General features: G+C 40.4%; 108 protein-coding genes and 4 tRNA genes (1 of these 112 running past the window's edge). 58 read left to right on the top strand and 54 right to left on the bottom strand.

The window, feature by feature from the left end:
• Positions 1-254, bottom strand: partial view of a YcbX family protein gene (locus tag AABS66_RS08455; protein ID WP_430224768.1) — the start only. It extends 862 nt beyond the left edge of the window; the window shows 254 of its 1,116 coding nt (coding positions 1-254); its start codon is at positions 252-254; its stop codon lies off the left edge, out of view.
• A gap of 98 nt (positions 255-352) precedes the next feature.
• Between AABS66_RS08455 and rlmKL the strand changes: the two genes are divergently transcribed.
• From rlmKL to rmf, 6 genes are all read left to right on the top strand, one after another.
• Positions 353-2,461: a bifunctional 23S rRNA (guanine(2069)-N(7))-methyltransferase RlmK/23S rRNA (guanine(2445)-N(2))-methyltransferase RlmL gene (gene rlmKL, locus AABS66_RS08450; protein ID WP_430224767.1), complete on the top strand. Its 2,109-nt coding sequence runs from the start codon at positions 353-355 to the stop codon at positions 2,459-2,461.
• Positions 2,462-2,473: 12 nt separating this feature from the next.
• The gene (locus tag AABS66_RS08445; RefSeq protein WP_206086666.1) at positions 2,474-4,381 is read left to right on the top strand and encodes an ABC transporter ATP-binding protein; all 1,908 of its coding nucleotides are present in this window, start codon (positions 2,474-2,476) and stop codon (positions 4,379-4,381) included.
• Positions 4,382-4,413: 32 nt separating this feature from the next.
• Complete coding sequence (pqiA, locus tag AABS66_RS08440) at positions 4,414-5,688, top strand: membrane integrity-associated transporter subunit PqiA (protein WP_206086667.1); 1,275 nt, start codon at positions 4,414-4,416, stop codon at positions 5,686-5,688.
• Complete coding sequence (gene pqiB, locus AABS66_RS08435) at positions 5,685-7,334, top strand: intermembrane transport protein PqiB (RefSeq protein WP_206086668.1); 1,650 nt, start codon at positions 5,685-5,687, stop codon at positions 7,332-7,334. The genes pqiA and pqiB overlap by 4 nt, the downstream gene beginning before the upstream one ends.
• Positions 7,334-7,888, top strand: coding sequence for a membrane integrity-associated transporter subunit PqiC (gene pqiC / locus AABS66_RS08430; protein WP_430224766.1), 555 nt, complete (start codon positions 7,334-7,336; stop codon positions 7,886-7,888). The genes pqiB and pqiC overlap by 1 nt, the downstream gene beginning before the upstream one ends.
• 359 nt (positions 7,889-8,247) lie before the next feature.
• Positions 8,248-8,418 (top strand): ribosome modulation factor, encoded by a 171-nt coding sequence (gene rmf, locus AABS66_RS08425; protein ID WP_004909639.1) that lies wholly within the window; start codon positions 8,248-8,250, stop codon positions 8,416-8,418.
• 129 nt (positions 8,419-8,547) lie between these two features.
• Here the strand turns inward: rmf and fabA are convergent, their stop codons facing one another.
• The 3 genes from fabA to AABS66_RS08410 form a co-directional block, all read right to left on the bottom strand.
• Positions 8,548-9,066, bottom strand: coding sequence for a bifunctional 3-hydroxydecanoyl-ACP dehydratase/trans-2-decenoyl-ACP isomerase (gene fabA, locus AABS66_RS08420; protein ID WP_206086670.1), 519 nt, complete (start codon positions 9,064-9,066; stop codon positions 8,548-8,550).
• Positions 9,067-9,162: 96 nt separating this feature from the next.
• Entirely contained in the window at positions 9,163-10,899 is a 1,737-nt protein-coding gene (locus AABS66_RS08415; protein ID WP_272573496.1) for a Lon protease family protein, read from the bottom strand.
• 206 nt (positions 10,900-11,105) lie between these two features.
• On the bottom strand, positions 11,106-11,282 hold the full coding sequence (locus AABS66_RS08410; RefSeq protein ID WP_206086672.1) for a GhoT/OrtT family toxin: 177 nt from the start codon (positions 11,280-11,282) through the stop codon (positions 11,106-11,108).
• A gap of 173 nt (positions 11,283-11,455) precedes the next feature.
• Here AABS66_RS08410 and matP point away from each other — a divergent pair, with 173 nt between their 5' ends.
• Positions 11,456-11,926 carry a macrodomain Ter protein MatP gene (matP, locus tag AABS66_RS08405; RefSeq protein WP_206086673.1) on the top strand — a complete coding sequence of 157 codons (471 nt, stop codon included), beginning with the start codon at positions 11,456-11,458 and terminating at the stop codon, positions 11,924-11,926.
• Positions 11,927-12,098: 172 nt separating this feature from the next.
• Here the strand turns inward: matP and ompA are convergent, their stop codons facing one another.
• Positions 12,099-13,160 (bottom strand): porin OmpA, encoded by a 1,062-nt coding sequence (ompA, locus tag AABS66_RS08400; protein ID WP_206086674.1) that lies wholly within the window; start codon positions 13,158-13,160, stop codon positions 12,099-12,101.
• Between the two features lie 354 nt (positions 13,161-13,514).
• Positions 13,515-14,036, bottom strand: coding sequence for an SOS-induced cell division inhibitor SulA (sulA, locus tag AABS66_RS08395; protein WP_206086675.1), 522 nt, complete (start codon positions 14,034-14,036; stop codon positions 13,515-13,517).
• Between the two features lie 233 nt (positions 14,037-14,269).
• On the opposite strand from sulA, the gene AABS66_RS08390 reads away from it, so the two are divergent.
• Positions 14,270-14,884, top strand: a complete 615-nt coding sequence (locus tag AABS66_RS08390; protein WP_206086676.1) for a TfoX/Sxy family DNA transformation protein — start codon at positions 14,270-14,272, stop codon at positions 14,882-14,884.
• 118 nt (positions 14,885-15,002) lie between these two features.
• Here the strand turns inward: AABS66_RS08390 and yccS are convergent, their stop codons facing one another.
• Positions 15,003-17,153: a YccS family putative transporter gene (yccS, locus tag AABS66_RS08385; RefSeq protein WP_206086677.1), complete on the bottom strand. Its 2,151-nt coding sequence runs from the start codon at positions 17,151-17,153 to the stop codon at positions 15,003-15,005.
• A gap of 122 nt (positions 17,154-17,275) precedes the next feature.
• Between yccS and helD the strand changes: the two genes are divergently transcribed.
• Positions 17,276-19,330: a DNA helicase IV gene (gene helD, locus AABS66_RS08380; RefSeq protein WP_272573498.1), complete on the top strand. Its 2,055-nt coding sequence runs from the start codon at positions 17,276-17,278 to the stop codon at positions 19,328-19,330.
• A 47-nt stretch (positions 19,331-19,377) separates the two neighbouring features.
• Here helD and AABS66_RS08375 read toward each other — a convergent pair whose 3' ends face one another.
• The gene (locus AABS66_RS08375) at positions 19,378-19,836 is read right to left on the bottom strand and encodes a methylglyoxal synthase (protein WP_206086679.1); all 459 of its coding nucleotides are present in this window, start codon (positions 19,834-19,836) and stop codon (positions 19,378-19,380) included.
• A gap of 113 nt (positions 19,837-19,949) precedes the next feature.
• Here AABS66_RS08375 and AABS66_RS08370 point away from each other — a divergent pair, with 113 nt between their 5' ends.
• Entirely contained in the window at positions 19,950-20,363 is a 414-nt protein-coding gene (locus AABS66_RS08370) for a CoA-binding protein (protein ID WP_272538741.1), read from the top strand.
• A 75-nt stretch (positions 20,364-20,438) separates the two neighbouring features.
• On the opposite strand, the gene hspQ is transcribed toward AABS66_RS08370, so the two are convergent.
• Positions 20,439-20,759, bottom strand: a complete 321-nt coding sequence (hspQ, locus tag AABS66_RS08365; RefSeq protein ID WP_206086681.1) for a heat shock protein HspQ — start codon at positions 20,757-20,759, stop codon at positions 20,439-20,441.
• Between the two features lie 218 nt (positions 20,760-20,977).
• Between hspQ and AABS66_RS08360 the strand changes: the two genes are divergently transcribed.
• A complete protein-coding gene (locus AABS66_RS08360) occupies positions 20,978-21,256 on the top strand; it encodes an acylphosphatase (protein WP_206086682.1) in 279 nt (92 codons plus the stop codon).
• A gap of 7 nt (positions 21,257-21,263) precedes the next feature.
• Here the strand turns inward: AABS66_RS08360 and tusE are convergent, their stop codons facing one another.
• Positions 21,264-21,593: a sulfurtransferase TusE gene (gene tusE, locus AABS66_RS08355; RefSeq protein ID WP_225817886.1), complete on the bottom strand. Its 330-nt coding sequence runs from the start codon at positions 21,591-21,593 to the stop codon at positions 21,264-21,266.
• A 180-nt stretch (positions 21,594-21,773) separates the two neighbouring features.
• Here tusE and AABS66_RS08350 point away from each other — a divergent pair.
• The 8 genes from AABS66_RS08350 to ugpQ all read left to right on the top strand — a co-directional run bounded on the left by AABS66_RS08350 (position 21,774) and on the right by ugpQ (position 29,153).
• Positions 21,774-21,861 (top strand) — tRNA-Ser (locus AABS66_RS08350).
• Positions 21,862-22,377: 516 nt separating this feature from the next.
• Positions 22,378-22,950 (top strand): cytochrome b/b6 domain-containing protein, encoded by a 573-nt coding sequence (locus tag AABS66_RS08345; RefSeq protein ID WP_206086684.1) that lies wholly within the window; start codon positions 22,378-22,380, stop codon positions 22,948-22,950.
• Between the two features lie 299 nt (positions 22,951-23,249).
• Positions 23,250-23,984, top strand: a complete 735-nt coding sequence (locus tag AABS66_RS08340) for a YnfC family lipoprotein (RefSeq protein ID WP_430224765.1) — start codon at positions 23,250-23,252, stop codon at positions 23,982-23,984.
• A 249-nt stretch (positions 23,985-24,233) separates the two neighbouring features.
• Positions 24,234-25,550, top strand: coding sequence for a sn-glycerol-3-phosphate ABC transporter substrate-binding protein UgpB (gene ugpB / locus AABS66_RS08335; RefSeq protein ID WP_430224764.1), 1,317 nt, complete (start codon positions 24,234-24,236; stop codon positions 25,548-25,550).
• A 65-nt stretch (positions 25,551-25,615) separates the two neighbouring features.
• Positions 25,616-26,503, top strand: a complete 888-nt coding sequence (gene ugpA / locus AABS66_RS08330; protein WP_206086687.1) for a sn-glycerol-3-phosphate ABC transporter permease UgpA — start codon at positions 25,616-25,618, stop codon at positions 26,501-26,503.
• Positions 26,500-27,345 (top strand): sn-glycerol-3-phosphate ABC transporter permease UgpE, encoded by an 846-nt coding sequence (ugpE, locus tag AABS66_RS08325; RefSeq protein ID WP_206086688.1) that lies wholly within the window; start codon positions 26,500-26,502, stop codon positions 27,343-27,345. The genes ugpA and ugpE overlap by 4 nt, the downstream gene beginning before the upstream one ends.
• A 3-nt stretch (positions 27,346-27,348) precedes the next feature.
• Entirely contained in the window at positions 27,349-28,419 is a 1,071-nt protein-coding gene (locus tag AABS66_RS08320) for a sn-glycerol-3-phosphate import ATP-binding protein UgpC (RefSeq protein ID WP_430224763.1), read from the top strand.
• Positions 28,416-29,153 carry a glycerophosphodiester phosphodiesterase gene (gene ugpQ / locus AABS66_RS08315; protein ID WP_206086690.1) on the top strand — a complete coding sequence of 246 codons (738 nt, stop codon included), beginning with the start codon at positions 28,416-28,418 and terminating at the stop codon, positions 29,151-29,153. The genes AABS66_RS08320 and ugpQ overlap by 4 nt, the downstream gene beginning before the upstream one ends.
• 40 nt (positions 29,154-29,193) lie before the next feature.
• Here ugpQ and AABS66_RS08310 read toward each other — a convergent pair whose 3' ends face one another.
• A complete protein-coding gene (locus AABS66_RS08310) occupies positions 29,194-29,913 on the bottom strand; it encodes a GNAT family N-acetyltransferase (protein ID WP_272573730.1) in 720 nt (239 codons plus the stop codon).
• 256 nt (positions 29,914-30,169) lie between these two features.
• Here AABS66_RS08310 and AABS66_RS08305 point away from each other — a divergent pair, with 256 nt between their 5' ends.
• Together AABS66_RS08305 and AABS66_RS08300 are read left to right on the top strand one after the other, a co-directional pair.
• On the top strand, positions 30,170-30,682 hold the full coding sequence (locus AABS66_RS08305; protein ID WP_206086692.1) for a hypothetical protein: 513 nt from the start codon (positions 30,170-30,172) through the stop codon (positions 30,680-30,682).
• A gap of 209 nt (positions 30,683-30,891) precedes the next feature.
• Positions 30,892-31,320: a TOBE domain-containing protein gene (locus tag AABS66_RS08300; RefSeq protein ID WP_206086693.1), complete on the top strand. Its 429-nt coding sequence runs from the start codon at positions 30,892-30,894 to the stop codon at positions 31,318-31,320.
• Between the two features lie 41 nt (positions 31,321-31,361).
• Here the strand turns inward: AABS66_RS08300 and AABS66_RS08295 are convergent, their stop codons facing one another.
• Together AABS66_RS08295 and AABS66_RS08290 are read right to left on the bottom strand one after the other, a co-directional pair.
• The gene (locus tag AABS66_RS08295; protein WP_206086694.1) at positions 31,362-32,042 is read right to left on the bottom strand and encodes a Crp/Fnr family transcriptional regulator; all 681 of its coding nucleotides are present in this window, start codon (positions 32,040-32,042) and stop codon (positions 31,362-31,364) included.
• A gap of 208 nt (positions 32,043-32,250) precedes the next feature.
• Positions 32,251-32,694 (bottom strand): hypothetical protein, encoded by a 444-nt coding sequence (locus AABS66_RS08290; protein WP_206086695.1) that lies wholly within the window; start codon positions 32,692-32,694, stop codon positions 32,251-32,253.
• Between the two features lie 181 nt (positions 32,695-32,875).
• Between AABS66_RS08290 and AABS66_RS08285 the strand changes: the two genes are divergently transcribed.
• A complete protein-coding gene (locus AABS66_RS08285) occupies positions 32,876-33,442 on the top strand; it encodes an NAD(P)H-dependent oxidoreductase (protein ID WP_206086696.1) in 567 nt (188 codons plus the stop codon).
• A 215-nt stretch (positions 33,443-33,657) separates the two neighbouring features.
• The gene (locus AABS66_RS08280) at positions 33,658-33,948 is read left to right on the top strand and encodes a putative quinol monooxygenase (RefSeq protein WP_206086697.1); all 291 of its coding nucleotides are present in this window, start codon (positions 33,658-33,660) and stop codon (positions 33,946-33,948) included.
• A 121-nt stretch (positions 33,949-34,069) separates the two neighbouring features.
• On the opposite strand, the gene AABS66_RS08275 is transcribed toward AABS66_RS08280, so the two are convergent.
• Positions 34,070-34,648, bottom strand: a complete 579-nt coding sequence (locus AABS66_RS08275) for an NAD(P)H-dependent oxidoreductase (protein ID WP_206086698.1) — start codon at positions 34,646-34,648, stop codon at positions 34,070-34,072.
• Between the two features lie 375 nt (positions 34,649-35,023).
• Here AABS66_RS08275 and dkgB point away from each other — a divergent pair, with 375 nt between their 5' ends.
• Positions 35,024-35,827 (top strand): 2,5-didehydrogluconate reductase DkgB, encoded by an 804-nt coding sequence (gene dkgB / locus AABS66_RS08270; RefSeq protein ID WP_430224762.1) that lies wholly within the window; start codon positions 35,024-35,026, stop codon positions 35,825-35,827.
• Positions 35,828-36,027: 200 nt separating this feature from the next.
• Here the strand turns inward: dkgB and yafC are convergent, their stop codons facing one another.
• The 4 genes from yafC to AABS66_RS08250 form a co-directional block, all read right to left on the bottom strand.
• Positions 36,028-36,927, bottom strand: coding sequence for a DNA-binding transcriptional regulator YafC (gene yafC / locus AABS66_RS08265; protein WP_430224761.1), 900 nt, complete (start codon positions 36,925-36,927; stop codon positions 36,028-36,030).
• A gap of 223 nt (positions 36,928-37,150) precedes the next feature.
• Positions 37,151-37,705 (bottom strand): TetR/AcrR family transcriptional regulator, encoded by a 555-nt coding sequence (locus tag AABS66_RS08260; RefSeq protein WP_206086701.1) that lies wholly within the window; start codon positions 37,703-37,705, stop codon positions 37,151-37,153.
• Entirely contained in the window at positions 37,702-38,238 is a 537-nt protein-coding gene (locus AABS66_RS08255; protein ID WP_430224760.1) for a dihydrofolate reductase family protein, read from the bottom strand. The genes AABS66_RS08260 and AABS66_RS08255 overlap by 4 nt, the downstream gene beginning before the upstream one ends.
• A gap of 146 nt (positions 38,239-38,384) precedes the next feature.
• On the bottom strand, positions 38,385-39,362 hold the full coding sequence (locus AABS66_RS08250) for a hypothetical protein (RefSeq protein ID WP_430224759.1): 978 nt from the start codon (positions 39,360-39,362) through the stop codon (positions 38,385-38,387).
• Positions 39,363-39,760: 398 nt separating this feature from the next.
• Here AABS66_RS08250 and fdnG point away from each other — a divergent pair, with 398 nt between their 5' ends.
• The 3 genes from fdnG to fdnI are packed head-to-tail and all read left to right on the top strand — an operon-like array spanning position 39,761 to position 44,355.
• Positions 39,761-42,808 (top strand): formate dehydrogenase-N subunit alpha, encoded by a 3,048-nt coding sequence (gene fdnG, locus AABS66_RS08245; RefSeq protein WP_206086704.1) that lies wholly within the window; start codon positions 39,761-39,763, stop codon positions 42,806-42,808.
• A 10-nt stretch (positions 42,809-42,818) separates the two neighbouring features.
• Entirely contained in the window at positions 42,819-43,706 is an 888-nt protein-coding gene (gene fdxH, locus AABS66_RS08240) for a formate dehydrogenase subunit beta (protein ID WP_206086705.1), read from the top strand.
• The gene (fdnI, locus tag AABS66_RS08235) at positions 43,699-44,355 is read left to right on the top strand and encodes a formate dehydrogenase-N subunit gamma (protein ID WP_206086706.1); all 657 of its coding nucleotides are present in this window, start codon (positions 43,699-43,701) and stop codon (positions 44,353-44,355) included. Before fdxH ends, fdnI begins: the two co-directional genes overlap by 8 nt.
• A gap of 74 nt (positions 44,356-44,429) precedes the next feature.
• Here fdnI and AABS66_RS08230 read toward each other — a convergent pair whose 3' ends face one another.
• Positions 44,430-44,984, bottom strand: coding sequence for a GNAT family N-acetyltransferase (locus tag AABS66_RS08230; RefSeq protein WP_206086707.1), 555 nt, complete (start codon positions 44,982-44,984; stop codon positions 44,430-44,432).
• Positions 44,985-44,988: 4 nt separating this feature from the next.
• On the bottom strand, positions 44,989-45,429 hold the full coding sequence (locus AABS66_RS08225; RefSeq protein ID WP_206086708.1) for a GNAT family N-acetyltransferase: 441 nt from the start codon (positions 45,427-45,429) through the stop codon (positions 44,989-44,991).
• 198 nt (positions 45,430-45,627) lie between these two features.
• Here AABS66_RS08225 and agp point away from each other — a divergent pair, with 198 nt between their 5' ends.
• A complete protein-coding gene (gene agp / locus AABS66_RS08220; protein ID WP_206086709.1) occupies positions 45,628-46,881 on the top strand; it encodes a bifunctional glucose-1-phosphatase/inositol phosphatase in 1,254 nt (417 codons plus the stop codon).
• A gap of 117 nt (positions 46,882-46,998) precedes the next feature.
• The gene (locus AABS66_RS08215; RefSeq protein ID WP_206086710.1) at positions 46,999-47,493 is read left to right on the top strand and encodes a GNAT family N-acetyltransferase; all 495 of its coding nucleotides are present in this window, start codon (positions 46,999-47,001) and stop codon (positions 47,491-47,493) included.
• Between the two features lie 171 nt (positions 47,494-47,664).
• Here the strand turns inward: AABS66_RS08215 and AABS66_RS08210 are convergent, their stop codons facing one another.
• The 11 genes from AABS66_RS08210 to ttrS all read right to left on the bottom strand — a co-directional run bounded on the left by AABS66_RS08210 (position 47,665) and on the right by ttrS (position 60,052).
• Positions 47,665-48,102 carry a universal stress protein gene (locus AABS66_RS08210; protein WP_206086711.1) on the bottom strand — a complete coding sequence of 146 codons (438 nt, stop codon included), beginning with the start codon at positions 48,100-48,102 and terminating at the stop codon, positions 47,665-47,667.
• Positions 48,103-48,320: 218 nt separating this feature from the next.
• Positions 48,321-48,890, bottom strand: coding sequence for a tetratricopeptide repeat protein (locus tag AABS66_RS08205; protein ID WP_206086712.1), 570 nt, complete (start codon positions 48,888-48,890; stop codon positions 48,321-48,323).
• Between the two features lie 597 nt (positions 48,891-49,487).
• Positions 49,488-49,895, bottom strand: coding sequence for an acyl-CoA thioesterase (locus AABS66_RS08200; protein ID WP_206086713.1), 408 nt, complete (start codon positions 49,893-49,895; stop codon positions 49,488-49,490).
• A 206-nt stretch (positions 49,896-50,101) separates the two neighbouring features.
• Positions 50,102-50,458 carry a hypothetical protein gene (locus AABS66_RS08195; RefSeq protein ID WP_272538704.1) on the bottom strand — a complete coding sequence of 119 codons (357 nt, stop codon included), beginning with the start codon at positions 50,456-50,458 and terminating at the stop codon, positions 50,102-50,104.
• A gap of 108 nt (positions 50,459-50,566) precedes the next feature.
• Positions 50,567-51,985, bottom strand: coding sequence for an FAD-dependent oxidoreductase (locus AABS66_RS08190; RefSeq protein ID WP_430224758.1), 1,419 nt, complete (start codon positions 51,983-51,985; stop codon positions 50,567-50,569).
• A 287-nt stretch (positions 51,986-52,272) separates the two neighbouring features.
• On the bottom strand, positions 52,273-53,067 hold the full coding sequence (locus AABS66_RS08185; protein WP_430224757.1) for a PhzF family phenazine biosynthesis protein: 795 nt from the start codon (positions 53,065-53,067) through the stop codon (positions 52,273-52,275).
• A 141-nt stretch (positions 53,068-53,208) separates the two neighbouring features.
• Positions 53,209-54,738, bottom strand: a complete 1,530-nt coding sequence (locus AABS66_RS08180; protein ID WP_206086717.1) for a peptide MFS transporter — start codon at positions 54,736-54,738, stop codon at positions 53,209-53,211.
• A 383-nt stretch (positions 54,739-55,121) separates the two neighbouring features.
• On the bottom strand, positions 55,122-56,348 hold the full coding sequence (mdtG, locus tag AABS66_RS08175) for a multidrug efflux MFS transporter MdtG (RefSeq protein WP_206086718.1): 1,227 nt from the start codon (positions 56,346-56,348) through the stop codon (positions 55,122-55,124).
• 215 nt (positions 56,349-56,563) lie between these two features.
• Positions 56,564-57,508, bottom strand: a complete 945-nt coding sequence (locus AABS66_RS08170) for a Kdo(2)-lipid IV(A) acyltransferase (RefSeq protein WP_206086719.1) — start codon at positions 57,506-57,508, stop codon at positions 56,564-56,566.
• 74 nt (positions 57,509-57,582) lie between these two features.
• The gene (gene ttrR / locus AABS66_RS08165; RefSeq protein ID WP_206086720.1) at positions 57,583-58,179 is read right to left on the bottom strand and encodes a tetrathionate respiration response regulator TtrR; all 597 of its coding nucleotides are present in this window, start codon (positions 58,177-58,179) and stop codon (positions 57,583-57,585) included.
• A gap of 115 nt (positions 58,180-58,294) precedes the next feature.
• Positions 58,295-60,052 (bottom strand): tetrathionate respiration histidine kinase TtrS, encoded by a 1,758-nt coding sequence (ttrS, locus tag AABS66_RS08160; RefSeq protein ID WP_206086721.1) that lies wholly within the window; start codon positions 60,050-60,052, stop codon positions 58,295-58,297.
• 254 nt (positions 60,053-60,306) lie between these two features.
• Between ttrS and ttrB the strand changes: the two genes are divergently transcribed.
• Genes ttrB through ttrA form a run of 3 tightly spaced genes read left to right on the top strand, consistent with a single transcriptional unit; the run spans position 60,307 to position 65,139 of the window.
• The gene (ttrB, locus tag AABS66_RS08155; RefSeq protein ID WP_206086722.1) at positions 60,307-61,044 is read left to right on the top strand and encodes a tetrathionate reductase subunit TtrB; all 738 of its coding nucleotides are present in this window, start codon (positions 60,307-60,309) and stop codon (positions 61,042-61,044) included.
• Positions 61,026-62,072: a tetrathionate reductase subunit TtrC gene (gene ttrC / locus AABS66_RS08150; protein ID WP_206086723.1), complete on the top strand. Its 1,047-nt coding sequence runs from the start codon at positions 61,026-61,028 to the stop codon at positions 62,070-62,072. The genes ttrB and ttrC overlap by 19 nt, the downstream gene beginning before the upstream one ends.
• Positions 62,065-65,139 carry a tetrathionate reductase subunit TtrA gene (gene ttrA, locus AABS66_RS08145; protein WP_272538701.1) on the top strand — a complete coding sequence of 1,025 codons (3,075 nt, stop codon included), beginning with the start codon at positions 62,065-62,067 and terminating at the stop codon, positions 65,137-65,139. Before ttrC ends, ttrA begins: the two co-directional genes overlap by 8 nt.
• 158 nt (positions 65,140-65,297) lie before the next feature.
• On the opposite strand, the gene AABS66_RS08140 is transcribed toward ttrA, so the two are convergent.
• Both AABS66_RS08140 and AABS66_RS08135 read right to left on the bottom strand, forming a co-directional pair.
• A complete protein-coding gene (locus AABS66_RS08140; protein ID WP_206086725.1) occupies positions 65,298-66,305 on the bottom strand; it encodes a nickel/cobalt transporter in 1,008 nt (335 codons plus the stop codon).
• Entirely contained in the window at positions 66,296-66,928 is a 633-nt protein-coding gene (locus AABS66_RS08135; RefSeq protein ID WP_272538699.1) for a DUF1007 family protein, read from the bottom strand. Before AABS66_RS08135 ends, AABS66_RS08140 begins: the two co-directional genes overlap by 10 nt.
• 277 nt (positions 66,929-67,205) lie before the next feature.
• Here AABS66_RS08135 and AABS66_RS08130 point away from each other — a divergent pair, with 277 nt between their 5' ends.
• The gene (locus AABS66_RS08130) at positions 67,206-68,252 is read left to right on the top strand and encodes a rhodanese-related sulfurtransferase (protein WP_430224756.1); all 1,047 of its coding nucleotides are present in this window, start codon (positions 67,206-67,208) and stop codon (positions 68,250-68,252) included.
• Positions 68,253-68,300: 48 nt separating this feature from the next.
• On the opposite strand, the gene AABS66_RS08125 is transcribed toward AABS66_RS08130, so the two are convergent.
• The 9 genes from AABS66_RS08125 to AABS66_RS08085 all read right to left on the bottom strand — a co-directional run bounded on the left by AABS66_RS08125 (position 68,301) and on the right by AABS66_RS08085 (position 76,435).
• Complete coding sequence (locus AABS66_RS08125) at positions 68,301-68,894, bottom strand: LuxR C-terminal-related transcriptional regulator (protein WP_206086727.1); 594 nt, start codon at positions 68,892-68,894, stop codon at positions 68,301-68,303.
• 217 nt (positions 68,895-69,111) lie between these two features.
• The gene (gene bssS / locus AABS66_RS08120) at positions 69,112-69,366 is read right to left on the bottom strand and encodes a biofilm formation regulator BssS (RefSeq protein WP_047756449.1); all 255 of its coding nucleotides are present in this window, start codon (positions 69,364-69,366) and stop codon (positions 69,112-69,114) included.
• A gap of 233 nt (positions 69,367-69,599) precedes the next feature.
• On the bottom strand, positions 69,600-70,649 hold the full coding sequence (gene pyrC, locus AABS66_RS08115; RefSeq protein WP_272538698.1) for a dihydroorotase: 1,050 nt from the start codon (positions 70,647-70,649) through the stop codon (positions 69,600-69,602).
• Between the two features lie 181 nt (positions 70,650-70,830).
• Positions 70,831-70,906 (bottom strand) — tRNA-Asn (locus AABS66_RS08110).
• 250 nt (positions 70,907-71,156) lie between these two features.
• On the bottom strand, positions 71,157-71,600 hold the full coding sequence (locus AABS66_RS08105; RefSeq protein ID WP_206086729.1) for a universal stress protein: 444 nt from the start codon (positions 71,598-71,600) through the stop codon (positions 71,157-71,159).
• Positions 71,601-71,621: 21 nt separating this feature from the next.
• Complete coding sequence (locus tag AABS66_RS08100; RefSeq protein ID WP_430224755.1) at positions 71,622-72,395, bottom strand: siderophore-interacting protein; 774 nt, start codon at positions 72,393-72,395, stop codon at positions 71,622-71,624.
• Positions 72,376-73,821 (bottom strand): efflux transporter outer membrane subunit, encoded by a 1,446-nt coding sequence (locus AABS66_RS08095; protein WP_206086731.1) that lies wholly within the window; start codon positions 73,819-73,821, stop codon positions 72,376-72,378. Before AABS66_RS08095 ends, AABS66_RS08100 begins: the two co-directional genes overlap by 20 nt.
• Positions 73,821-74,873: an HlyD family secretion protein gene (locus AABS66_RS08090; RefSeq protein WP_206086732.1), complete on the bottom strand. Its 1,053-nt coding sequence runs from the start codon at positions 74,871-74,873 to the stop codon at positions 73,821-73,823. Before AABS66_RS08090 ends, AABS66_RS08095 begins: the two co-directional genes overlap by 1 nt.
• A 23-nt stretch (positions 74,874-74,896) precedes the next feature.
• Positions 74,897-76,435, bottom strand: a complete 1,539-nt coding sequence (locus tag AABS66_RS08085; RefSeq protein ID WP_206086733.1) for an MFS transporter — start codon at positions 76,433-76,435, stop codon at positions 74,897-74,899.
• Positions 76,436-76,565: 130 nt separating this feature from the next.
• Between AABS66_RS08085 and AABS66_RS08080 the strand changes: the two genes are divergently transcribed.
• Positions 76,566-77,468, top strand: coding sequence for a LysR family transcriptional regulator (locus AABS66_RS08080; RefSeq protein WP_206086734.1), 903 nt, complete (start codon positions 76,566-76,568; stop codon positions 77,466-77,468).
• A 55-nt stretch (positions 77,469-77,523) separates the two neighbouring features.
• Here AABS66_RS08080 and AABS66_RS08075 read toward each other — a convergent pair.
• Both AABS66_RS08075 and AABS66_RS08070 read right to left on the bottom strand, forming a co-directional pair.
• A tRNA-Asn gene (locus tag AABS66_RS08075) sits at positions 77,524-77,599 on the bottom strand.
• Between the two features lie 136 nt (positions 77,600-77,735).
• Positions 77,736-78,239 carry a YlaC family protein gene (locus AABS66_RS08070; protein WP_206086735.1) on the bottom strand — a complete coding sequence of 168 codons (504 nt, stop codon included), beginning with the start codon at positions 78,237-78,239 and terminating at the stop codon, positions 77,736-77,738.
• 484 nt (positions 78,240-78,723) lie between these two features.
• On the opposite strand from AABS66_RS08070, the gene cspE reads away from it, so the two are divergent.
• From cspE to mgtA, 4 genes are all read left to right on the top strand, one after another.
• Positions 78,724-78,936, top strand: a complete 213-nt coding sequence (gene cspE / locus AABS66_RS08065) for a transcription antiterminator/RNA stability regulator CspE (RefSeq protein WP_004909801.1) — start codon at positions 78,724-78,726, stop codon at positions 78,934-78,936.
• A 104-nt stretch (positions 78,937-79,040) separates the two neighbouring features.
• Positions 79,041-79,229 carry a protein DsrB gene (gene dsrB / locus AABS66_RS08060; protein ID WP_206086736.1) on the top strand — a complete coding sequence of 63 codons (189 nt, stop codon included), beginning with the start codon at positions 79,041-79,043 and terminating at the stop codon, positions 79,227-79,229.
• A 425-nt stretch (positions 79,230-79,654) separates the two neighbouring features.
• The gene (locus AABS66_RS08055; protein ID WP_219249123.1) at positions 79,655-80,353 is read left to right on the top strand and encodes an MgtC family protein; all 699 of its coding nucleotides are present in this window, start codon (positions 79,655-79,657) and stop codon (positions 80,351-80,353) included.
• A 148-nt stretch (positions 80,354-80,501) separates the two neighbouring features.
• Entirely contained in the window at positions 80,502-83,204 is a 2,703-nt protein-coding gene (mgtA, locus tag AABS66_RS08050; RefSeq protein ID WP_206086738.1) for a magnesium-translocating P-type ATPase, read from the top strand.
• A gap of 52 nt (positions 83,205-83,256) precedes the next feature.
• Here mgtA and AABS66_RS08045 read toward each other — a convergent pair whose 3' ends face one another.
• Both AABS66_RS08045 and AABS66_RS08040 read right to left on the bottom strand, forming a co-directional pair.
• Positions 83,257-83,970: a hypothetical protein gene (locus AABS66_RS08045; protein WP_430224754.1), complete on the bottom strand. Its 714-nt coding sequence runs from the start codon at positions 83,968-83,970 to the stop codon at positions 83,257-83,259.
• 186 nt (positions 83,971-84,156) lie between these two features.
• A complete protein-coding gene (locus AABS66_RS08040; RefSeq protein ID WP_102139566.1) occupies positions 84,157-84,465 on the bottom strand; it encodes a DUF5339 domain-containing protein in 309 nt (102 codons plus the stop codon).
• A gap of 1,024 nt (positions 84,466-85,489) precedes the next feature.
• Between AABS66_RS08040 and fliZ the strand changes: the two genes are divergently transcribed.
• Positions 85,490-86,005 carry a flagella biosynthesis regulatory protein FliZ gene (gene fliZ, locus AABS66_RS08035; RefSeq protein WP_206086740.1) on the top strand — a complete coding sequence of 172 codons (516 nt, stop codon included), beginning with the start codon at positions 85,490-85,492 and terminating at the stop codon, positions 86,003-86,005.
• A 207-nt stretch (positions 86,006-86,212) separates the two neighbouring features.
• Here fliZ and putA read toward each other — a convergent pair whose 3' ends face one another.
• Positions 86,213-90,196, bottom strand: coding sequence for a trifunctional transcriptional regulator/proline dehydrogenase/L-glutamate gamma-semialdehyde dehydrogenase (gene putA / locus AABS66_RS08030; RefSeq protein ID WP_430224753.1), 3,984 nt, complete (start codon positions 90,194-90,196; stop codon positions 86,213-86,215).
• A 498-nt stretch (positions 90,197-90,694) separates the two neighbouring features.
• Here putA and putP point away from each other — a divergent pair, with 498 nt between their 5' ends.
• Positions 90,695-92,179, top strand: coding sequence for a sodium/proline symporter PutP (gene putP / locus AABS66_RS08025; RefSeq protein ID WP_430224752.1), 1,485 nt, complete (start codon positions 90,695-90,697; stop codon positions 92,177-92,179).
• A gap of 91 nt (positions 92,180-92,270) precedes the next feature.
• Here the strand turns inward: putP and cycA are convergent, their stop codons facing one another.
• Positions 92,271-93,671: a D-serine/D-alanine/glycine transporter gene (gene cycA / locus AABS66_RS08020; RefSeq protein ID WP_206086742.1), complete on the bottom strand. Its 1,401-nt coding sequence runs from the start codon at positions 93,669-93,671 to the stop codon at positions 92,271-92,273.
• 255 nt (positions 93,672-93,926) lie between these two features.
• Between cycA and AABS66_RS08015 the strand changes: the two genes are divergently transcribed.
• Positions 93,927-94,002 (top strand) — tRNA-Lys (locus tag AABS66_RS08015).
• Between the two features lie 437 nt (positions 94,003-94,439).
• On the opposite strand, the gene AABS66_RS08010 is transcribed toward AABS66_RS08015, so the two are convergent.
• Complete coding sequence (locus AABS66_RS08010; protein ID WP_206083828.1) at positions 94,440-94,880, bottom strand: hypothetical protein; 441 nt, start codon at positions 94,878-94,880, stop codon at positions 94,440-94,442.
• Between the two features lie 1,629 nt (positions 94,881-96,509).
• Here AABS66_RS08010 and flhD point away from each other — a divergent pair.
• The 13 genes from flhD (at position 96,510) to AABS66_RS07945 (ending at position 109,042) form a co-directional block, all read left to right on the top strand.
• Positions 96,510-96,860 carry a flagellar transcriptional regulator FlhD gene (gene flhD, locus AABS66_RS08005; RefSeq protein WP_206083829.1) on the top strand — a complete coding sequence of 117 codons (351 nt, stop codon included), beginning with the start codon at positions 96,510-96,512 and terminating at the stop codon, positions 96,858-96,860.
• Complete coding sequence (gene flhC / locus AABS66_RS08000) at positions 96,857-97,447, top strand: flagellar transcriptional regulator FlhC (protein ID WP_206083830.1); 591 nt, start codon at positions 96,857-96,859, stop codon at positions 97,445-97,447. The genes flhD and flhC overlap by 4 nt, the downstream gene beginning before the upstream one ends.
• Positions 97,448-97,542: 95 nt before the next feature.
• Positions 97,543-98,430: a flagellar motor stator protein MotA gene (gene motA, locus AABS66_RS07995; protein WP_206083831.1), complete on the top strand. Its 888-nt coding sequence runs from the start codon at positions 97,543-97,545 to the stop codon at positions 98,428-98,430.
• Positions 98,431-98,437: 7 nt separating this feature from the next.
• On the top strand, positions 98,438-99,361 hold the full coding sequence (motB, locus tag AABS66_RS07990) for a flagellar motor protein MotB (protein ID WP_430224751.1): 924 nt from the start codon (positions 98,438-98,440) through the stop codon (positions 99,359-99,361).
• Positions 99,362-99,459: 98 nt separating this feature from the next.
• Complete coding sequence (gene cheA / locus AABS66_RS07985) at positions 99,460-101,514, top strand: chemotaxis protein CheA (protein WP_430224750.1); 2,055 nt, start codon at positions 99,460-99,462, stop codon at positions 101,512-101,514.
• Between the two features lie 16 nt (positions 101,515-101,530).
• Positions 101,531-102,028, top strand: a complete 498-nt coding sequence (gene cheW / locus AABS66_RS07980) for a chemotaxis protein CheW (RefSeq protein WP_004909833.1) — start codon at positions 101,531-101,533, stop codon at positions 102,026-102,028.
• 103 nt (positions 102,029-102,131) lie between these two features.
• Complete coding sequence (locus tag AABS66_RS07975; protein WP_206083833.1) at positions 102,132-103,817, top strand: methyl-accepting chemotaxis protein; 1,686 nt, start codon at positions 102,132-102,134, stop codon at positions 103,815-103,817.
• A 116-nt stretch (positions 103,818-103,933) separates the two neighbouring features.
• Positions 103,934-105,502 carry a methyl-accepting chemotaxis protein gene (locus AABS66_RS07970; protein WP_206083834.1) on the top strand — a complete coding sequence of 523 codons (1,569 nt, stop codon included), beginning with the start codon at positions 103,934-103,936 and terminating at the stop codon, positions 105,500-105,502.
• Between the two features lie 128 nt (positions 105,503-105,630).
• Entirely contained in the window at positions 105,631-106,467 is an 837-nt protein-coding gene (locus tag AABS66_RS07965) for a CheR family methyltransferase (protein WP_206083835.1), read from the top strand.
• Positions 106,467-107,534, top strand: a complete 1,068-nt coding sequence (locus AABS66_RS07960; RefSeq protein WP_206083836.1) for a protein-glutamate methylesterase/protein-glutamine glutaminase — start codon at positions 106,467-106,469, stop codon at positions 107,532-107,534. The genes AABS66_RS07965 and AABS66_RS07960 overlap by 1 nt, the downstream gene beginning before the upstream one ends.
• Positions 107,535-107,573: 39 nt before the next feature.
• Positions 107,574-107,966, top strand: coding sequence for a chemotaxis response regulator CheY (gene cheY, locus AABS66_RS07955; protein WP_206083837.1), 393 nt, complete (start codon positions 107,574-107,576; stop codon positions 107,964-107,966).
• 24 nt (positions 107,967-107,990) lie between these two features.
• Entirely contained in the window at positions 107,991-108,629 is a 639-nt protein-coding gene (locus tag AABS66_RS07950; RefSeq protein ID WP_047756177.1) for a protein phosphatase CheZ, read from the top strand.
• Between the two features lie 113 nt (positions 108,630-108,742).
• The gene (locus AABS66_RS07945) at positions 108,743-109,042 is read left to right on the top strand and encodes a helix-turn-helix transcriptional regulator (RefSeq protein WP_206083838.1); all 300 of its coding nucleotides are present in this window, start codon (positions 108,743-108,745) and stop codon (positions 109,040-109,042) included.
• 7 nt (positions 109,043-109,049) lie between these two features.
• Here the strand turns inward: AABS66_RS07945 and AABS66_RS07940 are convergent, their stop codons facing one another.
• The 3 genes from AABS66_RS07940 to AABS66_RS07930 form a co-directional block, all read right to left on the bottom strand.
• Positions 109,050-109,607, bottom strand: a complete 558-nt coding sequence (locus AABS66_RS07940) for a hypothetical protein (protein ID WP_206083839.1) — start codon at positions 109,605-109,607, stop codon at positions 109,050-109,052.
• Between the two features lie 95 nt (positions 109,608-109,702).
• Entirely contained in the window at positions 109,703-109,930 is a 228-nt protein-coding gene (locus tag AABS66_RS07935; RefSeq protein WP_272538689.1) for a CcdB family protein, read from the bottom strand.
• Positions 109,930-110,151 (bottom strand): type II toxin-antitoxin system CcdA family antitoxin, encoded by a 222-nt coding sequence (locus AABS66_RS07930; RefSeq protein ID WP_430224877.1) that lies wholly within the window; start codon positions 110,149-110,151, stop codon positions 109,930-109,932. The genes AABS66_RS07935 and AABS66_RS07930 overlap by 1 nt, the downstream gene beginning before the upstream one ends.
• Before the next feature lie 186 nt (positions 110,152-110,337).
• Here AABS66_RS07930 and flhB point away from each other — a divergent pair, with 186 nt between their 5' ends.
• From flhB to AABS66_RS07910, 4 genes are all read left to right on the top strand, one after another.
• Positions 110,338-111,489: a flagellar biosynthesis protein FlhB gene (gene flhB / locus AABS66_RS07925; protein ID WP_206083841.1), complete on the top strand. Its 1,152-nt coding sequence runs from the start codon at positions 110,338-110,340 to the stop codon at positions 111,487-111,489.
• Positions 111,482-113,581, top strand: coding sequence for a flagellar biosynthesis protein FlhA (gene flhA, locus AABS66_RS07920; protein ID WP_206083842.1), 2,100 nt, complete (start codon positions 111,482-111,484; stop codon positions 113,579-113,581). The genes flhB and flhA overlap by 8 nt, the downstream gene beginning before the upstream one ends.
• Positions 113,582-113,830: 249 nt before the next feature.
• Positions 113,831-114,034, top strand: coding sequence for a type II toxin-antitoxin system RelE/ParE family toxin (locus AABS66_RS07915; protein ID WP_412990643.1), 204 nt, complete (start codon positions 113,831-113,833; stop codon positions 114,032-114,034).
• A gap of 107 nt (positions 114,035-114,141) precedes the next feature.
• A complete protein-coding gene (locus AABS66_RS07910) occupies positions 114,142-114,309 on the top strand; it encodes a helix-turn-helix domain-containing protein (protein ID WP_241016826.1) in 168 nt (55 codons plus the stop codon).
• Between the two features lie 92 nt (positions 114,310-114,401).
• On the opposite strand, the gene AABS66_RS07905 is transcribed toward AABS66_RS07910, so the two are convergent.
• Both AABS66_RS07905 and flgM read right to left on the bottom strand, forming a co-directional pair.
• Positions 114,402-114,842: a flagella synthesis protein FlgN gene (locus AABS66_RS07905; RefSeq protein WP_206083843.1), complete on the bottom strand. Its 441-nt coding sequence runs from the start codon at positions 114,840-114,842 to the stop codon at positions 114,402-114,404.
• A gap of 9 nt (positions 114,843-114,851) precedes the next feature.
• Positions 114,852-115,154 carry a flagellar biosynthesis anti-sigma factor FlgM gene (gene flgM, locus AABS66_RS07900; protein WP_206083844.1) on the bottom strand — a complete coding sequence of 101 codons (303 nt, stop codon included), beginning with the start codon at positions 115,152-115,154 and terminating at the stop codon, positions 114,852-114,854.
• Between the last annotated feature and the right edge of the window lie 189 nt (positions 115,155-115,343).

The raw sequence follows: 115,343 nt of genomic DNA, 5'->3' as shown, positions 1-115,343 counted from the left end.
TCATCAAAGTCCTGATACAATACTGTTGCACTTTCACCATTGGGGGCTCGAAGATGAAGTCCATTATTGAGCATAACAGGTGTAAACAGTAACATTTGCGGGTATTTTCTCGCCGTAATAAATTTACCTTCCAGCGTGGTTATCATAAAATTACGATCAAAAGTCAAACCGCTAGTATCAGCGAAGGCATGAGATAAGCGCACCCCTCTCATGGATTTTACTGGGTGCGTATAAAGGCGCGAAAGCGTGATCATTTTTTAATCCTTATAATTGTGCGCAGCAACTTTATGACAACTGCATAAGATTAGCTATAATGCGCAACAATTTTTCATCGAAATCGGTAATAAATACTATGAATTTTCTGTTTGCCAGCACAGCTCGTGGCCTAGAAGAACTACTGAAAACGGAACTGGAAGCTCTCGGTGCTAGCCAGTGCAAAGTGACCCAAGGGGGCGTCTATTTTCAGGCCGATGAACGGGTCATGTACCAAAGCTTACTGTGGAGTCGGCTGGCATCGCGTATTTTATTGCCATTGAATGATTTTGATGTCTACAGTGACTTAGATTTATACCTTGGTGTACAGGCGATTGACTGGTCTGAAATTTTTTCTGTGAATGATACGTTTGTAGTGCATTTTACAGGGACTAACGAAGAAATTCGTAATAGTCAATATGGCGCCTTAAAAGTGAAAGATGCCATTGTCGACAGCTTTGTTCGCAAGTTAGACCAACGTCCTGATGTTGCACGCCAACAGGCAGATATTCGTATTAATGTGTACCTGAATAAAGAAAAAGCCAGCGTAGCGTTAGATTTAAGTGGCGATTCTCTGCATATTCGCGGTTACCGTGACTTAGCAGGGCAAGCGCCATTAAAAGAAACGTTAGCCGCGGCGATCATTAACCGTTCTGGTTGGCAGCAAGGTACACCATTAGTTGACCCAATGTGTGGTTCGGGGACGTTATTAATCGAAGCCGCGATGATGGCAACAGACAAAGCACCGGGTTTGCATCGTACCCATTGGGGATTTTATGCATGGTCAAAATTTAATGCCGAATTATGGCGCGAGCTAACCACAGAAGCACAAGTGCGTTTTCGCCAAGGCTTAAAAGAGAATACTTCGCGTTTTTATGGCTTTGATATTGATAAGCGTGTGCTGGAAATGGCGCGCGCGAATGCGCGTCGGGCAGGCCTTCAAGATGTCATTACCTTCAATCAAGGTGATGCGGCTGCGTTAGAAAACCCCGTTAAAACAGAAGCAGTCGGCACCATTATCAGTAACCCACCATATGGTGAGCGTTTAGAAAGTGAGCCAGCCTTAATTGCCTTACACAGCCAATTAGGCCGTGTCGTGAAAGCGCGTTTCCCAGGCTGGCGTTTATCGATTTTCAGCGCTTCACCTGAATTATTAAGCTGTTTGCAATTACGTTCAGAGCGCGAATTCAAAGCGAAAAATGGTCCATTAGATTGTGTACAAAAAAATTACCAATTAGCGGCTACGCCTTCTGAAACCGTTGCGGAAATTTCCCCTGATTTTGCGAACCGTTTACGTAAGAATTTGAAAAAATTAACGAAGTGGGCAAAACAGCAGGGTATTGAAAGCTATCGTGTCTACGATGCTGACTTGCCTGAATATAATGTTGCAGTCGATATCTATGGTGACAAAGTGGTGATCCAAGAATATGCACCACCAAAAACTGTTGATGAACGTAAAGCACGTCAGCGTTTATTTGACGTGATCACGGCGACGATGAACGTATTAGAATTAACATCAAATCAATTGGTGTTAAAAACACGTCAGCGCCAAAAAGGCAAACAGCAATACGAAAAACTGGCACAAAAAGACGATTTCTTTTTGGTGCAAGAATACAATGCCAAAATGCTTGTTAACCTAACTGACTACCTTGATACAGGGCTATTTTTAGACCACCGAATCGCACGTCGTATGTTAGGGGAAATGAGCAAAGGTACTGATTTCTTAAACTTATTCTGTTATACAGGTACGGCAACCGTGCATGCAGGTTTGGGGGGCGCGAAAAGCACGACATCAGTCGATATGTCCCGTACTTACCTTGAATGGGCAGAAAAAAACTTACAAGCGAATGGGTTAACGGGGCGTCAACATCGCTTAATTCAAGCTGATTGTTTAGGCTGGCTAGCAAACAGCAATGAACAATTTGATCTGATCTTTATTGATCCACCTACATTCTCAAATTCAAAACGCATGGATGGCACATTTGATGTGCAACGTGACCATGTACAACTGATTACACATTTAAAACGACTATTACGCCGCGACGGAACTGTGATGTTCTCAAACAACAAACGCGGTTTCAAAATGGATATGGAAGCAATCAAAGAGCTAGGACTACAAGCACAAGAAATCACTGCGAAAACGCTTTCTGAAGATTTTGCACGTAATCGTCAAATTCATAACTGCTGGTTAATTCGCCACGCAGAGTAAAGGATAGAATCAATGGCTTTAATTAATTTATCGGGTGCATACCTTTCCTTCAGTGATGCGCCATTACTTGATAATACTGAAATTCATATTGAAGATAACGAGCGTGTTTGCTTGGTTGGTCGAAACGGTGCGGGTAAATCAACCCTGATGCGTGTGCTGACGAAAGAACAACCTTTGGATGATGGCCAACTGGTTTACGAACAGGACTTAGTTGTTGCACGCTTGCAGCAAGATCCTCCGCGTAATGTGGAAGGCACCATTTTTGATTTCGTTGCAGAAGGTGTTGCGGAGCAAGCGCAATACCTGAAGGATTACCACCATATTGCCAAAGTGGTGGAAGAAGATCCTAGTGAGAAAAACTTAAATAAAATGGCTGAATTACAAGAAGTTCTTGATAACCGTAATTTATGGTTATTGGATTCTCGTATCAGCGATGTGCTGAAAAAATTGGGCTTACCTGCGGATGCGGAGCTTTCCTCCCTTTCTGGGGGATGGCTACGTAAAGCGGCGCTGGGGCGTGCGTTAGTGAGCAACCCACGGGTTTTATTCTTAGATGAGCCAACAAACCACTTAGATATCGAAACCATTCTGTGGTTGGAAAACTTCCTTAAAGATTTCCAAGGCAGTATCGTGTTTATTTCCCATGACCGTTCATTTATTCGTAATATGGCAACCCGTATTATCGATTTAGACCGCGGACAGCTAGCCTCATGGCCAGGGACATATGATGATTATTTAGTCAGTAAAGAAGAAGCCTTGCGCGTTGAGGAAATGCAAAATGCAGAGTTCGATAAAAAACTGGCTCAAGAGGAAGCGTGGATCCGCCAAGGTATTAAAGCGCGTCGTACCCGTAACGAAGGGCGTGTTCGTGCCCTGAAAGCACTGCGAGTTGAGCGTTCAGAGCGCCGTGAAGTGATGGGAACAGCGAAAATGCAAGTGGGTGAAGCAGCCCGCTCAGGTAAAATTGTTTTTGAAATGGAAAACGTTAATTATCAAATCGATAATAAAGTTCTAGTAAACGATTTTTCTGCACAGGTGATGCGTGGTGACAAAATTGCATTAGTTGGGCCAAATGGTTGTGGTAAAACCACACTATTGCGCTTAATGCTAGGTGATTTACAAGCAGACAGCGGTCGTGTGCATTGTGGTACAAAACTGGAAGTTGCTTATTTTGACCAACATCGAGCTGCATTAGACCCTGATAAAACTGTCATGGACAACCTAGCGGAAGGCAAACAAGAAGTGATGGTAAATGGCAAGCCACGCCATGTATTAGGCTACTTGCAAGATTTTATGTTCCCACCAAAACGTGCAATGACACCTGTCAGAGCCTTATCAGGTGGTGAGCGTAATCGGTTATTATTAGCTCGATTATTCTTAAAACCAAGTAACTTACTGATCCTTGATGAACCGACCAACGACCTTGATGTCGAAACATTAGAGTTACTTGAGGAGTTAGTGGATGGTTACCAAGGAACTGTCCTCCTAGTGAGCCATGATCGTGAATTTGTTGATAATAGCGTAACAGAATGCTGGATCTTTGAAGGCAATGGCATTATTAACCGTTTTGTGGGTGGCTATTTTGACGCGCAAAAGCAAAGAGCACAAACCGTGAGTTTGAAAGCCGAACAAACGAGTAAAGTAGCTGCGCAAGAAAAAACAGCCAAGCCAAAAGAAGTGGCAAAGCGCCCAAATAAACTCAGTTATAATTTATTACGTGAACTGGAACAACTGCCGGCTAAGCTTGAACAACTGGAAACGGAAATTGAAGCACTGCAAGCTAAAGTTGGTGATGCGGATTTCTTCAATCAACCTCATGATGTTACAGAGCAGACATTAAGCCAGTTAGCAGCAAAAGAAGCGGAACTGGAACACGCGTTTGACCGCTGGCAAGAGCTTGAATTGCTTAAGAACGGATGAGCTAATTAATCGATTAGAGGAGCGAATATTCTTTGTGTACCCATGAGTCTCATGAACATGTACTTTGTCCTCAGTGCGATATGTTGGTTGCGGTTCCTGAATTGGAACAAGGCAGTAAAGCAACCTGTCCACGCTGTGAGACGACATTAGTTTCAAAGTGGCGATATCCGTATAAGCAGCCCGCTGCCTATGCGTTTAGTGCGTTGATTATGTTATTCATTGCGTGCATGTTTCCCTTTGTAAAAATGAGCGCAGCGGGTATTGAAAATGAAATTTCGCTTTTTCAAATCATTGAAATTATCGCCACGACGCGTTATAGCGGTCTGGCGCTATTTTTCTTGTTTTTCTCTTTAGTCATACCTGCTTTTTGTATGGTCACCATTATCCTTTTAGGGCTACAAGTTCATATTCCTAAAGGGATTAAAGTAGTGATCACGCGGATTTTATTCCAAATGAAAGCGTGGTGTATGGCGGAGATTTTCTTAGCGGGTGTTTTAGTCAGTTTCGTCAAATTGATTGCCTACGGTGATATTGGTATTGGGCTAAGTTTTTTGCCTTACTGTATATATTGCATGTTACAGGTGAGAGCATTCCAATGCCTGGATAGGCATTGGTTGTGGAATCGTATTGAAGCTGCACCAAAGCTCATACATCCATTGAAAGTGGGTCAAACAGGTATAAGCCAAAATATACGCTTGTGCTTGGTTTGCACTGCGATTTTACCTGCGGAACAATCTAAATGCTCACGTTGCCATTCCTATGGCAGTGTTCGTAAGCATCAAAGTTTACAATGGACATTGGCGCTGCTTGTGACGTCCATTATGTTATATATTCCTGCAAATGTGCTGCCGATGATGACGACAAACACATTAGGCAGTGACTTAAACTCCACAATTATTGATGGGGTTATTTTGCTGTGGGGGGATGGTTCATACCCCGTTGCTATGGTTATCTTTGTCGCCAGTATTATGGTTCCTACGCTGAAAATGATTGGGATTGCTTGGTTGTGCCTTGATTCAAAAGGGTATGGCAACCGTGATCCTCATCGTATGCATTTTATTTATGAGCTGGTGGAATATGTTGGTCGCTGGTCAATGATTGACGTATTTGTGATTACGATTTTGGCCTCTTTAGTCCAAATGGGGCAGTTAATGAGCATCGTTCCTGCGATGGGGATTATTTTCTTTGGTGTTGTCGTGATTTTAACGATGTTTGCGGCGATGACATTTGACCCTCGATTGACTTGGGATCGTTGTGATGCGAAAAATGCAGTGAATACTGCTGAACAAGAAGGAGCCATAGGGTGACCTCACAAGAAACACCACAGGCCAATGCCAAAGTCAGTAAGCTAAAAAGTTGGTCACCTGTATGGGTGATCCCAATTGTCACAGTTTTACTTGGGGCCTGGATCTTATTTTATCACTTTAGTAACCAAGGCCCAGAAGTGACATTGATCACTTACAATGCGGAAGGAATCGAAGCTGGTAAGACCAAAATTAAAAGCCGCAGTGTCGATATCGGTGTTGTGGAAAGCGTGACGCTAGATGACAATTTTAGCCGTGTCATCATTAAAGCGCGTTTAAATAATGAAATGAAAGAGTTACTTCGTACTGACTCGGCATTTTGGATTGTTAAACCTGCAATTGGTCGCGATGGTGTTACAGGCCTAGGAACGTTACTTTCAGGAGCTTATATTGAGCTTCAGCCTGGTCTTGCAGCAAAAGAACACTTTGAATTCACCTTGTTAGATACACCACCTTTAGCATCTCCTGATGCTAAAGGTATCCGCGTTATTTTAGCCAGTGATAAAGCGGGGCAGCTCAATCCAGGTGACCCTGTCTTATTCCGTGGTTACCGCGTAGGCTCTGTCGAAACCAGTAACTTTGATATGGATAAGCGCGATATGCGTTATCAACTGTTTATTAATGCGCCTTATGACAAACTTATCAGTTCAAACGTGCGTTTCTGGAAAGACAGTGGCATTGCCTTTGATATGTCATCTCAAGGTGTACATGTCGAAATGGGGTCAATTGCCACTTTATTAACCGGCGGTGTAAGTTTTGATGTCCCTGCGGGATGGGTTCCTGGAGCCAGTGTTAAGGAAAATACAGAGTTTGAACTGTTTGATAACCAAAGCAGTATTCAAAATTCACTGTATACCCAGTACCAAGACTTTGTTCTCTTTTTCTCTGATTCTGTACGTGGACTGCAGCCTGGGGCACCTGTTGAATTCCGGGGTATTCGTTTAGGGACTGTTGCACAGGTTCCGTTCTATACCGCGGGTTTAGACCAATCACTGGATAATGACTTTAGAATCCCTGTCCTTATTCATATCGAACCAGAGCGTTTTTCTAAAGATGTAGGCGCGAATTTTAATTTAAAAAATGAATTAAAATTAGCAATGAAAGATGGGTTAAGAGCATCATTGAAATCGGGTAATTTACTGACGGGTGCACTATTTGTTGATTTAGACTTTGTCCCTAATGCTGAGCCATATAAAGGCCCAACGGTGGTTGCTGGGTATAAAATCATTCCAACGACCAGTGGTGGTTTAGCGCAGATTCAGCAAAAAGTGATTGCAGTGCTGGATAAAATCAACAATATGCCAATTGAGCCTATGTTGAACCAAACCACACAAACGTTAGCAGAAGGGCAAAAAGTGGTAAAAGAAGCCAACGCAATGTTAGTTGAGCTGAATAAAGTAATGGCAAGTAAAGAGTTCCAAAATTTACCACATGATTTACAAAAAACGTTGCAAGAAATGAACCGTGCAATGCAAGGCTTTCAACCAGGCTCACCTGCTTATAATAAGATGGTGGATAATATGCAGCGTTTAGACCAAGTCTTGAGAGAAGTTCAGCCACTGTTAAGAACGTTAAACAATAAGAGTAATGCATTAGTCTTTGAAGCCGAACCAACTAAGGATGTACAGCCGAAAGGAGTTAAAAAATAATGAGATATCTGATATCGATATTTGTTTTGTTGTTGGCAGGGTGTAGTAGTACACCAGAAAAAATGTATTACCAGTTGCCAATACACGCTTCTGAAACGCAATCTGTGGCGGTGATGAATAAAGGCCAAGTATGGTTGCAGCGCATTATGTTATCGGATGTATTGACGTCGAACGGCATCACTTATCAAACGACAGATGTAAGCTACACCAATGCAAGTACACACTTATGGGCAAGCCCATTAGAGCAGCAACTAGGGCAGTCAATGGTGAGTGAATTGTCAGCAACGTTACCTGAAAAGCTAGTTTCGTTGCAGCCACTACAAAACTCACCAGATACCTTAGATATTACACTCACGGCTTTTAATGGTCGTTATGATGGTAAGGTGCTCATTCAAGGCTTCTGGACATACTCAAAGGATAAAAATGTGATCCGTCGTAATTTTGATGTCCAACTGGATCAGCAGGAAGATGGTTATCCTGAATTAGTCCGTACGTTGGCAGCAGGTTGGCAGCAAGTTGCCAAAGGGATTGCTGATGAAATTAATAAACACTAATTAATCATCTTTTAATTCGTTTTCTAAGTGCACTTTAGGTATACGTAATGATTACTATTACCTGAGGTGCATTTTTTTGTCATTAGAAATTCTGTTTAAACACGCTTTTAGGATAGGTTTAAAAATAGTCGTTTTTAGTTATTCTAAAATGATGATTATTAAAGAGATATTTATAAATTTCAATAGATTCAAATGGTTGTTATAAATGGGCTATACAAGTCACATTTATGCCAATTATGACAAATATATGAAAATCTTTACTTGATTTTCTGTTCGGTGGGCGCTATTTCTATAGAGTACCTATTAAGAAATAGTAGGTGCTGTTTTCTTTTCCATTTAAATGATGAGGGAAGTAAGGCATGAAAAGACAGAAGCGAGACCGTTTAGAAAGGGCTTTATCAAGAGGTTATCAAGCTGGTTTAGCAGGGCGCTCTAAAGAATTGTGTCCATATCAGGCTGTAGATGCTCGTTCGCACTGGTTAGGTGGTTGGCGTAAAGCGATGGAGGATCGAACCGTAGCCGTTGTTTAATCCCACTATTATCTGAACCTTTAGGTTAAATAACCTGCCTGTCTTTTGGAATTATTTGTGGGTTTTTAAATTAAAGATATCACTCAATTTAAGAACCTCCGCAATTGCGGAGGTTTGCATTTCAGTGACTTAGAAAGCGCTGGTATCTTTGAATAGACCGACTTTTAAGTCTGTTGCGGTATAAATTAATTTACCATCAACGAATACTTCTCCATCAGCTAAGCCCATGATCAGCTTACGGTTAATCACGCGTTTGAAACTGATACGGTAAGTGACTTTTTTCGCTGTTGGCAGAACTTGGCCAGTGAATTTAACTTCACCCACACCTAAAGCACGGCCTTTACCTTCGCCGCCTAACCAGCCGAGGTAAAAACCAACTAACTGCCACATAGCATCAAGACCTAAACAACCAGGCATAACAGGGTCATTAGTAAAATGACAGCCAAAAAACCAAAGTTCAGGATTAATATCAAGCTCAGCTTCGACATAGCCTTTATCAAAGGTGCCACCATCTTCGGTCATTTTGACGATGCGATCCATCATCAACATATTTCCTGATGGCAGTGGAGGGCCATTTTCCCCAAATAACTCGCCTTTTCCAGAAGCAATTAAATCATCTTTAGTGTAGGACTCGCGTTTATCAACCATGTTCTTCAGATAGCCTTTATTATGTGTAGGGGTACAGGATAGCTTACACTTGTACGCTGAACAACTCCGATCTGCTATTTTTTACGCAATCTTTACTTAACTCATCCACTTCAAGAACCAAGGAAGTCTGGCTTTATCAGGGGAATTGGCTTGGTTAATACGTTCTTGAATTAAAGCTAACAAGTGTACGTTATCGCCTTCCACTTGCTGTTCAAAGTAAGGTTGTTTCGTTAATAATGTAATCGCTTGAGCAACATGTTCGACAGGCCAAATATGGAATTGACCCGCTTTTACAGCTTCAACTACTTCTGCTTTGGTGCATAAATGGCGCACGTTAGCCATGGGAATAATCACACCTTGCTCGCCTGTTAAGCCGCGTTTTTCGCAGATATCGAAGAAACCTTCAATTTTCTCGTTGACTCCACCGATTGGTTGGACATAACCAAACTGGTCAACAGCACCTGTCACCGCAATTTGCTGGTCAATAGGCTGTAATGCTAAGGCGCTTATTAACGCGCATAGTTCAGCGAGAGAGGCACTATCACCATCAACCTCACCATATGACTGTTCAAAAACAATTGATGCTGAAAATGGCTGTGGTTGTTCCAGTTTCAGTTCATAGTTTAAGTAAGCTTGCATGATCATCATGCCTTTAGCATGAATATTACCGCCAAGCTCTGCTTTGCGCTCAACATCCGTGAATTCACCATCACCAAGGTGAGCAACACAGGTAATCCGAGATGGCTCGCCAATCGCTTCTGGATGTCCAGGATATTGCAAGACAGATAATCCATTGATTTGGCCAATAACTTCGCCTTCTGTTTTGACGAATATTTGTTCTTGTAAAATATCATCTTGCGTACGCTCAGCCAGAAAACTGTGTCGCCATAAGCGGTTTTCAATTGCTTTGGTAAAGGATTCTTGCGTAAGCTGCCCATTGATTGAGTAATGGGATGCATCTATCAAACTGCGTGTTAACCAAGGGGTATCTAGTGGTAGATTGAATTTATCTTCACAATAACGCGTTGCTTGCTGAATAAAAGGAACCCACCCATCAGCTGCAATATTAGGTAATGAATTTGTTTCTATAATGGATTTGATATAACTCATCCACAGGGACAATTGTTCTTCATCTTCGAAGAACATGATAGGTTCATATTCCCCATAAATAGCGCTATCGAAGATTTCTGGTGCACTATATTCAAGTTCTTCTAATGCGAGCCTATCCCCAACAACCACGACGTTGAGCTCAAGGGGCTGAGGCTCTATAGCAATAGGTAATGGTTGATTTTCAGAGTAGGGTAACCATTCTAATTGGCGTCGGTTAACCATGTTTTTTAGACGGTTCCACATAAGTGGTTGGCTAATTAATGCGTTTGCTGCTATTACAAGCACTCCACCATTAACTTGATGAACTAGGCCCGGGACGAGTTGCAATGATGGAGTAACATAACCCAATAATTGCTCTGGTTCTACCCAATGCCGATAAGCGATAGGTTGCTGAGTTGAAAAACGGCTTTTAATGCCGTCTTTCCACTGGAAAGAATGTTTATCTTCAGATAATTGATAATCCCCATCAATGACTGATGTGTTTTCTAGTAATGAGTTAATTGCATTTGCATAAGTGCAAAGATACTCCTCACTTTCATCAGATTTGATAAACATAAAGCGGGTATGCGCTAATTCCTTAACGAAACGCTGCATTCCATCAAATAACCGAGGTTGAATATCGGAAAATGTTGCGGGATTCAGAGATTCTGAAGAGACTAAATGTGTCTGAAATGACGATAAATTAGGAATTAGGCCTTGCCATGTTAGTTCTTGACTGATCACTATGATTATCTGCTATTAATAGGGTTATAAATAAAATGCCTGCCAGTTAGCTGGGCGCATGTACTTGATTGTGTTTATTCGGTCAATTGACCATTCGTATTGTTTGTTTTATAAACGATTTTCAAGCCAGTAAATTACCCAGTGGGCAAGACTGTTATATTAGCCTTTGATAGGCAATCTTGCAGCAATAATTGTTGAAATATCGATTAGAATAACGAAAACATGAGCACAACAGGGAGTGTCATTGGCCAAGTGAAGCCAATTAATAGAGCACTAAGTAGACGCATAATACAGCTTGGATCTTTCGTGATAAATAGGGTGAATAACATTGCACATAGGCCGCCAACCCCATAGATGACGAGTATGTTTTCAAAAGTTGACATGCATGATGATAAAATTGTTAACAGGTGGATGCGGATTCTACACTATTTAGACAAGGAACGGTTATTTTCTTTGCTGAAAAAATGAATATTTAACTAAATCGAATTTCTGCTTGAGCATTTTGTTTATAATATTGCTAATATAAAGATAGGTTCGGTTTTCTTCAGGAAAAATTATGAAATATCAGCAGCTTGAAAATCTTGAATGTGGCTGGAAATGGGAGTACCTCGTGAATAAAGCACGTGCTGGCGAAGCGATTACCCGTTACATCGAACGAAGCGCAGAAAAAGAAGCGATAGAATTGCTGTTAAAAACGGAAAATAGACCTAGCGAAGTGCTTAAATGGATTTCACTGCATATGAATCCTGATCTTGATAACCGGATGAAGCAAAGCATTCGAGCTAGGCGTAAACGACATTTTAATGCAGAGCACCCGCATACACGAAAAAAATCAATAGATTTGAATTTTTCAGTTTGGCAACGTTTATCTAATTTAGCGGTAAAACGGAATAAAACATTGTCAGAAACGATCATCCAGTTGATCGAAGATGCAGAACATAAAGATAGATATGAAAATCAGATGAGTACATTGAAACAGGATCTCCAAGCAATACTAGGCACTACAAAAAATCGTGGTGATGAATAATGCATTGATGGATGATCGTTAGGTATCTTGACTGGATTAGTAAAAAGTTGGATTAGCTGCTATTAAAATAGATTTTGAATAATCTAAAGCCTCCATAGTTTTAAGTCAAAAAAAAACCCCAATCGCAATTGGGGTTTTGTATTTAGTTCAAAATTCAAACGAGGGCTAAGAATTAAGCGCCTGGTTGAGTAACAACTTCAGTTGTACCTTGAATTTCGATTTCAACGCGACGGTCTGGCGCTAAGCACTCGATCAGAGCAGCACGGCCTTTAACAGCGTCACATTTGTTGCCAGTTACTGGATCTTCTTTACCGCGACCTTCAGCTGCGATTGCAGATGCTGGAACGCCTTTAGATACTAAGTAATCAACAACTGACTGAGCACGTTTTTGTGACAGTGGCAGGTTGTAGTTTTGTGAACCGATACGGTCTGTGAAGCCAACAACCAGTACACGACCTTGAGTTGGGTCGATGCTGCTCAGTTCGTTGTACAGTTCGTTCAGAGCTTGCTGACCTTCTGGTTTCAGAGAAGCTTTGTTGAAGTTAAACAGAACGTCTGAACGCAGTGTGAAACGTTTGTTTTCAACAACTGGAGCTGCTGGCTCAACAACTGGAGCTGGAGCAACTACTGGAGCTTCTTCTTGACCAAAGCGGTAAGCAACACCAACACTCAGCATGCCGTTGTCTGGACGAGTACCGATATTGTCTTTATCACCTAAGTTGCTAACCCATTGGTAGTCTAAACGAGTAGCCCACTCTGGAGTGATTGCGTACTCAAGACCCAATGCGTATACAGGCGCAACGCCAGTATCAGTTTCTTTGTAGTTACGTTGGTTAGCTTTAGCTTCTGTACGGTAAACCATACCACCCAGACGAGTATAAACGTCTAAGTCATCCATGATTGGATAGCTTAATTTAGTGGTTAATGAAACACCCATAGAGGTTAAGTCGCCTTTGTCAGCGCCTTTGTATTTCATTTTACCAAACCAGTCGTAACCTAATTCGAAGCCCATGTACTGGTTGTATTGGTAACCAGCAAATGCACCTGCACCTAAAGTGTCACGCTCAGTAGAACTACCTACTGATGGGCCACCGTTAGGAGTGAATTTAGTGTCTTCGTAATGAGACCAACCTAATTTAGCACCTGTATACCAAGTGTTATCTTTTGGAGCTGCTTGAGCAACTGTTGCAAAAGCGGCTACTGCCACTGCTACTGCGATAGCTGTTTTTTTCATTTTTACGCCTCGTTATCATCCAATATTGGCATGGCCTCAATGAGCCTTATTATTCGCCATTGGTTCAATTTACTTGCTAGGTTTCGCAGACATTATCTACAAAAAATTAATAAAAGTAAAAAATAATGCCGTAAGCTTAACAAGCTAAAGTCTACAACGAACTTAGAAAGATACAAGTAGAGTGAGCAATAAACGTTAAAAAAAGTATTTTTTTAGTGTATAAATCAGAGAGATATGTATATTTCGTATTATGATTGTTTTTTATCTATCTGATTGATCTTCAATGCTTTTCATTTCACTTTAGGGATAAATATTTCTAAAGGTTAAATTTAGTAAGAAAATTCTTAATCTTGGTTAGTGATAGTGAGTTGAATGAATTTTTAGGTTGTTTAGCTGTCCTGATTGCATACTCACCATATTATATGTCTTTTGTGGGCGCATAATAAAGCCGATAGAATGACCTTCTTGTGCTGCGTCTTGTAAGCGAACAAAATCTTGTTCATTTAATTCAGGTAGCCATCCTAAAACAACACTGTAATTACCACTCTTTAATGCTTTTTCCATTGCATCAATGGTGGTTATTGGTGCCATATGATTTAACTGCATAACCTTATGTGTAGGAATACCCGCTTGTTCTAACCAGTGTTTACTAAGTTTTTTGTTTGGGCTTAACCACAGCAACCAACGTGATTGAACACCAAACTGACGCAGCATAGGCAACAAGATGAAATCCATTATAGGATGTTTTTCATCGTAGACAAGTTCACTCACCATACCTTGCTGCATTGAGCCATTGGTTGGCTCCGCAGTTTGGAAAGATTGTGTGTAATTATTAAGAGAATGTTCTGTTGTGTTATTCCAAGAATAGATGCTCATAATTCACCTCGCAACAATGCTGTATGAACATACAGTAACTGTATATCCATCCAATATCAAGACTATTTTTTCAAAGCGCTTCGCAACTTTGGTGTTTTTCTATGCATTCTACTTGGCATTTTTTATTGAAACTCTCAGAATTGGTTATGCGTAATTGCTTGTAATGAAAGAAATAATAAAATTAATTTTCTCAAGGATGAAAGTTAACCAGGCCCAAAAAGGAGTTAAGGTAAATGTTGTTATCAGAAGAAAAAATTTTTTATTTGTACCGTTTATTAAACCAGTTGGGTGAGCTTAAACGCAAAAACCACTTTGGCGGATACTGTTTATTAGTCGATGATGCGATTGTGGGATTATTACTGGATGGGCATTTTTATCTCAGAGGGTGTTTGCTAGCGAGAAGCCACTTTGAGGCCTCGGGGCTTGATAGGCTAGTCTATACTAAAAAAGGTATCCCATTGGAAATGCGTTATTACCAGCTATCAGAGCAAATGTGGTGTGACGAAAAGCGTCTTCTACAACTTATTGAAATTGCTTACCATTCTGCTGTTGAGGAACTGCAACAAAAGCAGGTTACAACGCGTAGAATAAAAGATTTACCGAATATGAATATGTCTGTTGAAAGGGCTTTGGGGAAGATAGGGATCTTGCATGCTGACGATTTACGCATGGTGGGTGCGAAAGCCTGTTTTATGAAGTTAAAACAACATGGAAGGCATAAGCCAAGTATTAAGTTGTTGATTGGTTTAGCCGCCGCGATTGAAGGGTGCCACAGCGCAGTATTACCGAAGACAATTAAGCAAGAGCTAATTGCCTGGTATAATAGTTTTGAATTAACGACAATGTGATAGCGTCATCGTAAAGGTGCTTAATTAAGCCGTTTAATTGACAGCACTGCATAAAACAGAAAATCAAGCGGGTATTAAGAGCTTGTTTTATATTCTAATACCCGCTCATCGGTAATATTTATGATGAACTGATTTGCTGGATCATTTGTTTTATTTCAGGAATAAGCTCAAGTAAAAGCTTTATTTGCTCCATGATTAACAATGTTTTTTCATCATCACTCGATGAAATATTGTCAATACGGTGTAAGAGGCTATCACGCAACTTTTCTGATTTTTCATCAACGATATATGGATCTAGCGTGGTAATTTGTAGAGAAGATTCGACATAACAAATGGCATCATTTAATAAGGTTAAATTCTCTTCATTTTGTATTTTCTCTCGGTGAGCGCCAAGGGCGGAAATATAACTTAGTAAAGTATGATTCAAGCATAATAAACGAAATGCTTGCTCTTGGGTTATTCGATAAGATTTAGGGTCTGATGCCATATTGGAGACAATGGAAGCAAATTCGGCATCATTATTATGTGCCTCACGCCGTGCTACTCGATATTCTAAGCCGTTGTCTTTTCCTTGGTAGTATTGTAATAAAATCGCATCTAAATAGCGGCAATTGCTATCCATGGTTTTTTGTACAACCTGAGGCAGTTGGCGAAATTTCCAATCAGGCCAAATAAAACTCACCGCAAGTAATGCGATAAAGCAGCCAATTAAGGTATCGATAATTCGAGGGAGTGCGACATCGAAGCCCTCACCGAGTAGGTTAAAACAGAATAAAACCAACAAAGTAATAAACAGCGTGGCTTGGGCATATTGGCTGCTTCGGAACATGAAGAACAACAACCCTGAAATCACGATGAGAGTAAGCTGCCCTTCTATTGAAGGGATTAAATTAAGGAGCGGTAAGCCGATAATAATACCCACAATCGTGCCGATGATACGTAGTGCTAAACGTCGTTTAGTGGCGTTGTAGTTAGGTTGGCAGACAAATAAACTGGTGAGTAAAATCCAATAGCCCCTTTCCATATCAAACAATTGAATAATTGCATAACCTGTACAAAGTAAAATTGACATTCGCACCGCATGGCGAAATAAAGAGGATTTTGGCGTTAAATGGTGATTAATGCGTGAAATAATATCGCTAAAACCTGAGAGCGATTCATCAGATAATTGCTCAATTTGTTTATTATTTTGTTGCCATGAGCTTTGTTCAAGGCTCAGCCCTTTCAGTTGAACATCGATACCTTTCAAGTTTTTCAATAAATTATGTAATGCCTTGATTTCATGGAGCGTAGGGGATTGTTCCTTGAGGAGTTGCAAGGAATTTTCAAGGTAAGCAAATGTACGTTCGAAGCGTGGATTGTGTTGGTATGGTTTACGCCATAACACAGATTGAGCAACTTGTTGGCAAGCGCGGGCTTGCATAGTTAATAAACGTTGAAAACGGAATAAAATATCATGATGGCGAAGTGTACGGCTAAGCTGTTGATATTGAATATGGGATGAGCTGGCTCGCTCATGAATATCTTGAGCAACAAAATAATAATGCAGAGTATTGCGCGTCCCTTTTTGCCCTCGGTCGCCTTTTAAGCGGCTAAGTAATGCGCTTTTTGTTTGGTTCATGGTATTAACTAAGCTGCTGTTAACTAGCGCTAAATCATAAACAGATTGCTGATAATCATCTTCAAGGTCGGGGTCAAATAAGCTAGCTTTAGCATCTAAATAAGCAGATAACTGTTGGTAACACTGCGTAATGGCATCTTGCAATGGCCGCACTGGAAATAAAATATGGCCGATTAAGGTTAAAAGGTTATACCAGATTGCCCCTATTAGAAGAAGGGCTGGCTGTTGGTACCATGTATCGAAAATTGGGACGCCTAACATGGTGTAGATTGCAATTAATAATGCACCGAACGCAATGGTGGCATAACGTTGCCCTAATGCACCCAATAAAATAAATCCGCAGGTGGAAAATGCTAATCCAAAAAAGAAAAATAGAGGATAAGGAAATAAAAGTTCAATAGAAACTGAGGCAATAAAAAAACAAAAAAGAGTAATAATTAAATTTTTTATTCTGCCAGTTAGCCTATCATCTAAGTCAGTTAATGCAGCAGCAACGACACCTAATGTAAGCGGAATGGTGATTTTTGGCTCTTGACCTAAGAGCCATGGTAATAAGGTTGCGCCTGTCAGGGCTATAAAGATTCGGATATAATATAGAATATGGCTGTTATAGAGCACACGACGATAACTGGTAAGCAGCGTTAGCACAAAGTACCTCAAAGGTAAGAAAATCCCTATTCCTTATAGGATAGCGTGTTTACTCGGAATAAAAAACCGTTTGGAATCAAGCCAACGTATTTTAGTCATTGATATTCTTAGGTGCAGGACGTATGGAACTGAAATCAACACAGATTGGACAGCGTCTGGCTCAGCATCCCTACAATCGGGTTCGCTTACTCAACGCAGGTATTGAAGTTAGCGGTGAAAATCACCAATATCTTATCCCTTTTAATGAACTTATCGATCTTCGTTGTAAGCGGGGTATTGTCTGGGGGGAGTTAGAGTTTGAAATTGTAAACGAGCAAGTCATTCGTTTGCATGGTACTGAATGGAAACAAACTCAGCGCTTTTTTCATTATTTAAATGAAAAATGGCAGCAATGGAGTGGAGAGATGAGCCAAGTGAGTGCAGAGGTTCTCACTCAGTTGAACAATAAAATTGAGCAAATATCACAGCAAGATGCATGGTTGAGTTTACGCCAATTAACGGTGATTAAAGATAATATTAAACAGCAGTTTTCGTCGCTGCCATTACCCCTTGCCCGAATTTCGCAGTTCGAAAATTGTTCAGTACAGTACCAATTATGCCTACAGTGGCTGAATCATAGCCAACAGTGTCGTAAGCAAATCAATGAGAAATGGTGTGAATCTGTTTTGACTCGTTACCACGATTTCTTTCAGCAAGTGGAATCATCACCGCTCAATCATTCTCAGTCTTTATCCGTTATCAATGGTGAAGATAACGTACTTGTGCTTGCGGGGGCTGGAAGCGGCAAAACGTCTGTATTAGTGGCTCGTGCGGGCTGGTTAGTTCTACGGGGATTAGCAAAGCCAGAGCAAATTTTACTGTTAGCGTTTGGTCGTAAAGCCGCAGATGAAATGAATGAGCGTATTCAATTACGTTTGCAACAAGATGAGATTCAAGCAAAAACTTTTCATGCTTTAGCTCTCCATATTATTCGAGAAGGCAGTAAAAAATCCCCTGTAGTCAGTGAACTAGAAAGCAACACTAAAAAACGCCAAGCGTTACTCTTAAAAGAGTGGCGCGAGCAGTGTTCAAGTAAAAAAGCGCAAGCTAAAGGTTGGCGAGAGTGGCTGAGTGAAGAGCTGATGTGGGATATTCCAGATGGCGAGTTCTGGCAAAACGAAAAGATAACCCAGAGAGTCGTTGCACGTTTAGAACGCTGGCTAAGTTTGATGCGAATGCATGGTGGTAGCCAAAAAGAGATGGTGGATAATGCCCCTGAAGGGATACGAGAGTTATTTCATAAGCGTATTAAATTGATGGCTCCGTTACTCAAAGCATGGAAGAACGCGCTAAAAGAAGAGGGGGCGGTTGATTTTTCTGGGCTGATCCATCAAGCGGTTAATATCCTCGAAAAAGGGCGATTTATTAGTCCATGGAAACATATTTTAGTCGATGAATTTCAAGATATTTCACCGTTAAGGGCTAAGCTTTTGCAAGCGTTACGCCAACAAAATAAGCAAACAACCTTGTTTGCGGTAGGTGATGATTGGCAAGCTATCTATCGCTTTAGTGGTGCTGAGCTGGATTTGACAACATCTTTTGAACATAACTTTGGTGAAGGGGAGCTTTGTGCTCTGAACACCACTTATCGGTTTAATGAGCGTATTGGTGACATTGCTAACCAGTTTATTTTACAGAATCCTATCCAGCTAGATAAGCCTTTGAACAGCTTGGTTAAAGGTAATAAAAAATCTGTCGTCCTTTTGTATGAAGAGGCGTTAGAGCGCTTGTTAGATAAAATGAGCGGGTATGTGCTTGATGATGAAATCATATTGGTTTTAGCGCGTTATCATTATTTAAAACCAGAGATCCTAAATAAAGCGCAAACACGTTGGCCGAAGTTGAATATCCAATTTATGACGATCCATGCATCAAAAGGGCAACAAGCTGATCATGTTATTATTTGTGGGCTCAATGGTGGAAAAGATGGGTTTCCTGCACCAGCAAGAGAGTCAATTATTGAAGAAGCATTATTGCCACAACCTGAATCATTTGAAAATGCAGAAGAACGGCGCTTACTGTATGTTGCAATAACACGTGCAAAACAGCAAGTTTGGCTACTCTATAACCCTGAAAACCCATCGGAGTTTGTTGAGGAGCTCAGGCAATTAGGTGTACCAAGACAGAAAAAGCCGTAATGATATTGCCCTGTGTTGAAAGTGTTTGGCACAGGGCAATCGATGTATTAGCCTGTGCGTTTGGTTAGGTAACTTTGATAATCAGGGATGACAATATCGATTGCCTCATCAAAAAATGGTGAGGTGATGAGAAAATCTGCGGTTGCAGGATTAGTGGCAACAGGAATGTTCCACACGGTTGCTAAGCGCAGTAAGGCTTTGACATCAGGGTCATGGGGTACAGCATTGAGTGGATCCCAAAAGAAAATCAAAAGGTCGATTTTTTGTTCTGCAATCATGGCACCAATTTGTTGGTCTCCCCCCATTGGGCCACTTAGCATACTCGTGACTGGCAAGCCTGTGTGCTGGTTAATCAAATTACCTGTTGTTCCCGTCGCATACAGTTTATGAGCTTGCAGGCGCTGTGTATTTTTCGTAGACCAAGACAGCAAAGACGACTTACAGTGGTCATGGGCAACTAAAGCAATATTTTTTGAGGCACCTATAATACGGGTTGTTGATTCCATGGTTTTCCCTTAAGTCAGATGGACTTTAAATATCGTTAAAATTGATTGGGCAAAGATGTACCAGATATATCATAATGCTAGTGAATAGTTTACTGGTTTTGGGAGATATTTTGATGAAAGATCAAGAAATTGCTGAAATTTTAAAAAGCGTGAAGACCATAGCATTAGTCGGTGCGAGCGAAAAAGTTAATAGACCCAGTTATGAAGTCATGGAATACCTATTACATCAAGGCTATCACGTCATTCCTGTCAGCCCAAAATTAGCAGGGCAAACGTTGTTAGGCCAGTTGGTATATGAAAAGCTAAGTGACATAAATGAGCCAATAGATATGGTGGATGTATTTCGTAATGCAGAAGCTGCTGTCGGTATCGCGCAAGAAGCCGTTGCTGCTAAGGCAAATGTTTTGTGGCTACAAAAAGGCGTGATTAGCGAAGAGGCACAAAAAATTGCATTAGAAGCGGGAGTGAAGTTTGTGATGGACAGATGCCCAAAACAAGACATTCCAGCTTTAGGACTTGAGAAATAATGATTTTACTTAACAGTTAAAAAGTAAAGCAGCTAAGTGCTGCTTTACGGTTGCGTTCATTAATGAGAAGAAAAATTAGTTACGCAGACGCGGTGCCTGCAACTGAGACCTTATTGACTCTGCAAGTTCATCCATCGAAGGTTGTTCAGGATGGTCATCTGCAGATTCATAAGTAATTTGTGCTTCAGCCAAATAAGTATGAACAGCATCCCCATTGTCATCTTCCATAACAACATGATACCAAGGCAGATCGCGTAGCGTACTGTTTGAGGCAATATCATCATCATGTGGTTGTTCGAGCGAATATTCAGCGTCCACATCAACAACGACCCCTAAATAGCCGAGAAGTTTGTGTCTGACTTGTTGCCCGATTCCATATTTACTGGTGATCATCATAGCGACCTCCTAATAGCCTTGCTTGTACTTCAATCTATATGTGGGCAGTGTTGCGCGTTTTCAAGTTAACGTATGGACAATTAGCAATAACGCAATACACTGTCTCTATATGCAACGTTGAGAAAGCAGTGCCTCACTAGCAGATTATCTGTTCAACGGGTAAAAAACAACAGCTAAAAAAGAGAACCACACTATTATGCTCTAAAAAGGAGGCGAACATGACAACATCAGGCCGTTACTTTTATATTTATGGGCGAGTTCAAGGGGTTGGCTTTCGTTATCAAACCTATCATTGGGCCAATCAAAATGGGCTTAAAGGTTTTGTGAGCAACCGTGAAGACGGCAGTGTAAAACTTGCGATTTATGGCTCAGAGCAAGATATTGAATTTGTCGATGACTGGTTGAAAGCGGGTGGACCACCAGGGGCTAAAATTGATCATTTTTTTAGTGAAAGCTGGCAAACGGCGCCAATAGCGGATTTTAATGTCCGCTATTAGTAAGAAATCAAATGCATTTCACAGGCTTAGGCAAGCCAGCAAGTTTAGTCGCTTGTTTGGCTGGCCCTTTTGGAAAGAGCCGGTATAGATAGCGGCTATTGCCTTTTTCTTCCCCAAATTGTTGCGAAACGGCTTTGACTAACATGCGGATCGCTGGGGATGTATTAAATTCTAAGTAGAAGTTACGCACAAAACGAATGATTTCTAAGTGCTCATGAGTCAGTTCAATGCCTTCTTCTTGCGCAAGTAAAGGGATGAGTTCCTCTGACCATTGTTGGCTATCGAGCAAATAACCTTGAGAGTCCGTTTCAATTTCTTGATTGTTAAACAGCAACATACTTTATTAATCCCAAAAAAACAGAGTACAAATTTAGCAAAAATGAGCCCATAACCCAAGCGAACGAATTAAAATGTTGATATTTTCACCCAACAGACTGAAATGCGTATATTTTTAAGGCGAACGAACAAGTTAGGGGTTTACATCCACGAAGAGGATGTTTATAGTGCACGTCATTGCGGAGGGGTGGCCGAGCGGCTGAAGGCAGCGGTCTTGAAAACCGCCGATGGGAAACCATCCGAGAGTTCGAATCTCTCCTCCTCCGCCATCTTCACTTCTAGTAACGTCTTACAATCCCAAGTAAATCAAGCATTCTAGCGAAATCTCACTCTACCGAAGTCTACTAACCTCGTTCTAAATCTCTATAATTTATTGCATAGTTTTTTTGTATAGAAATTTCCTCTGCAATTTCCCTATACAATATTGGTGATTTATGAAGCTAACAGACATGGCAATCAAGCGTGCCAAGCCAAAATAAAATGCATACACGCTGGCGGATGGTAACGGACTATCTTTAAATACACTTAGCCCACCAACAATAGTAAATAAACAGCCAATAAAAAGGCTGGTTTTTTGTCCTCTGCGCATTAATTCCATACTGAAAACAAACATATTCCATAACTATGAATGGAGTCATCTTAAAAGGATTGTCGTAATTGAGTGGTAGATGTGAGCTATATTTCATATAAAATATTCTACGGCTAGGACTTAAAGCCATAAAATAAGCGTATTATAAGCTATTAAACAATGTCCGTGCGAAAGATTATAAAAAAGGTGAAACATTGTGAGCATATTCAAATCGATTTGGGATTTTTTTGGTCTTTATCAGACTAAAAGAATAAGAATTCTACATGTATTAATTCTACTCTTAGTGATATCACAAATCATAGTTAGTAATTGGATGACTGGAACAAAGTCAGTAGTTATTCCTTTTTTTGATGAAGCTTATTTATTCACTTGGATTCATATTGTTTCAGGATTTGTACTTTTTTTCCTGACGTTCTTTTTAGTCGTATCATGTTTTAACCAGCGTGGGCTTAGATATTTTTATCCCTATCTCTGGGGGGACTTTAAGCAAATCAAAGAAGATATAAGCTTACTTTTAGCCAAAAAACTACCAGACAGCTCTCCTAAAGGACTTGCAGCAATAGTTCAAGGGTTAGGGTTAGGTGCTTTATCAATTGTTATTTTGTCGGGCATTGTATGGTTTATACTATGGTTACAGCAGTCGCCACTTGCTTTAGAGGCTAGAAGTATTCATAAATCACTCACAATTTTAATTGAGATTTATATTTACGGTCACGGTGGTTTAGGGATTATTCATTTTGTACTTTGGAACAAAAGTAAAAATAAGTAGGGAGTGGATACTTTGTGGTTTAGTTATTTTGACATTAATTTCAGGTGATAGAAAAAGCGAATTGATACTTAGTTAATTCATGGGTGAGCAACTTGAAAAATTCTACCTATAGAGGAAGCGTTGACGTCTTTGTTAATTTTCGTGAGGTTCTTCTCTGCCAATTTAACGTGTAAGCAATAAAGTAGGGATGTGTGATACGTTGGTTTAATCGACCTCAAAACCTGACATTATTAAGTCATCACAGAATACCAGCCTTAAGGGTATAAAAAATAAAAATGAATTGTAAATGTGTATTACCAATGGTGCAGGTAATTGTTTGTTTTACCTCTTTTGGAACCTTGGCTTTTCAAGAACAGCAATATAACCCTGTAGTGTTCAACATGGCTCAGTTGTATGATTTTAATCCTGTAAGGGGCAATGTTAAGGAGCTTGTCGGCACGGTTTACAATGAAGATAAAACGATTAATTACAAGTCCGTACTAAAAATAGGGCCTGATGGTTGTGTCGAGAGTTTTTGGCTAGATCAGAAAAAAGATGAATATCTAAGCAGTGTTCATAATTACCTTTTAATTAAAAGGGTTAAGAATAAGTTGATTGGAATGGATGCGAATGGGCCAGTCGAAATTGTGATAGGTAAAGACTGTAATATAATTTCAAGGAAAGATATAAATGGAGAATTAATCTATCAATATAATAAAGATGGATTTATCACAGGTTCAGTGCTTGCGGACACGAAAGAAAAATTTGGTGAGAACAGCTATAACGAGCATAAGCTACCAACAGAAATTAAATATTATAAAGGTAATAGCGTTATTTCAGAGACGTTAATAACTTATGGTAAAGATTTCACGAAACCATTTGATCTTACTATGGATATTCGGGCATTAGGGCAAACAATTCTATTGGTTGATTCAAAATGTGATTATGATAAGCGCAATATTGCTTACCAGTGTAATTTTACTCTCACCTTGGACTCGAATGGTAAAACGGTGAAATTGGCAAAAATCAGTAAAACAGAAGTGAAATTTTATTAATTAATAAAAATAGTGGCTTACATAAGTGACAGTATTTCATGTCAGGGGCAGGTGATGACTGTCTTTTATTTTTCAATAGATTGTCATTTATATCTCATACTTTAGAGACATTTTTGTCATTGTTCTGTCATCCGTGAGTTATATTTCTGTCATTTCCTACTGGTACATTCTATCTCGAACATAAACTGCGTGATTTCGTACATTTGATGCAAATCTAAGCGCAATTCAATAGAAAGCGAGATAAATAGAATGACACCGTTACAACATTCAACGCTAGCGACAGTATTCAGTTTATTATTTGCCAGCCAAGCCATCGCCGCCACTGAAATTTCCTTTTGGCATTCCATGGAAGGGGAGCTGGGTGAAGAGGTTAATGCGTTAGCCACCGAATTTAATAAGACACACCCAGATTATAAAATTATGCCTGTATATAAAGGCAACTATGAACAAAGCCTTGCTGCAGGTATTGCGGCTTTTCGTTCTGGTAATGCCCCTGCCATTTTACAGGTTTATGAAGTTGGCACGGTAACGATGATGGCATCTAAGGCGATTAAGCCAGTTTATGAAGTTTTCCAAGATGCAGGTATTGCATTTGATGAATCGCAATTTGTTCCAACCGTTTCGGGTTATTACAGTGATGCAAAAACAGGGCATTTGTTATCGCAACCGTTTAATAGCTCAACGCCTGTTTTGTATTACAACAAAGAAGCCTTCAAAAAAGCAGGCTTAAATCCAGATGAGCCGCCGAAAACATGGCAAGACATGGCGGCTTATACGGCAAAGCTACGTGAGTCTGGTATGAAATGTGGTTATGCCAGTGGCTGGCAAGGTTGGATCCAAATTGAAAACTTTAGTGCTTGGCATGGTAAACCTATTGCGTCAAAAAATAATGGGTTTGATGGGGTAGATGCTGTTTTAGAATTTAATCAGCCAACACAAGTTAAGCATATCGCTTTGTTGCAAGAAATGAATAAAAAAGGCGATTTCAGCTACTTAGGCCGTAAAGATGAATCCACCGAAAAATTCTACAACGGCGATTGTGCCATCATTACCGCTTCTTCAGGCTCACTCGCGAATATTCGCAAGCATGCCAAATTTGATTTTGGTGTTGGCATGATGCCTTATGACGCCGAAGTGGAGGGAGCACCGCAAAATGCCATTATCGGTGGAGCCAGTTTATGGGTGATGGCAGGAAAAGACCCTGCAACATATAAAGGGGTTGCCGAGTTTATGCAGTTCTTAGCTAAACCTGAAAATGCAGCACAGTGGCACCAAAAAACGGGTTATTTGCCGATAACAACGGCAGCTTATAATTTAAGCCGTGAATCGGGTTATTATGATAAAAACCCAGGTGCAGATATTGCGACTCGCCAGATGCTAAACAAACCTCCTTTAGCCTACACCAAAGGCTTACGTTTAGGGAATATGCCTCAAATTCGTACCATTGTAGATGAAGAATTAGAATCGGTTTGGTCAGGGAAAAAAACGCCCCAACAGGCTTTAGATACCGCAGTTGACCGAGGTAATCAATTATTACGCCGCTTTGAAAAATCAACCCAGCAGTAACTGACAGACACTATTGCCTCTTTCTTCAAGGAAGGGGCAATTATGCAACTTAACCGAGTGTTTTTATGTCTTCTTCACGACCTGTTTTTCGATCAAGTTGGCTACCCTATGCCCTTGTTCTACCTCAGTTATTGATTACCATTATTTTTTTTATTTGGCCAGCTGTTCAAGCCTTATGGTACTCATTGCAAAATATTGATCCATTTGGGTTCTCAAGTGAATTTGTTGGGTTAGATAACTTTATTCAATTATTCCAAGATAGCTATTATCTTGATTCATTTTATACCACCATGGTGTTTAGTGGATTAGTGGCAGGATGTGGGTTATTTGTCTCATTGTTTTTTGCCGCCTTGGTGGATTATGTTATTCGAGGTAGCCGTTTTTACCAAACATTGATGTTATTACCCTATGCGGTAGCTCCTGCTATTGCCGCGGTTTTATGGATGTTTTTATTCAGCCCAGGCAGAGGGTTAATTACCCATGTATTAGAATCTATAGGGTATGATTGGAACCATGCTCAGCACAGTGGGCAAGCGATGTTTTTGGTTGTTCTCGCTTCTGTTTGGAAGCAAATTAGTTATAATTTTTTGTTTTTCTTTGCCGCTTTACAATCCATTCCACGTTCTTTGATGGAAGCTGCCGCTATTGATGGCGCTGGGCCTATCCGCCGTTTTTTCCGCATTTCATTACCGTTGATTACACCAGTCAGTTTCTTCTTATTAGTCGTGAATTTGGTATATGCCTTTTTTGACACATTCCCGATTATTGATGCGGCAACAGGGGGCGGGCCAATTCAAGCAACAACAACATTGATTTATAAGATATATCGAGAGGGTTTTTCTGGGTTAGATTTATCCTCTTCCGCAGCGCAATCTGTCATTTTAATGTTATTAGTGGTGATTTTAACCATTATTCAATTCCGTTTTATTGAACGTAAGGTGCGTTATCAATGATTGAACAGCGCCGAGGGTTAACGATCTTTAGCCATGTCATACTTATCTTAGGTACGATAGTTATTTTATTTCCACTCTATGTGGCTTTTGTCGCCGCAACCTTAGATAACCAAGCGGTATTTGAAACGCCGATTACGCTGATCCCTGGTAGCCATTTATGGGAAAACTTGAGCTACATTTGGAACAATGGCGTAGCAGCCAACAGTGCTCCTTTTTGGGTGATGTTAGCGAATAGTACATTGATGGCTTTGGTTATCACGATTGGGAAAATTACGGTTTCACTGTTATCTGCTTTTGCCATTGTTTGGTTTCGTTTTCCATTTCGTCACCTCTTTTTTTGGATGATTTTTATCACATTAATGCTTCCTGTTGAGGTGCGCATTTTTCCGACGATCGAAGTGATTTCTAACTTGAATATGTTTGATAGCTATTCAGGTCTAACATTGCCCCTCATGGCCTCTGCGACAGCGACTTTTTTATTTCGCCAGTTTTTTATGACGTTGCCTGATGAACTTATGGAAGCTGCTCGCATTGATGGTGCAACCCCGATGCGCTTTTTCTTCGATATTGTATTGCCACTTTCAAAAACTAATCTCGCGGCTTTATTTGTGATTACCTTTATTTATGGTTGGAATCAATATCTGTGGCCACTATTGATTATTACTGACCTAGATTTAGGGACGGCGGTTGCAGGGATAAAGGGCATGATTGCTTCAGGAGAAGGAACAACACAATGGAATCTAGTCATGGCAGCGATGCTGCTGACATTAATCCCCCCTGTAATTATTGTTTTAGTCATGCAAAGAGCATTTGTGCGTGGCTTGGTTGATAGCGAGAAATAAGCCATGGCAGAGTTAAAATTACAAGCAGTTAGTAAAAGTTGGGATGGTAAAAACCAAGTTATTAAGCCATTAACTGTTGATGTTGCGGATGGTGAGTTTATTGTGATGGTTGGTCCGTCAGGTTGTGGAAAATCAACGTTATTACGTATGGTTGCAGGCCTTGAGCGAGTGACCAGTGGTGATATTTGGATTGACCAGCAACAAGTGACAAATTTAGAACCTAAAGAGCGCGGCATTGCAATGGTTTTTCAAAATTATGCGTTATACCCACATATGAGTGTTGAAGAAAACATGGCGTGGGGGTTAAAAATCAGAGGGTTAGGTAAAGATCAAATCCGCAAAAAAGTTGAAGAAGCTGCCCGTATATTAGAGCTAGAGGGTTTGTTGCAACGCCGTCCGCGTGAATTGTCAGGAGGGCAGCGCCAGCGTGTTGCGATGGGACGGGCAATAGTACGTGATCCCGCTGTGTTTTTGTTTGATGAGCCATTGTCCAACTTAGATGCTAAATTACGCGTACAAATGCGACTGGAACTACAACATCTTCATCAAAGGCTTAAAACAACCAGTTTGTATGTGACTCATGACCAAGTAGAGGCAATGACATTGGCTCAGCGAGTGATGGTGATGAATAGAGGGATTGTAGAGCAGATAGGTACCCCTGTTGAGGTCTATGAGAAACCTGCGAGTCGTTTTGTTGCCAGTTTTATTGGCTCACCAGCGATGAACTTATTTGAGGGTCAAATTAGCGAGGATGGTAAATTTTTTATATTTAGTTCAGGGCATTTGATACCACTGAATCGCCAATATTTACAGTGGGCAGGGAGTGCGATAACGTTAGGGATACGACCTGAGCATATAGAATGGGTTTCGAAAACAGCTGAAGGAATACCGCTGGTGGTCGAAAATCTTGAAATACTCGGCGCAGATAATTTAGTGCATGGGCGTATAGCCTCACAAAAAGTGGTTGTACGCCTTAGTCATGAATTTCGTCCACAGGTAGGGACGGCTCTGTATCTTCATTTTCCAGATACGCACCTACATTTTTTCGATAGCCAACAGGGATACCGTTTATGAGTAATTGGCCTTACCCGCATGTTGTCGCACACCGAGGTGGCGGTAAACTTGCACCTGAAAATACGTTAGCCGCAATTGATGTTGGTGCGAGCTTTGGGCATACAATGATTGAGTTTGATGCAAAACTCTCCATTGACGGGCAAATTTTTCTGTTGCACGACGATACGCTAGAAAGAACGAGTGATGGTGCTGGTGTTGCTGGGTTACTGAGTTGGGAAGAATTGCTCACTATTGATGCAGGAAGTTGGTATAGTTCAGAGTTTGCAGGTGAGCACTTACCTTCCCTTGAACAAGTTGCAGATCGTTGCCAGAAATACGGCATGATGGCGAATATCGAAATTAAGCCAACAACAGGTCTAGAAATTGAGACAGGCACTTTGGTTTCATTGGCAGCCCGAGAACTCTGGGTTGGGCAAACGGCACCGTTATTATCGTCCTTTTCTGTTGAGGCTTTAGAGGCTGCCCAAAAAACGGTTCCTGAACTACCAAGGGGGCTGTTACTCGATCAGTGGCGTGATGATTGGCAACAATTAACAACACAATTGGCATGTATTTCTATTCATTTAAACCATAAACTCTTAGATGAAGCACGCGTCAAAATGCTTAAACAAGCAGGGTTACGCATATTAGCTTACACTGTGAATGACCCAGCTCGAGCCTCTCAGCTTTTACAGTGGGGGGTTGATGCAATTTGTACAGATCGTATTGATGTGATTGGGCCTGATTTTTCTTAATTTCCATTATTTTGATAGCCCCAATTTGGGGCTATCAACGTTAATCTTCGACTAACAAGAAACTTTTTCGAATAGCTGAAAGGGATTTTATTTGCTTACCATTGCGATGGTTAGAATCAGCTAACCAAGCTTGTAGTGCTTCATTTACCTGTGGCCATTCACTGTCAATAATCGAAAACCAATCGGTATCTCGATTTCGGCCTTTGGTCACTAGTGCATTACGAAATCGTCCCTCATATTGAAAACCTAAACGTAATGCAGCTTGATGGGAAGGGTTATTCAAGCTATTGCATTTCCATTCGTAACGTCTGTAACCTAGTGTATTAAATACATATTGCATCAATAGCCAGTGTGCTTCGGTTGACATGATTGTCCCACTGAGTAAGGTGGAAAAGTGAACATGACCGACTTCAACAACCCCATTATTTGCATCTATTCTCATTAATGAAAATACACCAATTGCTGCATCATTGCGCTTATTAAAAATAGTAAAAAATAAGGGATCACTTTTTTGTGAAGCGTGATGAACCCAATCTTTATATTGCTCAAAATTTTGAGGCGCTTCATCAGATAACCAAGTCCAACTACGCTTATCTGGTGATTGGGAAAATGACTGATATAAGCTTTCAGCGTGTGAAGTATTGAGGGGAGCAATCCGGCAGTGTCTGCCTTGTAGTTGAATTCGCTGAGGTAATTGGCGCGCAGACCAATTTGGAATTAGCCGACCAATAGGTTGGCCAAATTCATTTTCTATGTGCATAAATAGAGTACCTTATAAAAAATAATAGCATTAATATAAGTAAATTGTGGTTTGATAAAAGCTCCACTTTTTACAAATATTAAGGTGCCAATTGGGGGGCGGAGAATATCATTCTTAGAGGGGGGCTAATAAAGCTGATAATAAGGAATAGAGCTAATCAAATATAAACATTTTCTTACGCTTAAAATTTTAGCTTTAACTTAACGTTGCTTATACTAAGCTAAGTTTTGTGCACTTTATTAATTCAAGGAATGCAATGAAAAAAATAGGATTTTTATTTACTGCGATTATGGCTTTAGCTGGATGTCAAGCGCCTAATTCAACGTTGGTTTATACCTGTGATATTGACCAATCGATCAACCAGATATCACACGATAGGAATGGTAGCTTTACATTCCCAACCGCTGCACCCATCGCCAAAGTATTTTTCTTTAATGATGTGATTAACATCCGTGATTTTGTCATCGGTGAATATGCAGGCTTTCCTTTAAATAAAAGTAAAGAGCATCGCAGAGTCGAGAGTATCAAAGATTTTAATGTGACGATTAATAAAGGTGATTATTATCATGATGATGGGCGTATTATTGAAATAGTTTCTCCGAAAAATAATACGATTAGCCTTTTTTTAATTGATAGCCAAACGGGCAAGACAAATTCCTTGCAGTTTTTAACGGACTGTAAAAAAGAATATGTTGTGTTGAAGTCCCGAGGCCATAATCATGAACATGATTACAAAAAAGAACATCCACTGTTAAAAAGAAGTGATTAAGCGCGAATACAAGAACTACTTTAATATGGATAACGCAAATTCGGAGTAATTGCTCAGTTGATTTTTATAATTATGTATTAATATCATAGAAATGTTGTCATGATTTACGATATTTTAGTTATGGGCTTTGGTTACCACAGTTGGGAAAATTTAGTGTTAAAGCCTTACTATTCAAATAATGAGTCATTAATAATCAAGAAGGGCGTAATATGACTATTTCTGCAAGAAATCAACTTATCGGTGTTGTTGAGTCTGTTGTTGTTGGGGCAATAAATGATGAAGTTATTTTAGATTTGGGCAACGGAGAAAGTATTGCCGCAATCATCACTAAAAACAGTACTAAACAGTTAGGGTTAGAAAAAGGTAAACAAGCCGTTGCTGTCATTAAAGCACCGTGGGTTGTCCTTGTTTCCGATGCACAAGAGTACCAGTTTTCAGCACGTAACCAATTTTGTGGAAAAGTAGAATCTATTGAAAAGGGTAGTGTAAACTCTGTCGTTAACTTAAAAACGGAGGCGGGAACATTATTGTCAGCTGTGGTAACGAATAATAGCACCGTTGAAATGGCGCTAGCAGTCGGCAGTAAAGTTACGGCAATTATTAAAGCTTCAGCGGTTATTTTAGCCACTAAAAAGTAATGGTTACCGTATTAGACTAAGGCTGCCTCTGGTGGCCTTTTTTACTTTTGATACGAACTTAAGAGTAGCTCAGTATTTAAAATTTTTATTTGCTTGCCTTTTAGTTCAATTAACTTGTCTGTGATTAATTTAGAGAGTGTTCGATTTAATTGCCTTACCGATACCCCTAGCATAGCAGCTAAAGATTCTCTGTTTTCTAATTTAAAATTAACACCATATTGTTTTTCTACAAAAGATAGGTAGCGCCTTAATTTGTACTCTACTGAATAGGACGCACTTGAATGTAATTGTGATGCGTTATATAGCTTTTTACTGAGGTGCTGGCAGATAAACTGCAAAAATAATGGTGAATTAATTTCCTTTTTTCGAATTATAGATAAAGGAATTGCGAGTAAATCTGCATCTGTAACAGCTTGAATTGTGTTGTAGATCCTATCATGTTCATCGTCATCTTGGAAAAGTTCTAAATCACCAAGAATAGAAAATGCATTTTCAAATGAAAAAACAACCTTATTTCCATTAGTTTCATAGCGTTCTACTTGTAATTTGCCTTTAACAAGAAAATACAGGTGACTAATTTTGCTATCTTGAAAGATTAAGTACTCTTTAGCCTTTATGTGGATAAGTTTTGCTTTTTCGAGAGTTTCTTCAGAAATAATTTCATTAAGATTATGATAGGTAATAAAATCTTCACACTTTGCTGTAGAGTTTACTCTTTTCATTTTAATAGCCACTTATACTTAAAATTATAGGTGAATCATACTCAATTTTTCTTCTTTAAAAAAGGACATGTGTCCTTTTTTAAAGGGCAATAGCCCAGCTAGTTTGTTTGAAAATAACGTGTAGAGTATTAATATTAAAGATTTTTTTAGAATCTTCAAGTATATTTAAGTTAGAGATATAGGGCTTTGTCCTCTTTCTCTACTGTGATTAATTATATGTTATACCATTCAAACCCCAATGATGGGTAATTTCCCTTATAATTAATAAAAAAGCACTGAACTCACTATTCGTTGGTAATTGTGTTGAATGAATAGGGCTACCGTTAATTACATTGACCAATTCATTAAAAGCATCTTCGATTTGTGGTGTCGTTATAAATTCACCATTAACATGCCTATTTTCTATCAGTAAACCTAGCATTTTATTATTGCTAGAGAGTAATATTTCCCCATCAGGAAGCTGTCTTTTTACTGGAATAATGGCATTTTCAATATGTTCAATTGCTATCTCTGCGTCATAAGCTGTAATAGGCGTGTGTTGTATGCTAAAACCATTAAAGTTTTTAGTGCCAATCGGTAAACTTATTTCAGTTGATAAGTAAGATAATAGGGTTTCACTGTCTTTAATATCCAATTGAATATGATTTTCCATTGCGACCTCACTTTTATATGTTCATTTAATCATGCTATTTGGGTTAGTATTATCTGTACAGTATTTCAATAGTTTTTGCGTTTTATCATAATTACTAATCTATAATAAGTTACAATAAAAAGGTCGAAAAAAGAGAGTTCTATTTTGTATTATTCGGACTTTATTATAAGGATGGAATTTTATGGTAACAATTATTTATGCGCACCCATGGGACGGCAGCTTCTGTCATTTTTTACTCGAAACAATAGAAAAAGAGTTAATGGCCAAAAATAAAAAGTTTCAGATTATTGATTTACATACAGATAACTTTAATCCTGTTTTAACAGAGGCTGAACTTGCATTATATGCAAAAGGGAACTTTATTGATCCTTTAGTGGGAAAATATCAAAGGATACTGAAAGCCAGTTGTGAGGTGATTGTTATTTTCCCTGTTTGGTGGATGGGAATGCCTGCTATTTTAAAAGGTTTCTTTGATAAAGTGATGTTAAATGGTTTTGCTTGGTACTATAACGAACAACAACAAAAGCTTTTACCACTGTTAGATATCAACAAAACGACCATTGTGACGACATCTGAAGAGCCTACTGACTTTATCGTCAAAGAAGGTGATCCTGTTCATGATGCTATTTTCCACTGTATGACAGCGGTAGGGCTTAAAAATGGAAAGTGGATGAACTGTGATCGCGTAACTCAAGGAGGTGATGAGCATCGCTTAGCCTTTATTGCATCACTGTTGGATGAAATTTAGCTTATGGCTATCAATATGAAATAAACAAAATATAATGCAATTATAAAATTAATTATATTATATTTTAAAATTACGCTGTTTTTGCAATATAACAATATTATTAAAATTAGAAATGTATTTTCTGAATTATAGAATAATAAAGCCTGAATTCTAATTTTGAGTTATGTTATAAATAGAGGGGTTGAAATTCTCTACTTTTATAACAGGATGAGTTTATGTCGGAAATAAGAATTGTTGCAACGATAATTGCAAAAGATAATGAAGTTGAGTTTGTAAAACTAGCAACTAAATCGCTTGTTGAGCCAAGCAATAGAGATGAAGGTTGCCTTCAGTATGAATTACATCAAGATAATGCTAATCCCAATACATTTATTTTCTTTGAGATATGGAAGGATCAACAATCACTAGATAAACATAATGCTACGCAACACTTACAAGATATTATTAAGAGAATAGAAGATAAAATTGATCTGCTAGATGTGAAATTAATAAGTAAAATTGCATAAAATATAATTTATATTATTCCAAATAATAAAAAAGGAATACGTTGTATACGCTAAATCATTCGAGTTGCAGTCAACACCCATGCAGCTTGAAGGATGACGCATATATTCCTTTTTAAATTAACTATTTAAAAATCGCAGTGAGATGCGTTTTGTAATCATTGATATATTTTTCAATATTGGGTTCTTTGATCACGTCGTTAACCATAAAGGTTGGGAATTTTTTCAATCCAAGGAATTGTTGTGATTTATGAAATGCAAAATAAACACCATCCACACCACGACCATCAAAAAAGTTATCAAATTCATCAAATGCATCGACGGGAGCATTCCAAGTCACTGAAAGCATATATTTTCTACCATGAAGCAGGCCACCAGTGCCGTATTGCTTATTTGGATCTTGGCGAGTTCGTCCATCGTTTGCATATAAGTGACCGTGGCCGAGGGTATAAACGTCATCCATATATTTTTTTACCATCCACGGCATCATCATCCACCAGCCAGGCATTTGGTAAATGATTGTATCTGCCCAAAGAAATTTTTTAACTTCGTTTTCGATATCGTAGCCTGATTCAATATGTGTTTCTTGGATAGTATGCCCTAACTCACTTAAACAGGTTTTAGCGACATCATGTAAAGTACGATTAAGTTGTCCTGCGGAGTGAGCGAATGTTTGTCCACCATTGAGAAGAAGAATTTTCATTTGTCTTGCCTTGTTTGCTAATTACTAAGTTGTATTTAGGCTAACAAACTAAAATAAAGATGAAAAGCAGACCAATTAAACAGATTTTTATGTTTTTTAGTTTTATTGTCTGATTTAATGATGGGGTTAAATGAATTTAAGTAAAAGATTTTAATGAAGGCCTCTTTTATAGTTAAAGCTATTATCTGCAGGAATTATTGATTTTTTAGCAAAAGTCTATTGAAATTATGGCTATTTCCGTCAGTGTTATTACAGCGTATTCTCTGTGGTATTCAATTGTCGCCACAACTATTGACTAGTTTGCAGTTAATAAATATGGCGAAAAAATAATTATCAGTAAAGTTTAACGTGAACGAATTTAAGAGAGATAACATAATGGCTATTCCTGTGATCGGCGTTGGTACATTCCGTTTAAAAGATGATGTGGTAATTGATTCAGTTAAAAATGCATTAGATGTCGGTTATCGAGCCATCGATACTGCGCAAATTTATGAAAATGAAGAAGCGGTTGGGCAAGCTATAGCCGAAAGTGGCATTTCACGTGATGAACTTTATATTACGACAAAAATTTGGATTGAGAATCTAAGCAAAGATAAGCTCATTCCAAGTTTGAAAAAAAGTTTAAGTGATTTACAAACAGATTATGTAGATTTAACACTGGTGCATTGGCCATCTCCAAATGATGCTGTTTCTGTTGAAGAGTTCATGCAAGCTTTATTGGAAGCAAAAAAACAAGGGTTAACACGTGAAATCGGTATTTCTAATTTTACCATTCCGTTAATGGAAAAAGCGATTGCGGCGGTCGGTGTAGAAAATATTGCGACAAATCAAATCGAGCTATCACCTTATCTGCAAAACAAAAAAGTCGTCGAGTGGGCAAAACAGCACAATATCCATATTACCTCTTATATGACATTAGCCTATGGTAAAGCATTAAACGATGAGACTATTGCGCAAATTGCACAGAAACACAGTGCAACGCCAGCTCAAGTTATTTTAGCGTGGGCGATTGGGGAAGGATACTCAGTTATTCCATCATCAACAAAGCGTGAGAATTTATTAAGCAATTTACAAGCAACCCAATTACAGTTAGATAGTGACGATAAAGCCGCTATTGCAAAATTAGATTGTCATGATCGTTTAGTTAGCCCTGAAGGTTTAGCTCCAAACTGGGACTAATTAATTATTTATATGCACAGAAGCCATAATTTTTTATGGCTTCTGAGGTTGTTGACAAAGCAGGATAAAAGCGTGGTTTTTCCTACTTTGTGTTATCAGTCGAAAATCAATAAATTGATTTTCCTAATTTATTTTCAAAACCTATCCAACCTGCAGTCAAACCTAATCGGTTTGCCAGCAGTCTGAGAAGCCATAATTTTTTATGGCTTCTGAATTTCTGCAAGATATTGAGTTAAGCTGTCAATAAAAACGCGGATACGCTGGCTGACAACGCGGTCACTGTAATAAACGGCATGGAATGGCAAAGGAACAGGCTGTAAGTCTTCTTTTAATATTTCGACAAACTGGCCATTTTGAATATCTTTATTCACCATAAAGTCAGACAAACATGCAATTCCATTTCCCGTTAAGCAAAGCTGCCTTAGCGTTTCTCCACTATTTGATGATATCCCTTCCGTGACTTCCATTAATTGCCCATCAACACTTTTAACTGGCCACATATTTAATGATGCGGGTTCAGTAAAGGTTAAACATGTATGGTTCAAAAGCGCTTGAGGGTATTTGGGTTCACCATGTTGTTCAAGGTAATTTGGAGATGCGATTATCTTGCGGTAACTATTAAATAATGGGCGGGCGCGTAAGCTGGAGTCGGTGAGTTGCCCTGCACGTATTGCAACATCGACTTTCCGTTCGATTAAATTAACAAAGGTTTCTGATGACACTAACGACAAATGAATGTCGGGATATTGTTGACGAAAAACAGAAACAAAGGGGATTAATATATGCAATACAATCGGTGTTGCAGCATCAATTCGTAATAGGCCTTTTGGGGAAGCTTGCGTTTCGTGTAATTCATTCTCTGCTGCTTGCATTTCTTGCAAGATAACTTTCATACGCTGAAAATAAAGTTCGCCCTCGGCGGTTAGGTCAATTTGCCTTGTGGTGCGGTTAAGCAAGTTGACACCCAATTTTTCTTCCAGTTTTTTGACGACTCGACTTACTGCTGAATTTGCTAAATTCAGTTTATCAGCTGCTTTACTAAAACTTTTTTGTTCTACCACTTCAATAAATACTCGGGCTTCTTCAGATGTTGCTCTCATAATGATTTTATTAGCCAATAAGATGATAGAAAAGATGGCAGTTATAGTAGCAGAAATAAAAAGTAGTAGGGAGTAAAAGGGTTACAGTAGTAAAGCGTTATTTATTTGACTATTTTCGACATAATAATTAGTCCTTTATGCTCAGTAAAATCATTCCGTTTATAAAATTTTTCTGCGGGGAAACCTCGTTCAGTATTTAGAATAATGGCATTAAAATTACGTTTTATATATTATTTAAGAGCATTTTTAATGTATCAGTATAATTTTCTTTTGCTTTGCCATAAATAAGCTGATCATTGGTTGCTGTTGCTAAAGCTTCGCCGTGAGTATAGTCGATTAAAATGTGCCCCCATTGGGTTGCTTGTTGTGTTGATAATCCTAACTCCGTTAATAACTGGATTAGCTCCTTGGTTATGCGAGAGGCTTGCTCGGGAAATAACTTAGGTGTGCTAAATATTGCTAACGTAATTTGCGGGTATTGAATGATTTTTTCGCGATATCTAAGTAAAAGGTTTTCTATTTTGGGATAAATGCCTTTTATATCTGCAATATTAACATCATGATAAAGCGTGTTACCAATAGCTTTAATTAATGCATTTTTATCAGAAAAATAGTGGTAAATAGCCATTGGTGTGATGGCCATCTCCTTGGCGATTAACCGCATAGATAATTGCTCAATCCCTTTTTCATCTAATATCACTATTGCTTTCGCAATAATATTTTCAGGTGAGATATTGAGTTGCTGTGATCTCGGGCGTCCAGGTTTACGTTCTGTCATTTGACTATCTCATAATGAGATTGAATAAACCCTGAAGGGAAGCTTTGAGTATTTAAATGTTTTAGGTAAATATCATGGGATAGAGGGCCAAATAAAGAACGTCCTTCACCTAATAAAATAGGAATTTTAGTGATAATAAGGTCGTGAATTAGCTCTTGTTTTAAAAAGGATTGAACAACTTGCCCACCATCGATATAAACACGCTTATAGCCTTCAGCCTCTAACATTAGCATGACTTGCTCTGGAGTCTGGTTTGAAAACCGTACCTTACCGATTAAATGCTCAGGTACGGATTGTGCTGAGTGCTTGGATGAAAGCACCACAATGGGTTTTTCATAGGGCCAAGGTGTGAAGTCACAAATTGTTTCGAATGTTCCTCGACCCATGATGATAGCGTCGATGTTGTTGATAAAGCTTTCGTAGCCATGATTTTCATCAGGCAGATCCTGTTGTAAAAGCCACTCAATATCACCATTTTTACGTGCAATATAGCCATCTAAACTGGTTGCTATGAAGACATGCCCAGTAATCATTATGATACCTCCAGAATTAATTATACGGTGTATAATAATGTAAAAATATAGGAATGCTAGTTTTAATAATGTGGCTATATATGTTTTGTTTAGTTATTGACAACATGCAGCCTGAGTACTAACTTTTCTCGTTCTTTTCTTTTAGATTACTGCTCAATCATTTCGCTGTCTTTGTATTCAAACCACTTATCATCAAAACCCTTCGATATCATAGCGCTATCACTATGTAATAGTATTCTAATGATGTTATTTGAAAACTGGCTTTTATTTCGTTCAAGATGCCTGATCTCTGAAAAAGTGATGGGTTCTATGCACTCTTTATTATTATATAGCCGTCTAAAACCATGTTTGAAATTTTTTTGATTGATGTCACTGAGTAAAAAATCTTTTTCATCATTTTGGTTCCAAGTGAGAATGATTGAGTGGTGGTGTTGAAGAAAGAAATTCAATCCGATTTTACTTGTATTTCTAAAAAAATGGTTTTCAATTAAATTAAATAAGCCAGATGAATTCCAATCTATATCCTTCTTGTTAGTTTGATATAGACCTTGTAACTTCGCTCGAAATTCTGATAGGGATTGACACGGTAATATCTTATTTTTAATAAAATTGTACAGTTTGTTGCTATCAGTTTCTGGTGATGTATTTTTTATGATAAGTTTTTTTAATTCTTTGAGTTGTTCCTGTGTATTACTCTTTTTAGTTAAATATTGAAATATATCGATTTTATGCTTGTTATTCGCTAGCGTAACTTGCCATTGCTTAATGAAAGGAGGATATAATTTTAGGGCCCAATCAGCGTCCACCGTTGAGCGGTTTTCTAGCGCGTTAACAAAAGCATTTAACTGTTCGTCCAGCTCGCCATATACACTACATAATGGGTAAACATTCATTTTATTTAGGCCAATACTTTGATTTAAACTGCCTATCATGATGGTTTGTACTTCTTTATTAACAGCTCTCATGTAGTCAGCACATTCTAATTGATGTTTACTAATACCGTAAATAGCCGCTTTTTTTATGTCATGCTGAATCTTATTTTTCAATTCATCACGTTCCTGATTAATTGCTATTTTTTGTTGACTAGTACTTAATAAATCGAAGGGTTTTTGGCTGCTCTCCACATTATGGAGATGACTGATGAAACTCGAAGCATTATTTTATAGTGGATTTATGTTTTTTATTTTACTATTTGATAGTATTGAAATTTAAGTATTTACGTTAAGTGGCATAATTTACCTTAAAACTGATTGTTTTTGTAAATTATAATTATTATGTTGAAATGTAGATTTCAAAAAACGCCAAATAAAATTTATTTAACTTAAAGGTTTTCGATTGTAACAATTGATCCAAATCAATTTAACAATAAATACCCTATTGGTGGTAATTTTAATTGTTGTTTAACTACTCAGTTAATATTAATTAAACTTTTATTTTCACTTTAATTGATTTTAGGCAATATCTAATCATATTAGGCTGCTATTCTCTCACCGATTTATACAAAAAATATAAAGAGGTAGCAATGAACGTTAGTCGCAGAAAGTTTTTTAAAATCTGTGCTGGCGGGATGGCAGGTACAACTGTAGCTGCGTTAGGTTTTATGCCTGGAATGGCAATAGCTAATGTACGTGAATATAAATTACTACGTTCTAAAGAGACGCGTAATACTTGTACTTACTGTTCTGTCGGTTGTGGATTATTAATGTATAGCATGGGCGATGGTGCCATGAATGCTAAATCCGCGATCTTCCACGTCGAAGGAGACTCCGACCACCCTGTAAACCGTGGTGCTTTATGTCCTAAAGGGGCTGGCCTGCTAGATTACATTCACAGTGAAAATCGTTTACGTTACCCAGAATATAGAGCGCCAGGCTCTGATAAATGGGAACGTATTAGCTGGGATGATGCTTTCACGCGTATTGCGCGATTAATGAAAGATGACCGCGACGCAAACTTCATTGAAAAAAATGAACAAGGAACAACAGTAAACCGTTGGTTATCCACAGGGATGTTATGTGCATCTGCTGCAAGTAACGAAACGGGAATGTTGACCCAAAAATTCGCACGATCGCTAGGTATGCTGGCGGTTGATAACCAAGCGCGTGTCTGACACGGACCAACGGTAGCAAGTCTTGCTCCAACATTTGGTCGCGGTGCGATGACCAACCATTGGGTTGATATTAAAAATGCGGATGTTGTCGTCGTAATGGGCGGTAACGCTGCGGAAGCTCACCCTGTTGGGTTCCGCTGGGCAATTGAAGCAAAAAATAATAATGATGCAACACTGATTGTTATCGATCCGCGTTTTACGCGTACCGCATCAGTCGCAGACCATTATGTGCCAATTCGTTCAGGCACCGATATTACTTTCTTATCGGGCGTTTTACTGTATCTAATTGAAAATAATAAAATCAATGCTGAATACGTTCAGAACTACACCAATGCGGCGTTAATTGTCAGAGATGATTTTGACTTTGAAGATGGTCTATTTAGTGGCTATAACGCTGACAAACGCAGTTATGACAAAACCAGCTGGAACTACAAATTTGATGAAAATGGTCACGCACTGCGCGATGACACATTACAAGACCCACGTTGTGTTTGGAATTTACTTCGCAAGCACGTCTCACGCTATACGCCTGAGATGGTTGAAAAAATTTGTGGTACTTCACAAGCCGATTTCTTAAAAGTTTGCGAAATTCTCGCGACGACCAGCGCTTCTGATAAAGCAGGTACGTTCCTGTATGCCTTAGGTTGGACACAACATACCGTAGGTGCGCAAAACATCCGTACCATGGCAATGATCCAATTACTGCTTGGTAATATGGGGGTTGCTGGTGGTGGTGTGAACGCATTGCGTGGTCACTCAAATATTCAAGGTTTGACAGACTTAGGCCTGTTATCTACCAGTTTGCCAGGTTACCTGACATTACCTTCAGAAAAACATCTTACTGTCGATAATTATCTGACGGCGAACACGCCAAAAGCGACATTACCGAATCAGGTGAACTACTGGAGTAATTACCCTAAATTCTTCGTCAGTTTGATGAAATCGTTCTACGGTGATTCTGCACAAGCAGATAACCAGTGGGGCTTCGATTGGTTACCTAAATGGGACCAAGCTTATGATGTGATGAAGTATTTTGACATGATGAGCCGTAACGAAGTGACGGGTTACATCTGCCAAGGCTTTAACCCAGTTGCGTCTTTCCCAGACAAAAATAAAGTGGTTAGTTGCCTGAGCAAGCTGAAATATTTAGTGGTTGTTGATCCTCTGGTCACAGAAACAGCAAATTTCTGGCAAAACCACGGTGAGATGAATGACGTCGATACCGCTTCAATTCAAACTGAAGTGTTCCGTTTACCATCAACCTGTTTTGCGGAAGAAGATGGTTCAATCGCTAACTCAGGCCGTTGGTTACAATGGCACTGGCAGGCTGCGGATGGCCCAGGTGAAGCGCGTAATGATGGCCAAATCTTAACGGGTATTTTGTATAAAATCCGTGAAATGTATGAAAAAGAGGGCGGCCAAGGCCAAGAACCTCTGATGCAGATGAAATGGAATTACAAACAGCAATTCCACCCTGAATCAGAAGAAGTGGCGAAAGAGAACAACGGTATTGCACTGGCTGACCTCTATGATGCGGATGGCAATCTTCAGGCGAAAAAAGGCGAGTTACTCAGTTCTTTTGCATTGCTGCGTGATGACGGTACAACCGCTTCGTCTTGTTGGATTTACACTGGTTGCTGGACAGAAAAGGGCAACCAAATGGCGAACCGTGATAACAGCGACCCATCAGGTATCGGTAATACACTAGGTTGGGCATGGGCATGGCCTCTGAACCGCCGTGTGATTTATAACCGAGCATCTTGTGATACCAAAGGTAAACCATGGAATAAAGACCGTGTGCTTATCGAATGGAACGGTAAAAAATGGGTAGGTAACGATATTCCTGACTTTAACGCTTCTGCGCCAGAAGTAGGAACAGGTCCATTTATCATGCAACCTGAAGGGTTAGGGCGTTTATTTGCTATCGATAAGATGGCTGAAGGGCCATTCCCTGAGCACTATGAGCCGTTTGAAACGCCATTAGGTACAAACCCATTGCATCCAAATGTGGTGTCTAACCCTGCTGCGCGAATTTTTGATGAAGACAAGAAGCGTCTTGGTGATCACAAAGATTTCCCTTATGTAGGAACCACATATCGTTTGACTGAGCACTTTCATACGTGGACAAAACACGCTCGCTTAAACGCGATTGCTCAACCAGAGCAATTTGTGGAAATCAGTGAAACCTTAGCGAAAGCGAAGGGAATTGCATTGGGTGATAAAGTCAAAGTCAGCAGTAAACGCGGCTTTATCAAAGCGGTCGCTGTGGTGACACCACGATTGCAAACCCTGATGGTTGATGGCAAACCGATTGAAACTGTTGGTCTGCCAATTCACTGGGGCTTTGAAGGCGCAACACAAAAAGGTTTCATTACCAATACGTTAACGCCATCTGTGGGCGATGCTAACTCTCAGACTCCTGAGTATAAGGCATTCTTAGTTAACATTGAGAAGGCGTAAGGGAGGGAACATGTCCATGCAATCTCAAGACATTATTAAACGTTCCGCGACCAATAGCATTACGCCTCCGCCGCAGGCGCGTGATGATAAGCTGGAAGTGTGTAAGCTTATTGATGTGTCATCCTGTATTGGCTGTAAAGCTTGTCAGGTGGCATGTTCTGAGTGGAATGATATTCGTGACGAAGTGGGCCACTGCGTAGGGGTTTACGATAACCCTACGGATTTAAGTGCCAAATCGTGGACGGTGATGCGTTTTAGCGAAACCACGGAAATGGGCAAGTTAGAGTGGCTGATCCGTAAAGATGGCTGTATGCACTGTACCGACCCAGGCTGTTTGAAATCGTGCCCATCTGCAGGTGCAATCATTCAGTACGCTAATGGTATTGTGGATTTCCAATCAGAGCACTGTATTGGTTGTGGCTACTGTATCGCGGGTTGTCCATTCAACATTCCACGATTGAATCCGAAAGATAATCGTGTGTACAAATGTACTTTGTGCGTTGATAGAGTCAGTGTTGGTCAAGAACCTGCTTGTGTGAAAACGTGTCCGACAGGGGCTATTCGTTTTGGTACAAAAGCCGAAATGCTGGAATACGGCGCAGAGCGCGTCACGAAACTGAAAAATCGTGGTTACGCCCAAGCGGGTATTTATGACCCTGAAGGCGTCGGTGGAACACACGTTGTTTATGTGTTGCATCATGCGGATAAACCCCAGCTTTATCACGGACTGCCTGAAGATCCACAAATTGATACCCCAATTAATCTGTGGAAAGGCGTTCTGAAACCACTTTCTGCAATTGGCTTTATTGCAACCTTTGCGGGATTAATCTTCCACTATGTGGGAATTGGCCCGAACAAAGAAGTGAGTGATGAAGAGGAGGACGATAACCATGAGTAAAAAAAGCAAAATGATTGTACGGACAAAATTTATTGACCGTGCTTGCCACTGGACAGTGGTCATCAGCTTCTTCTTGGTTGCGTTGTCAGGTATTGCACTGTTTTTCCCAACACTGAAATGGCTGACGGAAACTTTCGGTACACCACAAATGGGGCGTATTCTTCACCCATTCTTTGGTGTGTTGATTTTTGTCGTACTGATGTTTATGTTTGTGCGCTTTGTGAAACACAATATTCCAGATAAAAAGGACTTACCTTGGATCAAGAATATTGTAGAAGTCCTCAAAGGTAACGAGCACGAAGTTGCGGATGTTGGCAAATATAACGCAGGCCAAAAAATGATGTTCTGGAGTATTATGAGTATGATTTTCGTACTCTTAGTGACTGGGATTATCATTTGGCGTCCTTACTTTGCGGATATGTTCCCGATGTGGATGATCCGTTGGAGCCTGCTTATTCATGCAGCAGCCGCGATTATTTTAATCCACGCAATCTTAATCCATATGTATATGGCATTCTGGGTTAAAGGCTCGATTAAAGGCATGATCGAAGGCAAAGTGAGCCGTCGTTGGGCGAAGAAACACCACCCACGCTGGTATCGTGATGTTGAAGCGAAAGAAGCTAAAGCAGAAGCGGAAAGTAAAAAGTAATTTACGTATAAGCTAAGCAACCTGAAGCCATCACAGTGTGATGGCTTTTTTGTGGGGATTGTTTTGGTGGCATTTTAATTACGGTAATCGCTCGCTTTAATGCGATACAACACATGTTCTTGTAGCCAATGACCATCAGGGAGCGCAGGGTGATAAAAGTTATCAGGCTGTTTTATCATGCCAAGGCGTTTCATTACCGATTCTGATGGAATGTTGGGAACTGCGGTAAATGCAACTAACTCTTTAAGTTTTAACTGGGTAAACGCCAGCCGAATAACGGCTTTCGCCCCTTCAGAAGCAAAGCCTTGATGCCAATAATCAGGAAGCAAACGCCAACCAATTTCAACGCAGGGGGAAAAGGGCAGGTTAGCGGCGGGAATATTTAAGCCAAGAAAGCCAATAAATGCACTGGTTTCTTTTAATTCGGCAGCCCATAACCCCCAGCCACCTTGTTGGCTAAATTTTGTGATGATGGTTTCTAAAAACTGTTGGCTTTGTTGCTCATCTAATATGGCAGGAAAGTAGCGCATCACGTCAGGGTTGCTATTGAGCGCATAAAACACGGCGCTATCTTCCTCTTGCCACTTGCGAAGGCGTAATCGCGGGGTCTCTAATTCGAGAATGTTCATGCTACTACGCTATTTTTAAACGCATATGTAAGAGTGGAAAAGGGTTTCCTTCACCATCTAACTCTGAACGGTCATATTGTACAAACCCCATATGTTCATAAAATCCAACAGCTTGTGGATTTTGCTCATTCACATCAAGCTCTGTGATACCCCATTTTTCAATGGCGTATTGTAGGAGCTTCTTCCCTGTCCCTTGCCCGCGGTTTTCTGGGGAGATAAATAGCATTTCAAGGCGATTTTCAGCGTAACCAAGAAAGCCCACCATTTTACCTGTATCATTAAAGGCGACAAATACAGCTAAGTTTGGCAAATATAGCTGTTTAATTGCTACTTTGAGTTCGTCAATTTTTTCTTCAGGTAAAAAATCGTGAGTGGCTCTAACAGAAGCCTCCCAAATTCGAATTATTTCATCATCATGTGCACGCGTGGCAGCTTGGACTATCATTATCTTGTCTCCCTAAAATAATGCTGCAATCTTAAATTGCAGACCTGTAATGTCAATGTCTGATTTTAATTTTAGTTAAGGCTAGTTTTGAGATATTAATCTCAGAAAAAAAAGTCAACTTTGTCATTATGAGATAAGTTTAGATTATTGGGGCGGTTTAACGTCTTTTCACTTTTCCATATTGGTAGGGGTATCTTAATGAAATACAAAGTGTTAACGCTATGTTTATCTGCGGCCTTATTTGCACCGATTGCACCAACCATGGCAAGTACCGACAATCAAGCAGATATGGTTTTAGACCAAGTTTTAGTCCTAAGCCGCCACAATTTACGAACACCAATAGTTAATACAGGTATTCTCACTGAAGTGACTGATAAAAAATGGCCGGATTGGGATGCAAAAAGCGGTTATCTCACCACTCAAGGTGGGGCGCTTGAAGTGTATATGGGGCATTATTTTAGAGAGTGGATTGACCAAAATAAGTTACTCGCGGATGAGTTATGCCCAACTAGTAACGAAGATATATATCTGTATACCAATAGCTTACAAAGAACGATAGCGACAGCACAGTTTTTTGCAGCGGGGGCATTTCCTGGCTGTAAAGTGAATATCCACCATCAGCCAGAAATTGGTAAGATGGACCCTGTCTTTAACCCGATTATTACCAATGGCTCGCCTGAGTTTAAACAAAAAGCCCTTGCGGCAATGGATGATTATCTTAAAGGTTTATCACTAAAAGCAGGTTATGAAGAACTTGATACCGTATTGAATATTAAAGATTCTCAAAAATGCAAAACGGATAAATTGTGTAACCTCGATAGCCAAAAAAATAGTTTTATTATCGAAGCAGATAAAGAGCCGGGTGTTAGTGGCCCATTGAAAATTGCGAATTCTGCAGTGGATGCTATCGACCTACAATATTATGAAGGTTTTCCCGCAGATCAAGTCGCATGGGGGCTAGTGGATACCCCTGAGAAATGGAAAAAACTGAATACTCTGAAAAATGCGTACCAAGAGACCTTATTTACGCCAAAAATTATTGCGAAAAATGTGGCTCATCCAATCCTCAATTATATTGATAAAGGCTTTGTATCCGTAGATAAAGGGGAAACAGCTAAATTTATTTTCTTAGTGGGTCACGATTCCAACATTGCTTCATTGATGTCAGCGATGGATTTTAAACCGTATCAGTTAGCACAGCAGTACGAGCATACGCCAATTGGCGGTAAATTGGTTTTCCAGCGTTGGACAGACAAACAAACGAAAAAAGACTTTATGAAAGTTGAATATGTTTATCAAACTGCAGATCAACTTAGGGACAATGCCTATTTATCCCTTGAGACACCCCCAAAACATGTGACTTTAGAGCTAAAAGATTGCCCGGTTGATAAAAATGGCTATTGTTCATGGGAAGATTTCCAAAAGGTGATGGCGAAAGCATTGGAACAATAAACGTTTAATCTTCCTCGTTAAGGCCCATTAACAGTAATGTTCAATGGGCTTTTTTCATGTTGAAATTTATGTTTAGCTGCTTACAATTCAGCCATCTTATTTTATCGAGTGACAAATATGCCTATCCAGTTTTTACGACTTCCCCAAATTCCAACAGCTGAGATTATTGCGCTAAATACACACCCATTAGTATTGAAGCATATGCCTCTGGGGGATGCACTATTTGATGAAGCATTTTGCCGAAATTGGGTTGCGGGAAAAGAGCAGCATTGGAGCCAGTATGGTTATGGCGTTTGGGCATTTGTTATCGATGGACAATTTGCGGGGTGGGGTGGGCTGCAAAATGAAAACGGTGATGCGGATTTAGCCCTTGTTTTGCATCCAGTATTTTGGGGGGAAGGCAAACGGATTGCGGTACAAATGATCCAAAAGGCTTTTAGTTCCCTGAATATTGATTCCCTAACCATTCATTTGCCGTTAACAAGACTTAAGCTAGCGGCGTTATTGCGCTATGGATTTGTCGAAGACGGTTTGGTTGATTTTGATGGCGTACCGTTTAAACGGTTTAGGCTGAAAAAAGCCGATAAAAAGATGAAAAAAACCCTGCTATAAAAGCAGGGCGTGAAAATCACGAAAATGTTTATGAGCCTATAATTTACCGCAATTAGCGATGAAATAGTCTTATAAAGTGTATGGATTTATACGTTTTTGTAACATTCATTGAGCTTAAACTTATCATTGGTAAAGTAAGATAAAATTACTAAAAATTGTAGATAGTAAAGCTTATCTGACAACCAGTACGCTTGTTTTTGCGTAACGTACGACGGATGCTGCATTTGAACCTAATAAATAGGTTGTCATACTCGGGCGACGTGAACCCAGTAAGATAATATCAGCATTAATATCTTCGGCAGTGGCTAAAATTTCATCTTTAACCGAACCAACACTCGCCTTTGCATGCACTTTTTCCGCAGGAATTGAAAACAACTTAATTTTCTCTTGTAACTCAGCAAGAATAATCTCAGCTTGTTTTTCATCATTCGGGAAATCGCCTGGTAAAATGGTGCCACCATAGCGTAGATAATTAGAAATTGGGGCCGTGACCGCAAGAAAATGAACATTAGCATTATTCAATTTTTGCAGAGAATTGACATGTGGAACTAACATATTGGTCAGAGCATCTTCGGTTACATCGATCGGAACTAAAATTGTATTGTACATAAATTCTCCTTTTTTCTTTTATATTATAAGTTTAGAACATTCTTATACATTTTGATATTGATTATTCATACTAGAATAGTAACTGATTGGTTGGTGATGGGGTGTGAGCCAGTAGTCGCAATCAGATTTTTAGCAAAGAAAAAATAAAAACGAACATGACCGATGATGGTGATGTTCGTCAAAATAGGAAAGTTTTAATCTAGAGGAAAAGGGCTGGATTATTTTTTAGAGCACGCTTCTTTAATGCCAGCTTTACAGGCTTGCGCTAGGTAATCAGCCGCTAATTTATCATTAATTTCGGTACCTTCACCATTCTCAAGCATCTTTCCGAGCTGATATTGTGCGGGAGGAAATTTTTTCTCAGCTGATTTTTGGAACCACTCAAATGCGGTAATATAGTTTTGTTTTACCCCAATACCTTGATAATAAAATTGCCCCATATAGTTTTGTGCTTCAACATTCCCTTTATTCGCTGATTTTTCAAATAACTCCATCGCAGTTTCAAGGTTTTGTTCTACACCATTACCATTTAGGTACATATCGCCTAAAAATAGCTGAGCATCAGAATTGCCTTTATTTGAGGCCATCGTCAGCCATTTTTTGGCTTTACCGTAGTCTTGTTTCAGCTCATTACCCAGGTAGTAACCAATTCCAAGCATCACTTGTGCTTTAATATCGCCTTTTTGGGCTTCTTGCTCAATACGTTTGATGGTTTCTTTAGGAACCGCAGCAACACTGAGATTAATGGATAAAATAAAGATAAAAATAAGTGAAAGAATTCTAAGCATGGTTTTATTTCTTATGTCATCGATGTTTATTACTATTATTTATAGGCTATAAAATGTATTTTTGCACATTAATTATTGAACTCGCCAACTACTTCAAGCATATATGTAATGCCATAGTGCAGATATCGCGTTTTAAATAATAAATATTCTTTTCAGGCGTTACACCCTTTTAGGGTAATTAGCGTGTTGAAATACTCTACGTCCATAATGGGTAAATTACAATATCTATTCTAAATTACATCTTATAGGAGTATTTTTGTGGTGTTAAAATATGACACTATATGATTGTTGTAACAAGATATTAATGTTTTTTTATTTTTTAAACTAAGTATTTCTAATTATGATAATTATATATTAATAGACATTTTATGAATAACGTAAAAATTAATTTTTTGTGGAAAATCCTTTTTGGTGAATTATGCCAAAAAATATCATAACTTAAACGAAAAATAGCTTTATTTAACGATTTTGGATATAACGATATGAAAAATAGAAAACTTAAATAATGAAAGGTTAGAAAGATAAATAAAGTGTGAATAAAAATAGGTTCACACTTTATTTACACCAAAAAGGTGATTGTTTCAGTTATTTTAAATATTATTCACCAAATAAGGGTGTTGGTTTTCCATTGTCATCAATGGCTACAAAGTTAAACTGGCCATGGATAACTTCTTCACGGCCTTCAGAATACATATCTTCCAAGAAGATGGATACATTCACCGTTAAGCTGGTTCTACCGACTCGGATGACTTTTCCGACTAATTCAACAATCGTGCCTGATGGAATGGGATGTGTAAAATTGATCTTTTCTGTAGAAACGGTCACTAAACGTTTTCGGCTAAAGCGGGTTGCAGTGATAAAAGAGACTTCATCCATCCATGCTAAAGCTGTACCACCAAATAAGGTGCTATGGTGGTTAGTTGTGGTCGGGAATACAACTTTAGAAACGCGGGAAATGGATTGTTCGATTTTTTGTGCGATGACATCATCAACGATGGAACTCATGGTTGGGCCTTACAGTTGTTACTTAGTGTATTAATAATGTTAAGGCTAAGTGTAATACTCATCACAAATAATTACAGCAATAAATGAGAAGTGAATCGATCCAGTTTGGAAGGTTTTTGAAATAGAGCACATTTTGCTATCGTGATGATAAAAATGTATTCATCCACACCGATATGGTGTGAATGAAAACGAATAAAATGAGCCAGTTAGTTATCTAAATATTCAGCACTCATTCGAATGGCTTTTGCATTATCACCACTTTTTACGCAAGATACCAAAAAGGCTTTGGATTCTGTCCAAATAGTGGCGGAAAAATCTTTACCATCAACATCTTTTTCGATGGTAATCGGGTAATTTTCAACACCATCTAACCACTCTTTTAAGCCAGATTTACAGGTTGCAAAATCCTCTTTTGCTATCGAGCCATCTAAGGTAGGCGTTGCAGTTTGGGGTTTTTTCCCAGAAGCAATCATATTTTCAACTTGCTCTAGGGTGTAGTTTTTCTCTGCCACTACGCCGAAACTCACTAACGAAATCATCATTCCTAATAATAACTTGTTCATAATCACTCCATTTGATTTAAGTCGAGAATGTTAAGGGATTGAGGAATATTAGGCAATAAAAAACCCTCCAACTTGGAGGGTTTTTGTGATCGCGATGAAGCGAATAAACTAGCTGAATCTGTACAGGCTAAATGGTTTTATATTCAGTGCAGGTTCTTTGCCTAACAATAAGTCGGCAGTTAATTCAGACGAAACTGGGCTTTCTGTCATGCCCCAACCTGTTGCGGTATTGATAACCAGACCCGGGTATTCATTAACTTGGGAAATAATTGGGTGTTCATCTGGTGCGATGGCCATTGCTCCGCTCCATTGATCAATCAGTTTTGAGTCTTTAAATGCAGGGAATTCGGTTTTTAGTTTCTCAAATGATGCATTCAGTTCTGGCAGGTCTGGTAATGCTGTCATATTTCTGTGTTTTTCAAACGGTGAAACTTCATTCAATTTCCAGCTAGTTGGCTCTGTGAATGAGTTAATCAGTTGCTCATTTAACGAAATGTGCACTGGGAAATCAGGCATTGATAATAATGGGATATATTTATAGCCGTAAACGAAGGAATCTTTCACCACTGGTGCGACGATAACACGTGGAGAAGTTGCATAAGTGCCATCAGCTTGTTCACGGAAGAAGATATTACCTGGTAATGCGACGTTACCACCTGGCGCTGTTGGTGAACCAGAAATTAACTGTTGGGATTGATAAGCAGGCAGAGTTGGGACGTCTACCCCTAAATTCTGCATAAACAAGCGTGACCAAACACCGCCAGCCACAACGACACGAGAGGTTTTGATCGCCCCTTTTTCCGTAACGACATCTGAAATTGCGCCACCTTGAGTTTCTAACCCTCTTGCTGCGCAGTTGGTGTAAATTTTGATCCCCAGTTTTTTGGCATGCTCTGCCATCACGAAGGTCGCAATTTCAGCATCTAAACTGCCTGAATCTTCTTCAAATCCAGCAATGCTCCATTTAGATTGTGCACCTTTTAGGCGCTGATCTAACTCTGCACCTTCAATAATACGAGTTTTGAATGGGATGTCAGAACCGACATTTTTGCTGGTGGTATCAATCCACTCTCTCACGTTGACTAAGTCTTCTTCGTCAAGAGGGACTTCAACACGGCCTTGGGTGCGATAGCTGGTATCAGCACCGACTTTGGCATTCATCTCTCTCCAGCGATGTTTACCGAGATGGTGAAGTAAGAAGGTTTCTTCTGGCATTTTATAGGTGATAACTTGGCCGTAGAAACGGGATGATTGCTCACCCGCGATATTGCCTTTTTCAACGATGACAACATCTAAGCCTCGACCGACTAATTCAATAGCAGTCATAATCCCTAGAATTCCAGCACCAATAACAACGACGTCAGCTTGTTGTGGTAGTGCACCTTCCGTCCCTGCAACGAAGCCATGTCTTGGCTTACCAGGTACAAAGCGACCTTCACGCGTTAGCATTGGCGTTAAAATTCCAGCACCAGCGGCTACAGTGACAACCGCGCCACCAATAAGAAATTTTCTTCTAGTAATAGCCATTTATAGAGTTCCTTATATAGAATGAGTTTTTAACAGTTAATCAAAGCGTTAATAAGTAATACTTATAATTGCAATTATATTTTTAATTATAATTATGATTGTAAACTAATTTAACGTTGATTTAAAATTTTTAATTAAATGTTAAAAAAATTATTATCTAATCTGAGATAAGGAACACAAAAGAGAGGGAAGAGTCATACTCATCACATGCCGAACATCATTTAATGTCATTGTTGTGAGTGCGGATATTGGTTGAAGTATGCGCTCTTGAATCTAGATTTTGTAGTTTATTGATTAATTTGAATTTTACCTGTTAGGAATAAGGCTGCATTTCCTGTTAGCTTAACTCTGCCGTTATTGACCTCGCAGTGGATTATACCGCCTCTTTTCGAGAGTTGTTTTCCGACTAATGCTGTTTTTTGTAATCGTTCTGCCCAAATTGGGGCAATGGCACAGTGTGAAGTGCCAGTGACAGGGTCTTCATTTACCCCCTTGGCGGGGGCAAAATAGCGTGATACGAAGTCACAGTCGTCTTCAGTACTTTGTGCTGTAATTGTTAACCCTGGCAGAGGAAGTTGTGCAAGGCGTTGCATGTCTGGTTGGCAGTTTTCGATTTGCTGTCTATTTGAAAGAAAACACAGATAGCGGTCTTTGGCGAGCCAAAGCTCAGCAATTTCAACACCTAAAATATCAGCAAGTTCAGGGAATTGTATTGGTGAACTGAGAACTGAATCAAGGATGGGAAAATCAAGAGTGAGGCCTTGTTCACTGCAGGTTACCACTAATTCTCCCGAAAGTGATTTAAAGACGATTGGCTGGGCGTGTTGCTGTAATACATGGTTAAGGACATAAGCCGTAGCTAAAGTGGCATGGCCACATAAGGCAACTTCCATTTTTGGGGTAAACCAGCGGATATGTTGACCGACTAAAAATGCCGTTTCCGATAAATTAATTTCCGCGGCAATGGCAATGAGCATATGATCAGGTAGCCAATCATTCAGTAGTACAATGGCTGCGGGATTCCCTTGAAATAAGGTATCTGTAAAGGCATCAACATAGTAGACAGGTAGAGAAAGGGACATACTTAACATTCCGGCTTATGGTAGATAAGACAGTGAGTATAATCTGATTAGAAAAAAATAATAAGCTAAGTAATCGTATGGGAAGAAAGAAAACTGCCCAACAACAATATGTCATTGAGCAGTTCAAGTTAATGAAGATAACTACGCTTTGGCTTCGTTTTTATCCGCATTTTTAAGCATCTTTCTTACTGGAATAATCAGTGCGGCCAATACGACAGCACAGATAACCAACGCGATAGATACGTGGGAGAACAATTCAGGCATGGAATCCAGTTGGTCTTTACGGATGTTACCGCCCATAATACCTGCCGCTAAGTTTCCTAATGCACTGGCACAGAACCACAGCCCCATAACCTGACCACGCATTTTTTGCGGTGCTAGCAAGGTCATTGTTGCTAAACCAATTGGGCTTAGGCACAGTTCACCTAAAGTCAGTAATAAGATACTGCCCACTAGCCAGAACGGTGAAACGCCACTTTGTGTTGCTAATACTTGGTTTGCTGCAACCATCATGATAGCGAAACCGCCCGCGGCAAATAAAATACCGATAACAAATTTTGTCATACTGCTTGGGTTCATATTGCGCTTAGCAAGGGATGGCCAGAACCAGCTAAATACAGGAGCTAGCAAAATAATGAACAGAGCATTAATGGATTGGAACCAAATGGTTGGGATTTCAAAGCTACCCATTTGGCGATCGGTATAGTCACGAGCGAAAATGTTAAATGAAGTCGGTTTTTGCTCGAAGGCTGACCAGAAGAACGCGGCTGCAACCAGTAAAATCAAACAAGCTAATAAGCGTGAGCGTTCACTGCTATTTAAACCTGCAAAGAAGAACATAAACAGGAAGTAGATGCCCACACAGGTTGAAATCACGTAAGCAGAACTTTTAGCGATCATTGATGCGTTGAATGGGATTGTGCCGTTATCGATTAAGATAACCAATACCGCGAGCAATGCCATCGCAAAAGTGACCCATTTACCGACATTTTTACGTTGAACTGTCGGGTGGTTCCAAGTGGAATCTAAGCCGACTTCTTTGTCGTAACGACGCATTTGCGGAATAGCATAGAAGCGGAAGATTAACAGCGCCACTAACATCCCTAAACCACCGAGGCCAAAGCCTAAATGCCAACCGTATTTTTCATGCAATGGGCCAATGATTAATGGTGCAATAAATGAACCCATATTGATACCCATATAAAACAGGGAGAAACCGCCATCACGGCGTGTATCTTCTTTCTTATACAGGGTACCTACCATCACGGTGATACAGGTTTTAAACAGCCCCGTTCCGAGTACGATCAGCAATAGACCAACAAAGAAGAAGGTATTCGTTAAAAATGCAGACATTGCGATGGATAAGTGACCAAATGCAATGATCAATGAGCCGTACCAAACCGCTCTGCGTTGGCCTAACCAGTTATCAGCTAACCAGCCGCCTGGTAACGAAGTGATGTAAACACCACCTGCAAAGATACCAACGATAGCAGAGGCTTGTTCAATTGGCAGCTCCATGCCGCCTTGTAAGAGTGCCGCACTCATAAACAGAATAAGTAGCGGGCGAACGCCGTAGAAAGAGAACCTTTCCCACATTTCGGTAAGGAAAAGTGAACTCAGCGGGTATGGATGCCCGAAAAAAGTTTTTGTTTTAGTCGCAGAATTATTCATCTGTGAACTCCCATAAATCATCTCTTGAGAGGTTGTGCATGATATAAAACACCAAGCCGAGCGCCTGAGTGTCGATTATTATTTGATATGTTAACTTTCAGTTTGGAAACATATTTTTAACATACATTATTATAGAATCGCCTATAAACAGAATGAATTTATTGTAAAAGGCGAGGTTTTAAGGTGAAAAGTCGATATAACTCTCATTTTTCACGATAAGGTAGGGGAAGATACAGGATTTTCATTGACAATAAAAGAAAGAATTTTGAATCGATTAAGTTGTTATTAAACAGTTGGTTAATCATATAAAGTATTATTTTTTCGTTAAGAAAACAATAAAGCTTATAAAGCATCAGGTTTTTGGTTAAAAACTATCTGGCTAATTATTGCTCAGTTGGTGAAGCGCGTAGGCCATCTGATTGGCGTCGAATAATGAGCCAAGAATAGATAAGATTAAAAAGGACTAAAGCAGCTGTGAAGAAAAAGACAGCTCTGAAACCATAGGTTGCTGCAACAAACGACCCCATCAGCGGCCCCGTTACATTCCCCACATCCCGCAAAGCTTGGTTATAGCTGAAAATACGGCCAGTCACTTGGTGCGAAATATTATAAATAATTAGCGTCTGAACCGCTGGCAGCAAGGCGGCGTTGAGTGCCCCTAATAAAAAGCGTAGGAAGCCTAGCTCCCAATAGCTACTCACGAGCCCCATCGGGAATAACACGAAAATTGAAGTGCCTAAAACAGCCAATAGGACTTTTTCAGGGCCAATTCGATCACTTAATTTACCTAGCATTGGTGCGCTGATTAACGCGGCGACGCCAGGAATAGATGCAATCACTCCACTAACAAATGCTAGGTTTTCAAGGGAGTCTGACAGTTCTCGAACATAAAGGGTAATGACAGGGTTAATGGAACCCATTGCGGCCTGAATAATCATGGTGGTGAAAAATAAGCTGATGACCAAGTTTTTATTCCGTAGGGAGGCAAAAACCTGTTTACTGGTTAAGGCATCTTTGCGCGAAACAGGGGTGAAACGTTCGCGAACATAAAAAAGGGTGACGAAAAAACAGATAAATAGAACGGTTGCTGTGATAAAAAAGACGGGGCGTAAACCATACTGGTCAGCAAGGAACCCACCAATTAATGGGCCAATGAGCGCACCACTCACAGCCCCCGTGGCCAAAACGCCCATTGCCCAGCCACTTTTTTTCACTGGAATTTGTGTGGCGATTAGCGCATTGGCATTGGGCACAAAGCCACCAAGCAAGCCGAGTAAGGCTCTGAGTGCCAATAATTGCCAGATATTTTGTGCAAAGCCAATCAAGACCATCACAATCGCCATGCCAAGCGCAGAGCGCAGCAGCATTAACTTACGACCTTTACGGTCAGATAGCCGCCCCCAGAACGGCGCGGCGATGGCGGAAAACAGAAAAGTAATACTGAAAACAGCGCCGGTCCATAAATTCAACGAAGCGTGGTCTTTGACGCCGAGCTCTTCAATATAAAGGGGAAGAAAAGGCATGATTAAGCTAAAGGCAGCACCTGTTAAGAAGCAGCCGAACCAGACGACGTATAAGTTTCTTTTCCAGTAATTACCTTTTCCCGTCATATTTTCCCTTTATATTCAGACCGCTTATTTTCCTGTTATATTCAGACCGACAGCGTTGTTGCCGTCACTCAGCTACTCAGGTCACATACTTGTGTACGCTCCTTGGGATATCTTCATTTAGGCGCCTCGCTGTAGGCCTGACTATTTAGGGAAAACTTTCCATCTATTTAGGAAAAACTCTTTGTTAGGTAGGGCTACAGCTATTTTGTCATAAATTAATGATGAATTTTATCGAGGTCGCCATACAGCGATGCTTCACCTTGTGGGCGCGTTTTAAAACGGCGATGTAGCCACATATATTGCTCGGGCGCACGCAAAATTTCTTTTTCGATGACTTGGTTCATCATCGCTGCAGTTGCCACATTGTCTTCTACAGGGAAATTATCCACTGCAGGTTGAATGAGAAGCTCATATCCTTTGCCGTTGGGTAAACGTCGTGGGACAAAAGGGACAACCAGTGGGTTGGCTAAGCGAAGTAATATTTGTGAGCCATTAGTGGTTGCTGCCTTTTCAACCGCAAACAACGGTGCGAAGGTACTATTGCGTGGGCCATAATCGTGATCAGGGGCATACCAGAGAATTTCCCCGTCCTTCAGAGCACGTACCATCCCTTTGACATCTTTACGGTCGAGCATGTATTTATTTGAACGTAAACGCCCACGGGTTTGTAGCCAGTCAATCAGTTTATTATCGTTAGCACGATATACCCCAATACCTGGGTTTAGCATACCAAAAGCACGCCCGCCTATTTCTAAGGTGAGAAAATGTATGCCAAGCACGATAATCCCGCGGCCAGTCTCTTGGGCAGATAACATATTTTCACGGCCTTCGACCTTAACCCAACGTTTAATGCGCCAATCAGGCCAAAACCATGCTATACCCGTTTCAAATAATCCCATACCGACAGATTCGAAATTTTTATCAATATAGTGTTGCCTATCTTGCATACTCATCTCTGGAAAACACAGTTGCAGGTTACGATCGGCAATTTGTACGCGTTTTTTTAGAAAGCGCTTGGATAATAACCCTAGGCGAGTCCCCATCCAATAGATAACAGGGTAAGGCAGTAAAACAAGAAGATAAAGTACAGTAACACCTATCCACGTTAACCAGTAGCGAGGATGAAGTAGGTGTTTTTGAAAAGTAGGCGCTGGTATCATTAGTATCCGATTATTTTTAGTCTGTAATGGTGAATTTTTATTAATTAGGTTTAATTGAATCTAATTATATCAAATTATTTTTTTAATAAGTTCACTGACTGCATGGTACTCATTAATTCAGCGATGTTTCTCACCGCCATTTTTTCCATCACGCGAGAACGATGCACTTCAACAGTACGTACTGAAACACAGGTAGCTTCAGCAATTTCACGGTTAATTAAACCTTGGAGCACATAGCGACAGATTTCTTTTTCGCGGGGTGTTAGCATTTCATAGCGTTGTTTAATTAGATAATTTTCGGTGGATTGCGTGGTTTGCCGTTGAGCTTGCTCAAGAGTTTTTGCCAATTGTTGGCTATCAATCGGTTTTTGTAGAAAATCCACGGCACCAAGTTTGACTTGCTCAACCGCCATCGGAATATCCCCATGCCCAGATAGAAAAATCACGGCTAAGGTGCTGTGCTGATCGCACAGATATTGGTGGACTTGCCGACCATCTAGCTTTGGCATGCGCATATCAAGCAAAACCACCCCCTCTTGGTGAAGGGCTGCATGTTGAATAAATTGTTCACTGTCATTCCAAACGGTAACAGTGTAGCCCAGCGTTTCAAGTAAAAACTGGCAGGCGTCGGTCACATCGGTGTCATCATCCACTAGATGGATAACTGGCATAAATACATACCTCGTCGTGTAGAGGGTGACTATTAAGATAGATACTAGTCAGCTCAATAAAGCTATTGTCACATATAATTAATCTGAATGTTATCAATTGCGTGGCATACAGTGCTTAGTGGTGCAAATTATCGGGATAATTAAAAATTAATGTGACTCGCAAGCCGTTTAATCCATCATCACTCAGGTTGTTTTCAATACGAATATCCCCACCTTGACTTTGAATCAAGCGCTGGCAAATCACTAAGCCAAGCCCTAAGCCTTCTTTTTTGGTGGTTGCGAATGGGGTTATCCCTTGTTCAAGTTGTTCTAAAGGCATACCCCCTGCATCATCTTGCAAGACCAGTAAAAAGCGGTTTTGGGCAAAATGAAAACCAAAGTGTAATGTGTTGGCTCCTGCTTGCAGGCTGTTGCTGACTAAGTTGGACAATAATTGCTCCAATAGGGTCTCTGGCAGTACCAACGACACATCTTGGGTGTCTGGTAGTAATAATTTTGCATTAGGGTAATGTTGGTCAACGCGTAAAAGTTGCCAAATATGCTTAATAGCTTGTTTAACAGATTGTTGGCTTAAAATTAGTGCTGGGTCTTGCCCTGGCTTACCCGCCCAAAGACGTAAATTACGGATGATATCCGCCCCACGTTGGGCTTGGTCGTCAATCTTTGTTAAGGCATTAATTAAAGGATGCTTTTCCGACTCTTTATTCAGCCGCAAAATACACCCTTGTGCATAGTGCCGAATAGCCGATAACGGTTGATTGAGTTCATGAGCAAATCCTGAAGCCATTTCTCCTAAAATATTCAACCGTTGAGCTTTTTGTAAATCTGCCTCTTGCTGGCGCAGTCGGTTATGCGCCACTTCTAATTGACGACTTCGGCGGCGAACTAAAAATGCAATCCATACGTGGTTCACCCCAAGAAGGACAAAAAATAGGGCAACAAAGCCAAGGGTAATTTGGTTTTGAATTGTCCAACTGACAATATCTTGCCAAATTTGCCGCTGCTGTGGATGTTGGTTCACATCCCGCAAAAGGGTTTCCACTTGGGTAACGGAGGCGGGGGCTCCCCAGCGCATAGTACTTTTATCTGTTGAAAGTAAGGTTTTAGTGACCTTGTCGACAAGGTTATCTGGCACTTCGCTTAGGGCCGCAAATGACCAATTGGGATAAAGTTCCGTGCTGGTCAGGCAAGACAGAGAACTAGGATGTTGAATAAGCGGTCGGAATTGCGTTTTATCAATTAGCCCTTCACTGTGCATATTTTCCAATAAACAAACAGGAACGATTGCGGCTGACAGTGAACCATCGCGTAAGGCATACAGCAGGGCATCCGCAGGGAAGCCTAAAAACTGCATTTGAAAATCTTTTTCGGCGTCATAGCCTAAATCTCGCAGCACTTTATAGCCTAATAAATACCCACCAAAAGCATCGGGGGAAATCGCCCCCACTTTTTTACCAATCAAATTTTGAGGTTCAGTCATGTCACTGTTATTGCGTACCAGTATCAGACTACCAATCACGTTGCGGGTGGTGCTATTAGGCTCGACATCGGAACGCAAGGAAAGTAGCCACCGTAAGTGGTAGCGGCTGTCGAGCTGAATAAACTGTGCTGGGTTAGTCAGTAAGAAATCAATTTTTTGGTTGGAAATGGCTTCACGCATTTCATCGAGATTTAAGGGCTGGAGAGTGAAGCGTTCTCCTGGAATTGAATCATTTAACGTATCGACTAAAGGTTGCCAGTGAGATTGTGTGGAACTGGGGCCACGCAAAGCCAAAACGCCGATTGTCCATTGCGCAGAAATCGCAGGAAATGACCATGTTAAAAACATGGTTAATAGTATGTGATACAACAGTATAGGCGATTTTTTTAACATATTTGGGTTATTCGTTGCGTTAGATCAATTTAGCTTCGGGTATGTGGTAAACCACAATAGGGCGCTGGCTCCTCTCTTCCTACAATGGCACTACAAGCTTTACCAAGATAACACACCAGTTTTAAAGAGAAATAAGAATTTCTGCGGTTATCTTAACTGGACTGAATCGATTGTCAATAATGCTTGTAAAACAAATAACATATTGATTAATAACTTTTATTTTCGCATTAGCAATGTCAATACTGGAGCCAATTATGGATCTGAGTAAACGAAAATTTCTACAACAAATTGGGGCAGTGACGGCGGGTGCGTCGTTAATTCCAATCTCGGAGGCTGGCCTAAACTTATCTCCAACGCGTCATGAAGGCAATCCTGAAAAACGTTATGGGATGTTAATCGACTTACGTCGTTGTATTGGCTGCCAATCTTGCACTGTAAGTTGCTCGGTTGAAAACCAAACGCCACAAGGCCAATTTAGAACCACCGTTAACCAATATCAAGTGGCGGTTAAAGGTGAGGAAGGTTTTACCAACGTACTTCTGCCACGCTTATGTAACCACTGTGATTCACCTCCTTGTGTTCCTGTATGCCCTGTTCAAGCCACTTTCCAACGGGAAGACGGCATTGTTGTGGTTGATAATGAACGTTGCGTCGGCTGTGCTTATTGTGTACAGGCTTGCCCGTATGATGCCCGCTTTATTAATCATTCCACACAAACTGCAGATAAATGTACTTTCTGTGCACATCGTTTAGAAGTGGGTTTATTACCCGCATGCGTTGAATCTTGTGTGGGCGGTGCACGTATTATTGGTGACTTAAAAGACCCGAACAGCACCATTCGTAAAATGCTGACTGAACATGAAGCGGAAATTAAAGTGCTCAAACCAGAAAGTGGCACATTACCACAAGTTTTCTATATCGGTTTGGATGATGCATTTGTAGAGCCGCTACAAGGCAAAGGGCAACCCGCATTATGGCAGGAGGTGTTCTGATGGACGGTCAAGTGACATATATTTCTGAAATTATGGCTCAGCCACAAGAATTTTTCTGGCTACCGTGGGCCGTGCAATACTTTTTCTTTATCGGAATCGCTTCTTGCGCTGTGCTGTATGCGTGTTACCTGCATTGGCAAAATAAAAGCGAAAATGGCCGATTAGAGATGATCGCTGTGTTCATCGCGATCACCATGGGGATCACCGCACCACTCGCGTTAACGGCAGACTTGCACCAAACCGCACGGGTTTGGCATTTCTACGCACACCCAACACTGTGGTCTTGGATGTGGTGGGGCTCGGTTTTATTACCATTATTCACCACATTCATTGGGTTATATTTTGTTGCCCTGATTGTGAAAATGATTTGGAAAAAAGAGTTTAAAGCGACCCGTTGGGTGGCATTGCTAGCGGCGTTATCTGCAATGGGCTTATTGCTGTACACCGGCCGTGAAGCGTCAATCTTAAACGCACGTCCAATCTGGTATAGCTGGTGGATGCCAGTATTAATGTTCCTAAGTGCGTTGCAAGTTCTGCCTGCATTGATTGGTTTAGGTGCTCGCAAAGAGCCACAATACCAAAACCGTTTAGCCCGTTTCCAAGTGATTACCCTGCTGTTATTTGCCGTGTGTTTCGCTCTGTGGTTATCAGGGGATACCATATCAGGGATCGCGGTACGCCAACAGTTGGATACTGCAAGTGCAGGTTGGTGGATGCTGATGGGGGTTTGTGCGCTGTGGTTAATCACATTTGTGATGTCAGTGAGCAATGTAAAAGCTATCCGTTCAGTACCTTACATTACCGTTTTAGCCTTAGTTTCGATGGCTTTTGCTTGGACACTACGTTGGATTTTCCTGATGGAAGTTCAAGCGGTTCCAAAATATAACATTATCGCGAATCCATACCACTTCCCTCTGGGGACTGACGGCTTAATGGCTATTGTAGGCACATTTGGTCTGTGGATTGCGTTAACAATTATTGTTCGTGAAGGTGTTCGCTGGTTTGCGAGGAGAGTGCAACATGGCTAAATTCTCAAGACGTCAATGGCTTAAAGGTGGTTTGGTTGTCGGTGGCATTGCGTTATTTGGTGCAAGCTACCGTGATGTGGCCAAACGTGCAGTCGATGGTTTGGTTAATGGCACCTCTGGTAAAGTCACGTTAGACCGCCTCAATGGCAACTCACTGCGTCCAGAAGGCCAAGCACTGAAAGGCTGGCAGGAAAACCCAGAACAAGTGGTGGCGATGACCCAATGTTTTGGTTGCTGGACTCAGTGTGGTATCCGTGCTCGTGTTGATACAGCGAAAAATGAAGTGCTGCGTATTGCTGGGAACCCGTACCACCCGTTATCTCACGAAGAGCATTTCCCCTATGGTATGCCGCTAAAAACTGCGTTCAACAAAATGAGCGGTGAGTCAGGTTTAGAACATCGTTCAACGGCATGTGCCCGTGGGGCGACCTTAATGGAAGGCTTAACCAGTCCACTGCGTATTTTAGAACCGATGAAACGTGTGGGTAAACGCGGTGAAGGTAAATGGGAGCGCATTAGCTTTGAACAACTGATTAAAGAAGTGGTTGAAGGCGGTGATTTATTCGGTGAAGGCCATGTGGATGGGTTAAGAGCCATTCGTGACCTTGAAACGCCATTAGACCCATCACAGCCTAAATTAGGCCCGAAAGCGAACCAATTGCTAGTGACTAACGCAGGGGACGATGGCCGCGACGGCTTTATTCGTCGCTTTGCACAAAACGGCTTTGGTAGCAAAAACTTCGGTGCGCACGGCTCTTACTGTGGCCTCGCTTACCGAGCAGGTTCGGGGGCATTGATGGATGACTTGGACAAAAACGCCCACGTCAAACCTGATTGGGATAACGTGCGTTTTGCCTTATTCCTCGGGACGTCCCCTGCACAATCGGGGAACCCGTTCAAACGTCAAGGCCGCCAGTTAGCGACAGCACGTTTACGTGATTCTTTTAATTATGTGGTTGTTTCCCCTGCATTGCCACTAACGACAACATTAGCCAATGACCATGGTCATTGGGTGCCTGTACAACCAGGGACGGATGCAGCGTTAGTGATGGGAATGATACGCTGGATCATCGAAAACGAGCGTTATAATGCAAAATACCTTAGCGTACCAAGCGAAAAATCAATGGAAGGCATGGGGGAAAAAAGTTGGACCAACTCCACCCATTTGGTTATCACTGATGACGCGCATCCATTAGCAGGCAAATTATTAATTTCCTCTTATCTTACTGGGGAAGAGGATGATGAAAAAGCCTATTTGGTTCAGGACGCTTCTGGTGAGTTGAAATTAGCAGATGATGTCCCTGCTGCGGAACTTTTTGTGACCCGCAAAGTGACATTGCATGATGGCAGCGAAGTCACAGTAAAATCAAGCTTCCAATGCCTGAAAGAAGCAGCAAATCGCATGACGCTTGAAGAATATAGCGAACGCTGCCATGTACCAGTGAAAACCATTGCATCACTGGGCAAAGCCTTAACTTCTTATGATAGAAAAGCAGCGGTCATTTCCCATGGCGGTATGATGGGAGGCAACGGCTTCTACACAGCATGGTCAGTCATAATGCTTAACGCCTTGATTGGTAATTTAAACCTGAAAGGCGGTGTGTCTGTTGGTGGCGGTAAATTCAACGGGGAGAACGATGGCCCACGTTACAATATGGCGAGTTACAAAGGCAAAGTGAAGCCAAAAGGTGTTGTGTTATCGCGCAGTAATGAAGTCTATGAAAAATCAGATGAATTTAAAGCAAGATTAGCCGCAGGTGAAAAACCGTATCCTGCAAAAGCCCCTTGGTATCCGTTTGCGAAAGGCCAATTAACGGAGCAACTGGCGTCTGCGTTGATGGGGTATCCGTATGCGCTTAAAGCGTGGATCACCAATATGACTAACCCGGTATATGGCATCGCGGGTATTCGTCAGGTTATGGAAGAAAAACTGAAAGATCCAAAACATCTCCCATTAATTATTGGTATTGATGCCTTTATGAATGAAACCACTGCGCTGGCAGATTACATTGTGCCAGATACCCATAACTTTGAAAGTTGGGGCTTCAGTGCGCCGTGGTCAGGTGTTCAAGTTAAGGCGAGTACCGCGCGTTGGCCAATTGTTGAGTCCCGTACAGCGAAAACCGCGGATGGCCAGCCAATTTCAATGGAAAGCTTCTGCATTGCGGTAGCAAAAGAGCTGAAATTACCTGGCTTTGGGGACAACGTGATTGAGGACATGGATGGCAACATGCATTCACTCAATACCGCAGAGGATTACTACTTGCGCGTGGCTGCTAATATGGCTTGGTTAGGGGAAAAACCCGTACCAGAAGCCGCAACAGAAGACATCCAAATCAGTGGTGTTGAACGTATTTTACCTGCGATCACTCGCACGTTGAAACCAGAAGAAGTGCGCCGTGTGGCTTACATCTTCACACGCGGTGGCCGTTTTGCACCGTATGAAAAAGCGTGGGATGGCGATGCAACAGGGCCACAATGGAAAAAAGGATTGCAGATTTGGAACCCAACTGTTGGGACTAACCGTCATGCAATTACGGGTGAACGTTACAGTGGCTGTCCAACTTACTATCCGCCACGTATGGCGAATGGTGATGACGTTAATAAAGTGTTCCCAGAAAAAGAGTGGCCACTGAAACTGATGTCATTTAAATCTCATGTAATGAGCAGTTCAACAACGGTGATTGAACGCTTACGTCATGTTAAACCGACCAACCTTGTGGCTATTCACCCTGATGATGCTGCGAAAATGGGGGTAAAACATGGTGATTGGATCCGCATCACCACGCCAGGTGGAAATGCAGAAGCTCAAGTCAGCGTGTTGGATGGTGTAATGCCAGGAGTGCTAGCGATTGAGCATGGTTATGGGCACACTGAAATGGGCGCTAAACAGCACTATTTAGATGGTGAACCAATGCCGATGAATGCGGCTAATGGTTCAGGTATTAATTTAAACGACCTCGGGTTTGCTGACCCAACGCGTGAAGTGGCAAATACTTGGCTTGATTGGGTATCGGGTGCTTCTGTTCGCCAAGGTTTACCAGCGAAAATTGAGTTAATCAGCTAGCTAGGTTTTAACGTAGTAGTAAAAGTTGCTAGCTTGCGGGGTTCTGCATAGCGTTGCAGGCCAGCAACTTTGTTTTGAGCAGTTGACATTGCGCATCAACAGTGTGTTTATCGCACTGTGACTTCGGCAAGTGCCAGGGAGGGGGAGCCCTCCCTTTTTTAATGCAATAATGGTGAGGTTGCGTGTTCCATTGCACCGCTTTGATACAATAAAACGCCCATCAAGACAAACAGCACCCCAGCGATGATTTTAAGTGAAATTACCCAATATGGTGAGAGTTGAACGCCTTTTAGACGTGAAACGCGCAATGCATTATCTCTCATAAGATGAACAAACACCGCAATCAAACAGATGGTTAACGCTGTGCCGACAGCCATCATCAGCGCAGCAATAATTCCCCACACATATGCATCAATCACATACGAAAAGAGCAGTACCAAAATTGCGCCTGAGCATGGGCGGATCCCCATCGAAAGAATAATCAGTAGCTTACTTTTGAACCCCGCTTGTAGCTGTTCAGATTGGACAACATGTTGATGCCCACAAGCGCAGCTAGACAGCTCAGTTTGCACTTTGCTATAAATAATTTTGGGTTGGGATTGATTCAGTGGTTGTATGCTTCGTAATGTTAAAGCGGCTGATTTTTTTGGTTTGCTGATTTGCCAAAGACGGCGAATCGCACTGACACAAAGAAATACGCCTAGCAAGATCACAAAAATGTAGCTGATTTGCTCTGCATAAGCACTGGCTTGGTTCAGGTGTTTAGTGGAGAGCTGGAATAAAATGAGTACAAAAGAAACCAGCAAAATGGCGACTAATCCCTGCAATAAAGACGCGAGTAAGCTAATCACGACACTTTGTTTTAAGTGAGTGGCTTGTGTGGCGATATAGGTGGTGATGATTAATTTACCGTGTCCTGGCCCAAGGGCGTGTAAAAAACCATAAGCAAAGCTTGCAATGACCAATAATCCCCCAGCATAAAATGGCCGAGTCGCCGTTTCTTGGAGAAGGTAAGATAGCCCTTGGTTTAATTGCTTTTGCCAAATAACACTTAGTTGTAACCATGAGTTCCAATGGATGTAAACCTGCAAGGCGCAATACGCTATAAGCACTAATAAGATAACTGCACCGAGCCATTTTTGGTTACGCAACGCAATTAAGGGCATTGGATATCCACCTGTTGTGCAAATTGCTTACCAAGTGCTAAGTCTTCATCTGGTGTATCATTTTTGTCTAATGAAAAGGCATAGGCGCGCATGGAGTCAGTAATATCGGCTTCTTTTAATGCCAACTTGCAGGTCGCGGCAAGCTCTATAGGTAGTGTAATTTGCTGCGGGTTTTGGTAGGTCATACTGACATAAAATGATGGATCGTAGGTTTGGAGAGTCACATGGGAGCTTTTAATTGGTAGAGGTTGCATAAATGACGCAGTGAAGTAAAACACTAGAGAAAAACCGTCTTTTTCAAGATGGTAGTTATCGGGGATGCGCTTAAAACTGACTTTTTTCCCTTGATAATAGAAATCAGTGAAATAATCCTGCATTAATACATTCGCCATCACAATGGCTTCTTGTTGCTTCCAGCGTGGGTCATCCTTTTTTACCCCTTTGAGTTCATACAGAATATCAGCAGAGGTCATTGGATCCATCTTCCAAGCATAATTTATCCCTGAATAGTTATCTTGTTTGGTTTCAAGGGTCATTTTCATTTCAATAAAACTGTGAGGATGAGCCGCTACCTGTGGCACGACAAGAGATAACATAATAAAAAAGAGAGGGAATAATCGCATTATTTCTACTATTTAAAGGTGGTAAATTAATAACGTTATAACATAACGAAATGAAATCGTGAATCATCAAATGTCACTAAAATACCGTTAATTATGTAAGTAAATAATGATTTAAACGTTTTAATCATATTTCAATAACAATCCCACTTAAAATAAAGGGTTTTTTATTAACACAATAACAGCGATAATATGAATAAATAATCTCATGCAGTTGTGTTTAACAGTCATCAGGTTAATTGTTTAAATATTAGTTAGTTACAAAGGAAAAGAGAACACCATGCCAGTGTTACATAACCAAGTTTCAAATAAAATACTCAAAGAACGCATGTTGGCTGAAACTGAGCCACGTATCACTATTTCTTTCTATAAGTATTTTAATATTGAAGACCCAGCTGTCTTTCGTAATGAATGGTACCAACAATTCAGAGCGTTAAACGTATTTGGCCGTGTGTACATTGCCAAAGAGGGCATTAATGCACAGATCAGCGTGCCAGCATCCAATGTTGACGCTTTACGTGAACTAATTTATCGCACAGATCCTGCATTGAATGATTTGCGCTTAAATATTGCTATTGATGATGATGGGAAATCGTTCTGGGTTCTGCGCATGAAAGTGCGTGATCGCGTAGTTGCTGATGGCATTGACGATGAGACATTTAACCCTGCAAATACTGGGCAATATCTCAAAGCGCATGAAGTGAATGCAATGATTGATGATCCGAATACTGTATTTGTTGATATGCGTAATCATTATGAGTACGAAGTGGGTCACTTTGAAAATGCAGTAGAAGTTCCATCGGATACTTTTAGAGAACAGCTTCCGATGGCCGTGGAAATGCTGCAAGAGCAAAAAGATAAGAATGTTGTCATGTATTGTACTGGCGGTATTCGTTGTGAAAAAGCGAGTGCATACATGCTACACAACGGCTTTAAAAACGTTTATCACGTGGAAGGCGGTATTATTGAGTATGCACGTAAAGCCAAAGAACAAGGCTTACCTTTGCGTTTTAAAGGGAAAAACTTTGTTTTTGATAACCGTATGGGCGAACGTATTACAGATGACATGTTAGCGCACTGCCACCAGTGTGGGGCACCTTGTGATTCACACACGAACTGCCGCAATGATGGTTGCCATCTACTGTTCATCCAATGCCCAACTTGCGCTGAAAAATACGAAGGTTGCTGTAGTGCTGCATGCAATGAAGAAATGAAACTACCAGAGCAAGAACAGCGTGCTCGCCGTGCAGGCCGTGAAGTGAGCAATAAAATATTTAATAAATCCCGCCACCGTTTATCAGAGGGCTTATTAAACAGCGATAGCTAATTGAGTATAATACTAAAAAAGTAGAAGCCCTTTTTCAGGGCTTTTTACTTAATATAAATATTTAAATACATTATAAATGAAGAAAAGCTCTATTCTGTTTTTAACGAAAACCTTACTTGCTATATGGCGCTTTTGTGAATAAACCGTACTGTTACTTATCCCTAATTTCTTAGAGATAATATGGTTTGGTATTTCATTCATCCAATTGCTAATTATTTTTTGCTCCTTGACAGTAAATATAGAGGTATCTGTATTATTCGCTAATTTTGTTATTTTTTCTATTTGTGCATAATCATTAATTACTCTATCCAATGTTTTAATAATGATATTTTTGGATAAAATAAAAAAATTATCTTTTAATAATAGTGGGTTATCTGTTTGTGGGTAAGGGGCATTGATATAAATATAAAAACGAATATTATTTGATAGGTTTAGTAACCCTTGTAAAGTTGGACAATAATTTGAGTAGTGGCAATAATAGGTTAAATTAACAAGAACAATGTTTGGTGAGTTTTTATTTATGAATTTAATAGCATCACCCAAACAGCCAGTGCTAATAAAGTTTAAGTTCTTATTCTTTGATAAATATTCAGTAATACCAAGTCTCGTGTAATAACACTCATCAATAACTAATATTTTCATTGGGAACGTCCTGGTTCGAAAGAGTATTACAATAAATTGGAATAGCTAGTGATGTCAACTGAGTAATAATAAAAACAAAAAATGTTGTCGTTAATTTAAATTAATCAATTTATAAAAATAAAATGAGGTAAAGTAGTTATATAATATATAACTACTTTATTGAAAGGCTATAGATTTAAAAAATGGATATCTACGGCTCAAATATCCATTTAAGGATTTAGTGTGTTTTAAAATTAAATTCGATGTATTCCCCAGACTCTATCTTATCCACGCCAGCTTGAAGAATACCAATCAATTGTTTTGCGACATCCGTGGTAAGCCACATGGTTTTATCCACGACAGCATCGCCTGAGTTTTTATCTTGTTCGGGGAGGTAGTGCAAACGTAACATCATAGCATCATAGGCATCTACAGTGCTAATGTCCCAGCCAACAACTGGGTGAGTTTGAATAACATCATTTTTTCTATTCATAAAAACCTCCTAATCAAACAGCGTGATAAATAATAAATATCTATAACTGACTAAGAGCAAAGTTCTTGGAATGAATCCACTTTCAGTATAAGGAGATTTCGTTAATAAGGAAGTAAATAAAATATTTTTTTGCATAAATGACAGTAAATGCACAAATAAAGTGAATATAGCTGGGGCTCATAGAGGGAAGCGATTGCAACTTCCCCCATGACGATAAACGAGATTTTTAGTGCTTATTTAGCGATAGCGATTGACCAGCGAGAATCTTCACCTGCTAAGAACGGGATCAATTTATCATTACAGCAATCAATAGATTCACAAGTCATGTTTGGTTCTTTAGTCAGGGTTATATGGCCTTCATTTACAGGCAAATTATAGAATTTAGGACCATTCAATGAGCAAAATGCTTCAAAGTGCGCTAAAGCATCTAGTTCTTCAAACACAGTTGCATAAGCGGCCAGTGCGGTTGGTGCATTAAATACGCCAGCACATCCGCAAGCAGCTTCTTTACGTGATTGCACATGTGGAGCGGTATCTGTTCCTAGGAAGAAGCGATCACAACCCGATGCAACAGCAGAACGAAGCGCTTCTTGGTGAATGTTACGTTTTAAAATTGGCAAACAGAACAAGTGCGGTCTTACACCACCGACTAACATATGATTACGGTTAAACATCAGGTGCTGAGGCGTTAGTGTCGCAGCGGTAAATTCGTTGGCATCCAAAACATATTGTGCAGCTTCTTTTGTTGTGATGTGTTCGAAAACTACCTTTAAGTTTGGAAATTGGGCGCGTAATGGCTGCATGACTTGTTCAATAAACAGTGCTTCTCGGTCAAAAATATCAATATGGTTCGCGGTGACTTCACCGTGAATCAATAGCGGCATACCTGCTTTTTCCATTGCTGCCAGAACAGGATAAATTTTCTTAATATCAGAAACCCCATGGCTTGAGTTGGTTGTTGCATTAGCAGGATATAATTTACATGCGGTAAACACACCTTCTTGAAAGCCACGGATTAGTTCAGTTGAGTCAGTTCCATCAGTAAGATAACAGGTCATCAACGGGGTAAATTGGTGCCCTTGTGGCACAGCCTGAATAATGCGCTCGCGATATGCTTTTGCGGCTGCAACGGTAGTAACGGGAGGAACTAAATTTGGCATCACAATTGCGCGGCCAAAAAACTCACTGGTGTAGGGAACGACCGTTTTTAACATATCATCATCGCGAAAATGAACATGCCAATCATCAGGGCGGCGAATCGTTAGGGTAGTTACAGTAGTCATTAAACCGGCTCCATAAGGGAAGGTGAGTGATGAGCGAACGCTCAGGCCGGGAACGAATGATAAAGCGAAAGGAGAAAAATAGCTATGGGAATTGATGATTAAATATCTTTTGAGAAAAATGATAAACGATAAGAAAGCAAAAAGCCTGCTTAAATTTCTTTAAGCAGGCTTCTCTAAATATTGGCTCCTCCAGCTGGACTTGAACCAGCGACATACGGATTAACAGTCCGCCGTTCTACCGACTGAACTATGGAGGAACTCCTTGGTACGCAGAGGATATTAGCTTCCTCTAAAGGGATTGTCAAAGGAGAATATCGAAAAAAATGTTCGTTTGCCTGTTATGTGTGCGAACTGAGGGAAGTTTGATCGGAAATTATGTAGGAACAATAAACTGAAGGACAAATCAATAGAAAAAACATCAATGCCATGATGGGCTTTGTGTATTAAAAGTATTGATTACAGTGGATAACAACAGGTAACCACTGTAATCATTTTTAATCATATCGGTTAACGCGGGATCACTAAAACGGGTTGAGAAATATCATCTAATAAACTGCGAGTGACCGACGTATTCAGCCAGCGGCTAAATGAAGAAAGGTGACGGTGGGAGATAATCAGTAAATCACAATTGTGTTTTTCCATTTGTTTAGGGATTGTCTCGATAGGTGTTCCTGCGGCAAGCAGCCCCTGTGTTTTAAATCCCATATTTGTTAATGCGCTGGTGACATCTTTTAATTGTTTCTCTGCTAAGGCTTCTTCTCGCTGAGCAGCAGGGTACTCATCGCGTTCATCGCTATTTTGACTTAGTTTAGTGCGGCTTAGCGCAAAGGTGCTATCGACAACGGTTAAGACAATGACATTATGAATACAGCCTGTCATACGTTGCATAAAATTGAGGGCATTACTGCTATTTTCGAAGCTATCGACAGCCAACAATACATTATTAATCATTTTTATCTCCTGATAAGCGATTTACACCGCACCCTTAAAGTTAGATTCCCCTTTTTTCCAATAGCCTTTTGCGAAGAGTGAGGTTTTGGGGATCCCTCTTTCGTTGATAAAATGATTCTTCAAATAAACAGCAATTTGTTGCTCACAGGCTAACCAAACTTGGCCTGGTTCAGCAGGCAGAGCACATTGAGTAATGGCTCGGACTAGAGAACTATTCATCACGCTATCATAATGACGGTCGCGAATTTGCCAGCTATTGACGATTAAGTCAGGGTAATTTAGTGTTTGTATTTCTGCTTCATCACTGACCTCTGCAAACCAGAAAACAGGCATTTGTTCCGTCAATGATTCAAGAATACGATGCATTGCGGGAAGTGCGGTTTCATCACCCAATAAAAGTAACCAACCTGCTTCAGATAGCGGTTTAAACCCGCCAGAACACGGCCCTGCAAAACCAAGTCTATCACCGATTAATGCGTCTTCAGCCCAGCGAGATGCGGGGCCATCACCATGCAAAACCATATCGATATCAATGGTTCTGTTGATTTTATTGATCCCGCTAATGGTGTAAGCGCGACCCGCTAAACTTTCTTTCCAAGGAAAAAATACCTTGACCCAACTTGCGGGTTCGTAAGCTCTTAAATCATCTAAAAACTTATCGACATCATCACCACTCAAGGTAATCCGTCGCATTTTTTTTGTTAATGATTGCACTGCGCTAACGGTAGCTTCTCGTTTGCGCCTTGTATCTTTTTCTAATATGTCGCCCACAATTTTATTCATTGTATTGTGCATGAGGATCCTCCTGCTGCATATTTGACGGATAAGTGTGTTCCCAACCACCGCCTAATGCTCGATATAGATTGACTACAGCAAGGGCGGTTTCTTCTTGAGACGTAATTTGTGCCGATTGCAAATCTAACAAGGCGCGCTGGGTGCTTAATACATGCATGAAGTCACTGGCGCCATTAAGATAGCTATCCCGTGCTAATGAAAAAGCATGCTGATTAGCGGTAACGGCAGAAACTAGGTGTATTTGCCTGAGTTGTTGGGCCTGATAGTCTGAAAGTGCATCATCAATTTCATGCCAAGCACGCAAAACAGTTTGTTGGTATGCAATTGCCATTTCTTGTTGACGGTACTCAGTTAACGTCACACGTTGTTTGATTTTTCCACCATCGAATATGGGTAAATACAGTGAGGGGCCAATGGCGAACGTATGCGTTGACCAGCTTCCCATATCGGATAATGCAAGGGCTTGGTAGCCTGCATTACCTGTTAACGTGATCCGTGGGTAGTAATCCGCTTTAGCGACGCCAATTTCTGCGGTTGCTTGGTGTAAGCGCTCTGCGGCTTCACGAATATCTGGCCTGCGAAGTGCAAGATCAGACGGAACGCCCATCGGAACTATTTGAGTTAACTGTGGGAGGTTCTTTTTCGTTGATAATTGGGCATTAAACGCCCCAGGTTGCTCGCCCAGCAACAAGGTAATGGCATTTTTTAGGCGATTTTCCCTATCAATTAGCACAGGAAGCAAGGCATTGATTTGGTCGAGTTGTACTTGCGCTTGTTCCACATCAAGTTGGTTTCCTGAGCCATTTTGTAAACGTACCTGAGTGAGTTCCAAGGTTTGTAACGAGGTTGCATGGTTTTCTCTTGCAACTTGAATTTGTTGCTGTATGGCACGCAGGCGTAAATAATCGGTGGCAACTTCTGCGGTGACAGAGGTTAACAAGGCTCGCCGATTTTCTTCTGATGCGGCAAAATTAGCACGAGCACTTTCTGATGCACGGCGTAATTTTCCCCACATATCCAACTCCCAAACCGCACTAAACCCACCGCGCCAGAGGTTAAAGTCAGACTCGCCTTTTTTCCCTGATGGATCCATACTACCGACTGATGTTGCACGTTGGCGCTGGTAAGCACCATCAAAGCTAAAATCAGGGGCTAAGTCAGAATCGGCAATGCCCAATAAAGCGCGACTTTGTTGCATGCGCGCTGTCGCTAATTGCAAATCTAAATTACTTTTTGTTGCGCGTTGTATGAGCTCTGAAAGCTGGCGATCACCAAAAATGCTCCACCACTCGATAGGAAGGGAGGAGGTGCTTTGGTTAGCACCCCAATTTTCTGGCAAAGTCGCTTGCGGTGGCACGTAATCGGGGCCAACTGCTTGGCAACCTGTGAGTGCTACGAGAACCAGTGCAATGGCGGTTTTGTTCATTAGTGGCTCCCATCCAATGTGTTGATGCTCACATCGGCTGACATGCCTACGCGTAGTGCATTCATTGTCGCCGCACTCTCTTTGTTAATATCAAAGGTAATTTTTACAGGGATACGTTGCACAATCTTTGTGAAATTACCTGTTGCATTTTCAGGTGCAACAGGGGAAAAGCTAGCGCCTGAAGCGGGTGCGATACTGTCAACATAGCCTTTTAGGGTTTGGCCAGGGAACGTATCAATGCTGATATCAACGGTTTGCCCCTGAGTAATGTTCTGCAACTGTGTTTCTTGGTAATTAGCAATAATGTACAGTTTGTCTTGGGGCACAATTGCCATTAACGCATCACCAGGCTTAACAAACTCACCCACTCGCAGGCTTTTTTTACCCACTACTCCTGCAATCGGTGCGGTAATACGGGTATAAGATAAATTGAGTTTAGCCATCTCTTTCTTCGCTTGCGCCAATGTCAATTCAGCGTCACTATCTGATTGCTTAGCTTGTAAAACTTGCAACATATTCTTAGCCGCTTTTAAAGACGCTTCGGCTTGTGCAACACTGGCAGTCATCGTTTGTACGCGGGTAGTTGCTTGTTGTGCCGCTTGTTGTGAACCTGCGCCAGTCGTTGCCATTTTGTGATAGCGCGTTTTCTCTTGGTGAGCAAATTGCAACTCAGCTTGTGCGGATTGTAATTGAGCTTGCGCAGCAGAAATCAGCGCATACTGGCGTACTAGATTCGCTTTAGCATCATCTTGGCGTGCACGTGCTGAGTTTTCTTGTGCTATCGCTTGGGAAAGTGCGACAGTGAATTCCCGTGGGTCAATTTCCGCTAATAATTCGCCTTCTTTCACCCATTGATTGTCTTGAACCAAAACTTGGGTAACAACACCTGAAATTTGGGGTGAAATACGCGAAATATCGGCACGAATATAAGCATCATTGGTATTTTGCATTGTTTTTTTAATGGCGAACTTATTAATTAATAGCCCGCCTACGACAACTAAAATACCCGCGATTGCAAGGGCAACACCTTTATTAATTTTAATTTTACTCATTGTTAATTCCTGATAATCAATAACTAAGCCGCGGCTACAGACCGTGGCGGATAAATTCGAGTTGGCATCACAACGATCAGCCCTGTTAACAACAGCGCTAAGCCTGAAACCAACATATAAAGATCAGCACTAGCCAGCACATATCCCTGACTAGAGGCAAGCTGGGTCAGCTCTCCAATAGACTCTGAGGTTGTGCGATATGCTGTCCCGTAGCCATCGGCAATTACACCTGAATGAAAATCCCCCCGTTGGCGGCTTAACAGGGCAATAACACCACCTGCTGCTGTTGCTGCGAAGCCTTTGACTGCGTTAAACCACGCAGCAGCAAATGGGCCATCGGTCGGTAAAAGTCCCCCAGTTGCCATCATCAACAACGGAATAACGGCCATGGGTTGAGCAATTGCTTGTAGTAGCGAAATGGTTTTAAAATTATTTCCATGCCAATCAGGGGTCAGTTGTGATGCAAGCACACAAGCCGCTGCCATCAATAACAGGCTGATCGCCAATACCCAGCGACAGTCCACTTTTGGGGTATTACAAATGATCGCAACGATAGGCAGCGTAATTAGTTGGGGGAGTGATACCCACAGCATCATGTCTGAGGTCTGTTCGAGTCGATATCCTTGGATTGCGGATAAATAACCAGAGGTAATATTGACTAGTGAAACCATAATCAATAGAACCCCACCCAACGTAATTAATGAAAATGAAAGATTTCGTTTGCCAAGCAGCTGCAAATTAAAAAATGGCAATGGGTGATACCATTCATTAATGAGAAACAGCGCAAGTAGCCCTAATCCACCAATTAATAAGACATAAATGAGTGAGGAATTAAGCCAATCTAAACGCTCTCCTTGGGATATTCCTACAGTTAGCATGGCTAAAGCGCTTCCCCCAAGGATTAAACCACGCCAATTAAATTGTTTAAGGCGTTCTAAGCGAAGAGGGTCTTGTGGTAAGCCATAGCCAATGCAAATGGTTGCAATGGCCATTAAGGGTAAATTCCAATAAAAATAACCACTCCATCCCCAGTGAAATGCAAATGCGGCGGCGGTTGCACCAAAGGTGGCACTCCACGCGGAAACCCACCCATAAGCACCTAACCCTAACACCTTAATTAGCGGGGGCATAAAGCGCAGTACAACGGTCATTAACATCGGTGGTAAAGCACCACCCGCGAAGCCTTGTAAGCTGCGAATGGTTAACAACCATGTGTAGTGCTCCCCTAACCAAGGTGTAATTAATCCACCCAGTAGATAAATTGAGCACATCACTAAGGCTACACGGCGTAATGAAAAAGTAGGCCAAAAACAGGGTGTAAAACCCGAGCCAATAACAAAACCTGTGACATAGCAGGAGATTAACCAACTTCCTGTATCTATATTTAGAGCCATTGCGCCTTGGATGTCGCCAAGGGCGAATTTACTGGCGTTTTCTCCCACGCCACTCGCCATGACCGCTAAAAAAACACCAAATAGGCCCATCCATGTGCGGCCACTGATCTCGCCTGCACTGGCTATCCATTTGTTTTTTTGAGGTTGCGTAATAGACGCATCAACCATTTCAAACTCCTGCTGTTTCAATAATTGTTCTATCAATTTCAGCAGTAGTATCTAAATTTTACTTGATTGTTTAAAATGAAATGATGTAATTAATTTATTGCAAAAAACGCAATCCGTGGGCGGGGGAAATATGCCACAGAAAATAGATTTTAATTTAATTTATGCGCTGAATTTATTACTGGAGGAAGGCAGTGTGAGCGGTGCTGCTGAAAAAATGAATTTAAGTGCGCCTGCGATGAGCCGCATTTTAGGCCGTATCCGTGAACAATTTAATGATCCTATTCTCGTGCGGGCAGGGCGAAAATTGGTTCCGACACCCAGAGCGTTAGAGTTAAAACAACAATTGGCAGAAATTATAGCTCAAGCTCAAGCACTTATTGAACCTGATGAGTTGTTTCATCCCGAATCCCTTGAAAGAACATTTGTCATACGTGCGAATGATATTTTTATTGGGGCACTAGGTGGGGGGTTATTAGAAACATTACGTGAGTTGGCACCACGAAGTAGTTTAACCTTTATCGCAGAAAGTGATACAGATGATGACTCCTTGCGTAGTGGCAAAGTGGATTTGGTTATTGGCTCATCACGGGATTGGCACCCTGAAATTAAAGCCCAGAGCTTATTTACGAGCACGTTTCAAGCGCTAGTACGTCCTGGGCATCCAATTCTTGATAACGTAACACCTGAAACGTTAACGCATTATCCGCATATTAGTGTTTCACGAAGGGGACGGACTTTAGGGCCAATTGATGATGCATTGCGTGATTTGAAATTGCAACGCAAGGTGGCATTGACGTTACCCAGTTTTCATTCCGCTATGATGCTAACAATGAAGTCTGATTATATCTTGCCGTTACCGCGCCATGTATTACAAGGGGTGAAAAGCATCAATTTGCCACTTGTTGAGATAGAACTCCCTATTGAGCTGGAGTCTATATTTATTGTGCAAGCATGGCACCCTCGTCTGGATAGAGACCCTGCGCACCAATGGCTACGTCAAACGATTAAGCAATTTTTTCTAGAAAAAGAATAATGAGTTAGTCGATGTTAGATAGCAAAAAGCCCGCATTAAGCGGGCTTTTTAAATTTGGCTCCTCCAGCTGGACTTGAACCAGCGACATACGGATTAACAGTCCGCCGTTCTACCGACTGAACTATGGAGGAATTGCTTTGTTCCTAAGAACGAGGCGAATATTAACGATATCACCTCGGACTGTCAACGATAAAAATTGAAAAAAAACTCAACTGCTCAATCACTACTCAATATGACTGAATTTCATGCTAGTCAATTGATATTGCATTAATTTTGTGCAGCCAATTTACCTTGTACTGGTGTAGAAACTTCGGGGTAAACCACATGATAAATATCGTAAAACGAGATCATGCCTTTTAATGCAATTAGACGGGTGATTTCTTGTTTAATTGTTTGACTGACTTCATTGGAATCAAGGACTTTACGAATTGCGTTTTCAGAAACAGGTTCAGTCACGAACCATTCACCATTATAACAAACACGTAAATCTAACACGCCGATGTCTTCGAAATGATAGACTGGCTTAATATCAAAAAGTAACACGCTAGCTAAAATAATAAATAACAGAGTAATACCCAACGTCCAGTATGGGCCAAAATATGGCGCATACCAAAGAATAACGGCTAGCGGAATATAAGCTGCAATCATACCTATACATAAGTAAGGGTGGTTTGCGAGGAACTGGCTATTGAAATACGGTTTGCCATCACGATTTTCACGTTTATTGATGGTATCTAAATCTTCGACAAGTATTTGTTTGATAATATCCATGTGATAACTCTCTGTCAGATATTGAATCTATACTCGCAGAGTATCACGAGGGCTCAAGATTGTTATATATCAGTTAAAAAAAATATTAATGCAGATTGTCATGAGATCAGATAATTCTGACTGACAATAAAAGGTTTTTTTGCCCTTGTAATTAAATTTTTCTTTAAGTTATCAACTAAATGCAGTGTTTTTGTTAACATTATGGCGGATAAAAGTGACATAGTCGAAAAAACTGCATTTTTTTATGGATTGAATGTATAAAATAGTTGCTATTATCTTAAAGTCATGAGTTAATGTGCATCGGCCTGTTTAGCAGTCCTATTTGATGTATGATTACTGAGTTAGTGTGTTCTAAAGAAGAAAGTTATCACAGATAGCCTTTGACCGTGACGCTTCATCTTGGTGTTTCCCTGATTAAATAGTTGACTCTGGCCCGTATATGCCAAAAAGGCAAGTTTTTTTGATGTTATATAGGAAAAGTCAAATGTCCGACAAAATGAAAGGTCAAGTTAAGTGGTTCAACGAGTCTAAAGGCTTCGGTTTCATCACTCCAGCTGATGGTAGCAAAGACGTTTTCGTCCACTTCTCTGCCATTCAGGGCAATGGTTTCAAAACTCTGGCAGAAGGCCAGCAAGTTGAATTCACCATTGAAAACGGTGCAAAAGGCCCAGCAGCTGCTAACGTAACTGCTATCTAAGCTAATTGCTGAACTGATTTTCTAAAGCCCGTCATTTTTAATGACGGGCTTTTTCGTATGCGTTACATTTATGATTAATATTATTTTGTTGGAAAATAGATGTCATGAATATTAATGATCGTGTTTATGTGAAAACAGATGGGCAAGAGCGACGAGAAGGAACAATTTTACTTATCGAACCTTTTAATGAAGGTGTAATGTATTTAATTGCATTACCTGATTACCCAGAAGGTATTTGGTTTTTTAATGAAAAAGAAGGCAACGAAGGCACGTTTGTCACATTAATTGAATAATAGTTTTTTAATTAAATTCAAATTTATTAAAAATTTGTTCTTTACTTCGTAAATTAGCCCACCTATACTCCACCCATCAATTATTTAGGAGATTATTACTTGGACAGTCAGAGTTGGAATAAAAACTTAATTTAACGGCAAGCCAGTAATCGTCTTTTCTTTTCACTGCTTGCCACTAAGGCGGGCGGTGTCTGATGTATCCCATCATACATACACCCTTATATTGTACACAAAGTACTATTTTATATTTAATTAATAGCTTATTACTATTGTATTGAGTGTGTATCATGTTTGTATATTTTTATTCTCTATTTCCTCCAGGCAATAGCTAATTATTCTTGAATCTTTATTGATTCAAATTATGGCTATGTGCTTTTTATTAAGCATATAAAAGATTATCCAAATTATTTTTTGGAGGAATTATTATGCTTTTTACTCCTGATATTTTAAATCTTGTCTCGGCAATGTGCCTCGGTGCCTTAATTGGTGCTGAGCGCCAATGGCGTCAACGTATGGCGGGGCTGAGAACCAACGCATTAGTTGCAACGGGTGCTGCTGTTTTTATTTTAAGTTCTGTCACGACATCACCTGATAGCCCTGGCCGTATTGCTGCACAAGTGGTTTCAGGGATCGGTTTTCTGGGCGCGGGTGTCATCATGCGTGAAGGCATGAATATTCGAGGCTTGAATACAGCGGCAACGTTATGGTGTTCTGCTGGGATTGGCGTGTTATGCGGGTTGGGGCAATATTCACTCGCATTGATGGCTACCTTATTGATTTTATGTGCAAATATTTTATTGCGAGAAGCTGCTTCTCGCATCAATAAGCAGCCTCAAGTTCAAGCCTTAGATGTTGAACAACGTTATAAAATCCGCGTTATGTGCCATCAAGAAGACGAGATTTTAGTTAGAACCCTTATTTTACAAGCTATTAATGGGTTACACATTCGACTGCAATCGTTAAGTAGTGCTGACACATTAAAAACAGAACAACTTGAGGTTTGTGCTGAATTTTTGGCAACACCCGCTGAGCAAAAAGAGATTGAAGCATTAGTTTGTAGAATCAGTCTTGAGCAAAGCGTAAGTGCTATCAATTGGAAAGTGGCATCAGAGCTTCCGGCTTGAATGCAAACAATTAACTCACTATAGGAGCCGAAATGGACGATCACCCTCCGTCATGGAGACGAAACTTGGAGCTATCCAACTGATATAATAGCCTTATTTTCAGTTGGATAGCGTAAAAATACACAAGTGTTGTATTAGAGACAACGTTATGACTGAAATAAGACACCAACGCAAAAGCGTTAAAGCGCCTGCACGGCAAAAATTTATTGTTGGCGAGCAAGCGAGTAAAAATATTGAGCAAGTGCTAAATGAGTATCAAACCAATTTATTAGGCCTAGCAGACAATGAAGCGATGGATCGCTTAGTAACTGAGGGGGAAAATGAGGTTGCTCATGAAAAAGCCCCTCCTGCTTGGAAGCAGCTGCTTTCATCATTTAAAAACCCATTTATTTTTGTTCTGATTGTGTTGGCGTTAGTCAGCTTTTTCACGGACTATCTGATCCCTGAGCGTCAAGGAGAAGAGACAGATTTAACGGGTGTTATCATTATTGTTACGATGGTTCTGCTAAGTGGTTTATTGCGTTTTTGGCAGGAATATCGGACGAATAAAGCCGCTGAAGCGCTCAAATCTTTGGTTAGAACGACCGCAACGGTGTTTCGTCGGGACAATAAAACAGGGCGTTCAATTCGTAAAGAAGTTCCAATTAAATGCCTAGTCCCTGGGGATATTGTTCTTTTATCCGCTGGAGATATGGTTCCCGCCGATTTAAAACTCGTTGAATCGAGAGACTTATTTATTAGCCAAGCGATTTTAACTGGTGAATCTATCCCTGTAGAGAAATATGACACATTAGGGGATGTTTCCGCCAAAAACCTTGATCCTGTATCGCCCACTGAAAATGAATTACTTGAAATATCAAATATTTGCTTAATGGGTACTAACGTCACCAGCGGAACGGCTCGCGGTATTGTGGTGGCAACGGGTGGGAAAACCTATTTAGGCTCGCTAGCAAAATCAATCGTTGGTAGTCGAGCACAAACCTCTTTTGACAAGGGGGTAAATAGTGTCAGCTGGCTATTGATCCGTTTTATGTTAGTTATGGTTCCAATTGTCTTATTGATTAATGGATTTACAAAAGGTGATTGGTTCGAAGCAACGCTGTTTTCTTTAGCTGTTGCTGTAGGGTTAACCCCTGAAATGCTTCCAATGATCGTCAGTTCAAACTTGGCGAAAGGGGCAATTGCAATGTCTAAGCACAAAGTGATTGTCAAAAGGTTGAATGCTATCCAAAACTTTGGCGCAATGGATGTTCTTTGCACAGATAAAACGGGAACGTTAACGCAAGATAGGATCATTTTAGAACATTACCTTGATAGTCATGGTGAGAAAAATAGTAAAATTCTGCAACTCGCGTGGCTGAATAGTTTTCATCAAAGTGGTGCTAAAAATATGATGGATCAGGCCATTATTCGCCGTGGAAGAGGGAATAGTGAGGTTGAACAATTAAAAGCATTCCAGAAAATTGATGAGTTGCCATTCGATTTTATCCGACGAAAATTATCGGTAACGGTAAGGACGCCAGAGGGAAATGCGTTACTTATCTGTAAAGGTGCTGCTGAAGAAATGCTCGCTGTTTGTCAAAGTTATCAACAAAATGGTGAATCTCAGGTTTTAGATGAGCAAGCGAGAGCAAGAGTCACAGAGTTAGTGAGTGATTACAACCGACAAGGATTTCGGGTACTGTTGCTAGCGACGCGAGCATTAAATGAACATGAAGCTAGCCTGCCATTATCTGCTCAAGCGGAGCAACAACTTGAGCTCCAAGGTATTTTAACTTTCTTGGATCCTGCTAAAGAAAGTGCGATTTCTGCAATCGCGGCGTTGCGTGAAAATGGTGTCACCGTCAAAGTATTGACTGGCGATAATGCCATCATTACGGAAAAAATCTGCCATGATGTTGGGCTAAATATCAGTGAAATCATGACGGGTTTGGAAGTTGAAGCGTTGTCTGATGAAGAGTTGAGCCAAAAAGTTGAGCAGGTTTCTGTCTTTTGTAAGCTGACGCCATTGCAAAAATCCCGAATTTTAAAAAGATTACAGGCAAATGGACATACTGTCGGCTTTTTAGGGGACGGAATTAATGATGCGCCAGCGCTTCGTGATGCTGATGTGGGAATTTCCGTTGATACGGGTACTGATATCGCAAAAGAATCAGCGGATATCATCTTACTGGAAAAAGATTTGATGGTATTAGAGCAGGGAGTGATTAAAGGACGGGAAACTTTTGGTAATATTATCAAATACCTGAATATGACAGCGAGCTCTAACTTCGGGAATGTGTTCTCTGTATTAATTGCTAGTGCATTTATTCCGTTCTTACCCATGTTAGCAATTCATTTGCTCGTACAAAATTTGCTGTACGATATTTCCCAACTGGCATTACCTTGGGACAAAATGGATAAAGAGTTCTTAAAACGCCCTCGTAAATGGGATGCGAAAAACATTGGTCGCTTTATGATTTGGATCGGGCCAACCTCTTCTATCTTCGATATCACCACGTTTGCTTTGATGTGGTATGTATTCCAAGCAAATAGTGTGGCTCATGAAGCATTGTTCCAATCAGGTTGGTTTGTTGAAGGGTTATTATCACAAACCTTGGTTGTTCATATGTTAAGAACACAAAAAATACCCTTTATTCAAAGCACGGCGGCACTACCTGTGATGTTAACAACGGGGTTAATTATGGCATTAGGCTTATATATCCCGTTTTCATCATTTGGAACCATGATTGGGTTACAACCATTACCAATTGAGTATTTCCCTTGGTTAGCGTTAACATTAGTAAGTTACTGTATTGTCGCACAATTGATGAAACAATTTTATATCAAGCGCTTTGGTACATGGCTATAACATATTGATAAATTAATAAAAAGAAGAACCAAGGAAGGTTCTCCTTTTTGCATTATACCGCTGTTCCTTCTGTTCTTAAGATGTAGTAATCAATTTTTTTGCAATGATATTTGGATAGTTTATTTTCTAATATATGGCGTGTGCTTTGTGCTGCGCTTTCTCTAATTTTACTAAAATCAATATCAGGGTAAAGATTCTTGCAGGCAATGTCATTTAGCTGTTCTACAACATATTTTGTTGTTGCCTTGCTATCAGCATTTACACTACTTAAGTCGATGCTTTTTGGATTCAGTTTTAAATACTGGGTTGCTTCTTTTACTTTTGGATCATTTTGAAGAAGTTGCTTAGTAAAAGGTTGTGCTGCATCGATTTGTATATCTGACTCTTGGAGGTCACAATCGCTTTGGGCATTTTTAAAAATGGTTAATCTATCTTTTGAATTTATAACAGCTTGATTTTTTTTGGCGTTAGCCAGAAAGGTGGCTTGGACTTGATCAATCACACTATTGATCATACTGGATATTTGAAGTGTTTTTTCTGCAGCTTCAAAAGTTTTATAGTCAGTTCCCGATGAAATACTAACTTTAAGATTGTTGAGTAGATTATGTGTATCTAACTCGATATGTTTATGATTAAAACTGAGTTCAATACATGCAGTATTGGTGTTTTTAATATTTTTGATTAAGTGGTGAAATTTACTGCATGTTTTTATGAATCTACTGAGTGAAAAGGGTTTTTTAACGACAGTGCTGACATATAAGCTCATTATATAATCCTTAGTTTTTTCGTTTTTTAATTCTATAAGCTAGAGGAGATATGAGCTTGCAAAAACCTATGGGTAAGGCGAATGAGTCTTTAAGTATTTGTTTATATGGTCTTTTTTTTGTATAAAAAAGAGCCACAAATGGGCCCTTTCTTGGAAAATTGCAGTACTCTGAAATAATCTAAGCGATTACAGACCTAAAGCCGTTTTCATTTGTTTCATTGCATCAATACCTTGTTGGCAAGCTTTATCTTGCTGATCTTTAGGTAATGCGGCAACTTGTTTTTTACCTTCTTCCAGTTGACCTTTCATCGCATCTAACTGAGCTTTTGCTTGTGGGTTTTCTGAAGCTTTAGCAATTAAGCTATCAACTTCAGCGAAGTAAGCATTACAAGTTTCAGTTGCACCAGCAACTTCACCTTTTTTCTCTTCTTCTGAACAAGCAGTGATTGTCAGTGCCAATAAACCCATACCACAAGCTAAAATTAACTTTTTCATAATCAACCTTATTAAAATTATTTATTTATATAGCAAATGAAGTATATAAGAGAAGTTTTTAATATCAAATGTAACTAATCCTAAAATAATATCTTAATTAGTAATTATAAAAATAACTATGTTAGTGAATAATATTGCAATATGAGGCATGGGTAGTTGGATTATATATTATTTATGGGGAACTCATTAAAAATCACAGTATTAACCGCTGTTTAAAAGGGTACATTCATTATTAGTGTAATACTCCCTCGATTAAGATAAAACTAAAAGGGTAAAGATTGGCATTAAGTTGAAATGGGTAATTTCTGTAAAGTTATTTCTCATTAGAAAATAAGCCCCTGAAAGTGTGATATAGAACGAAATAAAGTCAATTAAAACCCATATAACACTTTTAATGCTATTTATAACATTTTTGTATATAGGGTTGAGTGTTTAAAAATAGTTATAAAATGTAATGAAAAGTTTACGGAAATTGAATAACGCTAAACTATGAGATATTTTAAGCATTAATATCTGTACATTTAAGATGCAATAATAGATGAAAAAGGTGAGCAGCTTCACATATTTATCAATTAAATCTTTGAATAGCTATAATATTGATTTTTAAATCAAATTTTCTTTGTACGAAGATAGGATAATCAGGTAAAGTCTGAGCCTTTGGTCTGTCTAATGAATAATTGCCTTTATAAGGTTCGTTAACGCTATGTGTATAGAGTTAACAAAATTTAAGTTAATTAGGTTGACGCTAAATCAAATTCGTACCAAAATTGACTCACCTTGGAAATTCGCCAAAGAGCGATAGACGGGGTAAAATATTTTTCATAAAGGGCAATAATTTTTCTTACATTACATTCTTAGGAGGATCATTCTCCTAAAGAAAAAGTGAGAAAATAATATACGGGTTTACCCGTATTTAAATGCAACATAGCAGACATTCTATTAATGCTATGGGCATAACAAGTATGTAACTCGGTTTATCTTGTTACAATTTTATTTTTAGACTTACACACAGGGCTTTACCATTATGTCTGCTTCTATTGTAAAGAAACGGCCTCTGAGTCGTTACATCAAAGATTTTAAACACAGCCAAACTCATTGTGCACATTGCCACAAAACTCTTGATCGTATCTCTTTGGTTTTCAACGATGACATCTTAAATAAAGAAGCTATCGCTGATATGACCGAATTGGTTGATGAAGGAACTTGGGGAGAGCTGCAAGGTAAATTTACTGCACTTTGTCGTTTTTGTAGTGAGATTTACTGCAATAGCAATACTGATTATTTTGATATTATGTCATTTAAACAGTATTTATTCTTACAGACTGAGATGAGCCACAGTACCGTTCGTGAGTATGTTGTTCGCTTACGCCGCTTAGATGAGTTGTTATCTTCTTCTAATTTTTCAATGAAAGAATTTACTGCAAGTAAAGTTCAAGAACAATTAAGCGAAAAAATGACAGACTCAGCATTTAGTAATTACAATATTGCATTACGTAAATATGAACAATATTTATTCTGGGAATCAGAAAAAGTGCAGTAATAAGAATAGAGTAGATAACCTACTTTGTGGTTAATCAATATCTATTCATTAATGAATTGGTGTCCTATGGGCACCTTTTGCGTTTTTAGCGGTTCAAAATAAATATCAAATCTGAATAGAATACGAAGATTAATTATATGAAAATCATTGAAAAGAAAAATGAAGAGGCCTGACTTCAATTATTCATGAAATCAGGCCTTATTGTATTTAACCGATGGTCATCAAGCTTGCATTCCCTCCCGCTGCAGCGGTATTGACACTCAATGAACGTTCGTGAACAAGTCGTTCTATTAATAAGTTCGTATCGCCACGCTCAAAACCTTGAACAGAGATAATTGGCCCTTTACGTTCAGCGATAACTGCACAAACTTCTTTTAACTGATCGCTATCCCCATGGTAAATAACACCTTCAATTGTCTCTTTAGAACCCTGCCATTGCTTGGTGATTGAGATGGTTTTTCGGACTTTCTCAGGAAGCAGTTTAAATAGTTTTTGGTGAGTTTCGCTATCAGGCCAAAGGGATTGGCAACCTGCCGCTAGAACCGCTGCAAGTTGAATTAAGCAGTCATTTTCATTGTCACTAATACATAAAACCAGGCCACGAGGACGTAATGTATAGGTATTTTTTTCACCCGTAGGGCCAGGTAAAAGTCGAGTAGTCCCTGCTTGAGTATAACGCGTAAATTGTTCAAGAACGGATTGATCAACAGGTGCCTGCTGTTTTTCTACCCATGCAGTAAAGGCATCGAAAGGTGTAAGTAATTCGGCTCGTGCACTAGCATCCATTGGTAAGTGTTCATCTTGACGTGCAAGCGTATTCGTCACCGCACTCTCTGGACGTTCACTTAATAAACGGTAGAGATATAACGGCCCGCCCGCTTTTGGTCCAGTACCTGATAACCCTTCGCCACCAAATGGTTGCACGCCGACCACTGCGCCAACCATATTTCGGTTGACATATAAGTTGCCAACTTTAGCTTTGCTGACGACTTGGTTGATGGTTTCATCAATACGGGTATGAACACCTAAAGTTAAGCCGTAACCCGCTGCATTGATTTGATCAACGAGCATATCAAGTTCATCACGTTTGAAACGAACCACATGAAGAACAGGGCCAAAAATTTCTCTTTTCAGCTCGCTAATGTTTTCCAACTCAATTAATGTTGGCTTAACATAAGTGCCTTCGTGTTGTTCTTTTGTATCATCGGAATGATCAAATGCCGCTTGGAAAATAGGTTTTCCTTTGCTACGCATTTGTTGAATATGTTGATCAATATTATCTTTCGCCTCACGGTCAATCACTGGGCCGATATCGGTGGAAAGGTGTTCTGGGTTCCCCATGCGACATTCTTCCATAGCGCCTTTCAACATACGTATGGTTCTATCGGCAACATCTTCTTGAACACAAAGTATACGTAATGCGGAGCAGCGTTGGCCTGCACTATCAAATGCAGAAGCAACCACATCTGTGACGACTTGCTCTGTTAATGCGGAGGAGTCGACAATCATGGCGTTTAATCCGCCAGTTTCTGCGATTAACGGGGTAGGGCGGCCTTGGGCATCTAAGCGACCAGCAATATTACGCTGTAATAACCCCGCGACTTCCGTTGAACCCGTAAACATGACGCCACGAACGCGTTTATCACCGACTAACTGGGCTCCGATAGTTTCTCCTTTACCAGGTAAAAATTGCAATACATCACGAGGAATACCCGCTTGGTGAAGAATTGAAACGGCGATGGCACCGACAAGTGGTGTTTGCTCTGCTGGCTTGGCTAGTACAGTATTGCCCGCAGCGAGTGCAGCAGCAATTTGCCCAGAGAAAATAGCCAGCGGGAAGTTCCAAGGGCTGATACATACCACAGGTCCTAATGGACGATGGGTATTATTATCAAAGTCATTTTTGACTTGTGTCGCATAATAATTCAAGAAATCTACCGCTTCACGGACTTCTGCGATGGCATTCGAATAGGTTTTGCCAGCTTCACGAACTAAGACATCGAGTAGCGGTTGCAACTGCTGTTCCATGAGATCGGCTGCGCGTAATAAAATAGCGGCACGTTCTGATGGTGGGGTTGCAAACCAAATTGTGCCTGCGTCATTGGCGATATTTAACGCATGATCGGCTTCTTGTTCTGTCGTTTCACGAACATGACCGACAATATCTTTATGGCACGCAGGGTTGAGGATTGCTTGAGCTTCTGGAAGCGTATCTTTTGTGGAGAACTCGCCACCCAATAAAGGCTCTGCTAGTTTAGGCTGGATAGCAGCGCTGAGTAGTGCGCTTGATAAAGAAGCTAAACGGTGCTCATTCGATAGGTCGAGGCCCATAGAGTTAACACGTTCATTCCCGTATAAATCACGTGGGAGAGCGATTTTAGGGTGGGGTAAACCGATTTGGCCTTCTGTTTTAGATAGCTCAAGTACATCTTTCACAGGATCTGCGACTAATTCATCTAACGGAATAGTTGCATCAGCAATGCGGTTAACAAATGAAGTATTTGCGCCATTTTCTAATAAGCGGCGAACTAAATAAGCTAATAACGTTTCATGGGTACCAACAGGGGCATAGATACGGCATGGGCGATTAAGTTTGCCATCTGCCACTTTCCCGACTACTTGCTCATACAGTGGTTCACCCATCCCATGCAAACATTGAAACTCATACTGGCCAGGGTAGTAATTTTTACCTGCAATTTGGTAGATAGCGGAGAGGGTATGTGCGTTATGCGTTGCGAATTGTGGGTAAATTAAATTTGGTACAGATAATAATTTGCGAGCACAAGCAATGTATGAAACATCGGTGTAAACCTTACGGGTATAGACTGGATAACCTTCTAAACCATCAATTTGTGCGCGTTTAATTTCGCTATCCCAATAAGCACCTTTAACTAGACGGATCATCAAACGACGTTGGCTGCGTTCTGCTAAATTGATAATGTAATCAATCACAAATGGACAGCGTTTTTGATAAGCTTGAATAACAAAGCCAATTCCATTCCAGCCTGCAAGTTGCGGCTCGAAACACAGTTTTTCGAGTAAATCTAATGAGATTTCTAAGCGATCAGCCTCTTCTGCATCAATATTAATCCCTACGTCATATTGATGTGCTTGTAATACAAGAGAAAGTAGGCGTGGGTATAGCTCATCCATAACGCGTGAATATTGTGCACGGCTATAGCGAGGGTGCAGGGCTGATAGTTTTATTGAAATACCTGGGCCTTCATAAATACCACGTCCATTTGACGCTTTACCGATAGCGTGGATCGCTTGTTGGTATGACACCATGTAATCTTGGGCGTCTTTTTCTGTTAACGCAGCTTCTCCTAACATATCATAGGAATAGCGAAAGCCTTTGTCTTCTAACTTACGTGCGTTCGCTAAGGCTTGGGAAATGGTTTCGCCTGTAACAAATTGCTCGCCCATCAAACGCATCGCCATGTCTACGCCTTTACGTACTAGTGGCTCGCCACTTTTACTGATAATGCGGTTTAATGAGGTCGACAGTTTAGCTTCGTTGTGAGTAGAAACTAGTTTACCTGTAAATAATAAGCCCCACGTTGCAGCATTCACAAACATTGAGCTGCTTTGCCCTAGGTGAGATTGCCAATTTCCGTTACTGATTTTGTCACGAATTAATGCATCGCGAGTGGCTTTATCAGGGATGCGCAATAAGGCTTCGGCTAAACACATTAATGCTACACCTTCTTGGGACGAAAGTGAAAACTCTTGCAACAACCCTTGTACTAACCCGGAACGACCTACACCATTTTTTTGATTGCGTAATTTTTCTGCAATGGAGTAAGCCAGTTTATGCGCTGCCTCTGCCTGCTCAGTTGGCAGTTGTGCTTGTTGCAATAACATTGGTACAGCTTGCGTTTCTGGGATGCGATATGCGGAAGTAATTGAAGAGCGTTTTACTGATTGTGGTAAAATATGCTCTGCAAAATCTAAAAATGGCTGATAATTAGATTCTACTGTGGTGTCTTCTTCTCCTGTCTGATTTTCTTTTGCATCGATACCGGCGGATAACTCAGGAATGATTTGGTTATTGTCGAGTTGTTCTAGGTAATTATAAATAGCTTGCTTGATAAGCCAGTGTGATGTGCGATCCAGTCGTTGAGCGGCATTTTTAATGCGTTCACGAGTTGCTTCATCAAGTCTCACACCCATAGTTGTCGTGCTACTCATCTTAATTCCTCTAGTTGACAGGTCGTCATAATCGAAAAGTTACACAACATTATCTTAATGTTGCAACTTTGTGCAACATTGTTAAGTGAAATTTCTGAGGGAAATGTGAAACATGTCGGGTTTTTTGGTGATTAATCATATTAATGAAAGTTATGGTTATTTATTCTATATATTTTTCATATGGTTATGGCCATGCCGTTATTAAGGGAATAATTAATCAATTATTTTGAAATTTGGCTTAAAATTTTAACATTTGTGATATGGATTCTATTTATGGAATAAAAAATAGTTAATTTCTTGTTAATTTAATATGAGTCTGACTAGGATGGAGTCACTGAGATATTAAGTTAGTGCAACACAAACAATCACAACCTATTTGGTGTTCACGAAGATAAATTAAAGATGTGCAATAAAGTGCAACACCATGAAGTTACAAGTTATCAACGGCAATTCATATAAAGATAACTACACTACTAAGCTACTCAATGGAGAATATAGATGACTGTAAGCACTCCGATGATTGTCACGTTCATCGTATATATTACTGGCATGTTATTAATTGGCTATTTAGCCTATCGCTCAACAAAAAACTTTGATGATTATATTCTCGGAGGACGAAGTTTAGGCAGTGTGGTGACCGCATTATCAGCGGGTGCATCAGACATGAGCGGTTGGTTATTGATGGGGTTACCTGGCGCGATTTTTATCGCAGGTATTTCTGAAAGTTGGATTGCAATCGGGTTAACACTAGGGGCTTATTTTAACTGGTTATTCGTAGCAGGCCGCCTACGTTTGCAAACAGAAAAAAATAATAATGCCTTGACACTACCAGATTATTTTACCAGCCGTTTTGAGGACAATAGTAAAATCTTACGGATTATTTCTGCCATTGTTATCTTAGTTTTCTTCACCATTTATTGTGCATCAGGTGTTGTTGCAGGTGGATTATTGTTCGAAAGTACATTCCATATTAGCTACGAAAAAGCGATGTGGTTAGGGGCATTAGCCACTATTGCTTATACATTCTTAGGCGGCTTTTTAGCTGTGAGCTGGACAGATACAGTCCAAGCTTCGTTAATGATTTTTGCCCTGATCCTTACACCAGTTGTCGTTATTTTATCTATAGGTGGCATAGATACCTCTATCGAAGTGATAAAAGCGAAAAATCCTGAATACCTTGATATGTTCAAGGGAATGAATTTTATTGCAATTCTGTCTTTACTTGGCTGGGGTTTAGGCTATTTTGGGCAACCTCATATTTTAGCACGCTTTATGGCGGCAGATTCACACCAAACAATCCACTCCGCAAGGCGTATTAGCATGACGTGGATGGTGTTATGTTTAGGCGGTACTATTGCCGTTGGCTTCTTTGGTATCGGTTATTTCGAAATGAACCCGAGTGTTGCAGGGGCTGTAACGCAGAATAATGAACGTATTTTCATGGAATTAGCAGCAATATTATTTAATCCATGGGTAGCGGGAGTGTTACTTTCTGCAATTTTAGCCGCGGTAATGAGTACCTTAAGTTGCCAATTATTAGTGTGCGCAAGTGCATTGACCGAAGATCTCTACAAGCCATTTATTCGTAAAACAGCGAGCCAAAAAGAGTTAGTGTGGGTCGGGCGTTTTATGGTGCTGATAGTTGCGGCTATTGCTATTTATATTGCCCGTGATCCAAATAACAAAGTATTAGGGTTAGTGAGCAATGCATGGGCGGGGTTTGGCGCTGCGTTTGGTCCCGTTGTTTTGATGTCTGTGCTTTGGAAGCGTATGACACGCACAGGTGCTCTGGCGGGTATGTTGGTGGGCGCTATAACTGTATTAGTTTGGATGCAATACAAATGGTTTGCATTGTATGAAATTATTCCTGGTTTTATCTTTGCTACCATCGCGATTGTAGTGGTGAGTTTAATCACCAAAGCGCCAAGTGCAGAAGCACAAGAACGCTTCGAACAAGCGGAAGCGGAATATAAAGCAAAGTAATAGTTGTTATCTTGTGATTAGATGAACGATTAAGAAGGCCGAACTGTTAAATATGTTCGGCCTTTTTTATTGGTGGATAGCGAAATGGTGTTTAATGTGTTTTGCGACGTTTCACAATTTGATAGCCAATAAGCAGCACAATAAACCAGATAGGTGTCGCGATTAAGGCTTGCCTTGTATCGTGTTGGAATGCGAGTAAGACAATCATAAAAGCAAAAAATGCTAAGCTAACCCAAGACATAATAATCCCCGCAGGCATTTTATAATGGGAGGCTTTATGCATTTCTGGCCGCTTACGACGAAAGTTGAGGTAACTATATAAAATCATGCTCCAAATAAACATGAATAAGATGGCGGATACTGTAGTCACTAAGGTGAACGCATGCATGATATCAGGAATAAAATAGATAAGCACAATACCAAAACTGAGGCATATACAGGTGAAAATTAACCCTGTTGCAGGCACGGCTTTTTTCGATAACTGGCTAAATTTCTTCGGTGCATCACCTTCTTTAGACAAACCAAATAACATACGGCTGGTGGAAAATACTCCACTGTTTGCGGATGAAGCGGCTGACGTTAGCACCACAAAGTTAACGATACTGGCCGCCGCAGGAAGACTGATTAACACAAACATTTCAACAAATGGGCTTTTATCCGCCAAAATTGTCCGCCAAGGTGTTACGGCCATAATCACAATAAGTGATAAAACATAGAAGGCAATGATACGAATTGGGATTGCATTGATGGCTTTTGGTAGCGATTTTTCAGGATCGCGCGTTTCAGCGGCTGCGGTACCGACTAATTCAATCCCAACAAATGCAAATATCGCAATTTGGAAGCCTGCAAAGAAACCACTTATTCCCATAGGGAACATTCCACCATCATTCCAAATGTTACTCAATGATGCAGTATGGCCTGTAGGCGATTGGAAATTCATCGCGATAAGCGTTCCGCCTACTGCAATTAAGGCAATAATGGCGACAATTTTTATCATCGCAAACCAAAACTCAAGCTCACCAAAAAGCTTAACGGACACTAAATTTAGTGTGAGTAAGGTGATGACACAAATAAATGAAGTCACCCATTCAGGAAAATCGGGTACCCAGAAACTGACATAGGAGGTAATGGCAATAATATCTGCGATGCCAGTGATCACCCAACAAAACCAATATGTCCAGCCGACGAAAAAACCTGCCCATGGTCCGATCAGGTCAGCAGAAAAGTCGCTGAAGGATTTATAGTTAAGGTTAGAGAGTAGAAGTTCACCCATTGCTCGCATAACAAAAAATAACACGAAGCCAATTATCATGTATACGAATATAATGGATGGCCCTGCAAGAGAGATGGTTTTCCCTGACCCCATGAATAGACCCGTTCCAATTGCGCCGCCAATTGCAATAAGTTGAATATGGCGGTTACTAAGGCTTCGTTTTAACTGATTACGATCAGCGGAGTGCTGAGCTGGGTTTGAAGTTGTATTTTCTTCCATACTGTAAAGTGTCCGTAGTAGTTTGTTATAATTGACCACAGTATTTTTTTATTTGTGTGGTTATGTTTGCGTGAAATATTGTGACATAAATCTCAATTAGAGTAAGGAAAACTTACTTTGTTGAAATCGAAGTGCTGCTTATTCAATCTATCATTATCGTTAATTTAACATTCAATACTAAAAATTAACTTACACAATAAAAATAGCAGAATAATATTGACTGTAGCAATTGATAGGCGTTAAATATTTTGCACTGGGTTGTTAGCTCAGTTGGCAGAGTAGGCGACTCTTAATCGCTCGGTCTGGGGTTCGAACCCCCAACAACCCACCAGAATTAAGCTGTATTATCAGTATAATAAGCCACTTTTAAACAGTGGCTTATTGCTTTTTATGGTGCAAAAAAGCCTATTTATTATTCCCTTCGAAACAATTTCCATTTTTTACTCAAATTCATCTTGGATAAGCTTTGAGCCAGTCTGATTTACCTGACTCTAAGTTGAATAATCAAAACACAAAGAGAGCCTTGATTATATGCAATGTATATCAAAGTGCTATTTGTTAAATAAATGTGTAACTAATAAATTAAAAGAAAATTGATTGAACAGTATTTTTCTGAAATGAATAAATATCGATAAAATGCAATGATCAAAAAAAATAAATAGCCTGTTAAAACAGCCAATAAGGTAATAAAAAAGATAAGTTAGCAAAATAACCCACCTAATCAAAAATAACCAGATTAATAATCTGTTGCAATACAGGAAAGTAATGCTATTCCTGTTGCGACCTTTTTTTCACGGTTACTTTAGCTTCGTAACCTAATAGGTATAAAGCCTGTTCTAGCATCTCAATTTTTGACGCGTAGTGAACATCGAGTAAGCGTTCTATTTGTTGCGCATTAATATTCATTTTTCTAGCTAAATCAACACGTAAAGTTTTAGTGTCTAACATTGCATTATGTAGCGCGACTTTGAGGCAGACTAAAATAGGCAAATACACTGGGAATGCATTTTCTGTATGTCCTTGTGGTAGTGGAATTGCTTTTCTTGACGTTATTAATTCAGATAATGTTGCCAGTAAAACCTCTTCGGCTTCCAATTCAACATCATCTTTGCAAAAAGTGACACCTTGAATACCTGGAAAATCATAAAAATTGATTTCAAATGCACCTTCTTCTTCAACAAATTCAACATTGGCAAAATAAGTAAACATACCTTTCCTTTTATAGTTGGTATTAAAAGCCGTTAGTATAAAGTAAATCTAAGAGAGCTTCAGTCAAACCTGTATGCAGAATAAGCGAGATTATAGGTGAGTAAGATGGCTTATTGAGCTCGATGATATCAAGATGTTCATTTTGTGATCTTGTAGGCGCAAATGTACCTATAACAACATAGTTTTATTTAGAAACTATTTGGAAATAAAGAAACTAAATGTGAACAAAGTCGCAATTCTTATAATCTTTTTACTCCAGTAGACATACTTCATTTTGTTGAATTTGTACTCGAAAAGCTAACTGAATTATTTTAACTAAAATCAACTCATTTCAGTTAGATGTGTTCATCGACTAAGCAAATTTACTTAAGTTAAATTAGCGTTAAGCTGGATTTGTTAAAATAAAAGTATATAGTAATCAAAAGTTATAATAACGTTATGTTATTATGTTATTAACGTGCCAATGTAAAACCCTAAACAAATTAAGTAAAAATACAAATTAAAATACAAGATGTCAGCACTGTTTTATTCTTATTTTGAATGAGATAAAGCGAATAGGAAAATTGATAAGAAACAGAATGTTCTCAATTGAAACTTTGATTTTTCGTGATGCGTTCTTGGGTTTGGTTACCTGTAGGTTGATCATTTTATTAAAAAAATTAATTTTTTAGTTATTTTAATAAAAAAAACAAAAATAAATTGATTGAAAGTGTTTAGTTAAAAAAATAATAACAAGAAAATTACTAAAAATATAAATCGGCCAATAATACATAACACATATATTTAAGCTAAATATTTGTTTCATTACTGACAGGCTTTATAAAGTTTATTAATTTTATTAATATTATCATATGAGCATATTATAACCATAGTTTAATGATTCTAATGTAACATATATATATGGAGATAATATGTATGACAAAATAATATCTTTTTTCTCTTTGAACTGGATTGAATAATTTTGAATAACGCCTATTGCCATCATTAAACTTATTGAAAATTAATGATTAAGTTTTATTCCCAAATAGCCGATAATGAGGAATATCTATATTAGATTTTTGAGTTTCTCAATACCAAAGATTGATTTGGATCAATATTTTGATTTTGATGTTGTGATTGGTTTTTTTTGCTTTCAAATCACACATAAAGAGTGAAGGCTTTGATTAAAATCCTGTCATTTGGCTTAGGGTGATCTAAAATGTTGCGGATATTTTAGATAGGGAAAGACAAGATAAAGAAATAATAAAGATTATTTAATGAATCAATGGATAATTATCCCAATGAGATAAAAAGAAACATAAGTACCTTGAATAGTTAATTTAGTGGTGCATAATAATTGACGACTAATAATGACATCGGCAAATTCTGACTTTTACTGAAAGTGCTAAATTTTTAGTCACTCTTTATTGTTTGTAGGTATTCAGGAAATGTATTTAATTTAAGTTTGAAGATTTGTGTTTTTATACTCCAAACTGGGTATTGATTAACGGAAAACATGGGAAGTAATGGAATACATTTATCCAGTTTAATTAATTTTACTAATAACCAATTTTAGGCACACAAAACTTTCAAATTCATATTTGTTCTTTTTGCACACAGATGTTGATAAATATTCGGAAAGGAAAAAAAATGAGCTCGACGACAGATTTTCTGAAGCATATATACGATATTAACCTCTCATATTTGCTATTAGCCCAAAAACTCATCTCCCAAGAGAAAGCTTCTGCGATGTTCCGCTTAGGTATCTCTGATGCAATGGCAACTACTTTAGCAGACCTTACGCTTCCTCAATTGGTCAAATTGGCAGAAACAAACCAGCTAATCTGTCAGTTTAGATTTGAGAATAGCGACACAATTGAAAAGTTGACCCGCGACTCAAGGGTTGATGAATTACAACAAATTCATACAGGTATCCTCCTTTCGACCCGATTATTGCAAACGCATAATGAAGGCGACACTGATATAGCGAGAAAAAGATGAGTACCGCAGCTGAAAAAAGTATTGTCCAAGAAGCGAACGATATTCGCTTAGCCATGGAATTAATCTCTTTAGGCGCTCGCCTTCAAATGTTAGAAAGTGAAACCCAAATTAGCCGCGGCCGTTTAGTTCGATTATACAAAGAACTTCGAGGCTGCCCGCCACCAAAAGGTATGTTACCGTTCTCAACAGATTGGTTTATGACATGGGAGCAGAATATTCATTCATCCATGTTTTATAACGCCTATCAATTTTTACTGCAAAGTGGACATTGCCAAGGCGTTGATGCCATCTTAAAAGCTTACCGTTTGTATCTTGAACAATGTATTCCAGAGCCAGGTGATGAGCCATTATTAGCACTAACACGAGCTTGGACCCTCGTCCGTTTTGTTGAAAGTGGCATGCTACAAAGCTCAAAATGCAGCTGCTGCCATGGTTCGTTTATCACTTATGCGCACATCCCAGAAAATAGTTTTACTTGTAGTTTGTGTCAGCCGCCATCACGAGCAATAAAAAAACGTAAACTTTCCGAGCATCTCGCCGATATTACGCTATATCGACAGGATGGCATTACGAAAGCGGTAATGTAATTGGATTGATTTGGTCAACAGGCAAGTTTTTGCCTGTTACTCCTAATATTCCCTTTGACTGCCATCTGTTAACCAACGGAGTGAAAGGGAATATTGTGTTAATACTCATCGGGTATATCATTGTTACAATAGCGGTTATTGGCGGTTATCTCATGGTTGGTGGCCATTTAGGCGCGCTATATCAACCCGCTGAATTTGTTATTATATTAGGTGCTGGTTTAGGTGCATTTGTCGTGGGTAACAGTGGCAAATCCATTATCGCCCTATGTAAAGTATTACCGAAACTATTCCGCCGTTCTTCCTACAATAAAACGATGTCAATGGACTTGATGGCATTGTTATTTCAATTGCTCAATAAATCTCGCCAACAAGGGTTACTTGCCTTAGAAAAAGATATTGAAAATCCTCAAGAAAGCGAAATTTTTTCTCAATATCCTCGCATCCTCAAAGATGCATCCACCATGATGTTTATTGTGGATTATTTGCGTTTGATGGTAAGCAGTAACTTACAAAGTCATGAAATTGAAGCCTTAATGGATGAAGAACTCGAAACATTCCGCCAAGAAAATGAAGTTCCTGCATCTGGCCTAAATATGGTCGGTGACTCCATGCCTGCTTTTGGTATTGTGGCGGCGGTATTAGGTGTCGTGAATGCGTTGGGATCTGCTGATAGGCCAGCAGGTGAACTTGGCGCATTGATTGCCCATGCGATGGTTGGAACATTCTTAGGTATTTTAGTCGCTTACGGATTTATTTTACCCTTGGCAGCACTGATTAGATTACGCAGCAGCGAACAGCTCAAAATGATGGAATGTATCAAAGTGACATTCTTATCTGCATTACAAGGGTATGCGCCGCAAATTGCCGTAGAGTTTGGTCGTAAAGTGTTATTTAGTGCTGATAGGCCGTCATTCGTTGAACTTGAAGATAGAGTTCGCGAAGTAAAAGTGGGTGCTCGCTCACAAGAAACCACCGAGGAGTAACACTAGGATGGCAGCCAATACCCCTCATGTAATTCGAGTCAAAAAACGCAATTCTCATCATCAAGGTGGCCACGGTGGTTCGTGGAAAATCGCTTATGCCGATTTTATGACGGCGATGATGGCATTCTTTTTGGTGATGTGGCTGATTTCGATTTCAAGTCCTCAAGAACTCACGCAAATTGCAGAATATTTTCGAACTCCGCTTAGTACTGCAATTAACCCTGGTACCAAAAGTGGAGATGCGACCAACCCTATTCCGGGAGGCGGCAAAGACCCCATTTTTCGTGAGGGCGATGTGATGCCTGAACCGATTAATATTATTGACGGTAATGCCAGTTATCGGTTTGAAAAGCTTAAGGAAGCCCTTGAGCAGGCTATTTTAAAAGACCCACGTCTAAATGAGTTAAAACCGCATTTACTGATCGACATGATTAATGACGGTCTGCGCATTCAAATTGTCGATAGTGAAAACCGCCCGATGTTTCAAGTAGGTTCTGCGATAGTGGAACCTTACATGCGCGATATTTTACGCGCCATTGCCCCTTTGCTAAATGATGTACCTAACCGAATCAGCATTTCAGGCCATACCGATGATTTATCTTATGCCAACGGGGCGAATTACAGCAACTGGGAACTTTCATCAGACAGAGCAAATGCTTCGCGACGTGAGTTAATTCGTGGGGGAATGGATGAGAGCAAGGTTTTACGAGTGGTTGGTATGGCATCAGCGATTCATTTAGATAAAAACAACGGTCTTGCACCAATTAACCGACGGATCAGCATCATTGTTCTCAATGATGAGGAAACGAAACAAATTTTACGTGAATACGACGGAGCAAAACCGATTTCTGACGTATTGGGTAAACCAGCTACGAAGATAGCTACTGAGACTGTAGTGACGGCGAAAACACAGAAAAAAGCCGATGAATAGACTGTGTTTGTGAAGAGATACATTGTGATTTTTTATTGCCTGCCGGATTTTCCGGCAGTCAGCGTTAAGTGAAACCTAAGCGAAACTGGATAAAAACCATGGATATTACTGAGTTTTATCAAACATTTTTCGATGAAGCCGACGAGTTGCTCAGGGATATGGAACAACATTTACTTGAGCTTGATCCTTTTGACCCGGATAGCGAGCAGCTAAATGCCATTTTCCGTAGTGCGCACTCAATAAAAGGAGGTGCTGCAACCTTTGGTTTCACTCAGTTGCAAAACACCACGCACACACTGGAAAACCTGCTCGATAAGGCACGCCATGATGAGTTGGCCCTCACTCCTGACATCATAGATGTATTTTTGGATACCAAAGATGTTATGGCCTCGCAGCTCGATGCTTACAAAAATGATTCTTTACCCGATGAAGAGTCATTTAGACGAATTTGTGAAGTGCTTAGTCGTGTTGAGAACCATGCCGAAGAGGTCATTGAGGCAGAGTCTATTATTGAAGACATTGTACAAGTAGAAGAAGTGACGTCAGAAATTCAACAAATTGACGCTAAAGGGGAATTTTCGCATTACTTTAAAATCACATTAAGTGGACTTAAAGAAACCGAAGTCGATTTACTTGCCGACGAGCTCGAACTGTTTGGTCATTTATATCATACGGAAAAATCGACCGATAGCCTCCAAGTATGGTTAGGCACAAATACCGATATTGAGGATATTTGTGGGGTACTGTGTTTTGTGGTGGATGAATCACAAATTGCACAAGACGCTATCACGTTTGCTGATTGCCAAGCTTTTATGCCACAAGCAGAAAGAAAAAGTGAACCTGAAGCCGTTCAAGATGCGGAAATTGTGCTTCCAAAAGAAGTCGTTAACCCTACCGTGGTTTCGAGCCCTTCGAAAAAAACAGCAGTAACAAAACCGAAAGGGGACTCCAGCAGTATTCGTGTTGCCGTGGAAAAAGTCGATCAACTTATCAACCTGGTCGGTGAGTTAGTAATTATCCAATCCATGCTGACACAGCACAGCCAACACGTTGATCAAAATGAATACAGTGATTTACTGAGCTCTATTGTTCAATTGGAGCGTAACTCGCGAGCCCTGCAAGAGTCCGTCATGTCTATTCGTATGATGCCAATGGACTATGTTTTCAGCCGTTTCCCACGCATGGTGCGTGATATTGCCTCTAAATTAGGCAAGAAAATTGAATTAAAAGTGGAAGGTAGTTCGACTGAACTTGATAAGAGCCTGATAGAGCGCATTGTCGACCCGCTAAATCACCTTGTCCGTAATAGCTTAGACCATGGTATTGAAAAACCAGATGTCCGTGTGGCAAATGGAAAACCAGAAGCGGGGACATTGACTCTCGCAGCTGCACATCAAAGCGGCAATATTTGTATTGAGGTGCGTGATGACGGGGCAGGTCTAAACCGTGAGCGTATTTTGGCTAAAGCCCGCTCTCAAGGGATGAATGTGCATGATGGCATGAGTAACGATGAAGTGGCGATGCTTATTATGGCACCAGGCTTCTCCACTGCAGAAGTGGTGACTGATGTATCGGGTCGCGGTGTGGGGATGGATGTGGTGAAAAGGAACATTCAAGATATGGGCGGCCGTATCCAAATCGGTTTCACCGAAGGCAAAGGAACTATCATTCGAATTTTACTTCCTTTAACCCTTGCCATTCTTGATGGAATGTCAGTAAAAGTGGCAGAAGATGTTTTTATCGTGCCTTTAAGCGCCATCATCAGCACTTTACAACCACGACAAGAAGATATTTACCGCCTTGCGGGTGAAGAAAAAATGCTTTTAGTTCGCGGTGAATATCTGCCATTGGTCGAGCTACACCATGTCTTTTCTATTGAAGAAGCGGAGCGCAATTTGGATAACAGCATTGTGCTTATTATTCAAAATGCGGGGCACCGTTTTGCATTGCTTGTGGACAAATTGGTCGGACAGCAACAAGTCGTGGTGAAAAATATCGAAAGTAACTACCGAAAAATTCCAGGTATTTCTGCTGCAACGATTATGGGCGACGGTTCTGTTGCATTGATTTTAGATGTGGCTGAGCTGCAAAAAATGAATAACAGCATTTTGATCAAAAAGAAACATCAGGTTTCCCAACCTGTCGTGCACTAAATAGAGGCCATATACCATGTCTATGTTAGATGATGATTTAAATAAACACGAAGAAGAAAAAAACGGCGAAGGTTACCTTATTTTCACTTTAGGTGAGGAAGAGTACGGCATTGAAATTTTAAAAGTGCAGGAAATTCGGGGGTACGAGCAAGTCACTCGCATCGCAAATACACCTGACTTTATCAAGGGGGTTACGAACTTACGCGGAGTCATTATCCCAATCATTGATTTACGGGTGAAATTCTCTCATGAAAATGTGGTGTACAACGATAACACCGTTGTGATTGTTGTGAATTTAAAAGACCGAGTGGTTGGCATTGTGGTTGATGGCGTTTCGGATGTGTTGGTGCTCAATGAAGAGCAAATTGCACCGCCGCCCGATTTTGCAGTGACGTTATCCACCCAATATCTCACTGGTTTAGGGACACTCAATGACCGCATGTTGATTTTAGTGGACATTGAAAAGCTACTGACTAGTGACGAAATGGCGCTTATTGACAGCATGGCTGAGTAATTCTCAGCCTAAATAATTGCTCAAATAATAATAAGTCATTAACTAAAGTTTTTGGTTAGATGACCGATATCCAAAATACAACAAATAATGTTAGTAAAACGTCATGTACAGTCGAATTAAAATCGTATCAGGACTTTTGTCCGTCATTTTTATCTTTATTTTATTGCAACTGGTATCCAGTGGGTTGATGTTCACTAAACTCGGCGATAACAGCGACAGTATTAGTTATTTAAATTCACTACAACGCCAAAGACAAGTATTAACGGAAAGCTGGGTTAACCTTTTACAGGCCCGAGCCAATTTAAATCGGTCAATCAACGCCTACCTATTAGACGGCCGCAAAATTCAAGATGATGCGACAACAGAAGACCTGATTAAAGCGGCAAAACGTAACTTTAAAGCTGCGGATGATGCTTATGCTCGTTACAACAAGCTGATGCAAAGTTCAGAGTATGATAAAGCCAAGTTTGAACAGCTTTTTAGCACCTATGAAACCTACCGTGATGCATTAATTAAGCTCAGTGATTTCGCGGAAAAAGGAGACTTAGAAGGTTTCTATGCTCATAGAACATCGGGCCATCAAATGAAGTTCGAAGAGCAATTTAATGCTTATTTCGCCGATATTTCAGCCGATTTCCAAAGCGAAGTCGTTAATGCAGATAATAATTATCGCCAATCATTATATATGCTGGTGACATTATCGATTCTGCTCGCCTTTATTGGTTTCTTTAGTTATCGCTATGTGCGTAAAGGCATTATTGAGCCATTAGGTTTATTAAACGAGCGGATTAAAGTCTTCGCATCAGGTGATTTAACGCCTTCCATTACGACAGCCTCGAATAACGAAATTGGCGAATTAGCTAATGGCGTTCAGCACATGCAACAAGAGCTGATTAACACGGTTCGTGGTGTATTAGATGGCAGTGAAACTATTTACCAAGGCACCACTGAAATTGCCGCAGGTAATAACGACCTTTCTTCTCGTACGGAGCAGCAAGTGGCGTGTTTGGAAGAGACATCCGCCAGTATGAGCGAATTAACCGCAACGGTTAAGCAAAATACAGACTACGCCCATCAAGCTAGCGAGTATGCAAACCAAGCGTCTGTTATTGCGAAAGAAGGTGGAAAAGTGGTTTCCAATGTGGTGAGTACCATGTTGAACATTGCTGATAGCTCACAAAAAATCTCTGATATCACTGCAGTGATTGACAGTATTGCCTTCCAAACCAATATCTTAGCACTGAATGCTGCGGTTGAAGCAGCACGTGCGGGTGAGCATGGCCGTGGTTTTGCGGTCGTGGCAGATGAAGTGCGTAACTTAGCACAACGCAGTGCGGATGCCGCGAAAGAAATCAAAACATTGATTGAAGACTCTGTTTCAAGAACAGGAACAGGCGCGCGCCAAGCGGAAGACGCAGGTGAAACGATGACGAAAATTGTGGAATCGGTCACGCGAGTGACAGACATCATGACGCACATCGCAACCGCTTCTGATGAGCAAAGTAAAGGCATTTCGCAGGTCAGCATTGCAGTTGCTGAAATGGATAAAGTGACTCAGCAAAATGCCTCGTTAGTGGAACAATCAGCGGTTGCAGCGAATGTGTTAGAAGAGCAAGTCGCGAAACTGTCGCAGCTTATCTCTATTTTCCGTTTACCACCGTTAAAACAAAGTGAAATACGTAATACAAAACCAGCAGCAAGAACGGTATCCAATATCGTTAAAACGCCGGATTTAAAAAAACTATCATCGAAGGAACATAAAGATGATGACAACTGGGAAACTTTCTAAACATTAAGCATGGTTTCACGCTGCAAGGCTTTGGCTTTGCAGCGTTTCTGTGCATTAGAAAACAAGCAATGTTTTAAGCGAACAGCTCTCTTAGCTGGCACAAATGGGGATTATCTATGTTTGGTAAAAATATCCGAATTTCGGTGAGTTTATATCTGCTTCTATTTTTATTTTGTGGAATGCAGATTGTGTCGAGCGGGGTTTCTGTTGGAATTGTTGTTAGTGAGTTAAAAGCATTAGAACGTATTGATTTGGGCTCTGATAAGCGTGCAATGCTTGAGGAAACCAATAAACATTTAATACAAGCACGTAATAGCTTAACGCAAATTGCATTGCTGAATAAAGTGAGTGGCCATGACCAGCTTATTGAAGAAACACAAGTCACTTTTGGCAAACTATTAGAAGAAGCGCAAAAAGATTATACCACATTTAAAAACCAACCGATTTTGAGTGAAAAAGAAAACCTTGCAGCTCTTGATGCGAAATATCAAGCTTTTGTCGCAACACTCAAAGCATTAAAAACACACTTAGATAACAAAGATATCGCAGCTTACATTGAGCTTCCAGCCCAAGAAAATCAAGATCAATTAACCCAAGTAATTGATGAATATCTTGAATTATTGAATGCTGAAAATGATGAATCTCTTTCTGCTGCACGCATGTACAACACCTTTGCGTGGAGCTCATTTTGTTCGGTGATTGTGATTATTATTCTGGTGATCGCGTTTGCTCATTATTGGATGAAACGTAAAGTGATTAACCCATTGAAAAGTATGGGTGAACACTTCGCTTTAGTGGCTGATGGCAAACTGAACCAAAATATTGAAATTACGACGGGCGATGAAATCGGTGAAGTATTTGGCAAACTCAAACAAATGCAAGAATCGTTAGCCACTTCCGTCAGTGCATTGCGTTCGAATACTGACCAAATGTATACCGGTATTCGTGAAATTGCTTTAGGTAATAATAACTTATCATCGCGGACTGAACAGCAAGCTGCATCCCTTGAAGAAACGGCAGCCAGTATGGAAGAGCTAACAGCGACCGTTAAGCAGAATGCGGATAACGCGCGTCAAGCCAGTGAGCTCGCCGTCAGTGCATCGAAAACGGCAACGAAAGGCGGTGAAATTACCGAAGATGTTATCGATACCATGACATCAATTTCTAACAGTTCGCAAAAAATTAGCGCAATTATTAGCGTGATTGATGGCATTGCTTTTCAAACCAATATTTTAGCCCTAAATGCAGCGGTTGAAGCGGCGCGTGCGGGTGAGCAAGGTCGTGGGTTCTCCGTTGTCGCTGGCGAAGTTAGGGCATTGGCACAACGTAGTGCTGAAGCGGCAAAAGAGATTAAAACGTTAATTGATGAGTCTGTGGGGCGTGTAAGTCAAGGTTCCCAGCTGGTGAATGAAGCGGGTGCGACCATGAGCGAACTGGTTGCTGCAGTTAATCAAGTAACTGAATTAATGGGAAATATTGCGTCTGCATCGAATGAGCAAAGCCGTGGGATTGAGCAAGTTGCTACCGCAGTGAGTCAAATGGACTTAGTCACACAGCAAAACGCTGCATTAGTCGAGCAATCGACCAGTGCAACTGCGGCACTGGAAGACCAAGCCAATAACTTAGTGGATACTGTGGCATTTTTTGAGCTCCCTGAAAATGCAGTAAACCGTAGTCGGTATTAAGTGTTGAGAAAACTCACAATGAGTTTTCGGCAGAGGGAAATGAATCGTTTTGTGCATTTCCCTTGCCATTAAAGGCAGCGCATTAGGTGGCTGCTTCTGGATTTTTATTGAATAGGACGACAAGTACGATGCTTTTTGTACCACAGATAGAACCACTGACTGATGATGAGTTTGGTCGGGTTTGTCGATTTATTCATAAAAAATCAGGCATAGTCCTAACCATGAATAAAAAAAATATGGTCTATAACCGGCTATTAAAGCGGTTACGTGACTGTAATCTCGACAACTTTTCTGACTATTTACGGATGCTTGAGCGCGAGCCACATAACGCGGAATGGCAAGCTTTCGTCAATGCATTGACCACAAATTTAACCGCATTCTTTCGTGAGCCACACCATTTTGTCACGTTAACGGATTTTATTCGTACACGTAAAAATAACCCAATCACCATCTGGTGTGCAGCTTCTTCAACAGGGGAAGAGCCTTATTCTATCGCGATGACATTAAGTGATGTACTGGGGCCAAATGCCGTTAATGCCAAAGTGATTGCCAGTGACATTGATACGGAAGTGCTTGAAAAAGCGAAACAAGGTGTTTACCGCATCGAAGAGCTGAAATCACTTAGTGCACTTCAGCGGCAACGTTACTTTATGAAAGGTGTGGGGGAATTTGAAGGGTATGCACGAGTCAAGCCCGCGTTAAGGCAGATGATTGAATTTCGTTACTTAAATTTGAGTGACCATGACTGGCAGCTCCAACATCGCTTTGATGCAATTTTTTGCCGTAACGTAATGATTTATTTCGATAAAGAAATGCAAATAAAAATGCTTGAGCGTTTTGCACCACTGCTTAAGCCAGATGGCTTGTTATTTATTGGGCATTCAGAAAATTTATCACAATTAACACAACGCTTTGTGATCAAAGGACAAACCGTCTACAGCGTGCAAGCTGAAAGGAGGGGGTAATGAAAAAAATTAAAGTGCTATGTGTGGATGACTCAGCACTGATGCGTCAATTAATGCGTGAAATCATTAATAGCCATGAAGACATGGAGGTGGTGGATACAGCGCCTGATCCTTACGTTGCACGTGATTTAATTAAACAGCTCGAACCTGATGTGATCACGTTAGATGTTGAAATGCCTCGTATGGATGGTATTGATTTTTTAGAAAAATTAATGCGTTTGCACCCAATGCCAGTGGTGATGGTATCTACATTGACATCAAAAGGCTCCGAAGTAACGCTTAAAGCGTTAGAGCTTGGTGCGGTGGATTTTGTCACTAAACCACAAATCGGCATTCGCGAAACCATGATGAGCTACCGTGACATTATTGGTGAAAAAATTCGTGCGGCGGCAATGTCTAAGATCACTCAACGCAGTCGGTTTGCACGGCCAGAGAAAAAAATGTCTGAGCCAGTTGCTCAAGCCAAAGCGTTGTCCCCATATGTGTGTAACAGCCGTGTGATTGCGGTTGGCGCATCTACTGGCGGGACAGAAGCGATCCGCCAATTTTTAGAAATGCTACCCCGTGAATGCCCACCTGTGGTGATCACGCAGCATATGCCCGCAGGATTTACCCGCTCATTTGCTGACAGACTGAATAAATTGTGTGTACTAACGGTAAAAGAGGCAGAAAACAACGAGTTACTGCAAAAAGGACACGCCTATATCGCGCCAGGTGATTCTCACATGTTGATTGCAGATAAAGGCAAAGGTTTCCAAGTGATTTTGCAACAAAGTGAACCCGTTAATCGCCATCGCCCGTCAGTAGATGTGCTATTTGATTCAGTAGCTCAATGTGTCGGACGAAAATGCATTGGTGTGTTATTGACTGGTATGGGGATGGATGGCGCCAAAGGGTTATTGAATTTACGTAAACAAGGGGCGATTACTTACGCGCAGAACGAAAGTAGCTGTGTGGTATTTGGTATGCCACGAGCTGCGATTGAAATGGATGCAGTGGACGAAGTGCAAGATATTCGAAAAATTGCCCCAAGTGTTTTAGCAAGACTTTCTTCTGTCACTGTGTAGCAGCGGCGGAAATTCACAATTGTATTTGAAGGAGTGGTTATGGCCGCTAAAGATCTTAGTTTTCTGGTTGTTGATGATTTTTCTACCATGCGTCGTATCGTCCGTAACTTATTAAAAGAGCTCGGGTTTAGCAAAATAGAAGAAGCAGAAGACGGTGTTGATGCATTAGAAAAAATCCGTGCGGGTAACATCGACTTTGTTGTTGCAGACTGGAATATGCCAAATATGGATGGCTTAGAACTGCTTAAAACAATTCGTGGCGATGATGCACTTAAGCATATCCCAGTTTTGATGGTAACGGCGGAAGCGAAAAAAGAAAACATCATTGCTGCTGCACAAGCAGGGGCAAGTGGTTATGTGGTTAAACCGTTCACTGCCGCTATCTTAGAAGAAAAACTGAACAAAGTATTTGAAAAAATGGGACTGCAATAATAGTGAGTGCCAAAGGAGATTTTCATGACTGAGCAAGTGGGTATGGAAGGTATTCGCAATGGTAATGATGATTTAAAACAAGTCATTACACGCATTGGTACGCTGATGAGAACCTTGCGTGAAAGTATGCGCGAATTGGGGTTAGAAAAAAGTGTCCAACAGGCTGTTGCAAGCATTCCAGATGGGAAAGACAGACTGCGTTATATCGCGCAAATGACGGCGCAAGCGGCAGAAAAAACCTTAAATGGCATTGATGTCATCAAACCACTGCAAGTGGATATGAATAAAAATGCGCAGACGTTGCAACAGCAATGGCAAGAAACAGCGACTGGTGTGGTTCCTACACAATTGCGTGAGTCAACAGAAGCTTTTTTAGGGCAAGTGATCCAAGACAGCGAAACCACTAAGGCTGAATTACTGGAAATCATGATGGCGCAAGATTTTCAGGACTTAACAGGGCAAGTCATTAAAAAAATGATGGAAGTGGTTGAAGAAGCGGAAAAACAACTGCTGGCATTGTTAATGGAAAATACGCCACCTGAAATGCGTGCGAAAACACAAAACGAAAGTTTACTCAATGGCCCGCAAATCAATAAAGAAGGCGTTAATGTGATGGCATCACAGTCGCAAGTTGATGACCTGCTTGATGAACTTGGTTTTTAGGTTATTACGATAACCTAACCGCTTTTTATGGAGCTACATTAGTTGATAACGATTAACGTAGCTTCATATTATCCATTTCAATTAGTTAACTTACTGTGATCGAGTGTATTCAGATGATAAATAATGATTTGATTTCTACTTTGATAAATGATGAAAAAGGAGAAAGACGAGAAGAACTTGACCAAGAAACCGCTTGCCTTGAATTAGAAATGCGCAAAGCGTTAATTAGCCAGTTGCGTATGGCTCGCCTTGCTAATAATTTTACGCAAGTTGAAATTGCTGAAAAAATGCAAACACAAAAGCAAAATATTTCTCGTTTAGAAAAAGGGCAGTTTGACCCTAAACTCGGTACGTTACTCAAATATGCGCAAGCTGTTGGCATGCAAATTACGTTAAACCCAACGACTAAATAATATTGTGCTAGTCATGTTGGTAGACGGCAATAATTTTACTGCCGAGTACATGTTCAAATTGGGCAATAAAATCATCGCTAATATCCCAATTATGAAAGCTAAAACCTAGATTGCCAAAGGCCCATTGAGGGTTAAATTGCCAACCGAAAAGCGGTGAATGAAAATTGCATTGAAAGCAGGATAAGCTTTCGTTTTTTCCTTCATACCAATCAGAAACGGCATCACCCCATGCATGACTGTGTTCTGTTTGTTCATTGCCGCATTGTGGGCAGTAAATGCCAATCCCATTGCCGCCTGCATGAAAAACAGTGCGTTCTGTGACAATGGATAGGGTATTTTTTAATTGGTTTTCAGGTAGTTGGGTGGGAACAATACTGCCATCAATAACATATAAAATAGGTTCTTTATAAGCAGGCATTGGGCGATAAATTACCTTATCATATTCAATCGCTTGAAAGCTAGGGTCGATGATCCCTTGTGTTTGTAGCCAATTTAGCATGCGAGCCGCTTCTTTTGGCGCATCTTCAAGTGTGATATCGGGGGCGACTAGGTGGCAAGTATCCATAAGAACCTTATTAATTAAAACCCATCAATGAGTAGGGCAATGGCTTTTTTGATATGTTCTCTTTCATTGTTTAACTTATTGATTTGTTTGGGAAATTATAATTTTGGTACAGCGGCCATTAAGTGAGTCATTAAAATATAGTCATGGTCAAGAACCGAAAGGCATGGGGTTAGTTTATCAGGCACGGGCTGATGTAATAAATCACTATCATATAAAGGGATGACCAATCGAGTATTCAGGATATCAATAATATCACTTTGAATATCAAATAAGTAGGGAGCATGAATAGCATCGCCTCTATTTTGATAGAGATGGTATTGCATTAAAATTCCTTGTATTTGTCTGAGAATAGTCCATGCTCTTTGCTGATCCTATTGAGTTCATTGAAACCCGCGATGTTTTTTTCTTTCCACTTTATGGTTTCCACTTTTTTTAATTCTTCGGCTAATGCCTTACATAAGATGGCTGATAAATTCCTTATACACGTGTATTCACCCGTGTAAGCTGTCACGGTTTCGTGTGAATATGGATATTTTATCGCCATTTTTGAGCAGCGCGAGAAAAATATAATTGCCCGTTTTTTATTTGCCAAGCGCTTCGCAAAGTTGCTGTCTTATTGCTCAATAGGCAAATAACCCCCTCGAACTGCGTCTATTTTCCACCATTGATTTTTTTACACTCTGTCATGCTATAGCGATAACTCGTATTTTCGCTAAATTTTGGAACCACGGTGTCCGACGAGAGTGATGTAGAAAAAACAGAAGAGCCCACCCCCCATAAAAAGCAAAAAGCCAAAGATGATGGGCAAATCGTTCGTTCAAAGGAACTTAGCTCGCTAATGATGATGTTGGCGGGTATCAGTTTGCTCTGGTTAAGCGGGGGGCACCTTGCGGCACAACTTCGCCAAATTGCCCGACAAGGCTTTATTTTTGATGGCCATTATTTGCAAAATACAGGCTTAATGATCAGCTATTTAGGGCGTGTGGTCAGTGAGGCATTATTTGCATTATTGCCTGTTATTGGCGGTTTAGCGCTCGTCGGGATTTCCGCGTCGTCTTTAGTGGGCGGGTTAGTGTTTAACAGTAAATTGATTAAGTTCGATTTAAAAAAGCTCAACCCAATTAAAGGGCTAAAACGTATTTTTTCAATGAATGCGTTATCAGAATTGTTCAAGGCAATTTTGAAATCATTGTTTGTTGGGTTGGGGGCATTTATTTTTTTATGGCAAAGCTGGCCTTCATTGCTGCATTTAGTGATGGAGTCACCTGTTACCGCACTGAGTAATGCCCTGCAAAAAGTGATTTTTGCGGGGTATTTGATTGTGTTTTTGCTGATCCCAATGGTGGCATTTGACGTGTTTTATCAATTTCGCTCTCATTTGAAGAAATTGCGTATGAGCCGCCAAGAAATTAAAGATGAGTTTAAGCAGCAAGAGGGTGACCCACATATTAAAGCGAAAATTCGCCAACAACAGCGGGCGATAGCGCGAAATCGCATGATGGCGGATGTGCCACTTGCCGATGTGATAGTGACTAACCCCACGCACTATGCAGTGGCGCTGAAATATGATGATAAACGTATGGGGGCACCAAAAGTGTTGGCGAAAGGCGCAGGGGTGATAGCGCAGCGCATTAAGGAAATTGGTGAAGAACACCGAATATTACAATTAGAAGCACCGCCGCTTGCAAGGGCGTTATATCGTCATGCAGAGATAGGGCAAAGCATCCCTGTCGCGTTATATGCGGCGGTTGCAGAAGTTTTAGCATGGGTTTACCAACTGCGCCGCTGGCGTCGTGAAGGTGGGCTCAGACCGAAAAAACCGAAAAATTTACCAGTGCCACCGACGCTGGACTTTGCTGGAGATAACAATCGCGATGGCTAATTTGGCTGCACTTTTAAAATTGCCGAAAAACTTACAAGGAACGCAGTGGCAAATACTCGCGGGTCCAGTTCTAATCTTATTGATTTTGTCGATGATGGTATTGCCATTACCCGCATTTTTATTGGATTTACTGTTTACCTTTAATATTGCGCTTTCCATCATGGTGTTATTGGTGGCGATGTTCACTAAACGAACCCTTGATTTTGCTGCATTTCCAACTATCTTACTATTCGCCACGCTATTACGCCTATCGTTGAATATCGCATCAACACGAATTATTTTGTTGGATGGGCATACAGGGCCTGACGCTGCAGGTCGAGTCGTTGAGGCATTCGGCCACTTTTTAGTGGGCGGCAACTTTGCCATTGGTATTGTGGTATTTATCATTCTGGTTTTGATTAACTTTATGGTTATCACCAAAGGAGCGGGGCGTATCGCCGAAGTGGGTGCTCGCTTTGTGTTAGACGGAATGCCTGGTAAGCAAATGGCTATCGATGCTGACCTCAATGCAGGGATCATCAATGATGATGAAGCCAAAAAACGTCGTGCAGAAGTGACGCAAGAAGCGGATTTTTACGGTTCGATGGACGGTGCCAGTAAATTCGTACGTGGCGATGCTATCGCGGGGATCATGATTATGGTGATCAACGTGGTCGGCGGGTTAATCGTTGGTGTAGGTCAACACAATATGTCGCTAGGGGAGGCCACGAGCGCCTACACTTTGCTGACAATCGGTGATGGTCTTGTTGCCCAAATTCCTGCGTTGATTATCTCCACAGCGGCAGGGGTTATCGTAACTCGTGTTGCGACGGATGAAGACGTCGGTGAGCAGATGGTCAACCAACTGTTTAATAACCCACGTGTTATGTGGTTGAGTGCAGGTGTTTTGGGTTTGATAGGCCTGATCCCAGGGATGCCAAACTTTGTCTTCTTGTTATTTACAGCAGCACTTGCGGGATTAGGTTGGTATTTAGTACGTAAATCCCAACAACCAGAAAGTGCAAAGGGCGATAATAACCAAGCACAACATTTCCAAGAAGCCAACAAGGTGGTAGAAGCCACGTGGGATGATGTGCAATTAGAAGACTTATTGGCAATGGAGGTGGGCTACCGTTTGATCCCACTTGTGGATAACGACCAGCAAGGTGAATTATTAGGCCGTCTGCGAGGACTGCGTAAAAAATTCGCTCAAGAAGTCGGTTACTTACCGCCAGTTGTCCACATTTGTGACAATTTAGCGCTTTCCCCTTGTGAGTACCGTATTTTAATTAAAGGTGCAGAGGTAGGACGCGGCGAAGCGCAACCAGGGCGTAGTTTAGCCATTGATCCTGGTAATGCCGCGGGGACGTTACAAGGGGATGCAACAAGAGAGCCCGCTTTTGGTTTACCTGCAGTTTGGATTGATGACGACTTACGCGAAGAAGCGCAAATTCAAGGTTATACCGTGGTTTCAGCGAGTACGGCGGTTGCAACACACTTCAACCAAATTTTACTGCAAAACTCGAGCACATTATTTGGTCGCCAAGAAGCACAAATGCTGTATGACCGAGTGAAAAAAGAGATGCCGAAACTGGCAGATGACCTGATCCCAGACACGATTTCGTTAACGATTTTGCATCGTGTTTTGCAAAATTTATTAATGGAAGATGTGGTGATCCGCGATATGCGCACCATCATTGAAACGTTAGCGGAAATGGCAGGGGAAAATGGTGAGCAAAAAGACACTGATTACCTCACATCACAAGTTCGTATTGCACTAGGCCGTGCGATTACTCAGCAATGGTTTGGTAATGCGGAAGAAATTCAAGTGATTGGGTTAGATGCCGGACTGGAACAAATTCTTCTGCAAGCGGCGAAAAATGGCGGTGGATTAGAGCCAAACCTTGCGCAGTTTATCCAAACGCAAGCGGAGCAAGCGGTTTCTCACCAAGAGGCGATGGGTGCGCCTAATGTCTTGTTAGTGAACCATGCGTTGCGGGTAATTCTTTCGCGCTTTTTGCGCCGCAGCTTGCCACAATTGGTGGTGATGTCGAATTTAGAAATGACAGATCACCGTAAAATTAGAATGACGTCAATGATCAGCGGCAGTTGATAAGAGCGTGTATTCGCCAAGATGAATGGCGAATATTATTGAGATAAAAGGAGCGGGGAGATTCTTATCAAGCCGCTCTTTTTTTTGTATACCCCATACGGGAATCTAACCTGAATTCGGATTTACTTTTATTTTAACTGAGCTGTAGTAATTTTTACTATAGTTAATTATGGGGGCTATGGATAGCTATCTATAAAACGAAGATGTTTAATCATAGTATCAAAAAAGATAAATATTAGTGATTTTGAATTGATTAATACGGTAATGGATGTGTTTGCAGGCCAATATGAAGCCCATCTTGGTAGTGGCGTTATTAAAAAGCGTTTACCACTACAAGGAAAAGGAAAAAGCGGAGGCGTCAGAAAGCTTATTTTTATAAGCAGGAGCGGCACTTATTTTTGTATATGCTTGGCTGAAATCTCGTTTAAATGCAAAAGGAACCAAAGAAATTGAGGACGATACACTTGAATCTTATAAAGATATCGCGAAGGTACTTTTGTAATTAGATGATGAAAAAATAATGAAAATGCTAAAAGCTAACTTGTTAGTGGAGGTTAATTATGAATAATAAAATTAATGAGTTACTGCAATTTGCCCATCTTACACCAATGACAGGGGAAGATATTAAGCGCATTCGTGAGCAAAATAATATCTCACAATCTTCCCTTGCACTTATCTTAAACATGACGAAAGAGAGTGTGTCTAAGTGGGAAAGAGGGGGAGATTAAGCCTAATGGCGCGCCATTGAGGCTTCTCACAATGATAGATGAGAGAATGTTTATTATTTAATTAATGCATTTTAAATAAACTGCTCTGCAAGCTAAATCGAAATTTTCTTACCTAAAACAGGGCGTTTTGATTCTAAGCCATCAGCACCATAGGTAGATTGGTTATTGTGTTTTTTGACAAAGTTCAGGCGCTGGGTATTGAGCTCAATGTGTAATTGCAGCATTTGATGGTTACGATAATTTAGCTCTTTAAGATCAGTCGTTAACACTTTAATCGCTTCCCATAGACCAGCCAAGGCCGCATCGCTTTCGTAGGGAGCGGTGATTTCAGCCTGTGCCTCAAGCTGTAAGCGATGGGTTTCACCGTGGCCGATAGCCGCGACAAGAAAGCGTTTTTGCTCAGTCGTTTCTTGGAAGGGTGATGGCGGCACACGGTGATAACCTAATAAGATTTCTTCATTTTTCATCACGATTTGCAGTGATTGTAAATGGGAAAGTTGCTGCTCTAGCAATATCAGTAATTCATCAGTCATAACGGTTATTTATTTCATTGATAACATGCATTCGTGGGCATCGCGTAAAATACCATCTGCAATTTTTTCCGCATCCATCGTTAGGGTGCCATCTTTAATAGCTTGTTTAATTCTTTCAACTTTTGCGAGGTTGATATCAGAGGCTTGCGGTTGCAATAATTTTTTTTGTAATTCGCTAGGTGCAAAAGTACTTTCTTTGACAGTGACATCAGCAGCAACTTTTTTATCGCGCATCGGGGCCGCCGCATCTTGCGGATCACGGTTTGTTACTTGAGTCAGCGCAGAAATTGCAGGGGTTTGCTCAATAGCCATAATGTATTTTCCTATTCCCGATTTTTATCATATGTCAGTTATCGGCGTATTTTTGGGGATCTTTAGTCTGTATAGTGTTACAAAATGTTGCTTTTATTCGTCATATTTCAAGTCGCCTCTGTGTTAACTGCGCTCATTCGCACTAGTCACTTACTTATGTAAGCTCCTAGCGACTCATTCACTTGTTGC

This window comes from Providencia sp. SP181 (assembly GCF_050446505.1).
In the GTDB taxonomy this organism is placed as follows: Bacteria; Pseudomonadota; Gammaproteobacteria; order Enterobacterales; family Enterobacteriaceae; genus Providencia; species Providencia vermicola.
This window is presented reverse-complemented; position numbering and strand designations above follow the sequence as displayed.

Bases quoted from the DNA above. Each gene is read 5' to 3' on its own strand.
- rlmKL (WP_430224767.1), top strand. From the start codon at position 353: ATGAATTTTCTGTTTGCCAGCACAGCTCGTGGCCTAGAAGAACTACTG.
- AABS66_RS08445 (WP_206086666.1), top strand. From the start codon at position 2,474: ATGGCTTTAATTAATTTATCGGGTGCATACCTTTCCTTCAGTGATGCG.
- pqiC (WP_430224766.1), top strand. From the start codon at position 7,334: ATGAGATATCTGATATCGATATTTGTTTTGTTGTTGGCAGGGTGTAGT.
- rmf (WP_004909639.1), top strand. From the start codon at position 8,248: ATGAAAAGACAGAAGCGAGACCGTTTAGAAAGGGCTTTATCAAGAGGT.
- fabA (WP_206086670.1), bottom strand. From the start codon at position 9,066: ATGGTTGATAAACGCGAGTCCTACACTAAAGATGATTTAATTGCTTCT.
- AABS66_RS08410 (WP_206086672.1), bottom strand. From the start codon at position 11,282: ATGTCAACTTTTGAAAACATACTCGTCATCTATGGGGTTGGCGGCCTA.
- matP (WP_206086673.1), top strand. From the start codon at position 11,456: ATGAAATATCAGCAGCTTGAAAATCTTGAATGTGGCTGGAAATGGGAG.
- ompA (WP_206086674.1), bottom strand. From the start codon at position 13,160: ATGAAAAAAACAGCTATCGCAGTAGCAGTGGCAGTAGCCGCTTTTGCA.
- sulA (WP_206086675.1), bottom strand. From the start codon at position 14,036: ATGAGCATCTATTCTTGGAATAACACAACAGAACATTCTCTTAATAAT.
- AABS66_RS08390 (WP_206086676.1), top strand. From the start codon at position 14,270: ATGTTGTTATCAGAAGAAAAAATTTTTTATTTGTACCGTTTATTAAAC.
- helD (WP_272573498.1), top strand. From the start codon at position 17,276: ATGGAACTGAAATCAACACAGATTGGACAGCGTCTGGCTCAGCATCCC.
- AABS66_RS08375 (WP_206086679.1), bottom strand. From the start codon at position 19,836: ATGGAATCAACAACCCGTATTATAGGTGCCTCAAAAAATATTGCTTTA.
- AABS66_RS08370 (WP_272538741.1), top strand. From the start codon at position 19,950: ATGAAAGATCAAGAAATTGCTGAAATTTTAAAAAGCGTGAAGACCATA.
- hspQ (WP_206086681.1), bottom strand. From the start codon at position 20,759: ATGATGATCACCAGTAAATATGGAATCGGGCAACAAGTCAGACACAAA.
- AABS66_RS08360 (WP_206086682.1), top strand. From the start codon at position 20,978: ATGACAACATCAGGCCGTTACTTTTATATTTATGGGCGAGTTCAAGGG.
- tusE (WP_225817886.1), bottom strand. From the start codon at position 21,593: ATGTTGCTGTTTAACAATCAAGAAATTGAAACGGACTCTCAAGGTTAT.
- AABS66_RS08340 (WP_430224765.1), top strand. From the start codon at position 23,250: ATGGTGCAGGTAATTGTTTGTTTTACCTCTTTTGGAACCTTGGCTTTT.
- ugpB (WP_430224764.1), top strand. From the start codon at position 24,234: ATGACACCGTTACAACATTCAACGCTAGCGACAGTATTCAGTTTATTA.
- ugpA (WP_206086687.1), top strand. From the start codon at position 25,616: ATGTCTTCTTCACGACCTGTTTTTCGATCAAGTTGGCTACCCTATGCC.
- ugpE (WP_206086688.1), top strand. From the start codon at position 26,500: ATGATTGAACAGCGCCGAGGGTTAACGATCTTTAGCCATGTCATACTT.
- AABS66_RS08320 (WP_430224763.1), top strand. From the start codon at position 27,349: ATGGCAGAGTTAAAATTACAAGCAGTTAGTAAAAGTTGGGATGGTAAA.
- ugpQ (WP_206086690.1), top strand. From the start codon at position 28,416: ATGAGTAATTGGCCTTACCCGCATGTTGTCGCACACCGAGGTGGCGGT.
- AABS66_RS08310 (WP_272573730.1), bottom strand. From the start codon at position 29,913: ATGCACATAGAAAATGAATTTGGCCAACCTATTGGTCGGCTAATTCCA.
- AABS66_RS08305 (WP_206086692.1), top strand. From the start codon at position 30,170: ATGAAAAAAATAGGATTTTTATTTACTGCGATTATGGCTTTAGCTGGA.
- AABS66_RS08300 (WP_206086693.1), top strand. From the start codon at position 30,892: ATGACTATTTCTGCAAGAAATCAACTTATCGGTGTTGTTGAGTCTGTT.
- AABS66_RS08295 (WP_206086694.1), bottom strand. From the start codon at position 32,042: ATGAAAAGAGTAAACTCTACAGCAAAGTGTGAAGATTTTATTACCTAT.
- AABS66_RS08290 (WP_206086695.1), bottom strand. From the start codon at position 32,694: ATGGAAAATCATATTCAATTGGATATTAAAGACAGTGAAACCCTATTA.
- AABS66_RS08285 (WP_206086696.1), top strand. From the start codon at position 32,876: ATGGTAACAATTATTTATGCGCACCCATGGGACGGCAGCTTCTGTCAT.
- AABS66_RS08280 (WP_206086697.1), top strand. From the start codon at position 33,658: ATGTCGGAAATAAGAATTGTTGCAACGATAATTGCAAAAGATAATGAA.
- AABS66_RS08275 (WP_206086698.1), bottom strand. From the start codon at position 34,648: ATGAAAATTCTTCTTCTCAATGGTGGACAAACATTCGCTCACTCCGCA.
- dkgB (WP_430224762.1), top strand. From the start codon at position 35,024: ATGGCTATTCCTGTGATCGGCGTTGGTACATTCCGTTTAAAAGATGAT.
- yafC (WP_430224761.1), bottom strand. From the start codon at position 36,927: ATGAGAGCAACATCTGAAGAAGCCCGAGTATTTATTGAAGTGGTAGAA.
- AABS66_RS08260 (WP_206086701.1), bottom strand. From the start codon at position 37,705: ATGACAGAACGTAAACCTGGACGCCCGAGATCACAGCAACTCAATATC.
- AABS66_RS08255 (WP_430224760.1), bottom strand. From the start codon at position 38,238: ATGATTACTGGGCATGTCTTCATAGCAACCAGTTTAGATGGCTATATT.
- fdxH (WP_206086705.1), top strand. From the start codon at position 42,819: ATGTCCATGCAATCTCAAGACATTATTAAACGTTCCGCGACCAATAGC.
- fdnI (WP_206086706.1), top strand. From the start codon at position 43,699: ATGAGTAAAAAAAGCAAAATGATTGTACGGACAAAATTTATTGACCGT.
- AABS66_RS08230 (WP_206086707.1), bottom strand. From the start codon at position 44,984: ATGAACATTCTCGAATTAGAGACCCCGCGATTACGCCTTCGCAAGTGG.
- AABS66_RS08225 (WP_206086708.1), bottom strand. From the start codon at position 45,429: ATGATAGTCCAAGCTGCCACGCGTGCACATGATGATGAAATAATTCGA.
- agp (WP_206086709.1), top strand. From the start codon at position 45,628: ATGAAATACAAAGTGTTAACGCTATGTTTATCTGCGGCCTTATTTGCA.
- AABS66_RS08215 (WP_206086710.1), top strand. From the start codon at position 46,999: ATGCCTATCCAGTTTTTACGACTTCCCCAAATTCCAACAGCTGAGATT.
- AABS66_RS08210 (WP_206086711.1), bottom strand. From the start codon at position 48,102: ATGTACAATACAATTTTAGTTCCGATCGATGTAACCGAAGATGCTCTG.
- AABS66_RS08205 (WP_206086712.1), bottom strand. From the start codon at position 48,890: ATGCTTAGAATTCTTTCACTTATTTTTATCTTTATTTTATCCATTAAT.
- AABS66_RS08200 (WP_206086713.1), bottom strand. From the start codon at position 49,895: ATGAGTTCCATCGTTGATGATGTCATCGCACAAAAAATCGAACAATCC.
- AABS66_RS08195 (WP_272538704.1), bottom strand. From the start codon at position 50,458: ATGAACAAGTTATTATTAGGAATGATGATTTCGTTAGTGAGTTTCGGC.
- AABS66_RS08190 (WP_430224758.1), bottom strand. From the start codon at position 51,985: ATGGCTATTACTAGAAGAAAATTTCTTATTGGTGGCGCGGTTGTCACT.
- AABS66_RS08185 (WP_430224757.1), bottom strand. From the start codon at position 53,067: ATGTCCCTTTCTCTACCTGTCTACTATGTTGATGCCTTTACAGATACC.
- AABS66_RS08180 (WP_206086717.1), bottom strand. From the start codon at position 54,738: ATGAATAATTCTGCGACTAAAACAAAAACTTTTTTCGGGCATCCATAC.
- mdtG (WP_206086718.1), bottom strand. From the start codon at position 56,348: ATGACGGGAAAAGGTAATTACTGGAAAAGAAACTTATACGTCGTCTGG.
- AABS66_RS08170 (WP_206086719.1), bottom strand. From the start codon at position 57,508: ATGATACCAGCGCCTACTTTTCAAAAACACCTACTTCATCCTCGCTAC.
- ttrR (WP_206086720.1), bottom strand. From the start codon at position 58,179: ATGCCAGTTATCCATCTAGTGGATGATGACACCGATGTGACCGACGCC.
- ttrS (WP_206086721.1), bottom strand. From the start codon at position 60,052: ATGTTAAAAAAATCGCCTATACTGTTGTATCACATACTATTAACCATG.
- ttrB (WP_206086722.1), top strand. From the start codon at position 60,307: ATGGATCTGAGTAAACGAAAATTTCTACAACAAATTGGGGCAGTGACG.
- ttrC (WP_206086723.1), top strand. From the start codon at position 61,026: ATGGCAGGAGGTGTTCTGATGGACGGTCAAGTGACATATATTTCTGAA.
- ttrA (WP_272538701.1), top strand. From the start codon at position 62,065: ATGGCTAAATTCTCAAGACGTCAATGGCTTAAAGGTGGTTTGGTTGTC.
- AABS66_RS08140 (WP_206086725.1), bottom strand. From the start codon at position 66,305: ATGCCCTTAATTGCGTTGCGTAACCAAAAATGGCTCGGTGCAGTTATC.
- AABS66_RS08135 (WP_272538699.1), bottom strand. From the start codon at position 66,928: ATGCGATTATTCCCTCTCTTTTTTATTATGTTATCTCTTGTCGTGCCA.
- AABS66_RS08130 (WP_430224756.1), top strand. From the start codon at position 67,206: ATGCCAGTGTTACATAACCAAGTTTCAAATAAAATACTCAAAGAACGC.
- AABS66_RS08125 (WP_206086727.1), bottom strand. From the start codon at position 68,894: ATGAAAATATTAGTTATTGATGAGTGTTATTACACGAGACTTGGTATT.
- bssS (WP_047756449.1), bottom strand. From the start codon at position 69,366: ATGAATAGAAAAAATGATGTTATTCAAACTCACCCAGTTGTTGGCTGG.
- pyrC (WP_272538698.1), bottom strand. From the start codon at position 70,649: ATGACTACTGTAACTACCCTAACGATTCGCCGCCCTGATGATTGGCAT.
- AABS66_RS08105 (WP_206086729.1), bottom strand. From the start codon at position 71,600: ATGATTAATAATGTATTGTTGGCTGTCGATAGCTTCGAAAATAGCAGT.
- AABS66_RS08100 (WP_430224755.1), bottom strand. From the start codon at position 72,395: ATGCACAATACAATGAATAAAATTGTGGGCGACATATTAGAAAAAGAT.
- AABS66_RS08095 (WP_206086731.1), bottom strand. From the start codon at position 73,821: ATGAACAAAACCGCCATTGCACTGGTTCTCGTAGCACTCACAGGTTGC.
- AABS66_RS08090 (WP_206086732.1), bottom strand. From the start codon at position 74,873: ATGAGTAAAATTAAAATTAATAAAGGTGTTGCCCTTGCAATCGCGGGT.
- AABS66_RS08085 (WP_206086733.1), bottom strand. From the start codon at position 76,435: ATGGTTGATGCGTCTATTACGCAACCTCAAAAAAACAAATGGATAGCC.
- AABS66_RS08080 (WP_206086734.1), top strand. From the start codon at position 76,566: ATGCCACAGAAAATAGATTTTAATTTAATTTATGCGCTGAATTTATTA.
- AABS66_RS08070 (WP_206086735.1), bottom strand. From the start codon at position 78,239: ATGGATATTATCAAACAAATACTTGTCGAAGATTTAGATACCATCAAT.
- cspE (WP_004909801.1), top strand. From the start codon at position 78,724: ATGTCCGACAAAATGAAAGGTCAAGTTAAGTGGTTCAACGAGTCTAAA.
- dsrB (WP_206086736.1), top strand. From the start codon at position 79,041: ATGAATATTAATGATCGTGTTTATGTGAAAACAGATGGGCAAGAGCGA.
- AABS66_RS08055 (WP_219249123.1), top strand. From the start codon at position 79,655: ATGCTTTTTACTCCTGATATTTTAAATCTTGTCTCGGCAATGTGCCTC.
- mgtA (WP_206086738.1), top strand. From the start codon at position 80,502: ATGACTGAAATAAGACACCAACGCAAAAGCGTTAAAGCGCCTGCACGG.
- AABS66_RS08045 (WP_430224754.1), bottom strand. From the start codon at position 83,970: ATGAGCTTATATGTCAGCACTGTCGTTAAAAAACCCTTTTCACTCAGT.
- AABS66_RS08040 (WP_102139566.1), bottom strand. From the start codon at position 84,465: ATGAAAAAGTTAATTTTAGCTTGTGGTATGGGTTTATTGGCACTGACA.
- fliZ (WP_206086740.1), top strand. From the start codon at position 85,490: ATGTCTGCTTCTATTGTAAAGAAACGGCCTCTGAGTCGTTACATCAAA.
- putA (WP_430224753.1), bottom strand. From the start codon at position 90,196: ATGAGTAGCACGACAACTATGGGTGTGAGACTTGATGAAGCAACTCGT.
- putP (WP_430224752.1), top strand. From the start codon at position 90,695: ATGACTGTAAGCACTCCGATGATTGTCACGTTCATCGTATATATTACT.
- cycA (WP_206086742.1), bottom strand. From the start codon at position 93,671: ATGGAAGAAAATACAACTTCAAACCCAGCTCAGCACTCCGCTGATCGT.
- AABS66_RS08010 (WP_206083828.1), bottom strand. From the start codon at position 94,880: ATGTTTACTTATTTTGCCAATGTTGAATTTGTTGAAGAAGAAGGTGCA.
- flhD (WP_206083829.1), top strand. From the start codon at position 96,510: ATGAGCTCGACGACAGATTTTCTGAAGCATATATACGATATTAACCTC.
- flhC (WP_206083830.1), top strand. From the start codon at position 96,857: ATGAGTACCGCAGCTGAAAAAAGTATTGTCCAAGAAGCGAACGATATT.
- motB (WP_430224751.1), top strand. From the start codon at position 98,438: ATGGCAGCCAATACCCCTCATGTAATTCGAGTCAAAAAACGCAATTCT.
- cheA (WP_430224750.1), top strand. From the start codon at position 99,460: ATGGATATTACTGAGTTTTATCAAACATTTTTCGATGAAGCCGACGAG.
- cheW (WP_004909833.1), top strand. From the start codon at position 101,531: ATGTCTATGTTAGATGATGATTTAAATAAACACGAAGAAGAAAAAAAC.
- AABS66_RS07975 (WP_206083833.1), top strand. From the start codon at position 102,132: ATGTACAGTCGAATTAAAATCGTATCAGGACTTTTGTCCGTCATTTTT.
- AABS66_RS07970 (WP_206083834.1), top strand. From the start codon at position 103,934: ATGTTTGGTAAAAATATCCGAATTTCGGTGAGTTTATATCTGCTTCTA.
- AABS66_RS07965 (WP_206083835.1), top strand. From the start codon at position 105,631: ATGCTTTTTGTACCACAGATAGAACCACTGACTGATGATGAGTTTGGT.
- AABS66_RS07960 (WP_206083836.1), top strand. From the start codon at position 106,467: ATGAAAAAAATTAAAGTGCTATGTGTGGATGACTCAGCACTGATGCGT.
- cheY (WP_206083837.1), top strand. From the start codon at position 107,574: ATGGCCGCTAAAGATCTTAGTTTTCTGGTTGTTGATGATTTTTCTACC.
- AABS66_RS07950 (WP_047756177.1), top strand. From the start codon at position 107,991: ATGACTGAGCAAGTGGGTATGGAAGGTATTCGCAATGGTAATGATGAT.
- AABS66_RS07945 (WP_206083838.1), top strand. From the start codon at position 108,743: ATGATAAATAATGATTTGATTTCTACTTTGATAAATGATGAAAAAGGA.
- AABS66_RS07940 (WP_206083839.1), bottom strand. From the start codon at position 109,607: ATGGATACTTGCCACCTAGTCGCCCCCGATATCACACTTGAAGATGCG.
- AABS66_RS07935 (WP_272538689.1), bottom strand. From the start codon at position 109,930: ATGCAATACCATCTCTATCAAAATAGAGGCGATGCTATTCATGCTCCC.
- AABS66_RS07930 (WP_430224877.1), bottom strand. From the start codon at position 110,151: ATGGCGATAAAATATCCATATTCACACGAAACCGTGACAGCTTACACG.
- flhA (WP_206083842.1), top strand. From the start codon at position 111,482: ATGGCTAATTTGGCTGCACTTTTAAAATTGCCGAAAAACTTACAAGGA.
- AABS66_RS07910 (WP_241016826.1), top strand. From the start codon at position 114,142: ATGAATAATAAAATTAATGAGTTACTGCAATTTGCCCATCTTACACCA.
- AABS66_RS07905 (WP_206083843.1), bottom strand. From the start codon at position 114,842: ATGACTGATGAATTACTGATATTGCTAGAGCAGCAACTTTCCCATTTA.
- flgM (WP_206083844.1), bottom strand. From the start codon at position 115,154: ATGGCTATTGAGCAAACCCCTGCAATTTCTGCGCTGACTCAAGTAACA.